103 protein-coding genes, 3 tRNA genes, 19 pseudogenes and 2 riboswitches (2 of these 127 running past the window's edge) are annotated in these 111,241 nt (G+C 73.3%); of the genes and pseudogenes, 43 read left to right on the top strand and 82 right to left on the bottom strand.

Going from position 1 to position 111,241, the window contains the following annotated elements; all coding sequences use genetic code 11:
* The 13 genes and pseudogenes from QQK45_RS11160 to uraH form a co-directional block, all read left to right on the top strand.
* A protein-coding gene (locus QQK45_RS11160) for a LapA family protein (protein ID WP_284293309.1) crosses the window boundary here: on the top strand, positions 1 to 174 show its 3' portion. Its footprint begins 219 nt before the window's first position; 174 of the gene's 393 nt are visible here — the last part of the coding sequence; the start codon falls outside the window, past its left edge; its stop codon occupies positions 172 to 174.
* Positions 175 to 493: 319 nt separating this feature from the next.
* Positions 494 to 1,573: an aromatic ring-hydroxylating oxygenase subunit alpha gene (locus QQK45_RS11155; RefSeq protein ID WP_284293308.1), complete on the top strand. Its 1,080-nt coding sequence runs from the start codon at positions 494 to 496 to the stop codon at positions 1,571 to 1,573.
* Positions 1,570 to 1,932 (top strand): hypothetical protein, encoded by a 363-nt coding sequence (locus QQK45_RS11150; RefSeq protein WP_284293307.1) that lies wholly within the window; start codon positions 1,570 to 1,572, stop codon positions 1,930 to 1,932. Before QQK45_RS11155 ends, QQK45_RS11150 begins: the two co-directional genes overlap by 4 nt.
* Before the next feature lie 14 nt (positions 1,933 to 1,946).
* Positions 1,947 to 2,537, top strand: a complete 591-nt coding sequence (locus QQK45_RS11145) for an iron-sulfur cluster-binding domain-containing protein (protein WP_284293306.1) — start codon at positions 1,947 to 1,949, stop codon at positions 2,535 to 2,537.
* Between the two features lie 55 nt (positions 2,538 to 2,592).
* A pseudogene (locus tag QQK45_RS23210) lies at positions 2,593 to 3,221 on the top strand (LOG family protein).
* A complete protein-coding gene (locus QQK45_RS11130) occupies positions 3,218 to 4,348 on the top strand; it encodes an acetamidase/formamidase family protein (protein ID WP_284293305.1) in 1,131 nt (376 codons plus the stop codon). Before QQK45_RS23210 ends, QQK45_RS11130 begins: the two are co-directional and overlap by 4 nt.
* Positions 4,345 to 5,948, top strand: a pseudogene (locus QQK45_RS23205) (AtzH-like domain-containing protein). Before QQK45_RS11130 ends, QQK45_RS23205 begins: the two are co-directional and overlap by 4 nt.
* 124 nt (positions 5,949 to 6,072) lie before the next feature.
* Complete coding sequence (locus QQK45_RS11115) at positions 6,073 to 6,612, top strand: aminotransferase class V-fold PLP-dependent enzyme (RefSeq protein WP_284293304.1); 540 nt, start codon at positions 6,073 to 6,075, stop codon at positions 6,610 to 6,612.
* Complete coding sequence (locus QQK45_RS11110) at positions 6,549 to 7,220, top strand: pyridoxal-phosphate-dependent aminotransferase family protein (RefSeq protein WP_284293303.1); 672 nt, start codon at positions 6,549 to 6,551, stop codon at positions 7,218 to 7,220. The genes QQK45_RS11115 and QQK45_RS11110 overlap by 64 nt, the downstream gene beginning before the upstream one ends.
* Entirely contained in the window at positions 7,217 to 8,539 is a 1,323-nt protein-coding gene (locus tag QQK45_RS11105) for an allantoate amidohydrolase (RefSeq protein ID WP_284293302.1), read from the top strand. The genes QQK45_RS11110 and QQK45_RS11105 overlap by 4 nt, the downstream gene beginning before the upstream one ends.
* Positions 8,536 to 8,712, top strand: a pseudogene (locus QQK45_RS22250) (hypothetical protein); the annotation flags it as partial. The gene QQK45_RS11105 and the pseudogene QQK45_RS22250, both read left to right, overlap by 4 nt.
* A 68-nt stretch (positions 8,713 to 8,780) precedes the next feature.
* A pseudogene (locus QQK45_RS23200) lies at positions 8,781 to 8,969 on the top strand (2-oxo-4-hydroxy-4-carboxy-5-ureidoimidazoline decarboxylase); the annotation flags it as partial.
* A gap of 42 nt (positions 8,970 to 9,011) precedes the next feature.
* On the top strand, positions 9,012 to 9,422 hold the full coding sequence (gene uraH, locus QQK45_RS23195) for a hydroxyisourate hydrolase (protein WP_284295023.1): 411 nt from the start codon (positions 9,012 to 9,014) through the stop codon (positions 9,420 to 9,422).
* 140 nt (positions 9,423 to 9,562) lie between these two features.
* Here the strand turns inward: uraH and QQK45_RS11090 are convergent, their stop codons facing one another.
* From QQK45_RS11090 to QQK45_RS11035, 12 genes and pseudogenes are all read right to left on the bottom strand, one after another.
* Positions 9,563 to 11,260: an HNH endonuclease signature motif containing protein gene (locus QQK45_RS11090; RefSeq protein WP_284293301.1), complete on the bottom strand. Its 1,698-nt coding sequence runs from the start codon at positions 11,258 to 11,260 to the stop codon at positions 9,563 to 9,565.
* Between the two features lie 384 nt (positions 11,261 to 11,644).
* On the bottom strand, positions 11,645 to 12,172 hold the full coding sequence (locus QQK45_RS11085; protein ID WP_284293300.1) for a nucleoside deaminase: 528 nt from the start codon (positions 12,170 to 12,172) through the stop codon (positions 11,645 to 11,647).
* Positions 12,169 to 12,570 (bottom strand): hypothetical protein, encoded by a 402-nt coding sequence (locus QQK45_RS11080; RefSeq protein ID WP_284295022.1) that lies wholly within the window; start codon positions 12,568 to 12,570, stop codon positions 12,169 to 12,171. The genes QQK45_RS11085 and QQK45_RS11080 overlap by 4 nt, the downstream gene beginning before the upstream one ends.
* A gap of 119 nt (positions 12,571 to 12,689) precedes the next feature.
* A pseudogene (locus QQK45_RS11075) lies at positions 12,690 to 13,028 on the bottom strand (factor-independent urate hydroxylase); the annotation flags it as partial.
* Between the two features lie 26 nt (positions 13,029 to 13,054).
* Positions 13,055 to 14,404, bottom strand: a complete 1,350-nt coding sequence (gene allB, locus QQK45_RS11070; RefSeq protein WP_284293299.1) for an allantoinase AllB — start codon at positions 14,402 to 14,404, stop codon at positions 13,055 to 13,057.
* On the bottom strand, positions 14,404 to 15,015 hold the full coding sequence (locus QQK45_RS11065; protein ID WP_284293298.1) for a pyridoxamine 5'-phosphate oxidase family protein: 612 nt from the start codon (positions 15,013 to 15,015) through the stop codon (positions 14,404 to 14,406). The genes allB and QQK45_RS11065 overlap by 1 nt, the downstream gene beginning before the upstream one ends.
* On the bottom strand, positions 15,012 to 15,800 hold the full coding sequence (locus QQK45_RS11060; protein WP_284293297.1) for a creatininase family protein: 789 nt from the start codon (positions 15,798 to 15,800) through the stop codon (positions 15,012 to 15,014). The genes QQK45_RS11065 and QQK45_RS11060 overlap by 4 nt, the downstream gene beginning before the upstream one ends.
* The gene (locus tag QQK45_RS11055; protein WP_284293296.1) at positions 15,797 to 17,170 is read right to left on the bottom strand and encodes an FAD-binding oxidoreductase; all 1,374 of its coding nucleotides are present in this window, start codon (positions 17,168 to 17,170) and stop codon (positions 15,797 to 15,799) included. The genes QQK45_RS11060 and QQK45_RS11055 overlap by 4 nt, the downstream gene beginning before the upstream one ends.
* Before the next feature lie 12 nt (positions 17,171 to 17,182).
* Positions 17,183 to 18,364 carry a substrate-binding domain-containing protein gene (locus QQK45_RS11050; protein WP_284293295.1) on the bottom strand — a complete coding sequence of 394 codons (1,182 nt, stop codon included), beginning with the start codon at positions 18,362 to 18,364 and terminating at the stop codon, positions 17,183 to 17,185.
* A gap of 109 nt (positions 18,365 to 18,473) precedes the next feature.
* The gene (locus QQK45_RS11045; protein WP_284293294.1) at positions 18,474 to 19,325 is read right to left on the bottom strand and encodes an ABC transporter permease; all 852 of its coding nucleotides are present in this window, start codon (positions 19,323 to 19,325) and stop codon (positions 18,474 to 18,476) included.
* Positions 19,325 to 19,960 carry an ABC transporter ATP-binding protein gene (locus QQK45_RS11040; RefSeq protein ID WP_284293293.1) on the bottom strand — a complete coding sequence of 212 codons (636 nt, stop codon included), beginning with the start codon at positions 19,958 to 19,960 and terminating at the stop codon, positions 19,325 to 19,327. The genes QQK45_RS11045 and QQK45_RS11040 overlap by 1 nt, the downstream gene beginning before the upstream one ends.
* 196 nt (positions 19,961 to 20,156) lie before the next feature.
* Entirely contained in the window at positions 20,157 to 21,428 is a 1,272-nt protein-coding gene (locus QQK45_RS11035; RefSeq protein ID WP_284293292.1) for an amidohydrolase family protein, read from the bottom strand.
* A 186-nt stretch (positions 21,429 to 21,614) separates the two neighbouring features.
* On the opposite strand from QQK45_RS11035, the gene QQK45_RS11030 reads away from it, so the two are divergent.
* Both QQK45_RS11030 and QQK45_RS11025 read left to right on the top strand, forming a co-directional pair.
* Positions 21,615 to 22,268, top strand: coding sequence for a helix-turn-helix domain-containing protein (locus QQK45_RS11030; RefSeq protein WP_284293291.1), 654 nt, complete (start codon positions 21,615 to 21,617; stop codon positions 22,266 to 22,268).
* Positions 22,265 to 23,266: a PDR/VanB family oxidoreductase gene (locus QQK45_RS11025; RefSeq protein ID WP_284293290.1), complete on the top strand. Its 1,002-nt coding sequence runs from the start codon at positions 22,265 to 22,267 to the stop codon at positions 23,264 to 23,266. Before QQK45_RS11030 ends, QQK45_RS11025 begins: the two co-directional genes overlap by 4 nt.
* 10 nt (positions 23,267 to 23,276) lie before the next feature.
* Here the strand turns inward: QQK45_RS11025 and QQK45_RS11020 are convergent, their stop codons facing one another.
* Positions 23,277 to 24,719 carry an amidohydrolase family protein gene (locus QQK45_RS11020; RefSeq protein ID WP_284293289.1) on the bottom strand — a complete coding sequence of 481 codons (1,443 nt, stop codon included), beginning with the start codon at positions 24,717 to 24,719 and terminating at the stop codon, positions 23,277 to 23,279.
* A 62-nt stretch (positions 24,720 to 24,781) separates the two neighbouring features.
* Here QQK45_RS11020 and QQK45_RS11015 point away from each other — a divergent pair, with 62 nt between their 5' ends.
* On the top strand, positions 24,782 to 26,110 hold the full coding sequence (locus tag QQK45_RS11015) for an amidohydrolase family protein (RefSeq protein WP_284293288.1): 1,329 nt from the start codon (positions 24,782 to 24,784) through the stop codon (positions 26,108 to 26,110).
* Between the two features lie 130 nt (positions 26,111 to 26,240).
* Positions 26,241 to 27,035 carry a glycosyltransferase family 2 protein gene (locus QQK45_RS11010; protein WP_284293287.1) on the top strand — a complete coding sequence of 265 codons (795 nt, stop codon included), beginning with the start codon at positions 26,241 to 26,243 and terminating at the stop codon, positions 27,033 to 27,035.
* Here QQK45_RS11010 and QQK45_RS11005 read toward each other — a convergent pair.
* Entirely contained in the window at positions 26,978 to 27,904 is a 927-nt protein-coding gene (locus tag QQK45_RS11005) for an alpha/beta fold hydrolase (protein WP_284293286.1), read from the bottom strand. The genes QQK45_RS11010 and QQK45_RS11005 overlap by 58 nt on opposite strands.
* A gap of 119 nt (positions 27,905 to 28,023) precedes the next feature.
* On the opposite strand from QQK45_RS11005, the gene QQK45_RS11000 reads away from it, so the two are divergent.
* Positions 28,024 to 28,650 carry a dihydrofolate reductase family protein gene (locus tag QQK45_RS11000; RefSeq protein ID WP_284293285.1) on the top strand — a complete coding sequence of 209 codons (627 nt, stop codon included), beginning with the start codon at positions 28,024 to 28,026 and terminating at the stop codon, positions 28,648 to 28,650.
* A gap of 6 nt (positions 28,651 to 28,656) precedes the next feature.
* On the opposite strand, the gene QQK45_RS10995 is transcribed toward QQK45_RS11000, so the two are convergent.
* On the bottom strand, positions 28,657 to 29,025 hold the full coding sequence (locus QQK45_RS10995) for an ArsR/SmtB family transcription factor (RefSeq protein WP_431310261.1): 369 nt from the start codon (positions 29,023 to 29,025) through the stop codon (positions 28,657 to 28,659).
* Between the two features lie 30 nt (positions 29,026 to 29,055).
* Between QQK45_RS10995 and QQK45_RS10990 the strand changes: the two are divergent.
* From QQK45_RS10990 to QQK45_RS10970, 5 genes and pseudogenes are all read left to right on the top strand, one after another.
* Positions 29,056 to 30,101 (top strand): annotated as a pseudogene (locus QQK45_RS10990) (MFS transporter).
* The gene (locus QQK45_RS10985; protein WP_284293284.1) at positions 30,098 to 30,226 is read left to right on the top strand and encodes a hypothetical protein; all 129 of its coding nucleotides are present in this window, start codon (positions 30,098 to 30,100) and stop codon (positions 30,224 to 30,226) included. The pseudogene QQK45_RS10990 and the gene QQK45_RS10985 overlap by 4 nt, the downstream one beginning before the upstream one ends.
* A gap of 46 nt (positions 30,227 to 30,272) precedes the next feature.
* On the top strand, positions 30,273 to 30,563 hold the full coding sequence (locus tag QQK45_RS10980; RefSeq protein WP_284293283.1) for a glycerophosphodiester phosphodiesterase family protein: 291 nt from the start codon (positions 30,273 to 30,275) through the stop codon (positions 30,561 to 30,563).
* Entirely contained in the window at positions 30,515 to 31,036 is a 522-nt protein-coding gene (locus tag QQK45_RS10975) for a glycerophosphodiester phosphodiesterase (protein WP_284293282.1), read from the top strand. The genes QQK45_RS10980 and QQK45_RS10975 overlap by 49 nt, the downstream gene beginning before the upstream one ends.
* Before the next feature lie 16 nt (positions 31,037 to 31,052).
* Positions 31,053 to 31,460 carry a hypothetical protein gene (locus tag QQK45_RS10970; protein ID WP_284293281.1) on the top strand — a complete coding sequence of 136 codons (408 nt, stop codon included), beginning with the start codon at positions 31,053 to 31,055 and terminating at the stop codon, positions 31,458 to 31,460.
* An 8-nt stretch (positions 31,461 to 31,468) separates the two neighbouring features.
* Here QQK45_RS10970 and QQK45_RS10965 read toward each other — a convergent pair whose 3' ends face one another.
* Positions 31,469 to 32,278: an alpha/beta hydrolase gene (locus QQK45_RS10965; RefSeq protein WP_284293280.1), complete on the bottom strand. Its 810-nt coding sequence runs from the start codon at positions 32,276 to 32,278 to the stop codon at positions 31,469 to 31,471.
* Between the two features lie 84 nt (positions 32,279 to 32,362).
* Positions 32,363 to 33,169, bottom strand: a complete 807-nt coding sequence (locus QQK45_RS10960) for an alpha/beta hydrolase (RefSeq protein WP_284293279.1) — start codon at positions 33,167 to 33,169, stop codon at positions 32,363 to 32,365.
* Between the two features lie 80 nt (positions 33,170 to 33,249).
* Between QQK45_RS10960 and galE the strand changes: the two are divergent.
* Positions 33,250 to 34,250: pseudogene (galE, locus tag QQK45_RS10955) on the top strand (UDP-glucose 4-epimerase GalE).
* A gap of 12 nt (positions 34,251 to 34,262) precedes the next feature.
* Here galE and QQK45_RS10950 read toward each other — a convergent pair.
* Complete coding sequence (locus tag QQK45_RS10950; protein ID WP_284295020.1) at positions 34,263 to 34,607, bottom strand: metallopeptidase family protein; 345 nt, start codon at positions 34,605 to 34,607, stop codon at positions 34,263 to 34,265.
* 72 nt (positions 34,608 to 34,679) lie between these two features.
* Here QQK45_RS10950 and QQK45_RS10945 point away from each other — a divergent pair.
* The 5 genes and pseudogenes from QQK45_RS10945 to QQK45_RS23190 form a co-directional block, all read left to right on the top strand.
* Positions 34,680 to 34,752 (top strand) — tRNA-Glu (locus tag QQK45_RS10945).
* A gap of 101 nt (positions 34,753 to 34,853) precedes the next feature.
* Positions 34,854 to 34,927: transfer RNA gene (locus QQK45_RS10940), tRNA-Asp, on the top strand.
* A gap of 54 nt (positions 34,928 to 34,981) precedes the next feature.
* A tRNA-Phe gene (locus tag QQK45_RS10935) sits at positions 34,982 to 35,054 on the top strand.
* 182 nt (positions 35,055 to 35,236) lie between these two features.
* Positions 35,237 to 35,653, top strand: a complete 417-nt coding sequence (locus QQK45_RS10930; RefSeq protein WP_284293278.1) for a phage holin family protein — start codon at positions 35,237 to 35,239, stop codon at positions 35,651 to 35,653.
* A pseudogene (locus tag QQK45_RS23190) lies at positions 35,650 to 35,778 on the top strand (DUF3618 domain-containing protein); the annotation flags it as partial. The gene QQK45_RS10930 and the pseudogene QQK45_RS23190, both read left to right, overlap by 4 nt.
* Before the next feature lie 245 nt (positions 35,779 to 36,023).
* Here the strand turns inward: QQK45_RS23190 and QQK45_RS10925 are convergent.
* A complete protein-coding gene (locus QQK45_RS10925) occupies positions 36,024 to 36,245 on the bottom strand; it encodes a BldC family transcriptional regulator (RefSeq protein ID WP_284293277.1) in 222 nt (73 codons plus the stop codon).
* 383 nt (positions 36,246 to 36,628) lie between these two features.
* On the opposite strand from QQK45_RS10925, the gene QQK45_RS10920 reads away from it, so the two are divergent.
* Complete coding sequence (locus tag QQK45_RS10920) at positions 36,629 to 36,829, top strand: DUF3073 domain-containing protein (protein WP_036947463.1); 201 nt, start codon at positions 36,629 to 36,631, stop codon at positions 36,827 to 36,829.
* A gap of 55 nt (positions 36,830 to 36,884) precedes the next feature.
* Here QQK45_RS10920 and purM read toward each other — a convergent pair.
* The 7 genes and pseudogenes from purM to QQK45_RS10890 form a co-directional block, all read right to left on the bottom strand.
* A pseudogene (purM, locus tag QQK45_RS10915) lies at positions 36,885 to 37,921 on the bottom strand (phosphoribosylformylglycinamidine cyclo-ligase).
* Positions 37,922 to 38,072: 151 nt separating this feature from the next.
* Positions 38,073 to 39,623 (bottom strand): amidophosphoribosyltransferase, encoded by a 1,551-nt coding sequence (gene purF / locus QQK45_RS10910; RefSeq protein WP_284293276.1) that lies wholly within the window; start codon positions 39,621 to 39,623, stop codon positions 38,073 to 38,075.
* Positions 39,624 to 39,721: 98 nt separating this feature from the next.
* A complete protein-coding gene (locus QQK45_RS22240; protein WP_348525210.1) occupies positions 39,722 to 40,873 on the bottom strand; it encodes a 5'-nucleotidase C-terminal domain-containing protein in 1,152 nt (383 codons plus the stop codon).
* Positions 40,874 to 41,334: 461 nt separating this feature from the next.
* A pseudogene (locus QQK45_RS22235) lies at positions 41,335 to 41,898 on the bottom strand (bifunctional UDP-sugar hydrolase/5'-nucleotidase); the annotation flags it as partial.
* 387 nt (positions 41,899 to 42,285) lie between these two features.
* The gene (locus QQK45_RS23185) at positions 42,286 to 42,435 is read right to left on the bottom strand and encodes a hypothetical protein (protein ID WP_284293275.1); all 150 of its coding nucleotides are present in this window, start codon (positions 42,433 to 42,435) and stop codon (positions 42,286 to 42,288) included.
* 342 nt (positions 42,436 to 42,777) lie between these two features.
* A complete protein-coding gene (locus QQK45_RS10895) occupies positions 42,778 to 44,340 on the bottom strand; it encodes an ExeM/NucH family extracellular endonuclease (protein WP_284293274.1) in 1,563 nt (520 codons plus the stop codon).
* 911 nt (positions 44,341 to 45,251) lie between these two features.
* Positions 45,252 to 45,485, bottom strand: a pseudogene (locus QQK45_RS10890) (lamin tail domain-containing protein); the annotation flags it as partial.
* 456 nt (positions 45,486 to 45,941) lie between these two features.
* Here QQK45_RS10890 and QQK45_RS10885 point away from each other — a divergent pair.
* The gene (locus QQK45_RS10885; RefSeq protein ID WP_284293273.1) at positions 45,942 to 46,274 is read left to right on the top strand and encodes a hypothetical protein; all 333 of its coding nucleotides are present in this window, start codon (positions 45,942 to 45,944) and stop codon (positions 46,272 to 46,274) included.
* Positions 46,275 to 46,328: 54 nt separating this feature from the next.
* On the opposite strand, the gene QQK45_RS10880 is transcribed toward QQK45_RS10885, so the two are convergent.
* Positions 46,329 to 46,739, bottom strand: coding sequence for a RidA family protein (locus QQK45_RS10880; protein WP_284293272.1), 411 nt, complete (start codon positions 46,737 to 46,739; stop codon positions 46,329 to 46,331).
* A 207-nt stretch (positions 46,740 to 46,946) separates the two neighbouring features.
* Between QQK45_RS10880 and QQK45_RS10875 the strand changes: the two genes are divergently transcribed.
* The 4 genes from QQK45_RS10875 (at position 46,947) to QQK45_RS10860 (ending at position 49,135) form a co-directional block, all read left to right on the top strand.
* A complete protein-coding gene (locus tag QQK45_RS10875; protein ID WP_284292272.1) occupies positions 46,947 to 47,153 on the top strand; it encodes a hypothetical protein in 207 nt (68 codons plus the stop codon).
* A gap of 6 nt (positions 47,154 to 47,159) precedes the next feature.
* Complete coding sequence (locus tag QQK45_RS10870; protein WP_284295019.1) at positions 47,160 to 47,960, top strand: DUF222 domain-containing protein; 801 nt, start codon at positions 47,160 to 47,162, stop codon at positions 47,958 to 47,960.
* Positions 47,909 to 48,571 (top strand): HNH endonuclease signature motif containing protein, encoded by a 663-nt coding sequence (locus QQK45_RS22225; RefSeq protein WP_348525209.1) that lies wholly within the window; start codon positions 47,909 to 47,911, stop codon positions 48,569 to 48,571. Before QQK45_RS10870 ends, QQK45_RS22225 begins: the two co-directional genes overlap by 52 nt.
* Positions 48,572 to 48,676: 105 nt before the next feature.
* Positions 48,677 to 49,135 carry a GNAT family N-acetyltransferase gene (locus QQK45_RS10860; RefSeq protein ID WP_284293271.1) on the top strand — a complete coding sequence of 153 codons (459 nt, stop codon included), beginning with the start codon at positions 48,677 to 48,679 and terminating at the stop codon, positions 49,133 to 49,135.
* 39 nt (positions 49,136 to 49,174) lie between these two features.
* Here the strand turns inward: QQK45_RS10860 and QQK45_RS10855 are convergent, their stop codons facing one another.
* The 4 genes and pseudogenes from QQK45_RS10855 to QQK45_RS10840 form a co-directional block, all read right to left on the bottom strand.
* Positions 49,175 to 49,564: a sterol carrier family protein gene (locus QQK45_RS10855; protein WP_284295018.1), complete on the bottom strand. Its 390-nt coding sequence runs from the start codon at positions 49,562 to 49,564 to the stop codon at positions 49,175 to 49,177.
* Positions 49,561 to 50,001 (bottom strand): ribonuclease R family protein, encoded by a 441-nt coding sequence (locus QQK45_RS10850; RefSeq protein ID WP_284295017.1) that lies wholly within the window; start codon positions 49,999 to 50,001, stop codon positions 49,561 to 49,563. Before QQK45_RS10850 ends, QQK45_RS10855 begins: the two co-directional genes overlap by 4 nt.
* A gap of 77 nt (positions 50,002 to 50,078) precedes the next feature.
* Positions 50,079 to 51,053 (bottom strand): annotated as a pseudogene (locus tag QQK45_RS10845) (RNB domain-containing ribonuclease); the annotation flags it as partial.
* A 240-nt stretch (positions 51,054 to 51,293) separates the two neighbouring features.
* Positions 51,294 to 52,178: a LysR family transcriptional regulator gene (locus QQK45_RS10840; RefSeq protein ID WP_284295016.1), complete on the bottom strand. Its 885-nt coding sequence runs from the start codon at positions 52,176 to 52,178 to the stop codon at positions 51,294 to 51,296.
* Positions 52,179 to 52,395: 217 nt separating this feature from the next.
* Here QQK45_RS10840 and QQK45_RS10835 point away from each other — a divergent pair, with 217 nt between their 5' ends.
* On the top strand, positions 52,396 to 53,796 hold the full coding sequence (locus QQK45_RS10835; protein ID WP_284293270.1) for an MFS transporter: 1,401 nt from the start codon (positions 52,396 to 52,398) through the stop codon (positions 53,794 to 53,796).
* A gap of 8 nt (positions 53,797 to 53,804) precedes the next feature.
* On the opposite strand, the gene QQK45_RS10830 is transcribed toward QQK45_RS10835, so the two are convergent.
* From QQK45_RS10830 to QQK45_RS22220, 6 genes are all read right to left on the bottom strand, one after another.
* Positions 53,805 to 55,586: an ABC transporter ATP-binding protein gene (locus QQK45_RS10830; RefSeq protein ID WP_284293269.1), complete on the bottom strand. Its 1,782-nt coding sequence runs from the start codon at positions 55,584 to 55,586 to the stop codon at positions 53,805 to 53,807.
* A complete protein-coding gene (locus QQK45_RS10825) occupies positions 55,583 to 56,686 on the bottom strand; it encodes an ABC transporter permease (protein WP_284293268.1) in 1,104 nt (367 codons plus the stop codon). Before QQK45_RS10825 ends, QQK45_RS10830 begins: the two co-directional genes overlap by 4 nt.
* Positions 56,687 to 56,737: 51 nt before the next feature.
* Positions 56,738 to 57,667 (bottom strand): ABC transporter permease, encoded by a 930-nt coding sequence (locus QQK45_RS10820; RefSeq protein ID WP_348525208.1) that lies wholly within the window; start codon positions 57,665 to 57,667, stop codon positions 56,738 to 56,740.
* A gap of 53 nt (positions 57,668 to 57,720) precedes the next feature.
* Positions 57,721 to 59,448: an ABC transporter substrate-binding protein gene (locus QQK45_RS10815; RefSeq protein WP_284293267.1), complete on the bottom strand. Its 1,728-nt coding sequence runs from the start codon at positions 59,446 to 59,448 to the stop codon at positions 57,721 to 57,723.
* A 176-nt stretch (positions 59,449 to 59,624) separates the two neighbouring features.
* A complete protein-coding gene (locus tag QQK45_RS10810; protein ID WP_348525207.1) occupies positions 59,625 to 60,128 on the bottom strand; it encodes a copper homeostasis protein CutC in 504 nt (167 codons plus the stop codon).
* Positions 60,129 to 60,178: 50 nt separating this feature from the next.
* Positions 60,179 to 60,445 (bottom strand): copper homeostasis protein CutC, encoded by a 267-nt coding sequence (locus tag QQK45_RS22220; RefSeq protein ID WP_348525206.1) that lies wholly within the window; start codon positions 60,443 to 60,445, stop codon positions 60,179 to 60,181.
* A gap of 410 nt (positions 60,446 to 60,855) precedes the next feature.
* Here QQK45_RS22220 and QQK45_RS10805 point away from each other — a divergent pair.
* From QQK45_RS10805 to QQK45_RS10780, 6 genes and pseudogenes are all read left to right on the top strand, one after another.
* Positions 60,856 to 61,158: pseudogene (locus tag QQK45_RS10805) on the top strand (NADPH-dependent FMN reductase); the annotation flags it as partial.
* Positions 61,155 to 62,777, top strand: a complete 1,623-nt coding sequence (locus QQK45_RS22215; protein ID WP_348525205.1) for an ABC transporter permease subunit — start codon at positions 61,155 to 61,157, stop codon at positions 62,775 to 62,777. The pseudogene QQK45_RS10805 and the gene QQK45_RS22215, both read left to right, overlap by 4 nt.
* Before the next feature lie 26 nt (positions 62,778 to 62,803).
* Positions 62,804 to 63,769, top strand: coding sequence for an ABC transporter permease (locus tag QQK45_RS10790; RefSeq protein ID WP_284293266.1), 966 nt, complete (start codon positions 62,804 to 62,806; stop codon positions 63,767 to 63,769).
* On the top strand, positions 63,766 to 64,884 hold the full coding sequence (locus tag QQK45_RS23180; protein WP_431310260.1) for an ABC transporter ATP-binding protein: 1,119 nt from the start codon (positions 63,766 to 63,768) through the stop codon (positions 64,882 to 64,884). Before QQK45_RS10790 ends, QQK45_RS23180 begins: the two co-directional genes overlap by 4 nt.
* Entirely contained in the window at positions 64,881 to 65,591 is a 711-nt protein-coding gene (locus tag QQK45_RS23175; protein ID WP_431310259.1) for an ATP-binding cassette domain-containing protein, read from the top strand. The genes QQK45_RS23180 and QQK45_RS23175 overlap by 4 nt, the downstream gene beginning before the upstream one ends.
* A 29-nt stretch (positions 65,592 to 65,620) precedes the next feature.
* Positions 65,621 to 67,273 carry an ABC transporter substrate-binding protein gene (locus QQK45_RS10780; protein ID WP_284293265.1) on the top strand — a complete coding sequence of 551 codons (1,653 nt, stop codon included), beginning with the start codon at positions 65,621 to 65,623 and terminating at the stop codon, positions 67,271 to 67,273.
* A 165-nt stretch (positions 67,274 to 67,438) separates the two neighbouring features.
* Here the strand turns inward: QQK45_RS10780 and QQK45_RS10775 are convergent, their stop codons facing one another.
* From QQK45_RS10775 to QQK45_RS10625, 33 genes and pseudogenes are all read right to left on the bottom strand, one after another.
* Entirely contained in the window at positions 67,439 to 68,071 is a 633-nt protein-coding gene (locus QQK45_RS10775; protein WP_348525354.1) for an MFS transporter, read from the bottom strand.
* 89 nt (positions 68,072 to 68,160) lie between these two features.
* A pseudogene (locus tag QQK45_RS22210) lies at positions 68,161 to 68,610 on the bottom strand (MFS transporter); the annotation flags it as partial.
* 98 nt (positions 68,611 to 68,708) lie between these two features.
* Positions 68,709 to 69,374, bottom strand: coding sequence for a TetR/AcrR family transcriptional regulator (locus QQK45_RS10765; protein WP_284293262.1), 666 nt, complete (start codon positions 69,372 to 69,374; stop codon positions 68,709 to 68,711).
* A gap of 154 nt (positions 69,375 to 69,528) precedes the next feature.
* Complete coding sequence (locus tag QQK45_RS10760) at positions 69,529 to 71,013, bottom strand: MFS transporter (protein ID WP_284293261.1); 1,485 nt, start codon at positions 71,011 to 71,013, stop codon at positions 69,529 to 69,531.
* Between the two features lie 17 nt (positions 71,014 to 71,030).
* Complete coding sequence (locus QQK45_RS22205; protein WP_348525204.1) at positions 71,031 to 71,219, bottom strand: hypothetical protein; 189 nt, start codon at positions 71,217 to 71,219, stop codon at positions 71,031 to 71,033.
* Positions 71,220 to 71,332: 113 nt separating this feature from the next.
* Positions 71,333 to 72,010, bottom strand: a pseudogene (locus QQK45_RS22200) (oxidoreductase); the annotation flags it as partial.
* Between the two features lie 65 nt (positions 72,011 to 72,075).
* A pseudogene (locus tag QQK45_RS10750) lies at positions 72,076 to 73,154 on the bottom strand (LLM class flavin-dependent oxidoreductase).
* A complete protein-coding gene (locus QQK45_RS22195) occupies positions 73,043 to 73,456 on the bottom strand; it encodes a hypothetical protein (protein ID WP_348525385.1) in 414 nt (137 codons plus the stop codon). The pseudogene QQK45_RS10750 and the gene QQK45_RS22195 overlap by 112 nt, the downstream one beginning before the upstream one ends.
* Positions 73,453 to 74,538 carry an LLM class flavin-dependent oxidoreductase gene (locus tag QQK45_RS10745; protein ID WP_284293260.1) on the bottom strand — a complete coding sequence of 362 codons (1,086 nt, stop codon included), beginning with the start codon at positions 74,536 to 74,538 and terminating at the stop codon, positions 73,453 to 73,455. Before QQK45_RS10745 ends, QQK45_RS22195 begins: the two co-directional genes overlap by 4 nt.
* A complete protein-coding gene (locus tag QQK45_RS10740; RefSeq protein WP_284293259.1) occupies positions 74,535 to 75,671 on the bottom strand; it encodes an LLM class flavin-dependent oxidoreductase in 1,137 nt (378 codons plus the stop codon). The genes QQK45_RS10745 and QQK45_RS10740 overlap by 4 nt, the downstream gene beginning before the upstream one ends.
* A 2-nt stretch (positions 75,672 to 75,673) precedes the next feature.
* Positions 75,674 to 76,231: a GNAT family N-acetyltransferase gene (locus QQK45_RS10735; protein ID WP_284293258.1), complete on the bottom strand. Its 558-nt coding sequence runs from the start codon at positions 76,229 to 76,231 to the stop codon at positions 75,674 to 75,676.
* Positions 76,228 to 76,569 carry a rhodanese-like domain-containing protein gene (locus tag QQK45_RS10730; RefSeq protein WP_284293257.1) on the bottom strand — a complete coding sequence of 114 codons (342 nt, stop codon included), beginning with the start codon at positions 76,567 to 76,569 and terminating at the stop codon, positions 76,228 to 76,230. Before QQK45_RS10730 ends, QQK45_RS10735 begins: the two co-directional genes overlap by 4 nt.
* Positions 76,548 to 77,792, bottom strand: coding sequence for an LLM class flavin-dependent oxidoreductase (locus tag QQK45_RS10725; RefSeq protein ID WP_284293256.1), 1,245 nt, complete (start codon positions 77,790 to 77,792; stop codon positions 76,548 to 76,550). Before QQK45_RS10725 ends, QQK45_RS10730 begins: the two co-directional genes overlap by 22 nt.
* A 25-nt stretch (positions 77,793 to 77,817) precedes the next feature.
* Positions 77,818 to 78,396, bottom strand: coding sequence for an LLM class flavin-dependent oxidoreductase (locus QQK45_RS10720; RefSeq protein WP_284293255.1), 579 nt, complete (start codon positions 78,394 to 78,396; stop codon positions 77,818 to 77,820).
* Positions 78,397 to 78,530: 134 nt separating this feature from the next.
* Positions 78,531 to 78,929: pseudogene (locus QQK45_RS10715) on the bottom strand (LLM class flavin-dependent oxidoreductase); the annotation flags it as partial.
* Positions 78,930 to 78,950: 21 nt separating this feature from the next.
* Positions 78,951 to 80,570 carry a dipeptide ABC transporter ATP-binding protein gene (locus tag QQK45_RS10710; RefSeq protein ID WP_284293254.1) on the bottom strand — a complete coding sequence of 540 codons (1,620 nt, stop codon included), beginning with the start codon at positions 80,568 to 80,570 and terminating at the stop codon, positions 78,951 to 78,953.
* The gene (locus QQK45_RS10705) at positions 80,567 to 81,358 is read right to left on the bottom strand and encodes an ABC transporter permease (protein WP_284293252.1); all 792 of its coding nucleotides are present in this window, start codon (positions 81,356 to 81,358) and stop codon (positions 80,567 to 80,569) included. The genes QQK45_RS10710 and QQK45_RS10705 overlap by 4 nt, the downstream gene beginning before the upstream one ends.
* Positions 81,276 to 82,499: an ABC transporter permease gene (locus QQK45_RS10700; RefSeq protein ID WP_284293251.1), complete on the bottom strand. Its 1,224-nt coding sequence runs from the start codon at positions 82,497 to 82,499 to the stop codon at positions 81,276 to 81,278. The genes QQK45_RS10705 and QQK45_RS10700 overlap by 83 nt, the downstream gene beginning before the upstream one ends.
* Positions 82,496 to 84,178, bottom strand: a complete 1,683-nt coding sequence (locus tag QQK45_RS10695) for an ABC transporter substrate-binding protein (protein WP_284293250.1) — start codon at positions 84,176 to 84,178, stop codon at positions 82,496 to 82,498. Before QQK45_RS10695 ends, QQK45_RS10700 begins: the two co-directional genes overlap by 4 nt.
* Positions 84,179 to 84,219: 41 nt before the next feature.
* Complete coding sequence (locus QQK45_RS10690) at positions 84,220 to 84,834, bottom strand: GNAT family N-acetyltransferase (protein WP_284293249.1); 615 nt, start codon at positions 84,832 to 84,834, stop codon at positions 84,220 to 84,222.
* A 322-nt stretch (positions 84,835 to 85,156) separates the two neighbouring features.
* A riboswitch (SAM riboswitch) is annotated at positions 85,157 to 85,259 on the bottom strand.
* Between the two features lie 188 nt (positions 85,260 to 85,447).
* Positions 85,448 to 86,215 carry an aminotransferase class I/II-fold pyridoxal phosphate-dependent enzyme gene (locus QQK45_RS10685; RefSeq protein ID WP_284295014.1) on the bottom strand — a complete coding sequence of 256 codons (768 nt, stop codon included), beginning with the start codon at positions 86,213 to 86,215 and terminating at the stop codon, positions 85,448 to 85,450.
* A complete protein-coding gene (locus QQK45_RS10680) occupies positions 86,137 to 86,505 on the bottom strand; it encodes a hypothetical protein (protein WP_284293248.1) in 369 nt (122 codons plus the stop codon). Before QQK45_RS10680 ends, QQK45_RS10685 begins: the two co-directional genes overlap by 79 nt.
* A gap of 156 nt (positions 86,506 to 86,661) precedes the next feature.
* Complete coding sequence (locus tag QQK45_RS10675; RefSeq protein ID WP_284293247.1) at positions 86,662 to 87,246, bottom strand: GNAT family N-acetyltransferase; 585 nt, start codon at positions 87,244 to 87,246, stop codon at positions 86,662 to 86,664.
* Positions 87,243 to 88,553, bottom strand: a complete 1,311-nt coding sequence (locus QQK45_RS10670) for an NtaA/DmoA family FMN-dependent monooxygenase (protein ID WP_284293246.1) — start codon at positions 88,551 to 88,553, stop codon at positions 87,243 to 87,245. The genes QQK45_RS10675 and QQK45_RS10670 overlap by 4 nt, the downstream gene beginning before the upstream one ends.
* Entirely contained in the window at positions 88,550 to 89,158 is a 609-nt protein-coding gene (locus QQK45_RS10665) for an RraA family protein (RefSeq protein ID WP_284293245.1), read from the bottom strand. The genes QQK45_RS10670 and QQK45_RS10665 overlap by 4 nt, the downstream gene beginning before the upstream one ends.
* 56 nt (positions 89,159 to 89,214) lie before the next feature.
* Positions 89,215 to 90,753, bottom strand: a complete 1,539-nt coding sequence (locus QQK45_RS10660) for an ABC transporter substrate-binding protein (protein ID WP_284293244.1) — start codon at positions 90,751 to 90,753, stop codon at positions 89,215 to 89,217.
* An 87-nt stretch (positions 90,754 to 90,840) separates the two neighbouring features.
* Positions 90,841 to 92,487 (bottom strand): dipeptide ABC transporter ATP-binding protein, encoded by a 1,647-nt coding sequence (locus QQK45_RS10655; RefSeq protein WP_284293243.1) that lies wholly within the window; start codon positions 92,485 to 92,487, stop codon positions 90,841 to 90,843.
* Positions 92,484 to 93,326, bottom strand: coding sequence for an ABC transporter permease (locus tag QQK45_RS10650; RefSeq protein WP_284293242.1), 843 nt, complete (start codon positions 93,324 to 93,326; stop codon positions 92,484 to 92,486). Before QQK45_RS10650 ends, QQK45_RS10655 begins: the two co-directional genes overlap by 4 nt.
* Complete coding sequence (locus tag QQK45_RS10645) at positions 93,316 to 94,383, bottom strand: ABC transporter permease (protein ID WP_284293241.1); 1,068 nt, start codon at positions 94,381 to 94,383, stop codon at positions 93,316 to 93,318. Before QQK45_RS10645 ends, QQK45_RS10650 begins: the two co-directional genes overlap by 11 nt.
* Entirely contained in the window at positions 94,380 to 95,018 is a 639-nt protein-coding gene (locus tag QQK45_RS10640; RefSeq protein ID WP_284293240.1) for a DUF1684 domain-containing protein, read from the bottom strand. Before QQK45_RS10640 ends, QQK45_RS10645 begins: the two co-directional genes overlap by 4 nt.
* Positions 95,019 to 95,376: 358 nt before the next feature.
* Positions 95,377 to 96,723, bottom strand: coding sequence for an NtaA/DmoA family FMN-dependent monooxygenase (locus QQK45_RS10635; protein ID WP_284293239.1), 1,347 nt, complete (start codon positions 96,721 to 96,723; stop codon positions 95,377 to 95,379).
* A gap of 37 nt (positions 96,724 to 96,760) precedes the next feature.
* Positions 96,761 to 97,500 (bottom strand): annotated as a pseudogene (locus tag QQK45_RS10630) (LLM class flavin-dependent oxidoreductase); the annotation flags it as partial.
* 665 nt (positions 97,501 to 98,165) lie between these two features.
* Positions 98,166 to 98,276: riboswitch (SAM riboswitch) on the bottom strand.
* A 490-nt stretch (positions 98,277 to 98,766) separates the two neighbouring features.
* Positions 98,767 to 99,255, bottom strand: coding sequence for a TetR/AcrR family transcriptional regulator (locus tag QQK45_RS10625; protein WP_284293238.1), 489 nt, complete (start codon positions 99,253 to 99,255; stop codon positions 98,767 to 98,769).
* An 87-nt stretch (positions 99,256 to 99,342) separates the two neighbouring features.
* Here QQK45_RS10625 and QQK45_RS10620 point away from each other — a divergent pair, with 87 nt between their 5' ends.
* Positions 99,343 to 100,797, top strand: coding sequence for an MDR family MFS transporter (locus QQK45_RS10620; RefSeq protein WP_284293237.1), 1,455 nt, complete (start codon positions 99,343 to 99,345; stop codon positions 100,795 to 100,797).
* Positions 100,798 to 100,861: 64 nt separating this feature from the next.
* Here the strand turns inward: QQK45_RS10620 and QQK45_RS10615 are convergent, their stop codons facing one another.
* The 12 genes and pseudogenes from QQK45_RS10615 to QQK45_RS10555 all read right to left on the bottom strand — a co-directional run.
* On the bottom strand, positions 100,862 to 101,935 hold the full coding sequence (locus tag QQK45_RS10615; RefSeq protein ID WP_284293236.1) for a zinc-dependent alcohol dehydrogenase: 1,074 nt from the start codon (positions 101,933 to 101,935) through the stop codon (positions 100,862 to 100,864).
* On the bottom strand, positions 101,932 to 102,879 hold the full coding sequence (locus QQK45_RS10610) for a sugar phosphate isomerase/epimerase family protein (RefSeq protein WP_284293235.1): 948 nt from the start codon (positions 102,877 to 102,879) through the stop codon (positions 101,932 to 101,934). Before QQK45_RS10610 ends, QQK45_RS10615 begins: the two co-directional genes overlap by 4 nt.
* Positions 102,880 to 102,982: 103 nt before the next feature.
* Complete coding sequence (locus QQK45_RS10605; protein WP_284293234.1) at positions 102,983 to 103,195, bottom strand: putative quinol monooxygenase; 213 nt, start codon at positions 103,193 to 103,195, stop codon at positions 102,983 to 102,985.
* A pseudogene (locus tag QQK45_RS10595) lies at positions 103,192 to 104,450 on the bottom strand (NAD(P)H-dependent oxidoreductase). The gene QQK45_RS10605 and the pseudogene QQK45_RS10595 overlap by 4 nt, the downstream one beginning before the upstream one ends.
* A 179-nt stretch (positions 104,451 to 104,629) precedes the next feature.
* Positions 104,630 to 105,427 (bottom strand): FadR/GntR family transcriptional regulator, encoded by a 798-nt coding sequence (locus QQK45_RS10590; RefSeq protein ID WP_284293231.1) that lies wholly within the window; start codon positions 105,425 to 105,427, stop codon positions 104,630 to 104,632.
* Complete coding sequence (locus QQK45_RS10585) at positions 105,424 to 106,326, bottom strand: NAD(P)-dependent oxidoreductase (protein WP_284293230.1); 903 nt, start codon at positions 106,324 to 106,326, stop codon at positions 105,424 to 105,426. The genes QQK45_RS10590 and QQK45_RS10585 overlap by 4 nt, the downstream gene beginning before the upstream one ends.
* Positions 106,323 to 106,862: an amidohydrolase family protein gene (locus QQK45_RS10580; protein WP_284293228.1), complete on the bottom strand. Its 540-nt coding sequence runs from the start codon at positions 106,860 to 106,862 to the stop codon at positions 106,323 to 106,325. Before QQK45_RS10580 ends, QQK45_RS10585 begins: the two co-directional genes overlap by 4 nt.
* Positions 106,856 to 107,239, bottom strand: coding sequence for a hypothetical protein (locus QQK45_RS10575; protein ID WP_284293227.1), 384 nt, complete (start codon positions 107,237 to 107,239; stop codon positions 106,856 to 106,858). The genes QQK45_RS10580 and QQK45_RS10575 overlap by 7 nt, the downstream gene beginning before the upstream one ends.
* Positions 107,236 to 108,138 (bottom strand): NAD-dependent epimerase/dehydratase family protein, encoded by a 903-nt coding sequence (locus QQK45_RS10570; RefSeq protein ID WP_284293226.1) that lies wholly within the window; start codon positions 108,136 to 108,138, stop codon positions 107,236 to 107,238. The genes QQK45_RS10575 and QQK45_RS10570 overlap by 4 nt, the downstream gene beginning before the upstream one ends.
* Positions 108,135 to 109,160 carry an ABC transporter permease gene (locus QQK45_RS10565; RefSeq protein WP_284293225.1) on the bottom strand — a complete coding sequence of 342 codons (1,026 nt, stop codon included), beginning with the start codon at positions 109,158 to 109,160 and terminating at the stop codon, positions 108,135 to 108,137. The genes QQK45_RS10570 and QQK45_RS10565 overlap by 4 nt, the downstream gene beginning before the upstream one ends.
* On the bottom strand, positions 109,157 to 110,653 hold the full coding sequence (locus tag QQK45_RS10560; protein ID WP_284293224.1) for a sugar ABC transporter ATP-binding protein: 1,497 nt from the start codon (positions 110,651 to 110,653) through the stop codon (positions 109,157 to 109,159). Before QQK45_RS10560 ends, QQK45_RS10565 begins: the two co-directional genes overlap by 4 nt.
* A 20-nt stretch (positions 110,654 to 110,673) precedes the next feature.
* A protein-coding gene (locus QQK45_RS10555; protein ID WP_284295013.1) for a substrate-binding domain-containing protein crosses the window boundary here: on the bottom strand, positions 110,674 to 111,241 show its 3' portion. Its footprint extends 164 nt past the window's final position; the window shows 568 of its 732 coding nt (coding positions 165-732); its start codon lies off the right edge, out of view; the stop codon is at positions 110,674 to 110,676.

Genomic DNA, 111,241 nt, shown 5'->3' with positions numbered 1-111,241 from the left:
CTGCTCCAGAACACCGCGAACGCGCAGGTGTCGTTCCTCGGCTGGTCCGGATCCGTCCCGCTCGCGCTCTCCCTGCTCGTCACAGCGGTGGGCGTCGCGTTCATCGCCCTCGTGCTCGCGGAGATCCGGGTCGGCCGGGTCCGTCGACGCGCCCGCCGAGGCCGCACCCTGTAGGCGGCGTCGCTCGAGCCGCCGAGCCCGAGCACCCTTGCGGAGCCCCGGCCGCGGAAACGCGGACCGGGGCTCCGCTGCGCGTGTCGCGCGCCCGATCCCGCGCTGTAACCCGACGGAAACAGCCGGTGGCTAACGTCACCGTCGAGAGGTCCCGAACGGTTCCAGGACGAGGAGGCGAGCCCGCATGGAGTCCTCGCAAGGCCCGTCCTGCTGGAACCGGGGCACCATCGCCCACGGGCATCCGAGCGCCTGACCTGCCGCCCGCCGTCGTGCGGCTGCCGTCCTCCCCGCTCGCCCACCGCCCCCGAAGGAGCCTCCCGTGTCCTTGCTGACCCCTGACGCACCCACCACACCACCGGCCGCGCCCCCACTGCCCCTGCCCCGCAACCTCACGTTCGAGCCCGACGACTGGCGCGTGCTGACCCGCTACTGGTACCCGGTCGCGAAGAGCGGCGAGGTCACCGAGGGCCCGCTGGGCGCGACGCTGCTCGACGTGCCGCTCGTCGTCTACCGGTTCGACGGCGAGGTCGTCGTCGCCGACAACCTGTGCACGCACCGCGGCATGATGCTGAGCCTCGGCGAGGACCAGCACGACGGGAAGGGCATCAAGTGCCCGTACCACGGGCTCCGCTTCGGGGCCGCGGGCCGCTGCACGTCGATCCCGGCCCACCCCGACGACAAGATCCCCGAGCGCATGCACCTGCGGTCGTACGGCGCCGTCGAGCGGTACGGGCTGGTGTGGGCGTGCCTCGCAGCGCAGCCCGGCGACGAGCCCGACATCCCGCCGGTCCCGCACTGGGACGACGCCGGGTTCCAGCAGATCAACTGCCCGTGGATCGACATCGAGGCGTTCGCGGGGCGGCAGGTCGAGGGGTTCCTCGACGTCGCGCACTTCGCGTTCGTGCACGAGAAGTCGTTCGCGGACTCGTCCAACCCGGTCGTCCCCGACTACACCCCGGTCACCACGGCGGACGGTTTCGAGACCGAGTACTGGTCGAGCATGGGCAACGTCCCGCTCGGCGTCGAAGCGGACATCCCCGACGGCTTCCTGTGGCTCCGGCACTACCGGCTGCACGTCCCGTTCACGGCGAGCCTCGTGGTCCACTTCCCCGACGGCGCCCGCCTGAGCATGATGAACGCCGCCTCGCCCGTCTCGGCGAAGAAGACGCGCCTGTTCGACGCGCGGTGCCGCAACTTCGACACCGACAAGCCGGTCCAGGACGTCTACGACTTCAACCGGCAGGTCTTCGAGGAGGACCGGGCCATGGTGGAGAACCAGAAGCCGGAGAACCTGCCGCTCGACCCGAAGCTCGAGGTCCACATCCCCGCCGACCGGTCCTCGATCGCCTACCGGCGGGCGCTGCGCGACGTCGGCCTGAGCGCGTTCTTCACGGCATGAGCGCGCCCGAGCTGGTCGACGTCGTCGTCCGGAGCGTCGAGCCCGCGGGCGAGCGGGTCGTGCTCCTCGACCTCGGCCCCGCCGACGGCGCCACGAGCCTCCCGCCGTTCACCGCGGGCGCGCACGTGGACGTCCACGTCGGGGGTTCGTCCGGCAGTACTCGCTCGTCGGGAGCGACGACGACCCCTCCCGCTACCTCGTCGCCGTCCTGCGCGAGCGGGCGGGCCGCGGCGGGTCGGCGGCCGTCCACGACACGGTCCGCCCCGGCGACCGCCTGCAGGTCTCGGCGCCTCGCAACACGTTCGCGCTCGACCCCGACGCCGAGCACAGCGTCCTCGTCGCCGGCGGGATCGGGCTGACCCCGCTCGTCGCGATGGCCGAGCGCCTGCACCGGGAGGGTCGGTCGTTCGAGCTGCACGTCTACACGCCGTCGGCCGCGACCCTGCCGCTCGGCGCGCACCTGGCGACCCGACCGTGGCGCGACCGGGTCGTCACGCACTTCAGCGCGTACGGGGACAGCTTCCGGAGCAACGCACCGCGCGTCGTGCCGCGCCCTTCACCCGGGGTGGCGCTGTACGTGTGCGGGCCGCTCGGCCTGGTCGCCTCGGCGACGGCGTGCGCGTCGGCGCTCGAGTGGCCGCGGGCGGACGTCCACGTCGAGCACTTCGAGCGGGCCGTGCCCGTCGAGACCGGCGGCGACGCGTTCACCGTGGTCGCGGCCTCGACCGGGCAGCGCCTCGACGTCGGCGAGGACGAGACGATCGCCGAGGTCCTGCAGCGCGCGGGCTTCGAGGTCTTCCTGTCCTGCGAGCAGGGGATCTGCGGCTCGTGCCTCACGGGCGTCGTCGACGGCGTCCCCGAGCACCGCGACGAGGTGCAGAGCCCCGACGAGCACGCCGCGAACACGCAGGTCAACGTGTGCTGCTCACGGTCGCAGACCCCCACCCTGACCCTGGCCGTGTGACACCACCCGACCGTCCCGACCGAACGGCCGTCCGAACCGAGCGAGAGAAGGCCCCATGACGCCTGCACCCCGACGCTTCACCCTCACGGTGTTCTGCGGCTCCGCGCCCGGCCACGACCCCCTCTACCGGGCGGCGGCCGTCGAGGTCGGCCGCGCGATCGGCCGGCACGGCATGGACCTCGTCTACGGGGGCGGCCACGTCGGGCTCATGGGCGCCGTCGCCGACGCCGCGCTGCGGGCGGGTGCGCACGTCACCGGGGTCATCCCCGCTGCGCTGCAGGCGCGCGAGGCCGTGCACGAGGACCTCACCGACCTCGTCCTGGTCGACAGCATGCACGAGCGCAAGACGATCATGTCCGAGCGCGCAGACGGCTTCCTCGCCCTCCCGGGGGCCCCGGCACGCTCGAGGAGCTCACCGAGCAGTGGACGTGGGCGCAGCTCGGCCTGCACGAGAAGCCGTGCGGCGTCCTCAACGTGGGCGGCTACTTCGACCCGCTCCTCGCGTTCGTCGCGGGCATGCGGGACCGGGGCTTCACGCACCCGCGGTACGTGGACATGCTCGTGGTCGCGGACGACGTCGACGACGCGCTCGAGCGGCTGCGGACGTACCGCCCGCCCGCGCGCTCGGACGCCTCGCCGGGCGCCGAGATGGCGGACCGGCTGGCCGCGGCGGTCGCCCCGTGACCGCCTCAGCACCCGCCGTCGGCGCCGTGACCGCCGTGCGGGACGCCGTCGTCGTCCCGACCCTGCAGCCCGGGCGGGGCCCGGTCCGCGCGGCCACCTACCTCAGCGCCGACCCCGCACACGTGCTGTGGGGGCGGCTCCCCTGCGCGACGGACGCCCCCGTCCTCACGGTCGACCCCGGCACCGAGGTCACCATCGACACGGTCAGCCACGAGGGCCTGCTCGAGGACCAGGGCCGGGACCCGGTCGCGTTCTTCGCGCGCCACGGCGTCGACCCCGGCGACGTGCTCGCGGACGGCATCGCGCTCGCGGCCTCGGACCGGCCGCGCGACCCGCACGACGACGGCCCGCACGTCGTCACCGGACCGATCGCCGTCCGCGGGGCGCTGCCCGGCGACGTGCTCACCATGACGGTCGTCGAGGTCGTGCCGCGCGTCGGCTACGGCGTCGTCTCGAACCGCCACGGGCGGGGCGCGCTCCCGGGAGAGCTCCCGGAGGGGCCGGAGACGGTCAGCGTCTTCACGCGCCTGCGCGCGGACGGACCGGGCTCGTACACGCTGAGCATGCCGCGCGGCGCCGGCGAGCGGACGGTCGAGTTCCCCGCCGACCCGTTCCTCGGGATCATGGGCGTCGCGACCGCGACCGACGAGCGCGCCCACTCGGTCCCGCCGGGCCCGCACGGCGGCAACGTGGACATCCGCCTGCTCACGCCGGGGGCGGCCCTGCACCTGCCCGTCCAGGTGCCCGGCGCGCTCGCCTACGTGGGCGACCCGCACTTCGCGCAGGGCGACGGCGAGGTCGCGCTCACCGCCGTCGAGGGCTCGCTGCGCGCGACCATCCGGTTCGACGTCGTGCCCGCGGCCGTCGCGACGGAACGCTTCGGCGAGCTCACGGGTCCGCTCGTCGAGACCCCCACCCACCTGGTCCCGACCGGGCTCGACGAGGACCTCGACGAGGCCGTGCGCGCGTGCGTGCGGAACGCGATCGCGCTGCTCACGGCCCGCTACGGCTTCGACCGCGCGCACGCACTCGCCTACCTGAGCGCGGCGACGGACTTCGACATCTCGCAGGTCGTCGACCGGGTGAAGGGCGTGCACGCGCGGATCCGGATCGCGGAGATCGCATGACGCCGCCGGTCCCGTTCGCGGGCGACCCGGCGCCCGACGGCCTCATCGAGGCGTTCTGGGCGTACGAGGCGGCGCTCATGGCGGACGACGTCGCGTCCCTCGACCGGCGGTTCGCCCCCGGCGACGCGACGCTGCGGGGTGACGCACGCGGGCTGCTCGTCGGGCACGACCGCATCGCCGCGTTCCGCGCGGCCCGCGGCGGGGCCCCGGCACGCGCCGTCACGCAGGTCCACGTGCAGCGCGCCGCCGACGACGTCGCTCTCGTCGTCGCCGTCACGCGGAACGACGCGGGCGGCGTCGGGCAGCAGACCCAGCTCTGGCGGCGAGGGACCGCCGGCTGGCAGGTCACCGCGGCGCACGTGAGCCACACGCCGCCCGGCGCGCTCGACCCGAGCGTGTGGCGGGTCGCCGGGACCCCGCTGGTTGCGGGCAGGCCCGACGGCCCGCTGCGCGGGCAGGGCGTGGCGGTCAAGGACCTGTTCGCGGTCGCGGGGTTCGCGGTCGGCGCAGGCGTCCCGTCGTTCCTCGCCGGGCGCTCGCCCGAGCCCGCGCACGCACCCGCGGTGCAGACGTTGCTCGACGCCGGCGCGAGTGTCGTCGGGATCGCCCGGACGGACGAGCTCGCGTACAGCGTCGCGGGCCGCAACCCGCACTACGGGACGCCCGTCAACGCCGCCGTGCCCGGGGGCCTCCCGGGGGCTCGTCGAGCGGTCCCGCGAGCGCCGTCGCGCTCGGGCAGGCGAGCATCGGGCTCGGGACGGACACGGCGGGCTCGATCCGTGTCCCCGCGTCCTACCAGGGCCTGTGGGGCCTGCGGACGACACACGGCGCGGTGTCCCGCGAGGGGCTCGTGCCGCTCGCGCCCCGCTACGACACGGTCGGGTGGCTCGCTCGCGACGCCGCGACCCTGCTCGACGTCGCGTGCGTCGGCCTCGCGGGGGCGACGCAGCGGGCGGGCGCTGGGCGGCTGGCGGTCGTCGACCTGTGGTCTGCGGGCCTGGACGCGCCCGTCGCCGAGACGTTCCGCCGCACTGTCGACACCCTGACCGCCGCCGGCTTCGACGTGGACCCCGTCGCCGTGGACGTGGGCGACCTCGGCGACCTGTACGAGGCGTTCCGCGTCACCCAGGCGTACGAGGCGTGGCAGCAGCACGGCGCATGGGTCACGGCCCACCCGGGCGCGCTCGGCACCGAGGTCGCGGCCCGGTTCGCGGCTGCGGCCCGGGTCACGGCCGCCGAGGCCGCGGCTGCGGACCGCGTGGTCGCGGACGCTCGCACACGGATCGAGGACCGGGCGGAGGGCCGGGTCCTGCTGCTGCCTTCGGCCTCGTCACCCGCACCCGACGCCGCGGCCCCCGCCTCGGTCGTCGAGGCGAGCCGCGCCGCGACCCTCCGCCTCACCTGCCTGGCCGGGATCACGGGCCGCCCCGCGGTGTCGGCCCCCGTGATGACCGTCGACGGCGGACCCGTCGGTCTGAGCCTCGTCGGCACGCGCGACGGCGACCTCGCGACGCTCGCGCTCGCCCACCAGGTCGCCGCCGCCCTCCGCCCCATCCGGCACGACGAACCCGTGACCGCGCCAGCAAGGACCACACCATGACGACGCTCGAGACCCGCAGCCCCGCCGCCCCCGCCGCGGTCGCACCTTCCCCGCGATCGACCCGCCGCGCCGGCTCCTCATGGGCCCCGGTCCGATCGACGCCGACCCCCGGGTCCTCCGCGCGATGTCCGCTTCGCTCGTCGGCCAGTACGACCCCGTGATGACGCGGTACATGACGCAGACGCAGGAGCTGTACCGCACGGTCTTCCGGACGACGAACGACGCGACCCTGCTCGTCGACGGCACGTCGCGCGCCGGGATCGAGGCGGCGCTCGTGTCGCTCGTGTCCCCCGGCGACCGGGTCCTCGTGCCCGTGTTCGGGCGGTTCGGGCACCTGCTCCGTGAGATCGCCGAGCGGGCCGGCGCCGAGGTGCACGTGATCGAGCGCGAGTGGGGCACGGTCTTCCCGACCTCGGAGCTCGTCGCCGCGCTCGACCGCGTCCGCCCGACGCTGCTCGCGCTCGTCCACGGCGACACCTCGACGACGGTCGCCCAGCCGCTCGACGAGATCGGCGCCGTCTGCCGCGCGCAAGGCGTGCTCCTCTACACCGACGTGACGGCGTCGCTCGGGGGAACACGTTCGCGATGGACGAGTGGCGGGTGGACGCCGCGACCGCGGGCCTGCAGAAATGCCTCGCGGGGCCGTCCGGCTCGTCGCCCGTGAGCCTGTCCGAGCGGGCGGTCGAGGTGATCGGACGGCGCACGAGCGTGGAGGCCGGGCTGCGTGACGACCCCGACGACGGCCCCTCGCCCGGGCGCGACCGGATCCGCTCCAACTACCTCGACCTGGGCCAGATCCTCGCCTACTGGGGGCCGCAGCGGCTCAACCACCACACCGAGGCGACCTCGATGCTCTACGCGGCGCACGAGTGCGCGCGCCTGCTCGCCGAGGAGGGCTTGGACGCGGCGGTCGCCCGCCACGCGCTGCACGGCTCGGCGATGGTCGCGGGGCTCACGGCGCTGGGGCTCACGCTGTTCGGTGACCAGACGCACCGGATGAACAACGTGGTGGGCGTCGAGATCCCCGCCGGCATCGACGGCGAGGCGGCGCGCGCGGCCCTGCTCCGCGACTTCGCGATCGAGATCGGGACGTCGTTCGGCCCGCTGCACGGTCGGATCTGGCGGATCGGCGTCATGGGCTACAACGCCCGCAGGGACACCGTCCTCACGACGCTCGCCGCGCTCGAACACGTGCTGCGTGCCGGCGGCGTCCGGGTCACGGGAGGGGCGGGCGTCGGCGCCGCCGTCGAGCGCTACACGGAGGCGGCATGACGACGACGGCCACGACGACAGCCACCGGGCGCGCCGCGACCGCCGCCGCGCGGGTCATGGCGCGCGCCGACGAGCTCGGCGCGATCAGCGCCCGCCCGGACGCACTCGAGCGCACCCACCTCACCCCCGAGCACCGGCGCGCGGCGGACCTCGTGGGCGCCTGGATGGGGGAGGCGGGGCTCGCCGTCCACGAGGACGCGGCCGGGAACCTGTGCGGCCGCCTCGAGGGCGCGCGCCCCGGCCTGCCGGCCGTGCTGCTGGGGTCTCACGTCGACACCGTGCCCGACGCCGGCCGGTACGACGGGATGCTCGGCGTCCTGCTCGCGATCGAGGTCGCCCGAGGCGTGCGGCCCGGCGAGCTGCCGTTCGCGCTCGAGGTCGTCGCGTTCTCCGACGAGGAGGGCACGCGCTTCGGGAGCGCGCTCAGCGGGTCGCGGGCGCTCGCCGGGTCGTGGGTCGAGGACTGGTGGGGCTTCACGGACTCCGACGGCGTCACGATGGCGGACGCGTTCGCGGCCTACGGGCTCGACCCTTCTCGCGTGGGTGAGGCGGCACGCGAACCCGGGTCGCTCGTCGCCTACCTGGAGGCGCACATCGAGCAGGGACCATTCCTCGAAGAGGCGGACCTCCCCCTCGCGGTGGTGTCGTCGATCGCCGGGGCGCGACGCTTCGCGCTCACCATGACCGGGCGCGCCGGGCACGCCGGCGGCACGCCCTACGAGCGCCGGCGCGACGCGCTCGTCGGGGCCGCGGAGCTCGTGGTGGAGGTCGAGCGGATCGGGCGCTCGTCGGGCGTGGTCGCGACCGTCGGGCGTCTGCAGGCCTTCCCCGGCGGGGTGAACGTCGTCCCGGGGGTCGTCGAGCTGAGCCTCGACCTGCGGGCCGCCGACGACGCCGCCCGCGACGCCGCCTGGGTCCGGATCGAGGCGGCCGCCGAGCGCATCGCCGCCGCCCGGTCGCTGCGGTTCGGCGCGACCGAGACGTACCGCGCGGACGCGGTGGCGTGCGCGCCCTGGCTGCGCGACGCCGTCCGCGCCGGGATCGACGCCGCCGGGGCGCCCGAGCCGCTGGCGCTGTGGTCCCGCGCGGGGCACGACGCGATGGTCGTCGCAGGGGTCGCCCCCGTGGGCATGCTGTTCGTGCGCAACGGGAACGGCGGCGTGAGCCACAGCCCCGACGAGATCGTCGCCGAGGCCGACGTCGCCGTCGCGCTCGACGCGTTCGCAGCCACCGTCGCGGAGCTCGCCCACCGGTTCGAGTCCGACGACGCGGCGAGGGTCGCGTCGGACGAGGACCGGACACCGGAGGACCGCACATGACGCACGATCCGTCCGCCGACCCCACGACCCTCACGGGCGACGCCCTCGCCGCGAGGCTGCGCCCGGCGCTCGGTGTCCGCCGCTGGGTCGACGACGTCGTCGGCGGCGCCCCGTACGCGACCGTCGACGCGCTGGTCGACGCCGCGGTCGGGGCCGCGACCCCGCTCACCGCCGCAGAGATCGACGAGGCGCTCGCGGCGCACCCCGGATCGGCGAGCGACCGAGCGCGACGCACGGCGAGGTGGAGGCGCGCTTCTCTCAGGCGGAGCAGGCGTCGTCGGACGCGGACGACGCCGACCTCGCCGCCCGGCTCGCCGACGGGAACCGCGCGTACGAGGACCGGTTCGGCCGCGTGTTCCTCATCCGCGCCGCGGGCCGGACACGCGCCGAGATCCTGGCCGAGCTGGACCGACGGCTGGGGCTCGACGACGACGCGGAGCAGAGCGTCGTCGCCCAGCAGCTCCGCGAGATCATGGCGTCGCGGCTCCGCGCGACGTTCGCGGACGTCGCGAAGCCGGCGCCGACCGACACCCCGAGCCTGGTCACCACCCACGTGCTCGACACGGCCGCCGGACGCCCGGCGGCGGGCGTCCCGGTCCGCCTGGACGCCCTGGTGCAGGGCGAGTGGCGTGGGCTCGGCTCCGCGGTTACCGACGACGACGGCCGGGTCCGGACGCTCGGCCCCGGCACCCTGACGCCCGGCCGGTACCGTCTCACGTTCGACACCGCGGAGTACCTGGCCGAGGCCGACGACGAGCACGGCGGAGGAACGGCGTTCTTCCCCGAAGTCACCGTGACGTTCGTCGTCGGACCGGACGACGAACACCTGCACGTCCCCCTGCTTCTGAGCCCGTTCGGCTACTCCACCTACCGCGGCAGCTGAGCCGGCCCGCCACCGGCGGAAGGCAAGCCTCTCTCCAGCTCAGATCTACTCCGTCGCTCGCCGCAGGGCTGAGACACGGGGGTGTCCGGGCAGGCTCGGACGCGCGGCGCGATCGGTCAGGAGGGCTCGTCGGAGACCTCTCAGGAGGGTGGGTCGCCGTCGTCGCGCGTGGTGGTCTCGGGACGCGACGGCCTTGATCCCGACCGCGGTCTGGCGGTCGATGGCGCTGCCGGTGCTGTGGGTCTCGACGGCGTTGCTGCTGTCGGTCGCGCCTGGTGCGGTGGGGTGCGCGGCGGCAGCTGTGTCGCAGGCGGCGCCTCTGGAGCGGGTGGTGGCCCGTGTCGGGTGGGGCCGGTGGGCAGGGTGGGGTCGGTGGGTCGGGCCGGGGTGGTGTAGCGGTGTCCGGAGGGCGCGGTCCAGGTGATCGTGTTGTCGGGGTCGCGGCTGGTGGTCCATCCGCCGTGGGTCTTGGCGTTGTGGTGGGCCCGGCACACGGGGTGCAGGTTGTCGGCGCGGGTCTGCCCGGCGGTGGGGCGGGCGGGGTCGAACGGGTCGAGGTGGTCCAGGTCGCACCGGGTCGCGGGGACGGGGCAGCCGGGGAACGTGCATGTGGCGTCGCGGGTGCGGACCAGGTCCCCGAGCACCACGCCGGGCCGGTAGGCGGTGCGGGACACGTCGGTGGCGACGCCGGTGGCGGGGTCGGTCAGGATCCGGCGCCAGGTCGCGTCGCCGCCCGCGGCCAGGACCCGGGCCACCGCGGCGGGGACCGGGCCGTACCCGGCCAGGACGGCCGGGGACTCATCGAGCCCGAGCAGGGTCGTGGCTGCGACCGTCACGTTCACGACCGTCCGGACCGCCCCTGAGCCGATGGAACCGACCGAACCGGTCGCACCGGTGGCGGGGATATCGCTGCCGGGGACATCGCTGCCGGTCATGGTGGTCTGCGCTGCGCCGTCTTGGGTCGTCGTCTCGGTGCCGGTCGTGCCGGTGACGAGGTCGGTGAGGGTGTCGGCGCGGGCCTGGGCCAGGGTCCGGGTCTCGCCCGGGGCGCAGACCGCGGTACGTGAGAGGTCCTCGACCCGTGCCCAGACGCGGGCGGCATCCGCCGCGGGAAGGAGCGCGGTCAGCCAGGCCATCTGGTCCGGTGCGGGGTCGATCCACACGTGCCGGCGATCCGCGGCCGCGGCCTGCGCCCGCACGCTCGCGGCACCCGGGTCGGCCTCGATCGCGGCCCGGCGCAGCCGCTCACGCAGCTGGGCCGGGGTCAGCCCGATCGCGGGGCCCGGCGCGTCCGCGGTGCCAACGAGGTCGGCTGCGACCCGTTCACGCACCGCGACCGGGACCGCGTCGTAGGAGACCAGGACGTCCGCGCGGGCGGTGTCGATCCACCCGCCGGCCAGGGCGTCGGCGACCTCGGGTGCCCGGCCCAGCCCGGCCGCTCGGCCGACGAGGGCCGTCGCGGTGCGCCGAGAGGTCACCAGCGCAGCCGTGAGCTCGTGCACGACCGCGTCCGCCGCTCGCGACGAGGACCCGCCCCGGGCCAACAGCTCCCCGACCACCCGGGCCTGCTCGGCCGCCGCCCACGACGCGACCTGCTGCCACGCCACGACCGCGTCCACGAGCGCGTCGTCCGCCACCTGCGACAGGTCCGCCCCCGCGAGCCGGCGCGCCGCGTCCAGGACCACGCCGCCGACCGGGCCACGACCGGAAGCGGTCTCCGCCCGCCCGCCGTGCGGGGTCGCCGGTTCGCTGCAGGAAGCGGGCTCGGGCACGGCCACGTCGGGCACGCCGTGGCGCACCCCGGGCCCGACCTCGAGCGCCTTGAGCAGCACGCTCACCAACGCGAGCTCGACCAGCGACGCAACGCCCGAGACCGGTTCCGGCGGGCCGGGACCTTGAGCCCGTTCGATGGCTGCAGCGCCTCGTTCGACCGCGGCGGCGCGCGGGGACGCGGCGACCGGACCGGTCACCGCCTCTCTCTCACCACCCAACGGTTCGAACACGTGTTCGATTCTAGCGGGGCGAGGGGCGGCGCGCCAGGGCCCGGGGCAAACCTGTGGACCGCGGCCCGCGACCCGTTCGCCGGCGAGTCCTCACCGTCGGCGAACGGGGCGTCGCCGTCGGCGAACGGGGCGTCACCGTCGGCGGACCCTGCGTCACCGTCGGCGAACGGGGCGTCGCCCTCGTCACTGGCGGCGTCACCCTCGACCTACACGCACCTCTCAGTACTCCACCCGCGCCGCGTGGACGCTCCACCGCTCGAACGGCAGGGTCGCGGTCGCGATCCGCCGCTCGGTGACCCGCGGCAGCTCCCACGACGACCGGCCGGTCGCGAACCTCGCGTAGAACTCGTCGTCGTCGAACCCCGCCCGCGCCGCGTCGGTCCGGTCGGCCGCGAACACGACGCGGTCGATCCGCGCCCACAGCGCGGCCGAGAGGCACAGCGGGCACGGCTCGCACGAGCTGTACAGCGTGGTCCCGCCGAGGTCGAACGTCCCGAGCGCCCGTCCCGCGGCCCGCACGGCGTTGACCTCGGCGTGCGCGGTCGGGTCATTGTCGCGCGTGACGCTGTTCGCGCCCTCGGCGACGAGCCGCCCCGCCTGCACGACGACGGCCCCGAACGGCCCGCCCCCGGCTGCGACGTTCGCGACGGCGAGCTCGACGGTCCGCGCGAGCCAGGCCGCGTCGTCGGCGGGCCAGCCGCCCGTCCCGCCGGCAGAGGCCGACGCCGCCACGTGCACCGCGGTCATCGCGTCACCGTCGCTTCGATGAGGCCGTAGGGGCGGTCGTCGGCGTGGAAGACCTCCCCGGCGTTCTGCACGTCGGTGTCGAACCGCGTGAAGTCGTAGAGGAAGTGGTGCTTGTTGGGCGCGACGAGCGAGATCGACGCGACCTCGGGCACGGCGTCGAGGACCGCCCCGCCGATGTGCCACAGCGTCTGCTGCAGCGCGAGCGAGTGCAGGGTCGCGAACGTCCCGACGACGGCGGCACGGACGGCCGCGTAGGCGGCGTCCCAGTCGGGCGGGGTCTCCGAGAACTCCCACGTCGCGTCGATCGCGGTTGCGAGGATCCGGTCCTTGGTCTCTTCGAGCGTCGTGAAGCCGTCGGTGAGGAAGTCGTGGAACTCGCTGCCGGTCGACTTGAGGATGACGAGGTCGCGGATCCCACCCCCGACGTGGACGGTCTGGGCCTCCCCTTGCCGTCGACCGTCACGGTCACGGTCCGGTTCTCGGGGCCGCGGCGCACCCAGGTGTGGTCGTGCTCCTCGCCGTCGACGACGACCCGCTCCCAGTCGTCGACGACGACGTCGATCCGCGCCCCGTGGATGGGCTCGACGTCGTCGACGAAGTGCTTCGCGAGGGCGATCCCGTAGTCCTCGACGGTCCCGCCGCCGTGCTGCTTGGCGTAGACGAACGCCGTGTTCTTCTGCGTGTCGGTCGGCAGCACCTTCGACTGGTCGCCCGTGAGGTACGCGTCCTCGAAGGCGCCCCGCATGGCCGTGGTGACGGTGAGGTCGCGGATCTCGTGCCGCGGGGTGTCGCGGTAGATCCGGACGATGTGGTTCTCCGCCTTGCCGTACTGGTGGCTCGTGAGGGTGTAGGTCATGGGTTCCTCCTCGGGGACGGGGGCGGTCAGGGGGCGGTGAGCACGGCGGGGACGGGCCGGTCGAGCAGCGCACCGCGCCGCTCTCCCGGCCGCACGGGTGCGCCCGCGAGCCAGGTCTCGCGCACGACGCCGCGCAGCCGGGCGCCGTCGTACGCGGTGACGGGGTTGCGGTGCTCGAGGCGGGCGGGGTCGACGACGAGCTCGGCGTCGGGGGCGACGACCGCGAGGTCGGCGCGGCGACCGGGCGCGATCGCCCCGCGGTCGTCGAGCCCGACGAAGCGCGCGGTCGCGGTCGCCATCCAGCCGACGACGCGCGCGAGCGGGACCCCGCGGCGCGCCGCCTGGGTCCAGACCGCCGCGAGCCCGAGCTGGAGCCCGGCGATACCGCCCCACGCGACGCCGAAGTCGCCGCCGCCCGCCGTCTTGAGCTCGACGGTCGAGGGCGAGTGGTCGGTGACGACGAGGTCGATCGTGCCGTCGTCGAGCGCCTCCCAGAGCAGGTCCTGGTTCCGGGAGTCGCGGATCGGCGGTGCGCACTTGAATCGCGTCGCGCCGTCGGGCACCGACGCGGCGTCGAGAGAGGTAGTGCGGGCAGGTCTCGGCCGTGATCCGCAGCCCCTCGGCCTTCGCGGCCCGCAGCACGGGCAGCACCTCCGCGCTCGACACGTGCAGGACGTGCGCCCGCCCCCGGTGCGGCGCACGCCCTCGACCACGTGCTCGACGGCGGCCACCTCGGCCTCGTCCGGGCGCGACGCGAGGTAGCCCGCGTAGCCGCGCCCGCCGCCGTAGCCGTGCGGGAGCGCGTCGGGGTCCTCGGCGTGCACGATGAGGAGGCCGTCGAAGTCGGCGAGCTCGTCGAGCGCCGCGTCGAGCTGCGCCCGGTCGAGGTGGGGGAACTCGTCGACCCCGCTCGGCGCGAGGAAGCACTTGAACCCGAACACCCCGGCGTCGTGCAGGGCACGCAGGCGCCCGAGGTTGGACGGGATCGCCCCGCCCCAGAAGCCCACGTCGACGGCCGCCACCCCGGCCGCGGCCGCCCGCTTCACGTCCAGGGCCTCGGGCGACACGGTCGGCGGGATCGAGTTCAGCGGCATGTCGACGATCGTGGTGACGCCCCCGGCCGCGGCCGCGGCGGTCGCCGTCGCGAAGCCCTCCCACTCGGTCCGCCCGGGCTCGTTGACGTGGACGTGCGTGTCCACGAGCCCGGGGATCAGCACCTCGTCCGGACCGAGCGTCCGGTCCTCGCGCGCCGCGAGCGGTGCGTCGTGCTGCCCGGCGACGACGGCGATCCGGCCGTCCGCGACCCCGACGGCCGCGAGCCGCTCGCCGTCGGGCAGCACGACGCGCCCGCGGAGCACGAGGTCCAGTCCGCTCATCAGCCCGCCCACCGTTCCCACGTCCACCGCTCCCGATTCTTCCGCCGACGCTCGAGCTCGTACGCGAGCCGGGTGCTCGGCCCCCGCTCGTCGCCCTCCCACAGCACGACGCGCACGGGCGTGAGCGCGTACCCGCGCCACGTCGGCGGCGGGTCGAGCGGCCCGGGGTGCGCCGCGTCGAACGCGTCCCACCGGACGCGCCGCTCAGCCGGGGCGAGGTGCGCGGTCCCGACGTCGTTCTGCCACGCGAGCAGCTGCAGGTACCGGCTCCGGTTCCGGAAGGCCGCGAGCGCCTCCTCGGGGGTCACGGGCGCGACGTCGCCCGTGATGACGACCTGACGGGCCGCCTCGGGCTGGAGCACCGTGACGGTCGCGCGCGGGACGACCCCGAGCTCGACGACCTTGCGCGAGCGCGAGTCGGTGTGGAAGTGCACGCGCGCGCCGTCGAACAGGGACAGGAGGACGGTCCGGGCGTCCGGGTACCCGTCGACGCCGGTCGTGGACAGCGTCATGACAGGCGTCTCGCCGCTGTCGGGCGCGGGGAGCCAGTCCGCTAGGAGCCCGAACGGCTCGTCCGGCGGCGTGGTCGGGGCCTGCGGCAGACCCGTCATGCGCGGCCCACCGGGTCGAAGGCCGCGATCTCCCGCAGCGCGGCGGTCGCCTGGGCGACCGACTCGTCCCACAGGAGCTTCCCGTACTCGGCCGTCGCCTGCGTCGGGTCGCCGACGACGCCGGGCGTCCCGAAGTCGTCCGACAGCCACCCGAAGCTCACCGACTTCCCGTTGAAGCCGATGTGCTCGAGGTCGGCAAGGTGCTCGGGCACCCAGCGGTCTGCGACCGACAGGTCCACGAGGTGGGGGCGCAGGTGCAGGATGATCGACGTCTCGGCGGTCCCGCCGTGGATCCCGAGGCCGCGCTCGTCCTCGCCCTCGCCGTGCGGCGGGTCCGTGCGGGTGAGGGTCGGCATGAGGAACGTCCGCAGCCCGTAGAGCCGTCGGATCTCGCGCAGCGCGACCTGCAGGAGCGCGACGTTCCCGCCGTGACCGTTCGCGAACACGAGCGTCCCGGCACCCATGGTCGCGACCGAGCGGCCCACCTGGACGACCGTGTCGAACATCGTCATGGCGTCGAGCCAGACGGTGCCCGGCGCCCAGCTGTGCTCGTCGGACTTGGTGAACGCGATCGTGGGCAGCGCCCAGACGTCGAGGCCACCCGCGGCCGCGGCCTCGACGGCGGCGTTCCCGATCTCGTCCGCCAGGAGGTAGTCGGTCTGCAGGGGCAGGTGCGGCCCGTGGTGCTCGATCGCCCCCGTGGGCTGGACGACGATCGTGTCCTTCGTGAAGCGGCCGGCGAGCGTCGGGCCCGGGAGCTCGACGAGCCGACGGGTGCCGCTCATTTTCCGAACCCGGGAACCGCTGCCGGCACAGCCGGCTGCGCGGACGCCGTCGCGTCGCCGACGACGACGCCCTCCGGGGTGCCGAGCTTGCCCGGGTTGAGGAGACCCGCCGGGTCGGTGGTGGCCTTGAGCGCGAGCAGCTCCTCGACGCCGTGGTCGACGTAGTACTGGTGAGGGCTGTGGACCCGGACCCCGAGCTCCTGGAGCTTCGGGTAGCCGGCGTAGACGTCGTCGGCGCCCGTGTAGGGGGCCGTGAGCATCCCGATGGGGAACCGGTGCGCGGCCTCGATGTGCAGCATGCCGCCCGGGTAGACGGCGTGGACCTCGTCGATCGCGTCGATCAGCGCCTCTCCCCCGACCTCGACGTGGAAGTAGACGATGTCGGGCTCGTTCTTCTTGAGCCACCAGATCGGGTGGTTGTAGGAGAGCATCGAGACCTTCAGCGTGGCCTGGGCGCCCTCGCGGACCGCGGTCACGGCGCCGCCCGCCGCCTCGATCAGGCCCGTGGCCTCCGTGAGGGTGGTCGCGTCGAGGATCGCCCGGAGCGAAGACGTCCCGGGGACGATGGCCGGGTCGGCGGGCAGCCGGTCGGCGACGAAGGGCAGGTCGGCGCTGACGAGGCGTGGCGCCGGGTCGAGGCCGCGCAGCGAGCGGACGGCCGCGAGCGCCCCGCCGAAGTCGTCGAAGCTCGCGTACACGGCGCGCCAGTCCTGCAGGGGCTCGAGCCGGACGGTCGCGCGGGCGATCACACCCGCCGTCCCGTACGTGTGGACGAAGGTCTGCGCCTCGTCCCCCTCGACGTGCCGCAGGCCGTCCTCGCCGGGGAGTGCGACGTCGAGGGCGGTGACGAACCCTTCCCAGTTGGACCCGTGCGTGATCGAGCCCGTGCCCCCCGACCCGCCGGACAGGAACCCGCCCACGGTGGACTGCGCCGTCGACGGGTACATCCACAGCTGCTGCCCGGCGGCGTTCGCCGCCTGCTCGAGCGCGACCATGGGGGCACCGGCCTCGGCGGTGACCCAGCCGTCGCCGACCTCGACGACGGCGCGCGCCCGCGACGTGTCGAGCACGAGCCCGCCCTGGAGCGGGATGCCCTGGCCGTAGTTGCCGGTCCCCTTGCCGCGCGTCGTGACGGGAACGTCGTGCCGCGACGCGGCCGCGAGCACGAACGCGATCTGCTCGGCGCTCGTCGGGTAGGCGACGAGGTCGGCCAACCCGAGCGGAAGCTGCTCGCTGAGGATCGGGCTCATGGTCGCCTCGTCGACGGACGCCCGTGCGCGGGTCCGCTCGTCGTCGCTGACGCCGCGCTCGCCCAGCAGGGCGGCGAGCTCGGCGCGCAGGGCGGCGACGGCCTCGGGTGATGCGGTCATGGGTGCCATCTCCTAGAAGCCGATCGACGTGTCGAGGAACGTGTTGGTGAACAGGTCGTCGGCCTTGAGCCCGGACTTCACGTGACCGCCGCTCGTGGTGAAGATCGGGACGGCGATCTTCATGAGGTCGTTCACGCGCTCGGCGTTCATGTCACCGACGTAGTCGTTGTCGCCGTTCGTCGCGATGTTCAGCGACCGCATCTGCTTCGCCGCGAAGGCGCCGACCTCGGCGTCGTACGCCCAGCCGTTGTTGTAGGCGTTCACGAGCTTGACGATGAGGTCGTTGGTGGGCGCCGGGTCCTTGAAGTAGTCGACGTCGGCCTGCTGCATGACCGGGACGAGCTTCTCGAGGCACGGGCTGAGCTTCGTCAGGTCACCGGTGCGCACCGACATGGTCTCGGGGTACGGCGACCAGCCCGTGTCGGCGATGAGCTGGTACTGGACCGGCTTGGCCCACGCGCCGACCTCGTGCTCGTACACGTACGGCTCGGCGGTCGCGAAGCCCTGCTGGCCGTCCTTGCCCTTGGCGGTGACGAACTTCGCGGGCGTCCCGTCGTAGCTGCCGTCGGTCGTGGCCTTCGGCAGGATGCCGCTCTCCGTCAGGTACGTCATGTACGCCGCGCCGTTGAAGTAGCGGACGACGCCGCCGTCCTTGTCGAGAGCCTTGCCGAGGTCGGCGATCGTCTTGACGTCGGGGTACGTCTTGGGGTCCCACATGACGACCATGGGCGACTTGTCGTTCTCGGCGAACACCGCCGTCGTGGGCAGGTTGCCCGAGAACTCGATGGCCTCGTCCGTGGAGACGTAACCCATCGTGATGCTCTTGTCCTGGTACATCTGGGCGCTCACGGTGGAGAAGCCGATCGCGGGTCCGCCGGCGCGGACCTCGAGCTTCACGCCGGTCGGCTTGCCGTTCGCGTACAGGTCGCCGGTCACCGACTTCTTCTCGGCGTCGATCGAGGGGTTGGGACCGAGCATCTGGTACAGGTGGGCGTGGTCGGCCTCGGGGTTCCAGTCGGTCTGGACGACGACGGTCGCGGGGCAGACCCCGGACAGGTCGACGGCGGGTCCGGTGGCGGCCGCGGACGACGTCGCGCCCGTCGTCGAGCCGCTGGTGCCGCCGCTGCAGCCGGCGAGGGCGACGACGGCGACCGTCACGGACGAGGCGACGGCGATGCGGGTCCTGGTGCGCATGGGTGCTCCGTTTCAGGGGTCGGGAAGTACAGGGGTGTGGGCGGGGAGGGAGAGATGGTTGCGGCGTCCGCGGTCGCGGCGCCGGGCAGTCAGCGGGGCCCGGACGGGCTCAGCTGAAGTCGTACCAACGGCCCACGGCCAGGCGGCCGAGGAGTCCGAAGACGAGGAAGACGGCGACGCCGAGCAGCGAGGCGACGATGATGGTCGCGTAGAGCTCGGGCCCCATGAGGCGGGACGCGGTCACCTGGATGAGCACGCCCAGCCCCGGGTTGCCGCGCTGGAAGAACTGGTCGCCGACGATCGCCCCGATCACCGAGAGACCGGCCGAGGTGCGCAGCCCGACGAAGATCGACGGCAGGGCCGCGGGGAGCTGGAGCTTAGCGAGGCGGGTCCCGCGCCCTGCGCCCTGGAGCTGGAACAGCTCGCGCTGCCCCTTGTCCGTGGACTGGAGGCCGAAGAGCGTGTTCGAGACCATCGGGAAGAGCGCGATCATCACGGTCACGATCACGCGCGACGGGAAGCCGTAGCCGAAGAGGGCACCGATGAGCGGGACGAGCGCGAGGATCGGGACGCACTGCAGGACGACCGCGTAGGGGTAGAGCGACCGCTCGAGCCACTTCGCCTGCGACATCACCACGGCCCAGGCGACGCCGATGACGATCGCGATCGCGAGCCCGGTCAGCGCCACCGCCGTCGACCGGCCCAGCGCCTGCCACAGCTCCTGGTTGAACGTGGGCTGCGTGGTGTCGTGCACGAGCGCCTGCAGCACGAGGTGCGGGTACGGGACCAGGAACGCGAGGCCCTTGGACTTGTCGTAGTACGCGGCGACGAGCCACCACACGCCCACGAGCAGGGCGAGCACGACGACCGGCTGCCACCACGAGGCGGGCGCGCGCTTCTTCGTCCGCCGGACGGCGACGCGCGCGACGCGCGCCTCGGTGACTTCCTGCAGGGTGACCATCAGCGGTGTCCTTCCCGGAGGGCGCGAGAGACCTCGCCCACGAGCTCGGCGAACTCGGGGGTGAAGCGGATGTCGGGGTCGCGGGGCATCGGGAACGGGACGTCGAACGTGCGGACGACCGTGCCTGGCCGGCCCGACATGACGACGACCTTCGTCGACAGGTAGACCGCCTCCGAGACCGAGTGCGTGATGAACAGGCCCGCGAACCGCTGCTCGACGAACAGCCGGAGGAGCTCGTCGTTGAGGCGTTCGCGCGTGATCTCGTCGAGCGCCCCGAACGGCTCGTCGAAGAGGAACAGCTCCGGGTCGAGCGTGAGCGAGCGGGCGAGCGACGTGCGCATCCGCATGCCGCCCGAGAGCTGCTTGGGCAGGTGCTTCTCGAAGCCGGTGAGCCCGACGAGCTCGATGGCCCGGCCCGCCTTGGCGCGCCGCGCCTCCTTGGGCTGGCCGTTGAGCTCGGCGAGCAGCTCGACGTTGTCCTGCACGGACCGCCACGGCAGGAGCGTGGCGTCCTGGAAGACGTAGCCGATGCGGGACGCGTCGACCTGCGCGACGCCGTCGGAGGCCGTCTCGAGGCCCGACGCGATCCGGAGCAGCGTGGACTTGCCGCAGCCGGACGGTCCGACGACGGACACGAACTCCCCCGGTCGACCGTCAGGTGGACGCCGCGCAGGGCGACGGTGCCGTCGGGGAACGTCATCTCGACGTCCTGGAAGTCGAGCAGGGTGCTGGTCACCGTCGCGGTGACGGGTGCGGTGGCGGTGGTCACGGGTACCTCTTCCTCGTGCGCGGGTTCCTGGGGAATCGGGGTGCTGCGGGCCGACGCGCGGCTCAGCCCACCGGGACCGGTTCTCGGACGTCCGGGGCGGCGATGGTCGTGGTGAGGGTCGAGCGTGCGACGACGCTCCCCCGGTGGACGACGACGCGGTCGGCCGAGGCGCTCGCGACGACGTCGGCGAGGCTCTCGCCGCGCACGGCGAGTAGGTCGGCCCGGGCACCCGGACGGGGCCCGGCCGGAGCCAGCCCGAGAACGCTGCGCGCGCCGTCGGACACGAGCCCGTAGGCCTCGGCGGGCGACAGATGTCCGGCGGTGACGAGCAGCGACGCGGTCTCGAGGGCGTCGCCGCGACCGACCGGGTTGAACGGGTCGCGGACGTTGTCGGCACCGGCGGCCACGCGCACCCCGGCGTCGAGGAGCGCGCGGATCGCCGTGAGGCCGCGCGGCGTCCCGACGGGCGCGTCCCAGCCCTGCAGGTACAGGTTCGTGATGGGCAGGGTGATGACCCCCAGATCCGACGCCGCGACCTCGGCCACCACGCGGTCGCGCTCGGCGACCGGCAGGGTGCCGAGGCGGACGCAGTGCCCGGCCGAGTACTGCCGGTCGCGGGGCCAGTCGCGCACGGCCAGCGCGTAGGCGTCGAGCGTGACCGGGCCGTCAAGGCTCTCGTCGGTGTGCAGGTCGACGGGCAGGCCGCGCCGGCCGGCGATCGCGAGGAGCCGGTCGAGGTCGGCGAGCGGGTCGTCCGCGAGGTGGGGCGCGCCGCCGACCACGTCGATCCCCAGGTCGAGCACCGCCTCGACGTGCTCGTCCGGGCACTGGGGACCGGCGAGCGCCACAAGCTCGAGGTCGACGAGCGAGCCGAGCTCCTCGCGCACCTCCAGGAGGGCCCGGGCCCCGCGGGTCGCCTGCTCGACGGTCGCGGTGCCGTCGCCGCTGAGGACGTCGACGTGGCTGCGGATCGCCGTCGTGCCGGACGCGAGCATCTGGAGCACCTGCGCGCGGGCCCGCGCGGTGATCGACTCGACGGTCATCGTCGCGGCGTACGCACGCCACGCGTCGATCGCCGAGCCCAGGTCGCCGAGGGGCGGCGCGGCGAGCTCGAAGCTGCGCGCCTTGTCGAGGTGGGCGTGCGGCTCGGCCGGGGCCGTCAGCAGGACGAAGCCGTCGAGGTCGACGACGTCCCCGGTCCCGACGGCGACACTCTGCCCGGCGGGCAGGACCTGGGTGACGACCTCGCCCTCGACGACGACGTCGGCGACGGTTCCGTCGGCCAGCGTGGCACCGCGGAGCAGCGAGACGGGGCGAGGTGGCTGTGCGCTCACGACGGTCCTCCCGAGGGTCGGTGACGGGTGGACGACACGCCCTCGTGACGGCCCATGGATGTTGATGGGATCAACATCGAGGACGCTACGGAGCGCTCGTTTCGGCCGCGTAACGCGTCGGGCCGCGCGTGTAAAGAGTGATCGACGGCTCCGCTCGCACGGAGACGGGACGGTTACGGTCCAGGCATGAGCCCCATCGCCACCCCCGCCGTTCCCGTCGCCGAACGGGTCGTCGACGAGCAGGCGCAACGGGTCGGAGCGCGGATCCGCGCCCTGCGCCGCGCGCACGGGCTGACCCTCATGCAGGTCGCCGAACGGACGGGGCTGTCGCACCCGTTCCTCAGCCAGCTCGAGCGCGGGCACGCGCGCCCGAGCATGGTCTCGCTCGAGCGGATCGCCCAGGCGCTCGGCACGAGCCAGGTCGAGCTGCTGGCGGCCGGCGACCCGCAGCAGCCCGACCCCGACGACCCGCGCCCGCAGGTGCTGCGGTCCACCGAGGGCGCACGCGGCCCGTTCTCGCAGGGCGAGGCGCGGCTGCTCGTCCGCGGCGCCCGCGCGTTCGAGCCCCTCGAGTGGGTCGGCGCGAACACGGACCCCGGCGACTACTACGTGCACGACGAGGACGAGTTCCTCTACGTGATCGAGGGCCGGGTCCTGCTCGACCTGGGCGACGACGGCACGACGAGCCTCGGCCCGGGCGACTCCGCCTACTACCGGGGCGGGACCCCGCACCGGTGGCGCTCGGCCGACGGCGCCCGGTTCCGCCTGATCGTCGTCAAGCAGAAGCCGCAGCTCGCCGACCCGCCCACCCGCCGCCGACGCGACAGGAGCCACCCGTGACCGCACCCGACACCTCGCGCCGCGTCGTCGTCGTCGCCAAGGAGCCCCTGGCCGACGACGTCGTCGCCCTCACCCTCGCGGCCGTCGACGGCTCGGCCCTGCCGAGCGCAGAACCCGGGGCGCACGTCGACCTGACGCTGCCGGGCGCAGGCGCCGGGGAGCCGGGGACCGTCGTCGAGCGCCAGTACTCGCTGTGCGGTGCCGCCGACGCGCGGACCTGGACGGTGGCGGTGCTGCGCGAGCACCCGGGGCGCGGGGGCTCGGCGTGGGTGCACGACGAGCTCGTCGTCGGCGAGGAGCTGACCGCGCGCGGGCCGCGCAACCACTTCGTGTTCGACGCCGCCGCGCCCGCCGTCCTCGTCGCGGGCGGGATCGGGATCACGCCGATCCTGCCGATGGTCGCGGCCGCGGAGGCCGCCGGGACGGACTGGGTGCTGCACTACGCGGGCACGAGCCGGGCACGCATGGCGTTCGCGGACGAGCTCGCGACCAAGCACCCGGGGCGCGTGGTCCTGCACGTCGCCGACGAGGGCGGCCGGGCCGACCTCGACGCGCTGCTCGGCGACCCGGCCGCGTTCCCCGCGGGCGCGCAGGTGTACTGCTGCGGCCCGGCGCGCCTCCTGGCGGGAGTCGAGGACGCGGTGCGGGCATGGCCGCACGGTTCGCTCCACCTCGAGCGCTTCGAGCCGAAGGAGCGGGACGGCGGGGCCGACGCCACCGTCGACACCGCGTTCGAGGTCGAGCTCGAGCTGTCCGGGGTCACGCTCGCGGTGCCGTCCGGGCGGACGATCCTGGAGACCGTCGAGGACGCCGGCGTGCTCGTGCTGTCGTCGTGCCGCGAGGGGACGTGCGGCACGTGCGAGACGCCGATCGTCTCGGGCGAGGCCGACCACCGCGACTCGGTGCTCACGCCCGACGAGCAGGCCGAGAACCGGACCATGATGCTGTGCGTCTCGCGCGCCGCGGCGGGCTGCCCCCGCCTCGTCCTCGAGCTCTGAGCGGCCCCGCTCAGACCCGCTCGGTCGCGTCGAGCGGCCCGCCGGCCAGGGCCGAGAGCCGCCCCAGCCCGGCCTCCGCGACCAGCCGGTCGGCGACCGGGCGAGCGGCGGCGACCGCCTCGGCGACGTCGACGCGGACGACGTCCCCGCCCAGCACGCTCGGCTCGCCGTCGACCCAGACCTCCTTGACCTCGCGCGACCCCGCCACGAAGACGACCGCCTGGTAGGGGTCGTGCACGTTCGCGAGCGTCGGCGACTCCCCGTCGAGCACGACGACGTCCGCCTTCTTCCCGGGTTCGAGCGAGCCGATCTCGGCGTCCATGCGCAAGGCGCGGGCGCCACCGATCGTCGCCAGCTCGAACGCCTCGCGGGCCGACATCGCGGTCGCCTGGAGGTCGCGCGTGCGGGCCAGCAGGGCCGCAGCCTTCATGGCCTGCAGGTAGTCCTGCGCGTCGTTCGACGCGGGCCCGTCGACGCCGATGCCCACGTCGACCCCGAGGGCCCGCAGCTCGGCGACGGGCGCGATCCCGCTCGCGAGGATCATGTTCGCGACGGGGTTGTGCGCGACCCCGACCCGGTGCTCGGCGATCAGCTCGCGGTCACGCCGGTCCACCCAGACGCAGTGGGCCGCGATCGTCGGCACCGCGAACAGCCCCTCGTGCGCGCAGTGCGCGACCGGGCTCCGCCCGGTCCGCTGGAACGTGGCGGTGACCTCCTCCCGCACCTCCTGCAGGTGGATGTGGACACCCGCGCCGTGGTCGGCCGCGTAGGCGACGGAGCGCTCGAGCGCCTCGGGCGTCTGCCGCCCGACGACGGAGATCCCCACCCGGAACGTCGACAGCCGGCTCGCGTCGGCCGCCTCGCGCAGGGCGTCCCACTCGCCGGCGATGGCGTCGAACCCGAAGTCGCGGTCGGCGTCGCCCGACCCGAACGACACGACGCCGCGCAGCCCGACCTCGTCGAGCGCGCGCACGACGCCCGGCGTGACGGGGGCGTCCCGCCCGGGGTCCGAGCAGAACATGTCGTTCGCGGTCGTGACGCCGCTGCGCAGGAGCTGGATCGCCTGCAGCGTCGTGCCGGCGTGCGCGGCGCCGTCGTGCATGACGGGGTTCACGCGGTCGATCAGCGCGTGCAGCCACTCCCAGAGCGTGTACTGCGAGCCGATCCCGGTGATGAGCCCCTCGCTGAAGTGCCCGTGCGTGTTGACGAAACCGGGCGTGACGACGTCGTGCTCGCCGCCGCGCACCGCGGCGTCCGGGTGCAGGGCGGACAGCTCGGCCCACGTCCCGACCGCCACGAGCCGGTCCCCCTGCAGCAGCACCGCGCCGTCACGGATCCACGCCGGCGTGGCGGCGCCGTCCGGGGCCGCCGTGAGCACCCAGCGCCCTCGGACGAGCGTGGGCGGGCCGGCGACAGCCGCCTGCAGGGTCTCGGGCCTCGTGTCGTCCGTCATGGCGGGGAGGCTACGCACGCCGCGTTACAGGCGCGTGACACGGGGCTGGTAGAACGGCCCGCATGCTGCACGTCACCTCCGCGGAGCGCGTCCTGGTGGACGCCGCGACCGAGCGCCCCGGCACCGACGGCCCCCTGGTCCTCGACGACGGGCTCCCCGGCACGACGACCCTCGACGCCGCGGGCTGCGTCGTCACCCCGGGCCTCGTCAACGCCCACCACCACCTGCTCCAGAGCGCGTTCCGCACCCTGCCGGGCACGCGCGGCGTCCCGATGGCGCAGTGGCTGCCGACCATGGCGGCCGCCTACGACGCGGCGGGCCACGACCCCGCCCTGTACCGCGCGGCAGCCGCGGTCGGGGCCGCGGAGTCGCTGCTGAGCGGCGTCACGACGGTCGCCGACCACCACCTCAACTGGCCGCACGACGTCGACGCGGAGCGGACGGTCGAGCTCGCCCGGGCGACGGCCGACGCGGTGCGGGGAGTCGGAGCCCGCCTCGTCCTGGTCCGCGGCTCGGCCCGCGAGGACGCCGCGCAGGCGGCGAGGTCCGCCGACGCGATCGTGCGCGCCCTCCTCCCTGGCGGCGGGGCCGGGAGAGGCGTGAGCGAGGACGGGATGCTGCAGCTCGCCGTCGGGCCGGCGGGCGTCCACTCGGACGACGAGGCGACGTTCCGCGAGCTCGGCGCGGTCGCCGCGGAGCACGGCCTGCGCCGCCGCACCCAGGCGAACGAGCAGGTCGACACCGCGATCGCTCTCGAGCGGTACGGCCGGCGACCCCTCGACCTGCTCGAGGCGTGGGGCTGGCTCGCCGACGACGTGACGGTCGCCCACCTGTGCGACGTGACGGACGACGAGATCGCGCGCCTGGCCGCCGCCGGGGTCACCGCGACCCACGCACCGGGCTGCGACGTGCCGATGGGTTGGGGCGTCGCCCCGGTCGCGACGATGCTCGAGGCAGGCCTGACGGTCGGGCTCGGAACGAGCGGCGGCGGCAGCAACGACGCGGGCCACCTCCTGGCCGACGCGCGCCTCGCGATGCAGGTCTCCGCGCTCGTCGGGCCGCAGCTCCCGGCGCGGACCGTGCTGGGGATGGCGACAGCAGGCTCCGCCGCGGGCCTCGGACGGCCCGAGCTCGCGACGCTCGGCGCGGGCACGGCGGGCGACCTGTGCGTGTGGGACGTCTCGGGCGTCGCGGACGCGGGCGTCGCGGACCCCGTCGCCGGGCTCCTCTGGGCGGCCCCGGGCCGGCGCCCGCGGCACGTCGTGGTCGGCGGTCGCGTCGTCGTGCGGGACTACGCGCTGGTCGACGTCGACGAGCGCGAGGTCGTCGCGAACCTCCGGGCACGACGAAGCCCCGGCCGCTCGCAGCGGACCGGGGCTTCGGAAGCTTAGGTGGTGACGCGGTGCAGGGGGATACCGCGTCACCGCTGCACACCATAGCCCACTCTCGCGGCGGGAGTGAAACCGCTGGTTCCGCGTAGTTCGTCGGCGCACGGCCCACCAGCACGTAGGCTCGCGAGTCGTGACCGTCCCCTCGATCGTCGTCGTCGTGCCGAGCCGCGACGACGCCGCCCTGCTGCGCCGCTGCCTCGCCGCGCTCGAGGCGGGCACGCGCCGCCCGGACCGCGTGATCGTCGTCGACAACGACTCCTCCGACGACACCGCCGACGTCGCCCGGGCGCACGGCGCGACCCTGGTGACGGAACGCACCCGGGGGATCTGGCCGGCGTCGGCGGCGGGCTACGACGCGGCGACGGAGGACGTGATCGCCCGGCTCGACGCCGACTCGGTGCCGGCGCGCGACTGGATCGAGCGCCTCGCGGAGCACTTCACGGGCCCGGACGCCCCCGACTTCCTGACGGGCCGTGGCCGCTTCTACGGCCCGCGGCACGTCGTGAACTGGATGGGCGACCACTGGTACCTCGGCGGGCTGTACGCCGTCGTCGGGCCGTACCTGGGTCACGCGCCGCTGTTCGGGTCGTCGATGGCGATGCGGCGGGAGGCGTGGCGCGAGGTGCGCACGCTCGTCCACCGCGACCGCCCGGACATCCACGACGACCTGGACCTGAGCTTCCAGGTGCGCCCGTGGATGCGGGTCGTGCACGACGACGCGTGGGTGGTCGGGGTCTCGGCGCGGCCGTTCGACTCGTGGTCGGCGCTGGGCCGGCGTCTGCGCTTCGTCGTGACGACGGTCCGCGTGTGCTGGCCCGAGTCCGAGCCGTTCCGCCACCGCGCCGAGCGGCGCGCGTGGCGCCGTCGTCACTCGGCCGAGCCGCCCGCTCCCCCGCTCTCGCCCGACGACGGCGCGGCCCGGTAGAGGCGCACGAGGTCGGCTGTGAGCGCCGCGGGCGCGGTCTCGTTGGGGCTGTGCCCGGAGCCGTAGACGCCGAGCTCGGCGCCGATGCTCGCCGCGAAGCGCGCATGCCGCCGCACGGGCCACAGGTCGTGCCGCCCGACGGCGACGACCTTGGGCACCGGCAGCGCCGCGACGGCGTCCCGGACGTCGGGGATCGCCATCATGAGGGCGATCGTGTCGTCGACGCTGTCCCGGCGCGTGGCGCCGAGCCGGGCCCGCACGAACGCGAGCCGGTCCGCGTCGACGCGGTTGAGGTTGTTCCGGACGCCCCAGAGCATGAGCGCGGCCGCGACGCGGGGCCCGAAGACCCCCGAGGCCCACCCGATCCAGGACACGCCCCGGAACCCGTTGCCGTACCCGGGCGGGGTGGAGACGAGCGTGAGGCTGCGCACGAGCTCGGGCCGGGCGACCGCGACGAGCTGAGCGACGACCCCGGCGAAGGAGTACCCGACGACGTGGGCGGGCTCGCCCGCCTCGAGCAGCGCAGTCACGTCGGCGGTGTACAGCGGGTAGTCGTAGGACGATGACGGGCTGGCCCCTGCGGACGCCACGCCTCGCGGCCCCGCGGACGACGACTCGTACTGCCCGGCGAGGTCGACGGACTCGCTGTCGAACCCGGCGTGCGCGAGGAGCGGCATGACGAGCGCGAAGTCCTCCTTCGACCCCGTGAGGCCGGGCAGGAGGACGACGCGGCCGCCGACCGCGGCCCGTGCGGCGTCGGGGTCGGCGGGGAGGGTCACGGCGGCCAGCGTCCCGCTCGGGACGCGCACGCCGTGATAGCGCGCACCCGCGACGGGTGCCGCCCAGTCGAAGCCCGCGTGCGTGTCCACCGCCCTCAACCTAGCCGAAGCCTGGCCACCCGGTGCCCGTGACCGACCCGTGACCTGCAGACTCTGGCGTCCGACGCCCCCACCGGCGAGGCTGGGGCGCTATGAGGCTGACGGCGACCATGTTCCAGACCCTCGACGGCGTCGTGCAGGGCCCCGGCGGCCCGTCCGAGGACCGCAGCGGCGGGTTCGACCGCGGCGGCTGGCTCGCCCCGTACGCGGACGAGGGCATGAACGAGGTCGTGACCGCGGTGTTCGGCCGGGCGGCGGCGTTCCTCCTCGGCCGCCGGACCTACGACATCTTCGCGGCGTACTGGCCGTCGGCGCCGCGCGAGGTCGACGGCACCCCGGACGTCGTGGCGCAGCGGCTCGCCGACCTGCCCAAGCACGTCGTCTCGACGACGCTCATCGACCCCGCGTGGGCGGGCACCGAGGTGGTGGGCCGGGACGGCGAGGACGTGCGCTCCGCCGTCGAGCGGCTCAAGGAGGCGCCGCCGTCGCCGGTCGGGGACGAGCTGCAGGTACACGGGAGCCCGACCCTCGTGGACTGGCTCGTGGCCCAGGGGCTGCTGGACGAGCTCCGCCTCCTGACCTTCCCCGTGGTCCTGGGCCACGGGGAGCGGCTCTTCCCGACGGGTTCCGCGAGCGCCGCGTTCACGCTCGGCGACGTGCGGCGGACGGGCAGCGGGATCGTCGTGACGACGTATCGCCCGGCAGGGCGGCCGGTGTACCGGTCGGTCGACGCCTGACGTCGCTCAGGCCCCGGGCCCGGGCGCCGCGAGCACCGCGTCGAGCAGCCCGGGGAACCGGGCCTCCACGTCGCCGCGCCGGATCTCGATGATGCGGTGCCGGCCCTGCTTGTGGGTGCGGGTGATCCCGGCGTCGCGCAGCACCTTGTAGTGGTGGGAGATCGTCGACTCGCTCCGCGTGATGTCGGGCGCCGCGGCGGCGCAGTCGCCGCAGTCGATGGGTCCGTCCCCCGCGTCGGCGATCACCCGCAGCAGCGTCAGGCGGACCGGGTCGGCGAGCGCCGCGAGCACCGTCGTGAGCGTCAGCTCGGCGACGGGCGGCTCGGGCAGGAGCTCGGCCCGCTCATCGATCGATATCCGTCGAACCATTGACACCCGTCGAACGATACCTCTAGCGTCGACCGCGTGATTCTTCGACGCTCATCGAACGATGTGCTGACCACCCGGCAGCTCGCGATCCTCGCAGCCGGAACCTTCGCGCTCGGCGTCGACGCGTTCGTCGTCGCCGGCCTCCTGCCCCAGATCGCGCGCGACCTGCACGTCACGGCCGCCACCGACGGGCAGCTCACGACCGCGTTCGCCCTGACCTACGCCGTCGGCTCGCCCGCGCTCGCCGCGGCGACGGGCCGGTGGGACCGGCGGACGCTGCTCGTGCTCGGACTCGGCGTCTTCCTGCTCGGCATGGTCGCCCAGGCGGCCGGCCCGACCTACGCGGTCGTGCTCGGCGGACGCGTCGTGGCCGCCCTCGGCGCCGCGGCGTTCCAGGCGAACGCCTATGCCGTCGCCGGGCTGCTCACCACCGACGAGCGCCGCGCGCGGTCCTCGCGGCCGTCACCGCGGGCTCGACGCTGGCGGCACTCCTCGGCGCCCCGCTCGGCGTCCTGCTCGGGCAGGCCGTCGGCTGGCGCGGCTCGCTCTGGGTCGTCGCCGGGCTCGCGGCCGTCGCGGGGGCGAGCGCCCTGGTCCTCCCGTCCGCGCACGTCCCGCCGACGTCGCTCCGCACCCGCCTCGGCGTGCTCGTCCGCCCCCAGGTCCTCGCGGTCCTCGTGACGGCCGTCGTCGCCCTCGCTCCGCTGAACGTGCTCGCCGCCTACCTCCCGCTCGCTCTCGACACCGGCGGCGGGACGCTCGTCGCCCTGTTCGTCCTGCTGGGCGTGGGCCAGGTCGTGGGCAACCGGCTGGTCGGCCGGCGCGGACCGGTCGCGGTCACGCTCGCCGGCGTGGGGGCCACAGCGGTCTGCCTCGCACTCGTCGGCGCGGCACGCGGCTCGGTCGTCCTCGTCGGCGTGCTGCTCCTCGTGCTCGGCCTCGCGAGCGCGCAGCTCGTCACCCCTCGCAGTTCCGGCTGTTCGCCGTGGCGCCCGACGTGCCGACCGTCGCGCTCGGCCTCAACGGGTCGGCGATCTACGTCAGGATGGCGCTCGGCGCGGCGCTCGGGGGCGCCGTGGTGAGTGCGGGGCACGCCGGCTCGCTGGGCGCCGTCGGCGCCCTCGCCGCGGTCGTCGCGGGTGCCGTGACCTGGGCGGCCGCCCGCGTCGGGCGCCGCGCCGCCGACGTCGCTCCCGTCCGGGCGTGACCGCGGCGGGTTCGCTCCGGGGGCCCCGAGGAGGCAGGGTGGACGCATGCGCGTCGTCGCCCACCGAGGCAACTCCTCCGTCGCCCCGCAGAACACCCTGGCCGCGTTCGAGGCCGCGTGCCGCGTGGACGCGGACGCCGTCGAGCTCGACGTCCGGCGCACCCGCGACGGCGCGCTCGTCGTGATCCACGACCGCGACGTGACCCTCACGACGGACGGTTCCGGGCGAGTGAAGGACCTCACGCTCGCCGAGCTGCGCGAGCTCGACGCGGGCACCCGCTTCTCCCCGTGTTCGCCGGGCAGCGCGTCCCCGAGCTCACCGAGGCGCTGGACCTGATCGCGCGCTACGGCTCTGTCGGGGTCTTCGTCGAGCTCAAGGGCCTGTGGCGGCCCGACGACGCCCGCCGGGTCACGGACGCGGTCCAGGTCGCGGGCCTGGGCTCGCGCGCCGTGTTTCAGAGCTTCCGACGACGCACGGTCGCCGCCCTGCGCGACGCCGCCCCGGACCTGCCCCGCGCACTCCTGGTGGAGCTGTGGACGCCCGACGTCGTCCGCGCCTGCCGGCACCTCGGGGTGGCGGCCTGCAACCCGGCCAAGCGGCTGCTGCGCGAGCGGCTGTCGCGGGTGCGCGAGCTGCACGACGCCGGCCTCGAGGTGTACCCGTGGACCCTGGACGACCCGGTCGTCTGGACCGCCGTCATGGCCGCGGGCGTCGAGGGCGTCATCACCAACCAGCCCGACCGTCTGCGCGGCTGGCTGGACGGGCGGTCGCTCCCTCCGAGCGCCGTCGGCGGCCGCGACTCCGCGTAGCGGCGATACTGAGGCGATGATCTCTCGCTCCCTCGCTCGTGCCCTGCGTGACGCGGGCGTCCGCTGGACGCCCCAGGACGGGGACCGGTTCGTGCTCGACGCGGACGGTCTCGACGAGCAGGTGTTCACGGTCTCGGACATGACGATCGAGGAGCACCACTACGACACGGGCTCGGTCCTGGGCTTCAACGGGACGACCGAGTGGGCGCTCGACTCGGTCGCGCTCGAGGACGCCCTGTGGCTGCCCGCGGAGCACCAGCTCCGGGGCCTCCTGGCGGGGACGTTCCGCTCGTTGACCCGCGCCGGGACCCGCTGGACGGTCGCAGTCGTGCTCCCCGACGGGGAGCGCTCCTTCAGCGCGGACGACCCCTCGGACGCGTACGCCGAGGCGCTGCTGACGCTGGTCCGCGCCGCCGCGGCCTGAGCGGTCGCTCAGGAGGCAGCGGGCGCGTACTTCCCGAGGAGCGTCGTGATGTCGTGCTCGACGGTCTCGGCGGAGGGCCTACGAAGCAGGGCGGTGCCGTGCTCGCCCGCGTCGAGCACTGCGAGCGTCTTCCGACCCTTCGGGGTCGCGCTCGCCATGGAGCGCGCGTCGGCGGCGAAGCTGCCGCCGCTGTCGTACTTCCCCGCGACGTAGAGGACGGGCGCCGTGACGTCGGCCCCGTCGACCGAGACGCCGTTGAACGTCCGGGGTGCGGACAGCGAGACGACGGCTGCCGGGTGGACGTCCTTCGTGGCCGCGAGCACGCCGTTGCCGCCCATCGACGCGCCCATGAGGACGGTCTTCTTCGCGCCGTGCGCACGCAGGTAGGCCGCCGCCGCCTCGACGTCGGCCACGGTGCTCTGCGTGCCGTTCGCCAGGTCGGAGGCACCGTAGCCGGCGAAGTCGAACACGAGCGTGGTGTAGCCCTTCTGTGCGAGCGTCTTGGCGTAGGGCAGCCAGTTGCAGGCGTCCGACTCGTACTCGTGCGCGAGCACGACCCCGGTCGTCCCCGACCCCATGACGACGCCGGCCAGGTAGTCGTCGTCGCCGAACCGCACCTGCGTACCGCCCTCGACGTCGGACGGGCACCCGACCCCGACGAGCGCCACCGCGCTCGGGGACGGTGACGGCGAGGGCGACCCCGACGGCCGGCCGTCACCGCCGTCGTCGGAGGAGCAGGCGGCCGCGACGACGACGAGCGCCGCCGCGAGGAGGGTGGCTGCGGCGCGGCCGCGCGCCCGGCGTGCCGTCCGGATCATGGGCCGAGTGAACCAGAGGGCGGACGATGTTGGGAAGGGCCGCTGACGAATCGCTCACCTGGTGAGATGTCGACGGTCCACCCGTCAGGAGGTCGGCGGCGCGTAGGTCGCGAGGAACGTCGCGATCTTCTTCTCGACGGCCGTGCGCTGCACCGACCGCAGCAGCCCGGTTCCGTGCTCGGACGAGTCGACGATCGCGACCGTCGCGTGCTTGCTCGGGGCCTTCGAGGCGATCAGCCGGGCGCTCTCGGCGAACCCACCGCCCGAGTCCGTCCTGCCCGCCAGGAGCAGGACCGGGACGGTCACGCCCGAGGGGTCGACCGCCTCGCTACCGAAGGACCACGGCGAGGACAGGGAGACGACGGCCTCGGGATCGACCGTCTTGATGTCGTTGAGCTCCGCCTGCGCGCCCATCGACGCCCCGAGCAGCACGATCTTCGACGCGCCGTGAGCCCGCAGGTAGGCGGCGGCCTCGGCGACGTCGGCGTCGTTGCTCGCCGTCCCGGCAGGGAGCTCGGAGGCGCCGTAGCCGGCGAAGTCGAACGTGAGCGTGGTGTAGCCCTCGTCGGCGAGCGTCTTGGCGTAGGGCAGCCAGTTGCAGGAGTCGGACTGGTACTCGTGCGCGAGCACGACCCCCGTGGTCCCGGACCCCATGACGACGCCCGCGAGGTAGTCGTCGCCGCCGAACCGCACCTGGGTGCCGCCCGCGGCGTCCGCCGCGCACGCGGCGCCGACGAGCGGCCGCTCGCTGGCGCTCGGCGAGGGCGACGCGCTCGCCCCGCCACCCGCGCCGTCGTCGGACGAGCACGCCGTGACGGCGGCCGCCACGAGCGTGGCGAGAGCGGTGACCGCGACGGCGCGGCGGGGCCTGTGGGAGCGCTTCCACGTCATGGTCCGAGTGAACCAGAGAGGCGTCCCGGGCGGAAGGGCCCCGGGCCGACGGATCCACCCGGTGAGCTAGCGTGTCGCCCATGACGTGGCTCGTGACCGGCGGTGCCGGCTACATCGGATCCCATGTGGTGCGTGCGTTCGTGGAGGCGGGCATCGAGCCCGTCGTCGTGGACGACCTGTCGTCGGGGCACCGGGCGTTCGTGCCCGACGGCACCGGCTCCGCACCCGCCGTCCCCTTCGTCGAGGCGTCGATCCTCGACACCGAGACCCTCGTCGCCACCATGCGCGACCACGACGTCACGGGCGTCGTGCACCTCGCCGGCTTCAAGTACGCGGGCGAGTCGGTCAAGCGCCCCCGTCACACCTACACGCAGAACGTCACGGGCACCGTGAGCCTGCTCGACGCCATGGCGCAGACGGACGTCACCCGGATCGTCTTCTCGTCGTCGGCGGCCACCTACGGCACCCCCGACGTCGACCTCGTGACCGAGCAGACCGAGACCCACCCCGAGTCGCCCTACGGCGAGTCGAAGCTCGTCGGCGAGTGGCTGCTCGCCGACGAGGCGCGCGCCGCCGACGCCACCGGCGGCACGCCGTTCCGGCACACCTCGCTGCGGTACTTCAACGTCGTCGGCTCCGGCTCCCCCGACCTGTACGACACCAGCCCCCACAACCTCTTCCCGCTGGTCCTCGACGCGCTGCTCGAGGGCCGGACCCCCGCATCAACGGCACCGACTACGCCACGCCCGACGGCACCTGCGTGCGCGACTACGTGCACGTCGCCGACCTCGCCGTCTCGCACGTCGCCGCCGCGCAGGCGCTCGCGGCGGGCCGCGAGCTCGCGCCCGTCTACAACCTCGGCTCCGGCGACGGCGTCTCCGTGCGGCAGATCATGGACGCGATGGCCCGCGTGACGGGCATCGACTTCACGCCCGACGTCGCCCCGCGCCGCCCCGGCGACCCCGCGCGCATCGTCGCGTCGGGTGAGGCCGCGGCCCGCGACCTCGACTGGGCCATGCGGCACACGCTCGACCAGATGGTCGGGTCCGCCTGGGAGGCCCGCCGGACGCACCCCGCCTGAGAAGGGGGCCGGTCAGGCCCAGCCGAGCTCGTGGAGGCGTTCGTCGTCGATGCCGAAGAAGTGCGCGACCTCGTGGACGACCGTGATCACGACCTCCTCGACGACGTCCTCCCGGGTCTCGCAGATCGCGAGGGTGGGGTTGCGGTAGATCGTGATCCGGTCGGGCAGGGCGCCCGCCGCCCACCAGGAGCCGCGCTCGGTGAGCGGCGTGCCCTCGTAGAGGCCGAGGAGCTCGGGGTCGTCGGCGGGCGCGTCGTCCTCGACGAGCACCACGACGTTGTCGATCTGGGCGGCGAGGTCGCGCGGGATCTCGTCGAGGGCGTCCCGGACGGCGTCCTCGAACTCCTCGCGCGTCATCTCCACCACGCGCCCATCCTCGCAGGCGGGCAGCCCTCGGGGCGTCGCCTGTACACTTGCGGTCGTCCCTGAGCCCCCATCGTCTAGCGGCCTAGGACCCCGCCCTTTCACGGCGGTAGCACGGGTTCGAATCCCGTTGGGGGTACGCGAGCGGTCGCTCGAGCCGGGGCCGGGACCGGATTTCGGGATCGGCTCCTCGGTACGATACGATCCTCTCGGTTCGCTTCACGGAGCGGATCACCACCAGGCCCTGTAGCGCAGTTGGTTAGCGCGCCGCCCTGTCACGGCGGAGGTCGCGGGTTCAAGTCCCGTCAGGGTCGCTCGACAGCGACACCCGGTCACGTCGAAACGACGCGGTCGGGTGTTCTCGTCAGGGCTCTGTAGCTCAGTTGGTAGAGCGTTCGACTGAAAATCGAAAGGTCACCGGATCGACGCCGGTCGGAGCCACCGCAGAAGGACCCTCGGGATCAACCCTGGGGTCCTTCGCCGTTCCTGCGCCCGGGCCGAGGCCGCCGCTCCCACCAGCCGCCTTGCTCTGCACCCGACCTGCGCACTCGATAGTCTCGGGGTGGGCCCAGAGCGTGGACGTCGACCTCGCGAACACAGCGGGCCACGGAGAGGGAGGACGCATGAGCGACTGGGACGACGGTCGGCCCGCCTCGGAACAGCGACCGTCGCTCGGACGGCTCGTCGAGAAGGCCACCGAGCAGGTCACCCGCATCGCACGCACCGAGATCGAGCTCGCCAAGGCACAGCTCGTCGAGAAGGCCAAGAACGCCGGGATCGGCATCGCGCTGCTCGTCGTGGCAGGCGTCCTCGGTTTCTTCATCCTCGTCTACCTGGTCTTCGCGGGGTACCTCGGGCTCGCCCACGTCTTCGTGGACTGGCTCGCCGCCCTCCTCACCGCCGTCGGGCTCCTGATCATCGTCGGGGTGCTCGCGTTCGTCGGCGTCAAGTCGCTCCAGCGGGGCGTCCCGAAGACCGACGAGACCGTCCAGAGCCTCAAGCAGGACCTCGCCGCGCTCAAGGGAGGTGGTGCCCGATGAGCACCAAGGAGACCCAGCTCCAGGAGGAGCTCGCCCAGGCCCGCGCCGAGCTCGCGAGCACCGTCGACGAGCTGTCGGCCCACCTCGACCCGCGTGCCCAGGCGTCGCGCTTCGCCGCGTCGACCAAGCAGGCGGCCACGGACACTGCCGGCCTCTTCACGGGGACGGGATGCCCCGCCAGGAGCACCGGGCGCGGAACGTCAAGGTGCTCGTCGGGGTGGGTGTCGCCGTCGTCGCGCTGGGCGCGCGGGCGATCCTGCGCAAGCGCTAGCAGCCCTGCCCGCACCGTCGCGTCGGGGCCCGCACCGAGGGGCCGCTGCCCGCGCTCGTACCGCGGGGCCGCGGACCTCTCGGTCGAGTGGTTCTCGGCTCAGTTCTTCTTCGCGTCGTCGTCCGAGGTCGTCGCGGCGCCGAGCAGCGCCCGCACCTCCGCCTCGGGGTAGCGACGGTGGCCGCCGAGCGTCCGGATGTAGGAGAGCTTCCCCGCCTTGGCCCACCGGGTGACCGTCTTCGGGTCCACGCGGAAGAGGCTTGCGACCTCGGCCGGGGTCAGGAGGACCTCGGGCTCGCCCTGCATGCCGTGTGCAGTCATGCTCCACCTCCACAGTGCGCCGCACGGTCCAGCGGGTGCCGGACGCCCTCTGCACGACGCCACATCTCCCTTCCATGATGACAGTCCGCGCAAAGTCGACTACTCGGGCGATGGGTGAAATGAGGCGAGAGGCCACGAGCGGGAAGAACGGCACGCGTGCGTGATGTCGGACACGTCGAGCAGCCCGGGCACCCCCGACCGGGGCCGTACCAGGCCGAACGGCCCCCTCCAGAGGGTGCTCCGCACGACCCGCCCGGCGCGCGAGTGGTCGGAACCGCCTCGGACCATGTACCGTTGTGCACTGGAACAGACGAGACATCACCAGGGCCGCACGCGTCTGCGCGTCGCCTGCCCTGGCTTTCACGTTGAGGGGGTCGAGCCATATGGGACGCGGCCGTCAGAAGGCGAAGCAGACCAAGGTCGCTCGCCGATTGAAGTACTACAGCCCCGACACGAACTACCACGCGCTCGAACGCGAGCTCGGCGGAAGTTCGTCTCACACCGACGTCGCCACCGACTCGAGGCTCGAGTCGAACGACGACGAGTTCCAGGATCGTTACAACGACTGGAACGACGAGCGCTGACGTCTCCGTCGGGTGATGCCGCCCGCCGGACGGCGTGCGGCATCACCCCGGTCTCTCAACGGTAGCTCCCGATCATCCGCACCGCGCCCGCGTGGACGCCCTTGGTGCCGGTGACCAGGTCCTCACCGATCGTCGTCGACGGGTCGTGCTGCTCGACGGTTCCGAGCACCCAGGCCGGCAGCCCGAGCGCCTCACAGCGCGCGAGCGCGGCGTCGACGCCCTCCGCCCCCACGATCGCGACCATGCCCACGCCCAGGTTCAGGGTGTTCTCGAGGTCGCGCTGCGGCACCTTCCCGAGGTCCCGTACGGTGCGGAACACGGCCGGCACCTCCCACGACGCCCGGTCGACGGTCGCGATGGTCCCCGCCGGCAGGACGCGCGCCAGGTTCGCCGCGAGCCCTCCCCGGTGACGTGGGTGAACCCGTGGACCTGTGCGGCGTCGTCGGCGGCGAGGGCGAGGCAGTCGCTCGCGTAGACGCGCGTCGGGGTGAGCAGCTCCTCGCCGAGCGTCTTGCCGAACTCGTCGACGTGCCGGTCGAGCTCCCAGCCCGCGTGCTTCACGACGGCGCGGACGAGCGAGAACCCGTTCGAATGCAGGCCCGACGACCCGAGCCCGATCAGCACGTCGCCCGGACGCACCCTGTCGGGGCCGAGCAGCGCATCCGCCTCGACGACGCCCGTCGCGGCGCCGGCGACGTCGTACTCGTCGGGGCCGAGGAGACCGGGGTGCTCCGCGGTCTCGCCGCCAACGAGCGCCGTGCCCGCGACCTCGCACGCGGCCGCGATCCCGCGGACGACGTCGGCGATCCGCTCGGGCACGACCTTGCCGCACGCGATGTAGTCGGTCATGAAGAGCGGCTTGGCGCCCACCACGACGATGTCGTCGACGACCATGCCGACGAGGTCGAAGCCGATCGTGTCGTGCACGTCGAGGGCCTGCGCGATCGCGACCTTCGTGCCCACGCCGTCCGTCGACGTCGCGAGGAGCGGGTGCCGGTAGCGGGTGAGCGCCGCCGCGTCGTACAGGCCGGCGAATCCGCCGACCCCACCGAGGACCTCGGGGCCGTGCGTGCGGCGCACCGCGTTCTTCATGAGCTCGACGGCCTTGTCGCCGGCCTCCGTGTCAACGCCCGCGGCGGCGTAGGTCAGACCATCGGTCACAGGTGATCTCCAGGGGTGTGGCGTCGTCGTGACGGCAAGGGAAAAGAACGCCCCGAGGGACGTGAGAGGAACGAGCCCGAGGTCACGGGTGGTCGAGCGCGTTCGCGCCGCCCGCGCCCACGGACAACGACAGGAGGCCGTCCTCCGGGGCGCCGAGGGGCAGCACGTCCTGCTCGAGCAGGTGCTTGCCGAGCTGGTCGGCCGGCGGCAGCTCGATTGGGTAGTGGCCGCTGAAGCAGGCCGTGCACAGCTGGCTGGAGGGCTGCTCGGTGGCGGCGATCAGGCCCTCCATCGAAATGTAGCCGAGCGAGTCGGCACCCAGGGAGGCGGCGATCTCGTCGACTCCCAGCCCGTTCGCGATGAGCTCGGCGCGCGACGCGAAGTCGATGCCGTAGAAGCACGGCCACTTCACGGGCGGGGAGCTGATCCGCACGTGCACCTCAGCGGCGCCGGCCTCGCGGAGCATCCGGATCAGCGCGCGCTGCGTGTTGCCGCGGACGATCGAGTCGTCCACGACGACGAGCCGCTTGCCGCGGATGACCTCACGCAGCGGGTTGAGCTTGAGCCGGATGCCGAGCTGCCGGAGCGTGTCCGACGGCTGGATGAACGTGCGGCCCACGTACGCGTTCTTGGTCAGGCCCTGCCCGAACGGGATGCCCGACTCCTGCGCGTACCCGACCGCGGCGGGCGTGCCCGACTCGGGGACCGGGATGACGAGGTCCGCCTCGACGGGGTGCTCGCGCGCGAGCTCGCGGCCCATCTCGACGCGGCTCGCGTGCACGGACTTGCCGTTGATCGACGTGTCGGGGCGCGCCAGGTAGACGTACTCGAAGATGCAGCCCGCGCGCTCCACCTCGGCGAACTTGGTCGACCGGAGGCCGTCGGCGTCGATGGCGATGAGCTCGCCCGGCTCGACCTCGCGCACGAACGACGCGCCCACGATGTCGAGGGCCGGCGTCTCCGACGCGACGACCCAGCCGCGCTCGAGCCGGCCCAGGACCAGCGGGCGCACGCCCTGCGGGTCGCGCGCCGCGTAGAGGGTGCGCTCGTCCATGAAGACCAGGCTGAACGCGCCGCGCAGGCGCGGGAGCACCTCGAGCGCCGTCGCCTCGAGCGTGTGGTCCTGGTCGCCCGCGAGGAGCGCCGTGACCAGCGCGGTGTCCGTGGTGTTGCCCCGTGCGAGCTCGCCGCGACGCTGCGCGCCGTACCGCTCCGCGACGAGGTTCACCAGCTCCGCGGTGTTCGTCAGGTTGCCGTTGTGCCCCAGCGCGACCGTGCCCGACGCCGTCGGGCCGAGGGTCGGCTGCGCGTTCTCCCAGGTCACCCCGCCCGTCGTCGAGTAGCGGCAGTGCCCGACGGCGATGTGGCCCGTGAGCGCGTTGAGCGCGGTCTCGTCGAAGACCTGGGAGACGAGCCCCATGTCCTTGTAGACGAGGATCTGCTCACCGTTGCTGGTCGCGATGCCCGCGGACTCCTGGCCGCGGTGCTGGAGCGCGTAGAGACCGAAGTAGGCGAGCTTGGCGACCTCTTCGCCGGGTGCCCAGACACCGAAGACCCCGCAAGCATCCTGCGGGCCCTTCTCGCCTGGCATCAGATCGTGGTTGAGACGTCCATCTCCGCGGGGGCCACGCATCTAGTGTGACACAGCGGTTGTGAAGGACCTGGCCCCGTTGTGGGCATGCGTTCGGCTGTTTCCGGAGCTCCCTGACAGCCGAACGCATGCCCACAGCGCTACTTGCAGGTCTTGGCCGCGTAGGCCTTCGTGGACGTCTGGTAGTGGCCGGCGCCGTCGTAGTAGTAGGCGGCGATGGTCACGGAGCCGGCGTCGACCGACGTCTTGCCCGTGGCGAAGACGTTCGAGACCGAGGTGAACGGCGCGACGCCGCTGAACTTCTGGTCACCGAACGCGGTGGTGAGCCGGACGTCGATCTTGTGGTCCGCCTCGCCGTTGACGACCGAGGTGCTCAGGTAGACCTGGCCGCCCGAGCAGAACGGGACGGCCGTCGGGGCCTTGGTCGCGACCGCGGGCAGCGGGGCCTTGACCGTGAGCGGCACGCGCACGACCGTGCCCGAGGGCTGCACGAGGAGGACCAGGTCGTACGACCCCGGCTTCGTCGTCGTCGGCACGGTGATCGCGACGCTGGAGACGCCCTTCGCGTTGACGGACGCCGTGCCGAGCGAGGTGCCCGGCTTCTTCGGGTCGAACGCCGCACCCGACGGCACGAGGTACTCGGTCAGCGACGTGTTCCGCGGGGCGCCGAGCGACGTGAGGTTGAGGCTCGAGACCTTCGCGCTCGCGACCTCGCCGGCCCGCGTCGCCTTGGGCGCCCTGTCGACGACGACGTGCGAGCGCGCAAACGACGGCGACAGCGGCAGGTGCTTGCCGAGATAGTCGATCCAGCCGTCACGGTCGATCAGGCCGGAGTCCTTCGCGTCGGTGCCCTCGAGGAACTCGCGGAAGTTGTCGCCGCCCTCGGTGAGGAACGAGAACGTGCCGATGCGGTACTCGCCCTCCGGGTCGATGGGCTTGCCGTTCACGTAGACGCTCAGGACGTGGTGGCCGGGCGTCGCGTTCGGGTCGAGGGTGTCGACCGTGTACGTGACGTTGTCGGACAGACCGAGGTTGAGGTACGGCCGCGACGGGCGGTTGCCGTCGGCGTCGGTCTGCCACTGCTGCTCGAGGAGCGTCGTGAACTGGGCGCCGGTGAGCGTGACGGTCCAGAGGTTGTTGACGAACGGCAGGACGCTGTTCGCGTCGGCGTAGCTGATGACGCCGTCGTCGCCCCTGAAGAGCTCGGCGCGCAGGCCGCCGGGGTTGACGACGCCGATCTCCGCGCCGCCGCGCGACGGGTCGGCGAGGGTGTCGCGCAGCGCGTTCGCCACCGTGTTGCCGAGGGTCGACTCGGACTCACGGTCGTCACGCCCGGTGATCGGGTTCGCCGGGTCCGGCTGCGTGTACTTCCCTTGACGTACGACCCGCCGACGTACGCGGTCGTGATGTCGCTCGTGACCTTGCCGACGGGCTGCTTGCCGACCTCGTCCGCGTACGCGAGCGCGTCCTTGACGATGCCGTCGACCTTCGCGACCGCCGGGTACTGCGCGATCAGGTCCGCGGCCGGCGTCGTCGTGCGGGCGACGTTCTGGACCGTGTACGACTCGACCGCGTGGGTCGCGGTGTCGAGCGTGAGCGAGACGTGCCCGACGTTCTCGCCGTAGTCGCCCGTCTGGATGATCGGGCGGGTCTTGCCGGCCTCACCCGGGATCGGCGCGTCCCACGCGTACTCCTTGTGCGTGTGGCCCGTGAAGATGGCCGCGACCTTGGGGCTCGTCTTCGTCACGATGTCGGCGAACGCACCGCCCGCCGCGACCTCCTGGTCGAGCGTGGCGCCGTCGGGCGTGCCCTCGCTCGCGCCCTCGTGGAGCGTGGCGACGACGACGTCCGCCTCACCGTTCGACGGGTCGCCGTCGGTGAGCTCGTCCGCGGTCTTGTTGATGGCGGCCACCGGGTCGCCGAAGTCGAGGGTCGCGACGCCGGCCGGCGAGACCAGCGTCGGGGTCTCCTGCGTGACCGCCCCGATCACGCCCACCTTGACGCCGTCGACGTCGATCACGTCGTACGCGGGCAGGGCGGGCGTCGTCGTGCCGTGCTCGTAGACGTTCGCGCCGAGGTACGGCCAGTTCGCCCGGTCGTCGATGCGGCCCGTGAGGTCGGAGTAGCCCTTGTCGAACTCGTGGTTGCCGACCGCGGAGACCTGGAGCCCGAGCGCGTTGAGGACGTCGATGGTCGGGGCGTCGTCCTGGACGGCCGAGGCGAACAGGGACGCGCTCACGTTGTCGCCCGCCGACAGGAAGACTGTGCCGTCGGGGTTCTGCGCCTTGAGCTGCTCGACGGTCCCCGCGAAGTTCACGGTGTTCGTGTCGATGCGGCCGTGGAAGTCGTTGATGGCGACGAAGTCGAGGGTCGTCGTGGGGTCGTCCGCGGCGTTCGCGGCGTTCGCCGCCAGGACGGACCCGCCGCCGACGGCGAGCGCGGCCGCGGTGAAGCCCGCGACGACGCGGCGGTGGGTGCGCCGTCGTCGACCGGCGGTGGTGGGTGCTGTGCTGTCAGTGCTCACGGGTGCCTCCTTGTCGGTGACCGAGTCCCACCCGGGCAGCGGGACGCAGGGTCACGACGTCAGCGGCACAGGTGGCGTTGCGATCTCACCTGACCCGTATGTCGGGGCTGTGTCAAGACTGTGACGTGCGGAAGACGTCGGCGTGTCGCCCCGAGGACGACCCTCCTGCGGGGACGTCGCTCAGCCGCGGTGGCGGTCGAGGCTGCGGCGGTCGGAGTAGACCGCGAGCAGGCCCGCGACGGCCATGCCGAGGCAGACCCCGGCGAGGACGACCAGCGAGAAGAGGACGCCCGGCTTGTCGATCGAGTTCCCGCCCCAGCGCGAGAGCATGAGGCCACCGACCACGAGACCGAGGACCGCGCCCAGCAGCGCCCCCGCCTTGAGGAAGTTCTGGTACCGGGGGCGCGGCGCGTCCGCCCCTCGACGGCGGCGGTGACGTCGACGTCGGTCGCCTCGACCCGCGCGTCCGAGGGCAGCTCGACCTCGACGGGCTCGGCCTCGTCCTCCGGCTCGGCGACGGGCTCTGCCGACGTGCCCGAGGTCGTCTCGTCGTCGGGGGTGCGGGCGTCTTCCGGACGCGCGGCGGGGCCGGCAGGGTCGGGCGTGGTGCTCACGTCGCCCGACCCTACCGGCCCCACCTGGGACCTCAGGACCTGCCCTGGTCAGAGCCGGTCAGCTGCAGTCCTTCGCCTTGTACGCCTTGGTGTCGACCTGGTAGTGGCCGGCGCCGTCCCAGTAGTAGCCGGCGACCGTGAGGGTGCCCGCCGGGATCGAGGCCTTGCCCGTCGCGAAGACCTGCGACACCGACGTCAGCGGCGCGACCTTGGTGAACTTCTGGTCGCCGTAGGTCGTGGTGAGGCGGATGTCGAGCGCGTGCTTGGGCTCGCCCGCCACGACCGACGTCGACAGGTACACCTTCCCGGCCGAGCAGAACGGCACGGCCGTGAGCGCCTTGAGCCGCACGTCGACCGGCGCCTTCAGCGGCAGGTCGAGGCCCACGAGGATCGGGTCGTGGTCGGAGGACCGGAACGGCGTCGTGTCGTAGAGGTTCGTCACGTTGTAGTTGTACCGGCTGTACTCGCCCGCGATCGGCTCGACCGAGTTGATGTTCCAGATGTCGGCCTTGGCGACCTTCGCGAGCGACGCCGACGCGAACGCGTGGTCGATCGACCCCACGTACCCGTCGAACAGGTACGTCTGCTTGCCCGTCGTGGCACCCAGGTCGGTGTACCCGGCGTCGGTGATGACCTTGACCGGGTCCTCCTGGCCGTAGGCGTTGAAGTCGCCGACCAGCAGGATCTTGTCGGTCCCCGCGTCCTTCGCGAACGCCGTCGCGAAGTCGAGGGCGGCGTTCGCCTCCTTGACGCGCGTCGCGTTGTACGCGCCCTGCCCGTCGCCCGTGTCGGTGTCGCCCGGGCCGGGGTTGTCGCCGTCGAAGGTGCCCTTGGACTTGAAGTGGTTCGAGACCACGACGACGTCGTCGGCCTGGGTGCCACCGACCGGGCGCCAGGTCTGGGCGAGCGGCTGGCGGGCGATCCCGTCGAAGGCCGCCGAGCCCACGAGCAGCTTCGAGTCGCCGACGGGCTGCACGACGGCCGGCTTGTAGATGAATGCGACGCGGATGACGTCCTCGTCGGCCGGGAGGTTCGCCGGGGACGGCACGAACTTCCACGTCCCGGCGCCCGCGGCCGCGTTGAGCGCGTCCGTGAGCTTCGCGAGCGAGGCGTCGCGGTTCTCGCCGTCGGTGGTGAGCGAGTTCTCGATCTCCTCGAGCGAGACGACGTCCGCGCCGAGGCCGTTGATCGCGTTCACGATCTTGGTCTGCTGGCGGTCCAGGTTGGCCGCGTCCCACGCGCCGCGGGCGTTGCAGCCCGTCTTCACGGTGATCGGGTTGCCGTCGCGGTCGGTGTACGGCTGGCAGCCGGAGAGCTGGTCGCCCGTCGTCGTGAAGTAGTTGAGGACGTTGAAGCTCGACACGTGCAGGGTGCCCGCGACCTTCGGGGCGTCCGTGCGGGTGTTCTCGAACGTGACGGGCTGGACGGCGTCCGCGACGTCGGGCGTGAGCTGGGCGAGCGGCTCGAAGGCCCACGCGTCGTACCGGTAGTCGAGGATCACCGGGGTCGTGAAGGTGACCTGGGCTCCGACGCGCGCCGGCTTGCCGCCCGTGAGGTACGGGAGCGGCTTGCTCGTGTTGGCGGCCGTCGAGAAGTTGGTCGTCGCACCGTCGTCGAGCACGACGCCGCGCGCGGCCCGGTCGGTGACCGCGGCCTGCGCCTCGGCGCTCCCGGGCGGCCGACCTGCGTCGGCTGCACGAACGGCTTGTCGCCCGCAGCGAGCAGGAACGACCCGTAGTAGTTCGTGTCGTAGTTGTCGGCGACGACGTAGTGGCCCGTGGGCGCGACCAGCATGCCCTCGAGGCTCTCGCGCTGCGCGTCGGTGCTCGGGAAGGCGACCGTCGCGGGCTTGACCGCGGGGACGGCATCGTCGAGGACGGTCCACGTGGTGGCGGACAGCTCGGTCAGGCCCGAGTACTCCGAGACGGTGCCCGTGACCTCGACGTACTGGCCGGGCTTCAGTGCTGCGGCGGCCGCGCTCGAGTAGACGAAGAGGCCGTCGGACGCGTGGTGCGTCGCGAGATCGACGTCGCCGCCCGTGCCCGGCGTCTGGATGTAGAGGCCGTTGTAGCCGCCCGTCGGGTACGCCGCCGTCACGACGCCGCGAGTCGTGACCGTCTTGCCGACGTACGGGCTGGTGTCGGTGGTGCCCTGCACCTCGGCGATCGTCGCGTCCGTGCCGGGGTCCGGGGTGCCCGGGTCGGTCGGGGTCGTGTCGTCGCCCGTGTTCTGCGGGGTGACCGTCGAGCCGACGGTGAGGTCGGCGGCGTTGTCGTCGGTGTCGGTCGCGCCGTCGCCCGCGCGCTGCAGCGAGCTCGGCGTCGTGTTCCCGGGGAGCCCCGTGACCGGGTGGCCCTCGTACGTGTTCGAGGTCCCGTACCCGACGAGGTCGACGACGTGCGCGGCGGTCGCAGCGCTGCCCGTCACCGAGCCTGTGGGGAGGGTGAGCTTGTCGGCCGTCGACGCGAGGACGAGCGTGCCCGTCGAGCCCGACGGGTTGAGCGCCACGCCCGACGCGTCCGGGGTCGGGAGGGCCTCGCCCGTCGCGCCGTTCGAGCCTCCCGCGACCAAGTAGTGCCCGCCGGCAGCGATGGACCCGGTGAGGGCGACCGTGGAGGTCGACGCGCCCGTCCCCGTCGCCGGGCGGTACTGCACCGACCAGCCGTCGACGTCGACCGCCGAGCCCGTCGGGTTGTAGAGCTCCACGAACTTCGTCGTGTAGGGGGCGTTGGCGCTGCCACCCGACAGGTACGCCTCCGAGATCACGACGTGCGAGGCGGCGTCGGCCTGCGCCGTCGGGCCGTCACCTCCGCCCGTGGCGGCCCACGCGGCCGCTCCCCCGCCCGTGACCACGAGGGCCGCCGTCGCGCCGAGCGCCGCGACCCTCCTCCAGCTGTGCTGACCGTCCACGTTGACTCCTCGGTGTGTCGAGCTGTCTCGCGAGCTCGGGCGGCGCCCGAACCGCACGGCGACGTGCGGTCGTCGTGGCACCGGACGTCGTCGTCATCCCAGGGCACGCCCGTGTCGCCGTGATGAACGGCCTGTGAACGGGGCGTCACCCCGCGCCACACGCTGCCCGACGGCGGCCGGTTCCGCACGCGGACGGCGCGCCACCACCGCAGGAGCGGGTGGTCGCGGCTAGCGTCCACCGCCATGGGTCGGGATGCGGAGCTCGTGCGGTTCGAGAGCGCCGAACCGAACGCGCGCGGGCACCATCCGGGAGTGTTCGGGCTGGCGAACGGGCTCGCGCGGGCGGGCGTCCTCACCGCGGAGGACCATGCGTGGTGGCGTCGCAGCAACGCCTGGTGCACCGAGGCCTACCGGGACCCGTCCGCGGTCGACCCGCTGGTCTACGACCGAGCGGTGAACCCCGGGGCGAAGGCCTGGTTCAGGGCGTCGGCGGTCGAGCTCGTCGACAAGGCACGCGAGTACCTCGTCCTGCTCGACCGGTACGGGGTCGCGTGGGTCGAACGACGCACCAGCAGCCCCGGGCGCGTCGTGTACGCGGACGAGGTCCAGGTCGTGGCGGTTCCGCTCGACGGCGACCGCGGTTGAGGGCCGGCCAACGCTCTCGTCGGGCAGAGCCACGGGGAGTGCGAGCCGCGCCGACTACGAGGCCGGCAGGGCCGCCGTGACGTCGACCTCGACCAGCTGACCCGGAAACCCGAGCTGCGCGACCCCCAGCAACGTGCTCGCGGTGGTGAACGCGGGCCCGACCGCCGAGGTGGTCAACCTGTCCCACACGCGTCCGAGAACGCCGCGGTCAGCGGTGACGACGTAGATCACCGTGCGGACGACGTCCTCGGGCCCAGTGCCGACGACGGCCAGGGCCGCGAGGACGTTCGCCGCGACCTGGTCGATCTGCGCGTCGAGATCGTCCGACACGAGGTTCCCCGCACCGTCGAGCGGGCACTGGCCGGCGAGGTACGCGGTCCGACCGGCGGGCACGACGGTCACATGGTGGTAGCCCGGGGTTCCGTGCAGGCCGGCGGGGTTGATGCGCTCGATCTCCGATGCCATGCACCCGATCGTCGTCCGATGGCCGCCTGAGGACGAGCGGATATCGACGAGCAACCGGGTTCGGCGAGCCGAACCCGGTGGTTTCGAACGCCTGTTCGAGTGGGTGTCGGTGGGTCGGTGTTGACTGGGGGCATGACGACGACGGCGGGCGCGGGTTCTGATCTCGCTGTGCCCTCCCATTCCGGCCCGGAGGGCGGGGTGCCGTCGTTGAGTCTGGGGGAGGACGAGGCCACGGTGGCGGGGGTCGTGCGGGCGATCGGTCAGGTCGAGTCGATGATCCGGACCGCGACCGGGTGGCGGACCGAGCTGTTGGAGGTCGCGCGGCGGCTGGTCGAGTCCGACCCGGGGTCGTTGCTGGCCCCGGACCTGGCTCCGGATGCGTGGTCCGGGTCCGAGGACGCCACGCTGGCTTAGCGTGCCCTGGTCGCCGAGGTCGCGACGGCTCTCACGGTGCACGAACGCACCGCGTCGCGGTTGCTGGACGAGGCGCAGGTCCTGGTGGGTGCCCTGCCTGCGACGGTCGCGGGGATGCGGGCGGGTCGGGTGTCCTACCGCCACGCCCAAGCTGTGGTGGAGCACACCGGCGACCTCGACCCCTCCGACCGGGCCGAGGTCGAGACCGCGGCGTTGCCGGTCGCGGGGTCGATGCCGCCGGGTGCGTTCGGGCGCCACGTCGCCCGGTGCCGGGAGCGTCGGCTCGCCGAACCGGTCAACGTCCGCCACGAGCGGGCCGCGGCCCGCCGGTGGGTGCGGGTCGAACCGGCCCGGGACGGGATGGCGTTCCTCACCGCGTACCTGCCCGCGGCCACGGCGTGCGCGGTCGAGGACCGGATCGATCGGGCCGTGGCCGTGCTGGGTGGCCCGGATGAGCCGCGGACCGTCGACCAGCTGCGCGCGGACGTGCTGTCCGCGCTGCTGCTCGACGACGGCACCCTCGACCTGGCCGCCCTCAGCCTCCAGGTGCCAGTCGCCGACACCGGCCTGGACACTGACCCGAGCCATCGTCCCGGCGGCCCGGACGGTTCAGGCACCGAGCGGCCCGAGGAGGGGGCCCGGCCGGGGTGCGGGAGCTGTGGGACCGGCTGCAACACGCCACGTTCGAGCCCGACGACTCTGCCCGGCGCGTGGCCGCGACCCGGGAGGCGATGGCCCGGATCGCGCGCAGCATCGTGCCCCACGTCACGGTCACCGTCCCCGTCCTCACCCTGCTTCGCACCCTGACCACCCAAGGCGAACCACCGCAGGGCACCGGCCTGGACGATCGCACGACCCCACCACGTTCGGCCGGCCCGCTACCGGCGTCATCGTCACCGCCGCCACCACCGGCACCGTCGCGGGTCGTTGAGGCGGCGTGCCCGCAGGTCGCGCACCTGGACGGGTACGGGCCGATCGACGACCACACCGCGACCCTCCTCGCGGCCCGGGCACCCTCGTTCCGGCGCCTGCTCACCCACCCCCACACCGGGGCCGTCCTCGCGCTGGGACGCGGCACCTACACCGTCCCGGCGGACCTACGCGCCTACCTGCGCCTGCGCGATGCCACCTGCCGGTTCCCCGGCTGCTCGCGGGCCGCGAGGCGCTGCGACACCGACCACACCGTGCCCTACGTCACCGGCGGGACCACCGACGCCACGAACCTCGCCCACCTGTGCCGCACACACCACCGTCTCAAGCACGCCACCCGTTGGGACGCGCGCCACACCGGCACCGACGGCACCCTGGCCTGGACCTCGCCCACCGGACAAGAACACACCACCCGACCCGCACTCGCCTTCCCCGCCCCGGACGAGATCACCGACGCGGTCGCCGACGACGACCCACCCCCGTTCTGACGCCCACCCCCGTTCTGACGCAGGGCCACCGCTCCGGGCTCCGCTCGCGCAGCGACCCGATCTGACGAGCTCGGTCCGCGAGGTGCGGATGGTTGACTGGTGCGCGTGGATCTCGAGCAGTGCAAGGCCGCGGACGTCGGAGCGTTGACGGCCTTCCTGGGTCAGGTCGACCTGACCCTCAGCGGCCTGGATGCCGAGAACGTTCGGTTGTGGCTCGGACGCGACGAACAGGGTGCGGTTGTCGGGAGCACCGGCTACGAGATGAGCGCCGATGGCCGTCACGCCCTGATCCGGAGCGTCGCCGTGAGCTCTGCGGAACGATCCCGCGGGCGAGGCAGTGCCCTTGCCCGATTCGCCCTGGAACGGGCCGCGGAAGAGGGAGCGACGACGGCCTGGCTCTTCAGCCGCCGTTCCGGGCCGTTCTGGCAGAGTCTCGGTTTCGCGCAAGCCGATCGTGACGAGCTCGCTCAGGCGCTCGCTCACACCCATCAGATGCGCCTGTTCCAGCAGACCGGCCAGCTCGACCGCGAGGTCGCATGGTCACGCCCGTTGGAAACAGCCTGACGTCGTGGGCTCGGCGGCGTGCGTCTGCGCCCGGTACACCTAGCGCGGGCGCGCCGCCTGCAGCGGCAACCACCGGGCGACCTCGGCCGCGCGCTCACCCGAGGCCCGCACGCGCCCGTCGGCGACGGCGTCGTCCCACCCGAGTGTCCCGGTCACGAGCCCGAACCACGTCTCCGGGTCGGTCTCCACGACGTTCGGCGGCGTCCCCCGCGTGTGTCGCGGACCCTCGATCGCCTGCACCGCACCCCACGGCGGAACGCGGACCTCGACGGCGTGACCGGGGGCGACGTCGGCGAGCTCCTCGAGCGTGAAACGGACCGCGGTGGCGACGTCGGCGCGCACCGGCCCGGACCCGGCGGCGAGCGCCGCGCGCCATCCGGCGATGGCCGCGCGTCCGGCGTCGGGCGCGGTGCGGCGACGCGGCGTCATACGCCACGCTCGCCGGCGGCGCCGACGTCACCGTCGGCGGACGGGACGTCACCCTCGGCGAGGACGAACGCGATGCGACGTTCCTCGACGGACGCCTCGGTGAGCCGCACCCGGACGGGCTCGCCGAGCGGCAGCGCGGCCCCCGTGACCGACGCGCGGAGGGCGGGCTTCGCGACCACCACCTGTCCCCGCTCCCCGCGGCGCGGGCGGGGTCCGCCGCGTCCTTCGGCTTCGCGGGCTTGTCGTCGACGTCGACGACGACGCCGTCGAACACGTCCCCCACCCGGTCCGCGACGAGGGCGGCCTCGACGGTGTCGAGGCACGCCCGCTCGAACGACCCGGCCTTCTGCCCCGTGCGGGCCATGATCTTGGGCAACGCGCCGAGCCCGTCGAGCACCCAACCGGGCACGGGATCGCCCGAGCACGCCGCAAGGCATGCCTCGGTGCCGTACCGGTCGACGAGCCGCCGCAGCGGCGCGGTGACGTGCGCGTACTCGGCGGCGATCGCGGCGTGCCGCGTGACGACGCCGTCGCCCGGGTCGTCGGACACGGTGGGCAGCTCGGGCAGCTCGGACGCCGCCGGCAGGTCCGTGCCGCCGAACGCCAGGTACGACGCACCGCGGAACAGCGTCGTCGCCTCGGTGAGGAACGCGGCGTGGTGGGGCTGGGCGGAGTCGAGGGTGCGCAGCAGCTCCCCGTAGGACTGCTCCGCGGGCCACGGGATGCCGAGCGCTCGCGCGGTGCGGCGGAGCCGGGCGACGTCCCGCGGGTCCGCGGGCGGGAGCGTGCGCAGGATCCCGACCCCGCCGGCGCGCATGAGCCGCGCCGCCGCGATCCCGGTGAGCAGGGAGATCTGGGCGTTCCACCCCTCGACGGGCAGGGTGGAGCGCAGCTCGAGGGTGGTGGTGCCGTCGTCGTGGGTGACGGCGACCTGTTCGGGCACGTCGAGCGACACGCCGCCGCGTTCGCGCTCGCGCTCCTGCCGCAACGACCCGATCTCCTTCAGCAGGGCGAGCGTCTCCCCGACGCTGTCCGGCCACCGCGCATCGTCGGGTTCCCCTTCGTCCTGGCTGCCCGACGACGGCGCTCGCCCGTCGAGCGCGGCCTGCGCCTCCTCGTAGTTCAGGCGGGCGACGGACCGCACGACACCGCGGCGCACGGTGACACCCGGTGCGTCGGCGGTCTCCTCGACGATCTCCCCACGCCCGTCGAGGACGATCCGCCAGACGACGGCCGGACGGTCGGCGTCGGGCAGGAGGCTCGCCGCGCCCTCCGAGAGCGTCGCGGGGTGGAGCGGCGTGCGCCCGTCCGGGCCGTAGAGCGTCGTGCCGCGCGCGTGCGACTCGGTGTCGACGGGGCCACCGGGCTCGACGAACGCGGCGACGTCGGCGATGGCGTAGTGCACGACGAAACCCGAGCCTGCGCCGTCGGGCCCGGCGCTCCCGGACCCGCTGACGCGCTCGAGGGCCATCGCCTGGTCGAGGTCCATCGAGCCCGGCGGGTCGATGGTGAGGAAGGGCACGGAGCGCAGGTCCTCGCGCCCGGGTCCGGGTGTCGCGAGGGTCGGACCGCGGGAGGCCGCGCGCTCGGCGTCGGCGAGGACCTCGGGCGTGAAGTCGTCCGGGATCTCCATCTGGCGGCGCAGGGCGGCGAGCGAGCGGCGCACGGCACGCGACGTCGCGGCGTCCGCGCCGGCGATCCTCAGGTACTGGGCAGGCACACCCCGAGGCTAGAGGGTGTCGGGCGCGACCACCGCGTAGAGCAGCGCGCGCAGGTCGTCGTCGGCGTCGGAGCCGGCCCGGAAGACGAGCCGGAGCGCGAGCGCGGGGACGTCGAGGTCGAGCCGGGCCAGCGTGCCCGCGGCGATGTCGTCGGACACGGCGAACTCGGGCAGCAGCGCGAGGCCGAGCCCCTGCGCCGCCCAGGACCGCAGCACCGGCACCCCACCCGCCTCGACCCGTTCGACGACCTCGCCGAGCAGGCGCTCGCCCGCGTACCGGAACGAGCACCCGGGGACGTTCACGAGGAGCCGCTCACCGCGCAGGTCGACCGGCTCGAGACCAGCCGCCGCCGCGAGCCGGTGACCGGGCGCCGCGACGAGCGCGAGCGGGACGGGCTCGACGTCGACGTGCTCGAGCGCCCCCGACGGGACCGGGTACCCGAGCTCGCCCAGCGGACCTCCGGAGTCGAGGACGAGGGCGGCGTCGAGCGACCCGTCGAGGACGCCGTCGAGCAGGGCGGCGCGCGAGACCGACGACGTGAGCGCCACGTCCAGGCCGGGCCGCTCCGCCGCGAGACGCGCGGCGACCCGCGGCACGTAGGTCGCGGCGATCGTCTCGAGCGCCCCCAGCCGGACCGTCTCCGGGACCGCGGCGACGTCGCGGCGCGCGGCCTCGGCGTCGGCCAGGAGCCGACGCGCCCAGCCCCGCAGGCGCTCCCCGGCCGCGGTCGGCCGCATGCCGCCCGGCCGGCGGACGAAGAGGTCCACGCCGAGCGAGCGCTCGAGCGAGCGCACCTGCTCCGACACCGACGACGGCGCGAGCCCCAGCGCGACCGCGGCGTCCGTCACCGTGCCGTGCCGCAGGACCGCCTCGAACGTCCGCAGCTGCCGCATCTCCACCCGCGCACACCCCCAGCTCGACCCACCGACCCTGCCGACGCAGTATCGGTCCCGTGCGCCCGACGGCGCACCCGGCGCGCCGCCGTCCCCCTCGAGCCCGCTGCCGTTCGGCGGAACCGAACGACGCGTTCGGCGGAGCCGGTGGAGCGACCCCACGCCCGCGTCGAGCCTGGGGCTCGTCCGCACGCTCGAACCCACCTGGAGCCACTCCTTGCTCGTCGACGCCGCCGCCCCTGTCCCGCCCGAATCCCCACCCCTGCCCCGCCGGACCGCCGTCCGGCTGCTCGGCATCGCGCTCGGCTACTTCATGGTCCTGCTCGACATGACCGTCCTTGCCGTCGCGGAACCGGACCTCGCCCGGTCGTTCCACCCGTCCACCGCAGGCCTCCAGTGGACCGTCACGGCCTACACCGTGACGTTCGCGGCCGCGCTGCTCTCGGCCGGTGCCGCGGCCGACCGGTACGGCGCCCGCCGCGTGTTCACGGTCGGCGTCGTGACGTTCGGGCTGGGATCGCTCGCGTGCGCCGCGGCGCCGAACCTGGCCACGCTCGTCGCCCTCCGGGCCGCCCTCGGGGTCGCCGCGGCGGCGTGCGTGCCGGCGTCCATGGCGATGATCGCCGGCCTCTACCCCGACCCTCGACGGCGCGCCCGTGCCGTGTCCGTGTGGGCCGCCGTGAGCGGAGCCGCCGTCGCCGCGGGGCCCGTGCTCGGCGGCGTGCTCGTCGCCGTCGGCGGCTGGCGCGCCGTGTTCCTCGTGAACGTCCCGCTCGCGGCCCTCACGTGCCTGCTCGTCCGGGCGAACGCCCCGGTGCCGACGCTGGCGCCGGCGTCGGCGTCGACGGGACGTCGTCCGGCCGGCTCGGTGGTGCAGCTCGCGGCCGTCGCGGCGCTGGCCCTCGGCACCGACGCGGTCATCGCCCTCGGCGCCGGCGACGTCGTCCACGGCGCCGTCTCGCTCGCGGGCGCCGTCGTCGCCACCGGCGTGCTCGTCGTGGTCGACGGGCGCTCGAGCGTCCCGCTCCTCGTGCGCGGGCCCGGGCTCGGACCGGCCCTCGTGACCGGTGCCGCCGTGAACGCGACGCTCGCCGGCGTCCTCTTCGTCGTCCCCTTGGTGCTCGCCCGGCAGGCGGCGCTCTCGCCGCTCCAGACGGGCCTCGCCTTCCTGCCGATGACCGTCCCGTTCGCCGTCAACCCGCTCCTCACAGGCCGGCTCGTCGCCAGGCACGGTCCGTGGCCGCCGCTGTTCCTCGGCCTCGCGCTGCTCGCGACCGGCGGGCTCGCCCTCGCGGGCGCGGTGCACGGCGACGCCCTGGACCGGGCGCGCGGGTTCGCCGTCCTGCTCGTGGCGCTCGCGGCGCTCGGGTTCGGGACGTCGTTCGCGCTGCCCTCGCTCGTCGCGCTCGTGATCGGCGTCGCACCGCCCGGCACGGCCGGGCGGGCGAGCGGCCTCTTCAGCGCCGTCCGCCAGCTCGGTGCGAGCATCGGTGTCGCCCTCGCGGGCGCCTTCGTGGTCGACGCGCCCGCGACGGGGCTCGTCGCGCTCGCCGGTCTGTGCGCCGTCGCCCTCGTCCTGCTCCTGGTCGCCGCGCGCCGGGCTCGGGAGGCCGGCTGAGCGTGGCGTCAGGCGTTCTCGCGCGCGAGCTCGGCCCGCACCTCCTCGCGCAGCCTGCCGTGGTTCTCCGGGTTGGGCGCCGCGGCCAGCAGCGTCTTCGTGTACTCGTGCTGCGGGTCGAGGATGACCCGGTCCGACGGTCCCCGCTCGACGACCTGCCCGCGGTACATGACGAGGATCTCGTCGGAGAAGTGCCGCGCGGTCGCGAGGTCGTGCGTGATGTAGAGGACCCCGAGGTTCTCCTCGCGCTGGAGGCGCGCGAACATGTTGAGCATCCCGAGCCGGATCGACACGTCGAGCATGGACACGGGCTCGTCGGCGATGAGGAACCGCGCCCCCGGCGCCAGGGCGCGCGCGCTCGCGACCCGCTGGCGCTGACCTCCGGAGAGCTCGTGCGGGCGGCGGTCCGCCATCTCGCGCGGCGGGTTGAGGTTGACCTTCTCGAGGAGCCGCTCGATCTCGGCCTCGACGCCCTCCCGGCCCGACGCGCGGTGGTGGATCTTGATCGGCCGCTCGAGGTGGTGCCCCACCGTGTGGAACGGGTTGAGGGACGCGAACGGGTCCTGGAAGACCATCTGGACGTCGTTCCGATAGCGCATGAGGGCGACGCCCCGGCTGGCGCTCGGCTCGCCGTCGAGCAGGATCTCGCCCGACGTGGGCTTCTCGAGCTTCGCGATCATGCGCGCGACCGTCGACTTGCCCGAGCCGGACTCCCCGACGAGCGCCACGGTCTTCCCGGGCTCGAGCGTGAACGACACGTGGTCGACGGCGCGGAACTTCGAGCTCCGCATCCCGGACCGGACCCGGAAGTCCTTGACGAGGTCCTTGACCTCGAGCGAGCCCGTGCGGCGTGCCCTCTGATCGGTGTCGGTCATGTCAGGCCACCCTCCGGTCTCGCCCGTGCGGATGAACGAACCCCGGTCTCCGGTGAGGCTCGGGAACGACGCCAGCAGGCGCCGCGTGTACTCGTGCTGCGGACGCTCGTAGAGGTCCGCAGCGGTGTTGAGCTCGACGATCTCGCCCTGGAGCATGACCGCGATGCGGTCGGAGATCTCGAGCAGCAGCGGCAGGTCGTGCGTGATGAAGACGACCGCGAACCCGAACTGCTCGCGCAGCCGCATGATCTCGCGCAGGATGCCGCGCTGGACCACGACGTCGAGCGCCGTCGTCGGCTCGTCCATGATCATCACCTGCGGGCGCAGGGCGAGCGCCATGGCGATCATGACGCGCTGCCGCATGCCGCCCGAGAGCTCGTGGGCGAAGCTGTCGAGCCGGTTCGGGTCGACGCCCACCATCCGCAGCAGCTCCTGCGCCTCGGCGAGCATCTGCTTCCTCGGCATGTCGGGGCGGTGGGTCCTGAAGACGTCGAAGAGCTGCCGCTTGACGCTGATGACGGGGTTGAGCGAGTTCATCGCTCCCTGGAAGACCATGGAGATCTTGTCCCAGCGGAACACCCGCAGACGCTCGCCCGACAGGCCGAGGACGTCGATGTCGGTCCCGGACTCGTCGTGGAACGTCACGGCGCCGCTCGCGAGGTCGGCCGGGGGCTTGAGCAGCCGGTTCAGTCCGTAGGCGAGCGTCGACTTGCCGCATCCAGACTCCCCGGCCAGGCCGAGGATCTCGCCGCGGTGCAGGGTGAGGGAGACGTTCTTCACCGCGTGGACGGGCGGGTCGACGAGGTAGTCGATCGACACGTCCGTCGCGGTGAGCACCGGGGTCAGTCCCTCCAGGTAGGCGTCGTGGGACGGCAGGCTCAGGGGTCCGGCCGGCCGGGTCGCGGTCGCGCTCATGCGCCGGCCTCCTCGGTCGTCGCTGCGGCGCGCGACTCGACCTTCCGGGCCTTCCGGACCCGTCGGGTGGCCTTCGGCACGTTGCGCAGCTTCGGGTTGATGATCTCGTCGATGGCGAAGTTGACGAGCGAGAGCCCGCAGCCCAGGAGCGCGATGAGGAGGCCCGGCGGGACGAACCACCACCACGCCCCGAGCGTCAGCGCCGAGCCGTTCTGCGCCTGGTAGAGCATCGTGCCCCAGGTGACCGCGTCGGTCGGGCCGAGGCCGAGGTACGACAGGCCCGCCTCGCCGAGGATCGCGAAGATGACCCCGAAGAGGAACTGCGCCGCCACGAGAGGCAGCAGGTTCGGGAGGATCTCGACGGCGATGATGCGCCGCGACCTCTCGCCTGCGACCCGGGCCGCCAGCACGTAGTCGCGCACGCGCAGCGATCTCGCCTGCGTCCGCAGCACGATCGCCGACCCCGTCCACGCGGTCAGGCCGAGGACTCCCGCGACCAGCCACATGGAGCGGCTCGACGAGTACGCCGCGAGCACGATCGTCAGCGGCAGCGCCGGGATGACGAGCATGATGTTCGTGATGAGCGACAGCGTCTCGTCCGCCCAGCCGCCCAGGTAGCCGGCGAAGATGCCGAAGATCACCGAGAAGATCAGGGCGATCACGCCGACGGTGACGCCGATGAGCAGCGAGCCGCGCGCGCCGTGCGCGAGCTGCGCCCAGATGTCGTTGCCGATCGCGCTCGTGCCGAGCAGGTGGCCCTGCTCGCCGGGCTTCAGGAGGCCGTCGTAGTCGGTGCTGTTGGGGTCGAGCGTGAAGAACGGCACGATGATCGCGAACAGCACGATCAGGCCCGTGATGACCAGCCCGACGACCAGCTTGGGCGACCAGGACGGCATGAGGTCGCGTCGTCGGGAACGGGACTGCGTGGCCGCGGCCGGCTCCCCCGTCACGGCCGCGGCGAGCGAGCCGTCGCCGACGGCCTCGGGGAGGTCCGGTGGAAGACCGTCGACGACGACGCCCGCGGCGGCGACCGTGTCGGCCGCGCCCGTGACCATGTGCGCTTCGCGGACGTCCTCGCCCGTGGTCTCGTGCTCAGCCATGGTGACGCGTCCTCGGGTCGATGAAGCCGTAGATGAGATCCATGAGGAAGTTCACGACGAGCACGGCGACCGTCGTGAGCAGGAACACCCCTGCATGAGCGCGTAGTCCGCGTTGCTGACGGCCGTGATCAAGAGCTTGCCGATGCCGGGGTAGCTGAACACCTGCTCCATCACCAGGGAGCCGGACACGACGAACGCGAGCGCCACGGCGAAGCCGGCGAAGGACGGCAGGGCCGCGTTGCGGACCGCGTAGACCCACAGCACCCGGCGGGGGCGGAGGCCCTTGGCCTCCGCCGTCACGATGTAGTCCTCCGCGAGGGTGGAGACCATCATGTTGCGCATCCCGACGAGCCAGCCGCCGACCGCGCTCAGGATGATCGTCAGCGCCGGCAGGACCGCGTGCTGGAACACGTCGACCATCGACGCCCAGGTCCACTCGGGGTGGTCGTACGTCTGCACGTCCCACCCCCACGAGATGGGCGCGAGGCCGGCCTTCATGCCGAGGAAGTAGACCAGCAGGATCGCGAGCCAGAAGTACGGCACCGACTGCAGGAACGCCGTGAAGGGGATCACGTGGTCCCACGCGCTGCCGCGCTTCCAGCCGATCCACGCGCCGCCGACGATGCCGATCGCGAACGCGATGATGGTCGCGGACCCGACGAGGCACAGGGTCCAGGGCAGGGCGTCCTTGATGAGGTCCCACACCGGCTCCGGGTACTTCGACACCGAGATGCCGAGGTTCCCGTGCACGATGTTGTCCAGGTACGCCCAGTACTGGTTCCACAGGGGCTCGTGGGAGCCGCCGAGGATGAGCTCGACGTTCTTCTGCACCGCCGGGGTCACGTCGCCGTTGCGGGCGAGCTTCCCCAGGAGGATCTGCGCGGGGTCGCCGGGCAGCATCCGCGGGATGAAGAAGTTCAGGGAGACAGCGGCCCAGAGGGTGACCGCGTAGAACGCCACCCGCCGCCCGTAGTACTTCATGGTTCGGCTCTTCCCGTCGTCGTCGAGCTCATCCTCGGTAGGTCCTGCTCAGGTCAGCTGAGAGGGACGAGGTTGGCGAGGATCACGCCCGAGGAGACCGAGCCCCACGACGGCGGGAACTGGTAGAGGTCGTCATCGGTGGGCCATCCGGAGAAGTCCTTCTGGTTGAAGAAGGTCTGCGTGGCGTTGATGATCACCGGGATGTACGGCAGGTCGTCGACGATGTTCTTCTGGACGATCGCGTACTGCTCCTTGCGCTTCGCCTCGTCGTTGGTGGACGCGGCGGCCTTGACGGCCGCGTCGACGTCGGGGTTGGAGTAGCGCGAGAAGTTCCAGGTGCTCGCCTTGAGCGGGGTGCCGACCTTGGTGGTCGAGAAGCCGGCGAACCAGTCCTTGTAGATCTGGAACGGGTCGGCGACGGACGTGCCGACGACGCCGCCCATGAGGAGCTCGTACTTGCCGGACCCGCGGGCGTCGAAGTACTCCTGCTCGGAGATGGTGCTCGCGGTGATCTTGATGCCCGCGGCCTTGGCCTCGGACGCGACGAGCTCGGCGGCCTGGTTGTAGTCCGTCCAGCCGCTCGGCGACTTGAGCGTCATGGAGACGGTCTTGCCGTCCTTGGCGTAGAAGCCGTCCGAGCCCTTGGTGTAGCCGGCGGCCTCGAGGATCTTCGCGGCGGCCGCGGCGTCCGCCGACTGCGGCGACTCCTTCCAGGCGTCGTCGGTGATCCACTTGTCGTCGCGGCCGAGGAGCGCGAACGTCGGCGAGATGGTGCCGCCGAGGCCCTTGAACGCCTTGTCGTTGATCTGCTTGCGGTCGATCGCGACGTTCAGGGCCTGACGGACGGCCTTGTCGGTCTGCGCGCCCGTGCAGCCCTCGTCGGCGTTCGAGCAGGTGTAGATGGTCGTCGGGTCCTGCGGCGTGTTGATGTACCCGATGCCGAGCGAGGTGACGGCGTCGACGTCGGGCACGAACATGCCGGTCCAGTCGATCTTGCCCTGCTTGACGAGGTCCTCGGCGTTCTGGTTGCCGTCGAGGCCGACGTAGCGCACGGTCTTGACCGCGGGCTTGCCCTGGGCGGCGTCGCGGTACTGGGGGTTCGCGACCACGGTGTACGCCTGCGAGGACACGGAGCCCTTCTTCAGGATGTACGGCCCGGTGCCGATCGGGTCGTCGTTCGTGAACTTGGCGGGGTCCTTGACGTCCTTCCAGATGTGCTCCGGGATGATGAACGTCGTGCCCAGCAGCGAGAACTCGTTGGTGAACTGCGGGCTGTCGAACTTCACGACGACCGTCGTGTCGTCCGTCGCCTCGGCCGAGACGATGTAGGACGGCTTCGAGAACGCGTACGTGTACGTGTAGGCGACGTCCTTGGCCGTGAACGGCGTGCCGTCGCTCCACGTGACGCCCGACTTCACCTTCACGGTGAGCTGCTTGCCGTCCGCGCTGAACTCGTACGACTCGCCGAGCAGCGGGGTCGGGTCGCCCGAGCCGGCCTTGTTGAACGCGAAGAGGGGCTCGTAGATCGGACCCATCGCGGCGTGCAGGACGTTCGGGGAGAACGGGTTGAAGTTCGCCACGATCGGCGTCATCGAGCCGGCCCACACGTTGAGCACGCGCGTCGAGTTCGCCACGCCCGTGGGCTTGTCGGTGCTGGCCGCCTTGGAGGTAGTCACGTCGGTGGCCTTGCTGCCACCGCCGCACCCCGCGAGCAGCAGGCTGACGCCCGACGCCAGCGCGACCGCGGCGACGACGCTCCTGCGCCTCGTGCTTCGGATCATCGTTGGTCCTTTCTGGTGGACGGCGACGCCCGTGCGCCCCTGCGCCCGCGCCTCGACCGTGAGGTGTGCAGGGACACTAACAAAGGGTCCGCTGTGTCGGACCGGATAGATCAGGAAAGTTACCTAACTGATACAGGGCGGCAACGCGCCGGCACGCGCGGCCCCCGGGCGCGTCCTCAGTCCGCGATCAGTGCCGCGTCGAGCGCGTCGCGCGCCGCGACCACGAGCGCCGCGTCGGTGACCTCGTACTCGCTCGCCCCACCCGGTCCGGCGGCGTCCCGCACGACCGTCTTCGCGGACAGGTGGACGGCGTCGACACCGGCGTCGACGAGGGCGGCGATGTCAGCGACCCGCACTCCGCCACCCGCCTGGACCTGCACCGGGAGCGCCTCGTCGTGCACGTGCCGCGCGCAGCGACGGAGCTGGTCGAGCCCGTCGACGCTGCGAGCCTCGCCGCCCGACGTGAGCACCCGCGCCACCCCTAGCGCCGCGAGCGTGTCGAGCGCCCGCAGCACGTCCGGGACGGCGTCGAGCGCGCGGTGGAACGTGACCTCGCGGCCCTCGGCGGCCGCGACGAGCGCGCGGACCGCCTCGACGTCGACCCGGCCGTCCGCGGTGAGCGCTCCGACGACGACGCCGTGGGCCCCCGCGTCCACGACCGCCCGCACGTCGGCGACCATGACGTCGAGCTCGGTCCGGTCGTAGACGAACCCGCCCGCGCGGGGCCGGATCAGGGGTGGACCTCGACCGGCTCGTGGTCCGTGAAGTCCTCCGCGACCGCGAGCGCCACGTCGACGAGCCCCACGCTCGGGGTCAGGCCGCCCGTGGCGCCGAGCGCCACGCACAGCTCGACCCGCTGCGCGCCGCCGGCACGCGCGGTGCGCACGCCCGCGACGTCCTGCACGGCGATCTCGAGGGCCACCCGACGGCCGCCGGAGTGCTGGCCGTAGTCGCGGGGGCTGCGGGGGTCGCGGGGGCGCGAGGCGTCGTCGGTCACGGCACGAGGCTAGCGTCCCGCCGACCGTGTCACGTGGCGCAACGTTCGCCCAACCGTCGGGAACTTCCCGCCGACGCGTGACCTCGGGGCGCCGTCGGGCCTACAAGATGCCATGACCTTCACGACCGAGGCGACCACCGCCTCTCCCCGACCACCGCCGGCGACGCCGCGACGCCACCCGCGCTCCGCATCGTCGTCCTCTCCGGGAACCCCCGTGCCGGGTCTCGCACCGCCGCGACCGGCAGGGCCGCCGCGGCCGCGATCGCCGGGGTGCTGGCCGACGTGCGCGCGGTCGAGCCCGAGATCGAGCTCGTCGAGCTGGCCGACCTCGCCGGCGAGGTGCTCGCACCCGAGCACCCCGGGCCGACGCCGTCCGCGCGGACCTCGCACGGGCCGACGTCGTCGTCGTCGCCACCCCCGTCTACAAGGCGTCGTACACGGGCCTGCTCAAGGCGTTCCTCGACCTGTACCGCGCGGGCGACCTGCGCGACGTCGTCGCCGTCCCCCTGGTCGTGTCCGGGAACCCCGCCCACGCGCTCGCCGGCGAGGTCCACCTCCGACCGCTGCTCGTCGAGCTCGGTGCCGTCGTCCCGACCCGCGCCCTGACCGTCACCGAGGGCGAGCTCGCCGACCTCGACTCCGTCCTCGAGCGCTGGCTCGCCGACGCCGCACCCGCCCTGCGCACCACCGTCCGAACGGAGGCCACCCGATGAGCGCCGAACCCCTGTCCGCGGACCTCGTCCGCCTCGACGCCCTGCTCGCCGAGCAGGACGAGCCCCACCTGAGCGTCGACGCCTACAAGGTCGTGTTCCGCCGCCACCCCGCGGGCGTCGCCGTCGTGACGCTCCGCGACGAGGACCCCGAGTCCGGCGAGCCGCGCCACGTCGGCTTCACCGCGACGTCCGTCATCTCGGTGTCCGCGGAGCCGCCGCTGCTCGCGTTCTCGATCGCGTCGACGTCGTCGTCGTGGCCTGCGCTCGCGCGCGCCCGGACCGTCGCCGTGAGTTTCCTCGCCGACGACCAGGACGACGTCTCGGCGCGGTTCGCGACCAGCGGCATCGACCGCTTCGCCCCCGGTGGGTGGTCCGCCCTGCCGACGGGCGAGCCAGTCATCGACGACGCCCTCACCTGGGTCCGGGCGCGCGTCGTCCAGCGCACCCCGTTGGGTCGAGCTACCTCGTGTCGCTGCGGGCGCTCGAGCACGGGGTGCGCGTCGACGGCGCCGCCGAGGACACCGCGAGCCCTGGCCCGCTCGTCTACCACGACCGCACCTACCACCGGATCGGCGACCACTCCGCCCTCTGAGCCCCCACCCCGCCCGAACGGAGGTACCCCCTTGCTCCGCTACGTCGCAGGACGCCTCGCGCAGGCCGTCGGCGTGCTCTGGGCCGCCTACACCGTGTCCTTCTTCGTCCTCTGGGCGCTCCCCAGCGACCCGGTGTCGCTGCTCCTCGGGACGGACTCGAGCGACGTCACGCCCGAGCAGCTCGCCGCCGTCCGGCACGAGTACGGCTACGACCGGCCGCTCGTCGTGCAGTACGTCCACCAGCTCGGGAACGTGCTGCACGGCGACCTCGGGCGATCCGTGAGCACCCGGGAGCCCGTGAGCTCGCTCATCGGCGACGCCCTCGGCCCGACCATCCAGATCGCGCTCGCGGGCCTCGTGCTCGCCGTCGTCCTCGGGGGCGGGCTCGCGGTCGTCGCGACGCTCGTCCGGTGGCGGTCCCTGCAGGCGCTGCTGCTGAGCCTGCCGCCGCTCGGCGTCGCGATCCCGGGATTCTGGTTCGGACTCATGCTCCTGCAGTGGTTCTCGTTCCGGCTGCCGGTGTTCCCGGCGATCGGGGACCAGGGCTTCGCGTCGATCGTCCTGCCGGCCGTGACCCTCGCCCTGCCCACCGGGGCCGTGATCGCGCAGCTCCTGTCGAAGAGCCTCGTCGTGACCCTCCGCGAGCCCTACGTCGCGACCGCCCGGGCGAAGGGCGCCTCGCCCGTCCGCGTCCACCTGCGGCACGCGCTCCGCAACGCGGCGCTGCCCGCCCTCACCGCGACCGGGCTCCTCGTCGGCGGGCTGCTCGGCGGGACCGTCGTGACCGAGACCGTGTTCTCGCGGCCCGGCCTCGGGCGGCTCACCGCCACGTCCGTGCAGGCCCAGGACATCCCCGTCGTCCAGGGCGTGGTGCTCGTGGGGGCGCTCGTGTTCGTCCTCGCGAACCTCCTCGTCGACCTCGTCTACCCCCTCCTCGACCCGCGGCTCGAGCAGCGGCGGCGCAAGGCGCCGAGCGCACCGGCCGGCCCCGGCACCCCCGTCCCCGACGCCGTCGCGGCCGCCTGAGCCCGGCGCACCCCAGGGAGCCACCCATGACCGACCTCACCACCGCCCTCGCCCCCGGCAGCGCCCGGCCCGCGACGGACGACCGGGCCACGGAGCTCGTCGACCTCGTCGTGACCCCGCCCGACGACGCAGTCCGCGCCGCCGTCGACGTCGCCCCGCGCGGCGCCCGGCTGCGCTACACCCTGCGCCACCTCGTGCGGCGCCCCGGGCTCGTCGTCGCGGTCGTCTGGCTCGTCGCGGTCCTGGTGGCCGCCGTCGCGCCGTCCGTACTGGCGTCCGGGGACCCGCTCGCGGGCGTCCCCGCCGACAAGCTCACCGGGCCGTCCGGCCAGCACTGGTTCGGCACCGACCAGCTCGGCCGCGACCTGTACACGCGCGTCGTGCACGGCACCGGGACCACTCTCCACGCGGCGCTCCTCGCGATCGCGATCGGGCTCGTCGTCGGGTCGGTCCTCGGGCTGCTCGCCGGGTTCGTCGGCGGCGCCGTCGACGCCGTCCTCATGCGGTTCGCCGACGTCCTCCTCGCCATCCCCGGGCTCCTGCTCTCGCTGGCCGTCGTGACCGCGCTCGGGTTCGGCACCGTGAACGTCGCGATCGCCGTCGGCACGACGAGCGTCGCGTCCGTCTCCCGGATCCTGCGCTCCGAGGTGCTCCGGGTCCGGACGTCGGCCTACGTCGAGGCCGCCCGCGCCGGCGGGTCCCGGTGGTGGCGGGTCCTGCTCGTGCACGTCCTGCCGAACTCCGTCGGGCCCGTGCTCGTGCTCGCCGCGCTCGAGCTCGGCACCGCGATCCTCGCCGTGTCGTCCCTGAGCTTCCTCGGCTACGGCGCGCAGCCGCCCCAGCCCGAGTGGGGCTCGCTCGTCGCCGGCGGCCGCGACTACCTCGCCGGGCAGTGGTGGCTCACCACCCTCCCCGGGATCGTCATCGCCCTCACCGTGCTCGCCGGCAACCGGCTCGCCCGCGCCCTCGACACCGAAGGGAACCCGTCATGACCAGCCCGCTCCTGAGGGTGGACGACCTCCACGTCACCTACTCCGGGCCGCGCGGCGACGTGCACGCCGTCCGTGGCGTCAGCCTCGAGGTCGCGAGCGGCGAGACCGTCGCGCTCGTCGGCGAGTCCGGGTCCGGCAAGTCCACGACCGCGCACGCCGTCGTCCGGCTCCTCGCGCCCTCCGCGCGGATCACGTCCGGGCACGTCCGCTTCGACGGCACCGACCTCGCGACCGCGCCCGCCCGCCGGCTCCGCGCCGTTCGCGGGTACGGGATCGGGCTCGTCCCCCAGGACCCGACCGTCTCGCTCAACCCCGTCACGACCGTCGGCAGGCAGGTCGCCGAGGTCCTGCGGATCCACGGCCTCGCCGACCGGAAGTCCGCCGCCACGCGAGCCGACGAGGCCCTCGCCCAGGCCGGCCTGCCCGACGGCGTCGCGCACCTCTACCCGCACGAGCTGTCCGGCGGCATGCGTCAGCGCGTCCTCATCGCGATCGCGCTCGTCGCCCGCCCCGCGCTCCTCATCGCCGACGAGCCCACGTCCGCGCTCGACGTCACCGTCCAGCGCCAGATCCTCGACCACCTCGACACCCTCACCGCGTCCGCGGGCACGGGCGTCCTCCTCGTCACCCACGACCTCGGCGTCGCCGCGGACCGCGCCGACCGGATCGCCGTCATGTCCCAGGGCCGCATCGTCGAGGTGGGCACCCCCGCCCAGATCCTGCACGCCCCGAAGGACCCGTACACGAAGTCGCTGATCGAAGCGGCCCCGAGCCTCAACACGAGCAGGAGCCTCGTGGGGGCCGCGGGCGAGCCCGGTGCGCTGGTGAAGCACGGTGCAGCCGCGCTGAACCCGAACGGGCATGTGGCGGAGGCTGCACCCGGGCGAGACGGACGCGAAGCGGGGCGGGGGAGACGCGCGCGGTCGTGGAGGGTCTGGCGGGAGGCCGCGAGGAACGAGCGGCCGGATGGACGACCGCGCGCGTCTCCCCCGCCCCGCGAACCCGACCGAGGACGCCAACCCGACCACCCCGGTCCTCGAGGTCCGCGACCTCCTCAAGGAGTTCCCCGCCCCGCGCCGCGGGCGGCGGGGTGGTCCGCGCGGTCGACGGCGTGAGCTTCGCGCTCGAGCGCGGGAAGACGCTCGGGATCGTGGGCGAGTCGGGGTCCGGCAAGACCACGACGGTCCGCGTCGCGGTGCGGCTCGCGGACCCCACGAGCGGGTCCGTCCTGCTCGACGGCGAGGACGTGACGAACGCGAGCGGCGCGCACCTGCGGGCGCTGCGCCGTCGGGTGCAGCTCGTGCACCAGAACCCGTACGCGTCGCTCGACCCGCGGCTGTCGGTCGAGCGGATCGTCACGCAGCCGCTGCGGGCGTTCGGCGTCGGGGACCGCGCGTCCCGGCGGGCGCGTGCCGGGGAGCTGATCGACCACGTCGCCCTGCCGACGAGCACGTTGGGCCGGCGGCCGGCGGAGCTGTCGGGCGGGCAGCGGCAGCGCGTCGCGATCGCGCGGGCGCTCGCGCTCGAGCCGGAGCTCGTGGTGCTCGACGAGCCGGTGTCCGCGCTCGACGTCCGCGTGCAGGCCCAGGTGCTCGAGCTGCTCGCCCGGCTCCAGGCGGAGCTGGGCGTGTCGTACCTGTTCATCTCGCACGACCTGGCCGTCGTCCGGCAGATCGCTCACGACGTCGTCGTGATGCAGCAGGGCCAGGTCGTCGAGGAGGGCCCCACCGACCGTGTGCTCGCCGACCCCGAGCACCCCTACACCCGCGAGCTGCTCGGGGCGATCCCGGGCACCCACGTCGAGGCCGGCGTCCCCGCCTGAGCCTTTCAGCACCCTGAGAAGAGAGAACGATGAACCACCGACACACGCGACCGTCGCCCCGCAGCCTGCGGCGACCCGCCGCGCTCCTCGCGACGGCCACGGCACTCACGCTCGCCCTCGCCGCCTGCAGCGGTGGCTCCTCCGGCGCGGGCACCACCGCGTCCGACGGCGGCGCGCCCGTCGACGGCGGGGCGCTCAGCTTCGCCATCCAGAACGACCCGATCTCGCTCAACCCGTCGGGCACGGGGTCGGGCAACGACACCCTGTACGTGACTCGTCAGCTCGTCGACTCGCTGCTCTACCAGGACCCGAAGGACGGCTCGCTCGAGCCGTGGCTCGCGTCCAAGTGGACGGCCAGCGACGACGCGAAGAAGTTCACCTTCACGATCCGCGACGGCGTGACGTTCTCCGACGGCACCCCGCTGACCGCGCAGTCCGTCAAGGACACGTTCGACGACATCGTGAAGAACGGCGCCAAGGCGCTCAACGCGGTCACGTCGTTCGTGGGCCTCGACAAGATCGTGGCGAAGGGCGACACCGTGGAGGTCGACTTCAAGCAGCCGAACGCGGCGTTCCCGCAGGCCACGACGGCCGTGGGCCTCGGCATCCTCGCGGAGTCGACGCTCAAGACCCCGTACGACGACCGCGCGGACGGCTCGAAGATCGTCGGCTCCGGCCCGTACACGCTCGACCACTACACGAAGAACGTCGAGACGGTCCTGAAGAAGCGTGCCGGGTACACGTGGGCACCCGCCGTCTTCGACAACACGACGGGCGCGCACCTCGACTCGGTGACCTTCAAGGTCGTCCCCGAGGCGGGCGTGCGCACGGGGACGCTGACCTCGGGTCAGTCGGACGTCGTCGGCGGCGTGCAGCCCAACGACGTGAGCCAGCTCGAGGGCGCCGGCCTCCCGCTCGTGTACCGGGCGAACCCGGGGCTCGTCTTCGGCCTGACGTTCAACGAGGGCAGCCCGTTCGGCTCCGACCCGGAGCTGCGCAAGGCGGTGTCGCTCGCGGTCGACCCGAAGGAGGTCCGGGACACCGCGCTCAACGACAAGTTCGCCGTCGCGACGAGCCCGCTCGGCGTCACCACCCCCGGCTACACGGACGTCAGCAAGGACATCGTGACCGACGCCGACCAGGCCAAGCAGGTGCTCGACGCCGACGGCTGGAAGGCGGGCGCCGACGGCATCCGCACCAAGGACGGCAAGCAGCTCACGTTCACGATCGAGTGGATCTCGAACTTCGCCCCCAACCAGACGGCCCTCGAGCTCATCCAGCAGCAGCTCAAGGCCGTGGGCATCACGGCGAAGCTCGAGACGGGCGCGGTCCCCGAGTTCCTGGCGAAGCTCCAGAAGGGCGACTACGACGCGGCGTGGGGCAACTCGTCCCGCGCCGACGGCGACGTTCTGCGCACGTCGTTCTCGACGGCGGCCACGAACTACTACCGGATCGACGACCCGACCCTCGAGAAGCTCCTCCAGGAGCAGCTCGCGACGGGCGACGAGACCAAGCGCAACGAGCTCCTCGCGCAGATCCAGGAGCGGCTCGTCACGCAGCACCACGAGGTCCCGGTGCACGAGCTGACCTCGATCATCGGCACGCAGAAGGACGTCCACGGGGTCACCCTCGGCGCCGACTCCCGCCTCGACCTGCTGGTCGACGCGTGGAAGGCGAAGTGACGGCCTGACCATGACGGCGTCGTCGGGAGGGGCGGGGTAGCCGCCCGACGACGCACCGCCCCTCGGGGGCCGGCTCCCACCGTGGAGCCACCGGTTCCCACGGGGGAACCGCGGACGGGGTCCGGCCTTGGGGTGGCCGGGCCCCGTCGTCGTGCCGTGGGTCCCTCAGTCAGCGGCGCAGCAGGCCTCGGCCGGGACCGTGACGACGGGCCCCGCCGACGGCGCGGCGCGGCGCACCCGGATCCCCTCGCGCCGCATCGCGACGAGCGCCGTCGCGACCGCGCCGAGCACCAGCGCGACGCCGACGAACAGCGGCGCCCGGTAGCCGAGACCCAGCGCGATCACGGCGCCGCCGAGCGCGGGCCCGACGGCGTTCCCGACGTTGAACGCCGCGGTGTTCATGCTGGCGGCGAGCGTCGGGGCGTCGGCGGCGATCTGGAAGACGCGTGCGTTGAGCGCTCCCGCGATGGAGAACGCCGACATCCCGACGAGCAGCACCGCACCCACGGCCGCCCACGGCACGGACGCGACCGCCGCGAGGAGCAGCAGGCTGGCTGCGGTCGCCGCGAGCGAGCCCAGGAGGTTGCCGAAGAGGTTGCGGTCCGCGATCCGCCCGCCGACCGTCACCCCGACGAACGCCCCGACCCCGAACCCGACGAGGGCGAGCGGCACGGCGTCGGGGTCGAGGCCCGCGACCCGCGTGAGCAGCGGCGAGAAGTACGAGAACGCGGCGAACACGGACGCCTGGAAGAGCGCCGTCGTCGCGAGCGCGAGCCAGATGCGGCCCGTCCGGAACACGCGGAGCTCCTGCGCCAGGAGGTCGCGGGTGCGCTGGGGGCGGCGTCCGCCGCACGCGGCGCGCGCACCGTTGCCGCGACGAGCACGGCCGCGAGCACCGTCACGACGGCGATCACCCAGAACGCGGTCCGCCAGCCGTAGCGCTCGCCCAGCCAGGCGCCGCCGGGCACCCCGACGAGGTTGGCGATCGTCAGGCCGCCGACGAGCGCGGCGAGCGACCGCCCGACGACCTCGGGCGGGCTGGCCCGGTGCGCGTGCACGGCCGCGACCGCCCAGTACCCGCCGCACGCGACGGCCGCGACGACGCGCGAGACGAGGAGCACGCCGTAGCCGGGGGCGAGGGCGCCGAGCACGTGCGCAGCGGCGAACACGACGGTCATGAGGACGAGCGTCGACCGGGTCGGCAGGCGCAGCGTGAGGACCGCCATCGCCGGGGCCCCGACGACCATCCCGACGGCGAACGCCGTGATGAGCAGACCGGCCTGCGGGATGCTGACGTGGAGGTCGTCGGCGATCTGCTCGAGCAGCCCGGCGATCATGAACTCGCTGGTCCCGAGGCAGAACGTCACGGCCGCGAGGAGGAGGACGACACCCGGCACACGGGCGCGGCGCGGCGCGGCGGTCAGGGCCGGGGCGCTCACGCGTGGGCCTCCGCCGCCGGGGTGGCCGCGGGCTCGGGCGAGCCGCACGCCGGGGCGTCGGCGAGGGCCGTGCGGCCGGCGTCGGTGCTGAGCGCGTCGAGGAACGCGTCGAGCTGGGCGCGCACCTCCTGCGGCGTGGCCACGCGCGCCGCGACCCGCAGCCCGGCGAGCGTCGTGTGGACGAGCGGCCCGAACGTCTCGGGGTCGACGTCGGGCCGGACGTGACCCTCCTCGCGCCCGCGCGCCAGGATCCTCGCGTAGGCGTCGATCCAGGCGCCCCGGTCGGCGTCGAGCAGGGCGGTGACGCCGTCCATGCTGCGGCCGAGCTCGACGGCCGTGTTGACGGAGAGGCAGCCGGCGCGGTCCTCGCGCGCGCACTGGTCGCCGAGGGTGTCGGTGAAACGGCGGCGCAGGACGACGGGGGCGGGGTCGGGGCTGGCGAGGAGCGCCTCGCGCTCGTCGACGCCGCGTCCGGTGTAGCGAGCGAGGGCCCGCTCGAACAGGGCGTCCTTGCTGCTGAACGTGCTGTAGAAGCTGGACCGGGCGATCCCGGCGCGCTCGCACAGCCCGACGGCGTCGGTCCCGGTGTAGCCGTGCTCGGTGAACTCCGCGATGGCGGCGTCCACGACGGCGTCCTCGTCGAACTCTCGTCTCCTGGGCATGCGTCCACGCTACGGTTTTTGGACACTACTGTCCAGAACGTTGGACCACCGCTGGAAGGTCTTGTGCCCCGGGGCACAAGACCATGGTCGGCACGAGGTGCACGGCGGCAACCGCGTGTTCGGCCCCTACGCCTAGCCCTGGGTGGGCTCCGAGTCAGCGGGCCGCCCCCACGGCGGGCTCGGTCGGTTCGGCGACCGCGGGTTCGGCGACGGCGGGTTCGGCGACGGCGGGCTCGACGCTGCGGGCGCGGTGCAGCGCGGGCAGCGACGCGACGACGAGGGCCGCCACCGAGAGCGCGGTGCAGGCCAGCACGGCCGCCGCGAACGAGGACCGGGACGGGACGCCGTCGCGCAGCAGGAGCCCGGTGGCGAGGGCCACGCAGAACGTGGCCGACAGGCGCTGCGTGAGCTGGAGGAACGACGCCGCGACCCCGTGGAAGCCGGGCGGGGCGAAGTCCAGGGTCACGGCGCGCAGCGGCGGCTCGACGATCCCGCCAGCGACCCCGAGCAGCGCCTCGACCAGGGCGACGGCCACGAGGAACCCGGCCCCTCGGGGCACCACCACCGCGACGACCGCGACCACGACCAGCCCCAGCGCCTGGACGCCCAGCCCGAGCGGGACGGTCCGGCTCCCGAGCCGCCCGACGACCCGCGACGCGACGGCCGACGCACCCATGCGCCCCACGGCCGACGGCAGGACGAGCGCCGCCGCGCCGAGCGCCGGCAGCCCGTACCCCTGCACGAGGTAGAGGGTGAGCACGGTGCCGTGCGCGACGCTCGCCCCGAACCACGCCAGCGCGACGACGTTGCCCGCGACGAAGCCGGGCTGCCGGACGAGCGTCGGCGCGAACAGGGGGACCTTCCCGCGGCGGGCGTAGCGGCGCTCCCACGCGACGAGCCCGACGGCGAGCACGACGACCGCGCCCAGGACCGCCGTCGTGCGGGCCGCGCCCGCGCCGGTACCCACCACCGGGAGGGTCACGAGCACCGCGACCGCCCCGAGCACGACCACCCCGACGACGTCGAGGTCCGCCCGCCGCCCGCCCACGGCACCGACGCCTCGAGGCACGTGCCGCCAGGCGAGGGCGAGCGTGGCGGCGACGAACGGCGCGCCGAGCAGCAGCACGACCCGCCACGCGGCACCGGGCGGCAGGGTCGCGACCACGATCCCCGCCGTCACCGGCCCGACGAGCGCCGCGGCCGCCCCCGCGACCGTGTACGCCGCGAGCGCCAGGACGCGGGCCGGGTCGTGGAACCGGTCCTGGACGATCCCGAGCACCTGGGCGCTGATCAGCCCGGCGCCGAGCCCCTGCACGACGCGCCCCGCGACGACCCACCACACGCCGCTCGCGGACGCGCCCGCCACGGCCCCCGCGAGGAACAGGGCGAGCCCGAGCACGAGGAGCCCGCGACGGCCGTAGGCATCCCCGAGGCGTCCACCGGGCACGAGCCCGAGGCCGAACGCGAGCGAGTACGACGCGAGCAGCCACTGAAGCTGCGCGGGGTCCGCGCCGAGGTCGGCGGCCAGGCTCGGGACGGCGAACGTGACGACCGACTGGTCGAGGAGCGTCGCGAAGCCCGCGCCGAGGCAGCAGACGAGGGCGAGCGTCGCCCCACGGTCGTTCCCGCCGCGACCCACGGGGCGCGTGGGAGCACTCACCAGGCCCCGCGCGAGATCTGCGGGGGCCACGCGACGACGCGCTCGTCGCCGAGCTCGTGCGCCCACCGTCGCGCGAGCTGCGGGTCGCGCAGCGCGGCCCGCCCGACAAGCACGACGTCGGCCCGGTCGTCCGCGACCACGGCCTCCGCCTGCGCCGCCTCCGTGACGAGCCCGACGACGCCCACCGGCGCCCCGACCTCCCCCGGATCGTCGCGGCGTCCGGCACCAGGTACCCGGGCCGGACGGGGACGTCCGCCGGGAGGAGACCGGCCGTCGACACGTCGACGAGGTCCACGCCGGCCGCGACGAGCCGCTTGGCGACGCGCGCGACGTCGGGCACGGTGAGGCCGCCGTCGAGCCAGTCCGACGACGACACCCGGGCCAGGAGCGGCACGTCGCCCAGCTCGGCGCGCACCGCCGCGACGACCTCGAGCGCGAGGCGCAGGCGCGCCTCGTCCGAGCCGCCGTAGCCGTCGTCGCGCTCGTTGGCGAGGGGCGAGAGGAACCCGTGCAGCAGGAAGCCGTGGGCCACCTGGAGCTCGACCGCGTCGAACCCGGCCTGGACCGCGAGCCGCGCGCTGTGCGCGAACGCGGCGACGACGTCGGCCAGCTCGCCGGCCGTGGCCGCGCGCGGTCCCGGGAAGCCCGGGTGCGCGAGCGCCGAGGCCGCGAGCGGGGTCCACGGCCGCGCCTCGGGGCCCTCGCTCCACGGCACGGGGATCGAGGCCTTGCGCCCCGCGTGCGAGAGCTGGATCCCGATCTTCGCCCCGAGCCCGTGGGCGGTGTCGACGATCCGCGCCCACGCGCCACGCTGCCACTCGTTCCACAGGCCGGCGTCGCCGCGGGTGATCCGCCCCTCCGGGGAGACGGCCGTGGCCTCCACGAGGACCAGCCCGAACCCGCCGCGCGCGAGGCCGCCCAGGTGGACCGTGTGCCAGCAGCCCGGGAGGCCGTCCTGCGCGGAGTACTGGCACATGGGCGAGACCCACAGCCGGTTCGCGAAGGACGTCCCGCGGAGCGTGAGCGGGTCGAACAGCGCGCTCACGACGCCGCCCGGGCGTCCGCGAGGAGGGCCAGCTCGGGGACGCGGTGCCCCACGGACTCGGGGAGGCCGAGGTTCTCGCGCAGCGTCGTCCCCGCGTACGCCTCGGGGTACACGCCCCGCTCCTGCAGCGCGGGCACCAGGAGGTCCACGACGTCGTCGAGACCGTCGGGGAACGCCTGCGGCGTCACGTTCAGCCCGTCGAACGCGTCGGACCGCACGAGGTACGCGAGCTCGTCCGCGACCGCCGCCGGCGTGCCCACGAACTCGCGCGTGCTCGACAGGTGCTCCACGAGCCCACGGACCGTGAACCCGCGCTGCTCGGCGAGGGCGCGCCACTCGGCGGCCTTGCGGCGCGGGTCGTCGGCGCTGTTGACGACGCCGTGCGTGAGCGTCTGCTCCGCGACCGACGGCCCCGCGGCCGGCAGCGCGCCGTCGATGTCGAGCTCGTCGGACAGGTCCCGGCCCCACACCGACTCGACGACCTGGCGGATGCGACGGTCCGTGAGGAACACGTCCCGGAAGTGCCGTGCCTTGTCGCGTGCCTCGGCGTCGGTCTGGGCCACGACGACGGCCGCGCCCGGGAACACCTTGAGGTCGTCGCCCGGACGCCCGTACGCGCGCGCCCGACGGCGCAGGTCCGCGGTGAACGCCACCGCGTCGTCGTGCTCGATGTGGTGCGTGAAGACGCCCTCCGCGCGGCGGGCCGCGAAGTCGCGCCCTCTTCGGAGTCGCCCGCCTGGAAGTAGACCGTCTGGCCCTGCGGGCTGGGCGGCACCGAGGGGACGGCGTCGACGTCCACGAAGGCGCCGTGGCGTGAGACCGGGCGCGGGACGCCGTCGGCCCCGAAGGCGTCCCACAGCTCCTGGACGACGGCGACGTACTCCTCGGCCCGGCGGTAGCGGTCCGCAGCGGCGAGGTACCCGCCGCGGCGGAAGTTCTCGCCCGTCCACGCGTTGTGCGTCGTCACGACGTTCCAGCCCGCCCGGCCACCGGTGAGCAGGTCGACGGTCGCGAGCCGTCGCGCGAGCTCGGCGGGCTCCGAGTAGGTCGTGTTGAGGGTCGCGACGAACCCGATGTGCGTGGTCCGCGCCGCGAGGTACGCGAACAGCGTGAGCGCGTCCGGGCGGCCCGTGACCGCGATGTCGTTGAGCGCGCCCAGGTGCTCGCGCAGCCGCAGGCTCTCCCCAGGAAGACGGCGCTGAACAGGCCGCGCTCGGCCGTCGCCACGAGCTCCGCATACCTCTCGAACTCGTAGTAGTCCTGCGGCCGCGGGGTCCTCGACCACTCGTAGACCGGGCCGAACGGCTGGAACAGGTTGAGGTGGATCCGGGCGTCGGGGCGCGGGTAGTCGTGGGATCGGCGCGGATCGGCGGTCATGCGGCTCGGCCTCCTGCGGTCGTGGGTCGGTCGTCGGACGCTCGCCGGCCGGCGAACCGGTTGCCCGCGGGCGGCAGGGCGAGCGCGGTGCGGAGCGCGAGTACCGCGCCCGACGACGGCGCCCGCGTCCCGGCAGAGGCCAGCGCGGGCAGCACCTGCGTGGCGAGGACGGGCGCGTCGACCGCGAGGACGGCCGGGTCGAGGCGGATCGCGTCGACGTGCGCGGCCAGGCCGGCCAGCGTCTCCGCGACCGCGGCGGGCGCGCCGACGAGCCGGAGCTGCCCGGTCGGCGCCCACGTCGCGCGGGCGTCGAGCTCGGCGAGGCGTGCGGCCGCGGGCCGGTCGGCGTCGAGCAGCACCTCGACGTCCAGCAGGACGCGGGCGCCCGCGGCGCGTGCGGCGTCCGCCCGGGCGGCAGCGTCGGCCGGGTCGGCGCCGCCCACGCGCACGACGTCGACGCCGGGGCCGTGGCCCAGCACCGGCAGGTGGCCCTGCGGCGGGCGCGGCGTGATCGCCGGACCCTTGACCGCGACGTGCTCGCCCCGGAAGTCCGCGTAGTGCCAGCGGTCGAGGTCGAGGAAGCGGCCGCTCGCCTCGTCGGCCAGGAAGACCCCGTCCTCCCAGGTGTCCCAGAGCGCGCGGACGGCGTCGACGACCTCCTCGTGCTCCGTGTGCTCGCTCGACCCGAGGGCGCCGTCGGGCACGGACCGGTCCGCCGACCAGACGGGCGCCCAGCCCGCCCGGCCCTGTGCCGCCCAGTCGAGGCTCGCCAGCCGGTTCGCGAGGTGGAACGGCTCGGCGCCCTCGAGCGTCGTCTCGGCGACGAGCCCGACCCGCGTCGTGACGGCGGCGAGGAACGCCGCGGCCTCGACCGGCTCGAGCCGGGCCGAGACACCTCCGGTCGCCTCCCACGGCCGGGCCGCCGCGAGCCAGACGAAGCCGAACCCGGCCTCCTCGGCGGCACGGGCGGCGTCGGCCAGTCGTCGCGGGTCGAGCGCGTGGCCGGTGAGCCGCCACGCGGCGGGGTGCGCACCGGCCCCGTCGAGCTCGACGCCGACGGGCAGCGCCGGCCGAGACGTCATGCCGCCGTCTCCGCCGCCCCGACCGCCCTGGTGTCCGCCGCGCGCGCGGCGTCGCGCTTCGCGACCTCCTCGCGGACGATCGGGATGACGTAGCGGCCGAAGTCGATCGCGTCGTCGAGCAGGTCGTAGCCGCGTGCGGAGATCACGCTCACGCCCAGGTCGTAGTACGCGAGGAGCGCCTGCGCGACCGTCTCGGGCGTCCCGACGAGCGCGTTCGAGTTCCCCGCGCCACCGGTCGCCTTCGCGGTCGCGGTCCACAGCGCGGTGTCGAAGCGCTCGCCCTGCTCGGCGATCTCGAGCAGCCGCTGGGAGCCCGCGTTCTCGGGGGCGCCCGGACGGTAGCGGCGCAGCTGGTCGCCCGCGCCGGCCTTGCGGTCCTCGATCCGCCCGAGGATCGCGTGGGCCTTCTCCCAGGCGAGCTCCTCGGTCGGGGCGATGATCGGCCGGAACGCGGCGTGGATGCGCGGGAGGGTCGTGCGTCCGGCGGCGCGCGCCTCGTCGTGGATGCGGGCGATCTGCTCCGCGGTCCGGTCCAGGGGCTCGCCCCAGACGGCGTAGATGTCGGCCTCGGCGGCGCCGACCTTGTAGGCGGCGTCCGACGAGCCGCCGAACGAGATCGTCGGGACCCGGCCCTCGTAGGGCTTCGCGTCGAGGACGAAGTCGTCGAAGTCGTAGAACTCGCCGTGGTGGTCGAACGGCTCGGCGCTCGTCCACGCCTGCTTGACGATCCGGATGTACTCGTGGGTCCGGGCGTACCGCTCGTCCTTGGTGAGCCGGTCGCCCTCGCGCGCCTGCTCGTGGTCGTTGCCGCCCGTGATGAAGTGCACGGACAGGCGGCCCTCGGAGACCTGGTCGAGGGTCGCGAACGTCTTGGCCGCGAAGGTCGGGTAGGAGACGTTCGGCCGGTGCGCGAGCAGGAGCTCGATCGACTCCGTGTTCGCCGCGATCCAGCCCGCGAGCGCCGACGGCTCGAGGCCGCTCGACCCGTAGGCGAACAGGACGCGCGTCCACCCGTTGTCCTCGTGGGCGCGGACGATGCGCTCGAGGTAGCGCAGGTCCACGGGCTTCGTGGTGGGGGCGGTGGTCTCGGAGGCGTCGCTCGTGGTCGCGATGCCGAGGAACTCGACGGGCATGGTCAGGACTCCGTTCGGTCGTCGGTGGGGTGGTCGGGAGTGACGTCGAGGCCGAACGCGAGCAGCGTCCCGCCCTCGACGACGTGGGTCTCGCGCTCGTGCAGGCGTACGAACCCGAGGGACGCGTAGAGCCGGTGGGCGGGCAGCATGCGCGGCCCGGAGTTCATGACGACGCGCACGAGACCGCGCTCGCGGGCCAGGTCGATCACGTGCCGGGTGAGCAGCCGGCCGATCCCCTGGCCGCGCGCGGAGGGGTCGACACCGAGGAGCCGGAAGTCGAGCTCGCCGGGCCGGGCGAGCGGCGAGATCGTCCGGCCCGGGCGCGGGGTGGCGACGCTCCCCAGGAGCTGCTCGCCCCGCGCCGCGACCCAGACCTGGTGCTCCGCGGCCCGCTCGGCGACCGCGTGCAGCGACGCCCGGTACTCGTCGCCGATCGCGTAGTCCGCGGTGTACGCACGCTCGAGCAGGTCGCCGACGGCCTCGTGCTGGGCGGGCTCCGCGAGCCGCACGACGACGGCCGCCGCGGTCGGGCGCGGCGCCGCCTCGAGGACCTCGCTCATGCGCGCGCCGCCGGCGCGAGGTCGCGCGCCTCGTCGGCGGGCTCGGGCGTCGCGTCCGCGGTGGGCAGGCCGGCGTCCTTCCAGGCCGGGAAGCCGCCGTCGACGTGCGTGACGTCGGTGAACCCCCGACGGCGCAGCTCGCGCGCCACCGGTCCCGAGCCGTTGACCGACCCGCAGACCACGACGATCGGGGTGTCGAGGGCCACGAGCGGCGTGCCGGCGTCGTCGAACAGGGTCTCGAGGCGGTTGCGGTCGGTGATCCGGGCGCCCGGGATCGCGCCGGTCGCGGCGCGGCCGCCCGCGCTGCGCACGTCGATCAGGACCGCGCCGTCGGACACCCGCTCCCCGCCTCGCGCGCAGGCTGGACGGGTGCGCGCTCGGCCCACGCGGCCGCGAGCAGCTCGAACGACCGCACCCGGTCGGCCGGGTCGAACGCCTCGGTCGTCACGAGCAGCTCGTCGGCGCCCGTCGCCCGGACGAGCGACTCGAGCCCCGCCACGACCTCGTCGGGCGAGCCCACGAACCGCGACTCGACCCGGTCGGCGACGAGCGCGCGGTCCTCGTCGGACCACTCCTCGAACGGCTGCGTCGTGCCGGGCTCGGGGAACGCGATCGCGCCGTCGACCCCCGTGCGGATGGAACGGACCCAGTCGGCGAACGGCGCGCCCAGCTCGCGGGCACGGGCGCCCGTCTCCGCGACGAGGACGTCCGCCGACACGACGACGTACGGCTCGGCGAGCACGCCGGGCCGGAACGCCGCGCGGTACGCCGCGACCGTCTCGAGGACGTTCCCCGGGGCGACGTGGTAGTTCGCCGCGAGCGGCAGGCCGAGCTCGCCCGCGACGCGCGCGCTCTCCCCGCCGCTGGACGCGAGCACCCACAGGTCGAAGTCGGCGCCCTCGACGGGCGGGCTGGTGAACGCGAGCCCGTCGAACGCGAACGTGCCCGCGCGCAGCGCGAGGACCTGCTCGAGCTCGGCGCGGAACGCGCCGGCCTCGCGCGAGCCCACGATCTCGCGGTGCGCGAGGAGGCGGCGCTTGAGGGCGGGGTTGGACAGGTCGAACCGCACGGGCGGCGGGACGACGAGGCCGTCGACGACCCGGGACTCGACCGTCTTCTCGACGACGGCGGTGCCCGGGGCGGCCGCCTCGGCGTCCGACGCGGAGCCGCCGGGCTCACGCTCGGCGCTCGCGGCGCCGTCGGCGGGAGGGATGACGTGCGCGCGGCCGACGCCCAGGTCGACGCGGCCCGGGTGCGCGGCGGCGATCGTGCCGAACTGCTCGGCACCGACCAGCGGGGTCGTGCCGCCCAGCAGGACGGCGCCCGACCCCACGCGGATGCGGGTCGTCCGCTCGGCGGCGAGCGCCGCCAGCACGGCGGGCTGCGCCGACGCCACGCCCGGCGACAGGTGGTGCTGGGCGAACCAGATCCGGCGGTACCCGGCGTCGGCGGCGGCGCGGGCGACGTCGAGCGCGGCACGGACCGCCTCGGCTCCGGGCTGCCCGACGCTCACGGGCGCGAGCTCGAGGACGGACAGGGGGACGTTCGTGGGCTGGGACACGGGGGTCTCCTTCTGCGGTGGGCGGTCAGGCGGCGGTGGCGGTCGCGCGCTCGGTGACGTCGGCGCTCTGCTCGGGCGTGGGCGGGTCGGGGATGGTGCGGCGCAGCTCGGGTACGACGTCGGACACGAAGAGGCGGAGCGAGTCCTCCCACTCCTGCTGCCCGAGCCCGCCCTTGTTGCCGGCGACGTTGATGACCTGGTGCCCGAAGGCCTCGTGGTAGCGCGCCACCTTGTCGAGCACCTGCTGCGGGCTGCCGATGAGCCAGGACCCGCGCTCGAGGAAGTCCTCGTAGGACTCCCAGAAGGTCACCGTCCCGGGGAGGTTGGTGTTGGCGGCCCGCAGCCGCGCGGCCTGCACCTCGTAGACGGGCCGGAACGCCTCCACGGCGTCCTGCGAGCGTTCGGCCACGTACACGTAGCCGTGCCCCGCGCCGACGAGCGCGTCCTGCGGGTCGCGCCCGCGCGCGGCCCACGACTCGCGGTAGTGCCGGACGAGCCGCGCGTAGTACTCGAGCGGGTTGAACCCGTTGGCCGAGAAGATCGGGTCGCCGTACTCGGCGGCCAGCTCGACGCTGCGCTCGGCGGTCGCCGAGCCGTGCCACACACGGATGCGGCGCTGCAGGGGCGGCGGGAAGACCTGCGCGTCGCGCAGCGGGTCCGGCGGATCGTCGGGAGGCCCTCGGGCGGGTCCCAGGTCACGGGCTCGCCCGACCAGAGCTGCCGCAGCAGCCGGTAGTTGGCCTCGAGCGTGTCCCAGGCCTCGGTCCGCCCGATGCCGAACAGCTCGGCCTGCTCGGGCCCGTTGCCCTTCCCGACGATGATCTCGAGGCGGCCGCCGCTCAGGTGGTCGAGGGTCGCGTAGTCCTCGGCGACCCGGACCGGGTCGAGCACCGACAGCAGCGTCACGCCCGTGAACAGGCGGATGCGCGACGTCCTCGCGGCGATGTGCGACAGCACGACCGGGGGCGCGCTCGACACGAACGGGGTGTGGTGGCGCTCGCCGACGGCGAACCCGTCGAACCCGAGCTCCTCGAAGAGCACGGCGTTGCGCACGACCTCCTGCAGGCGCGCGGTGACCTGCTCGGGGGTCGCTCCGGCGGGGGCGTCGATGAGGTCGAGACCGTGGATCGCGGCCATGGGGTGTCCTTTCTCGGGGTTTCAGGCGGCCAGTGCGGGCAGGGCCGCGAGGAGCGCCTGGGTGTACTCGTGCTGCGGGCGGTGGAACACGTCGTCGACGTCGCCCTGCTCGACGACGCGCCCGCCCGTCATGACGAGCACGCGGTCGGCGACGTGGTGGACGACGCCCAGGTCGTGGGAGATGAAGAGGACCGACGTGCCGGTCTCGGCCTGGAGCTCGCCGAGCAGGTCGAGGATCCCGGCCTGCACGGACACGTCGAGCGCGGAGACGGGCTCGTCGGCGACCAGCAACCGCGGGTGCGGGGCGAGCGCCCGGGCGATCGAGACGCGCTGGCGCTGCCCGCCCGACAGGGTGCGCGGGTGCCGGTCCGCGAACGACGCGCCCAGGCGGACCTGGTCGAGGACCTCGGCGACCCGGCGACGTCGCTCCTCGCCCCGGACGCCGACGGCGTCGAGGCTCTCGGCGACGATCCGCCCGACCGTGTAGCGCGGGTCGAACGAGCCGAGCGGGTCCTGCGCGATGAGCTGGACGTCGCGGCGCAGGTGCCGGCGCCGCGCCTCGGGCACGCCCGTCCACGGCTCGCCGCCGGGCGTCACCGTCCCCGCGTCGGGCTCGACGAGCCCGAGGACGATCCGGGCGACGGTCGTCTTGCCGGAGCCTGACTCGCCGACGATCCCGAGGGTCTCGCCGCGCGCGATCTCGAGGCTCACGTCGTCCGCGGCGACGAGCTCGCTCGCCCCTCCCCGGCCGTGCACCCGGTAGGTCTTGCGCAGGTGCTCGGCGGCCAGCACCACGTCGGCCCGGTCCGGCTCGGGCCGGACGAGCGGGGTCCGGTCGACGAGCCGCAGGCCCTTCGACGACGCCGACGGCACCGCCCGCAGCAGCTCGCGGGTGTACTCGTGCTGCGGCCGGCGCAGGACGTCGTCGGTCGCGCCCTGCTCGACGACCTCCCCCGCGCGCATCACGAGCACGCGGTCCGCGATCCGGGACACGACCGCCAGGTCGTGGCTGATCAGCAGGATCGTCGCGCCGCGCTGCTTCTCGAGCGCGAGCAGGTCGAGGATCTGCGCCTGCACGGTGACGTCGAGGGCTGTGGTGGGCTCGTCGGCGACGAGCAGGTCCGGGTCGCCCGCGAGCCCCGACGCGATGAGCCCGCGCTGGCGCAGGCCGCCCGAGAGCTGGTGCGGGTACTGGCGCGCCCGGACCTCCGGCTCGGGGACGCCCACCGACCCGAGGAGCGCGTGCACCCGGTCCGCGACCGCGCGTCGTCCGCGGGCGAGGCGGTGGGTCCGGAGGGTCTCGCCGACCTCCGCGCCGAGCGTGCGCAGCGGGTCAAGCGAGACGAGCGCGTCCTGGAGGACGAACCCGATGGTCCGGCCGCGCAGGCGACGCCAGGCGCGCTCGTCCGCGCCGCGTACGTCGCGGCCCGCGAGCTCGAACGTGTCGGCGGACCAGGTCGCCGTGCGCGGCAGGAGGCCCGCGAGCGCCCGCGCGGTCACGGTCTTGCCCGAGCCCGACTCCCCGACGATCGCCACGCAGGTCCCGCGCTCGACGTCGAGGTCGAGCCCCTGCACGGCCGTGACGGGGCCGTCGGGGCCGGGGAACGTGATGCGCAGACCGCGCACGGTGGCCACACTCATGCGTGCTCCCGGTGCTCGAAGCGTCGCTGCAGCCAGCGCCCGACGACGGACACCGACACGACGACGAGGACGATCGCGACGCCGGGGAAGACGGAGATCCACCAGGCGTTCTGCAGGTAGTTGCGGCCGTCGGCGAGCATCGCGCCCCACTCGGGCGACGGCGGCTTGGGGCCGAGCCCGATGAAGCTCAGCGACGACGCGGCGAGGATGCTCGTGCCGAGCCCGATGGTCGCGAGGATCGGTACGGACACGACGGCGTGCGGCAGCACGTGCCGGGCGACGAGGGTCGTGCGCCGCAGCCCGAACGTGACGGACTGCTCGACGTAGGCCGAGCGCCGCACGACGTGCGTCTCGGCCCGGACGATGCGCGCGTAGCGCGGCACCGACGCGATCGCGAGCGCCACGATCACGGTCGGGATGCCCGGTCCGACGATCGTGACGAGCACGATCGCCAGGAGGATCGCGGGGAACGCGGCGACGACGTCGAGCCCGCGGGCCGTGACCTCGTCGGTGATGCGCCCGCCGAGCCCGGCGACGAGCCCGAGCAGGACGCCCGCGAGCACGCCGAGCGCGGTCGCGGACACCGCGATGAGGACCGAGTAGCGCGCGCCGTAGACGACGCGGGACCACACGTCGCGGCCGAGCTGGTCCGTCCCGAGGAGACCGCCGTGCCCGGGCGCGAGGAACACGCGCAGGGGGTCCGCGTCAAGCGGCCCGCGCGAGGCGAACAGCCCGGGGAACGCGACGACCAGCAGGAGCAGCACGAGCACCGCGGACGCGAGCAGCACGCCCCAGGGCAGCGTCCGGAGGCGGACTCCGAGCCCCAGCCGCCGGCCCGCGCCCGGGCGGCCGTCCGTGCCCGACGACGGCGGCGCGGCCGTGGTCGCGAGCGCGGCGGTCATGCCCGGCCCCCGTCCGCAGGCGCGGGTCGATGACGAGCGCGAGGAGGTCGACCACGGTGTTGACGACGACGTAGACGAGCGCGCTGAGCAGCGCGACGCCGAGCACGACGGGCAGGTCGCGCCCTTGTGCCGCCTGGAGCGCGACGACGCCGATCCCGGGCCGCCCGAACACCTGCTCGACGATGATCACGCCGCCGAGCAGCCCGCCGACGAGCCACCCGAGGAGCGTCACGACGGGCAGCGACGCGTGCCGCAGACTGTGCCGCACCCGCAGCGCGGTCTCGGAGACGCCGCGCGCCCGGACGCTCAGCGCGTACGGCTGCTCGAGCGAGCGCTCGACGCCCTCCCGGAGAACCTGGGAGACGAGCCCGACGAGCCCGAGCCCGAGCGCTGTCGCCGGCAGGACGAGCGACGCGATCCCGTTCGCCCCGGCCACGGGGAACCAGCCGAGCGAGAAGCTGAAGACGAAGAGCAGGACGATGCCGAGCCAGAACTCGGGCACAGACACGATCGTGAGCTCGATTCCGTTCGCGATGCGGCTCGCCCAGGGCCGGCCCGCGGTGCTCACCGCGAGCAGCACCGCGAGGACGAGCGCGACCGCGAGGCCGGCGGCCGCGAGCTGGAGCGTGGGTCCGAGCTCCGAGACGATCACGTCGGTCACGGGCCGGTGGAGCTGGTACGAGGTCCCGAGGTCGCCGTGGAGCAGGCGGACGAGGTAGTCCACGTACTGCTGGACGACGGGCCGGTCGAGGCCCCACTCGGCCGTGACCGCGGCGACGGCCTCGGGGGTGCGCTGCGTGGGCGGGACGAGCGCGTCGATCGACGACCCGGGCGCGAGCTGCAGCGCGACGAACGCGACGGTCACGCTGGCCCACAGCACCACGACCGCGCCGACGAGCCGGCGGCCCACCGCCGCGAGCGTCGGGGCCCACGCCCGACCGCGCGCGCCGGGGACCGTCGGGGCGGCCTCCCGGGCGGCGGCCGCGGCGTCGCCCGCCGGCGCCGTCGTGAGCGTCGCGCTGGTCACTTGCTCAGCCAGACGTCGTAGGCGCCCTCGGGGAGCTGGTAGTACGTCCGGAAGCCGGTGCCGTGGACCTTCGACGACGCCGCGATCTGGTCCTCCGGCTCGTACAGCGGGAAGCTGTAGGCCTTCTCCTTGATGACGTACTGCTGGAGCGCGTCGTACTGCTCGGCCCGCTTCGCGGTGTCGGTCGTCTGCTGGGCCGCGGTGAGCCAGGTGGTGAGCTGTGGGTCGGTCACGTTGGACAGGTTGATGAACCCGCCCTTGTCCGCCGGCAACCAGTGGTACTCGATGTCGACGCCGTCGGGGTTGGTGTTCGAGTTGTCGTACGTGCCGTAGTCGTTCTTGGCCCGGTGCTCGTCCGACACGCCCGAGTCGACGACCTGGACGTCGAAGTCGATGCCAGCGTTCTGCTTGACCTGCGCCTGGATGGCCTGCAGGAGCGTGTCGCGCTGGTCGCGGACGTACGGCTGCGACTGGTAGTCGGTGATCGTGAGGCGCTTGCCGTCCTTGGTGCGGTAGCCGTCGGAGTCGCGGCCCGTCCAGCCGGCCTCGTCGAGGAGCTTGTTCGCGGCGTCCTTGTCGTTGCCGTACGTGCCCTCGAGGCTCTTGTCGTAGAAGCTCGGGTCCTCGGGCGAGACGGCGCTCCACGCCCGGGTGCGCTGCCCCGCGTAGACCGACTTCAGGACGGCGTCGAGGTCGACGGCGTCCCGGAACGCCTCGCGGACCTTCACGTCCGACGTCGGGCCGGACAGCGTGTTGAAGTACAGCGAGTACGGCGTGCCCGTGTTGAGCGCGGTCTGGTAGGTGAACGCGCCGTTCTTCTGGAACTGCGCGGCCTGCGTCCCCGGCACGCCCTCGATCACGTCGACCTGGCCCGACTGCAGGGCCCCGAGACGGACCGACGACTCGGGCAGGAACCGGTAGGTGAGCGCGTCGAGGTACGCGGCGCCCTGGTGCTTCGCGGTCGCGGGCGCCCAGGCGTAGTCCTTGTTCTTCGTGAAGTCGAGCTCCTGGCCCTTGACGTACTTGGTCAGGACGAACGGCCCCGTGCCCGCGATGTCGGGTCCGCCGGCCTGGACGTCGGCCTTGGCGTAGGACTTCGGCGAGATCAGCGGCAGGCTCCCGACGTAGTCGAGGAACGGCGCGTACTTCTCCTTGAGCACGAGGGTGACCGTGCGGTCGTCCGTGGCGGTCGCGGACTTCAGGTGCGACAGCGGGCCCGCCGCCCCGTAGGGGTTGTACTTCGGGTTGAGCTGCTGCTTCAGGTTCGTGACGACGGCGGCCGCGTCGAGCTTCTCCCCGTCCCAGAACGTCACGTCGTCACGCAGGGTGAAGGTGTAGGTCAGCTCGTCGTCGGAGACCTTGTAGGCGCTCGCGAGCCACGGCACGTACGTGCCGTCGTCCTGGCGGGCCAGGAGCTGCTCGTACGCGTTGCGCAGCAGCAGCTTGGTCTTGTCCTGCCCGTTGAGCTGTGGGTTGAGGGTGACGGGCTCGGTCTCGACGCCCCAGGTCAGGGTGCCGCCGGCCTGCGGCGTGGCCGAGTCGGAGGCCTTCGTGCCGGCGTCGGCGCCGCCGGAGCAGGCGGCCAGCACCAGCGCGGCGGAGACGGACAGGGCGGTCGCGGCGAGCGCGGCCGGACGACGGCGCAGGGGGCCGTGCGATCTCGCGGAGGTGGCGGACATCGGTGCTCCTGATGGTGAGGGGGCTCGTGGGTCGGGTTGGCTCAGAGCCACTTGTCGAACGGTCTGGGTGACAGGACGTCGGGGGCCTCGTGGGAGACCGCGACGGGGTCGAACAGCGGGGTGTAGCCGGACGCGACGTAGAGGCCGACGGCCTCGGGCTGCCGCGGCCCGGTGGTCAGGTAGACGCGGACGTAACCGCGCTCGGCGGCGCGGCGCTCGAGCTCCGCGAGGACCTGGCGGGCCAGGCCCCGGCGCCGGTGCGCCGAGTGGGTCCAGATCCGCTTGAGCTCGGCGGTCGCGACGAGGGGTGTGCCGTCGTCGTCGTGGGTGGGCTCGCCCGTCCCCGGGCCCGGTGCCCGACGCGCGGGCTCCCCCAGCTCGGGCTCGGTGCGCCGCCGGAACGCACCCCCGGCGACGGGCGCGCCGCCTGCCAGGAGGAGGACGAGGTCGCCACCCGGCGGGAGGAAGTCCTCGAGCCCCTCGGTGCGGAACTCGGCGACGTAGCGGGCGAGCTGCTCGGCGTCGAGTCCCTCGACACCGAGCAGGTCGGCGTACCGGTCGCGGTACTCCACGAACAGCTCGTCGAGCAGGGTGCTCGCGAGCGGGTCGTCGAGACGGACGCTGCGGGCCTCGAGCCCGGAGGCGAGTGCGGTCATCGTAGGGACGCCCCACCGTGATCTCGACGGACCGTGACTTCGGTTCGGCTCACGCACGAGCGCGTCCAGCACGAGGACGAACGAGGCATAAGGCTCTCCTGTGGGATGGCCGCGGGTGCACGGAGGCGCACGAGGGCCGGGCTTTGGGGGAAAGGTCGGGCGCAAAGGGCCGCCCGCAGCGAGGAGCGAGCGAGCAGGCTCAGGCGTGGGAGCGACACCCTGACGCGCGACAACACACGAGGACGACACGGACCGGGGTCATGGCGGCGGTGCGGCGACGCATCGTTCGTGTCTCCTTCTGGCCCGCAGGGGCCCGCGCAGGTTGCTCCCGCGGACGACGGGAGCCGGGTCATCACCCGGGGCACCCCGAAGCGCACGGGGTTGCCGTCCAGCCGGCCGGGGCCGCAGGGCTGGAACTCTTGACCTGGCCGGGACGCTAGGCGGGCGAGGGTGCCGCGTCAACGGTCCCCTGGCATTGCTCACCTGGTGGACGATTGGGTCCTCCGGCGACGCGTCGCAGACTTTCCCCGGACGTCGACGAGGGCCCACCGCGCCTGCGGTGAGCCCTCGTCGGTGTCCGGGACGCGAGGTCCCTCGTCGCCGCGCCGGTCGGTCAGCCTCGCGAACGAGGGTCGCCCAGCGCCTGCGAGAGCCGCGTCGCCGCGTCGCGCAACCGCGCCTCGTCGTGGCCGCTGAAGCCCAGCCGGACACGGTCCGCGAAAGCACCGGACCCCGACGGGTCGAAGTACGTCCCCACCGAGAAGTCCGTGCCCAGCTCGTTGGCGACGCGACGCAGCCGGACGACGTCGACCTCGTCGTCGAGGATCCGCGCCCACGCGAAGATCCCGCCGCGCACGGGCTCGAGCCGGATCCTGTCGGGCGCCAGGCCCTCGAGCGCCCGGCGCAACGCGGTCGACCGAGCTCGGTAGATGCTTCGTGCCCTGTCGAGGATCCCGTCGTAGGCCCCGGGCCGGCCGAGGAGCTCCGCGACGGCGCGCTGAGTCAGGAGCGAGGAGTGCTGGTCCTGGTTCTGGCGGATACGCACGACCGCGGGCACCAACCACTCCGGGAGCACCGCCCAGCCGAGCCGCAGCCCCGGGCCGAGGGTCTTGGCGAACGTCGAGACCCTGACGAGGTTGCCGCCGTCGCCCGGCAGGCCGCCGGGTTCTTCCCCCTCGAACCGCAGGGGGCGGTACGCGTCGTCGGCCAGCACCACGAAGCCATAGCGCTCCGACAACGCGGCGAGATGCGCCCGTCGCGCCGCGGACAGGGTCGCACCCGTCGGGTTCTGGAAGTCGGGGATCACGTAGACGACCTTGGGCCTCGCACCCTCCTCGAGCAGGGACGCGAGATGGTCCGTGTCCAGACCCTCCTCGTCCACCCGCACTGGCAGGAACCGCGCGCCGAGCGCCCCAGAACGCGCAGCGTCAGCGGGTAGGTCGGGCTCTCGACCGCGACGACGTCGCCCTCGTCGACGAGCGACTCCAGCACCAGGCTGATGCCGTGCAAGCCACCGTTGGTGATGACGACCCGTGCGGGGTCGACACCCTCGCGCGCCGCGATCAGCTCGCGCAACCGCGGGTCTCCTGGGCCGCCCGAGTACGCGAGAGCCAGCGGGCCTGCCTCGGGGTCGGCCAGCACCGTCGCGAAGGCGTTCCGCAGCTCGCTCACGGGGAGCGCTTCACGCGCGGGCGACCCCCGGTGAGCAGCACGGCCCCCTCGGGCAGACCCGTGGGGGTGGTCCGAAGGTCCCGACCCCGGCCGGGCCGGGCCGGCCGCGGCCCGACAACAAGGCGTCGGGGTCCGCAACGACGTCGTTCACCGTGGTCATGAGACCTTCTCCTGTCGGTCTTCGATGTCTCCCGCCCGGGGAGACCCGTGGGTCGTGGATTCCTCCGAAGCCGCCCCCGAGAGCGACTTCGCAAAGCAGAGAGACGGGGGCAGCGCGGTGTAGGGCGGGTAGACCGGGATCGGCCTGTAGCCGAGCTTGGTGTAGAGCCCGACGGCCTCCGGCTGCCGGGTGCCGGTCTGCAGGACGACACGCGCGGCGCCCCACTGCCTGGCCACGTCCTCGAGGGCCAGCATGATCTGCACGGCGACCCCGGTACCGCGTGCCGAGGGCACGACGAAGACCCGCTTGACCTCGAGCTCGCCGTCGAGCCGCCGCAGCGCCGCGTGCCCGACCGCCTCGCCGCCGGCATCGAGGGCCAGCAGCGTTGCGACGAGCTCCGCGGGGTCGACCTGCGTGCCTGGCACCGACTCGTAGCGCGCGGCCTCTCGCGGACGCCGGCGGTCCGCGTAGCGCGGTCCGACCTCGGCGTCCATCGCCGCCCGCAGCGCGACCGCCCGGGGGTCGTCCCAATCGACCGTGACCAGCCGCACGTCACCGGCTCGGACCGTGGCCGACGTCACGAGCCCTCCGCGTCCGTCCGCGCACCGAACAGGTTCTCGCGGAGCGTCCGCCCGCGGTATCCCGGCTCGAACAGCCCGCGCCGCACGAGCTCGGGGACGAACTCCTGCCACAGGACGTCGCGCTGCGTCTCGTCCTGCGGAGTGCCGACCGTGATCGCGTCCGTCAGGTGCGCCTCGTACCGGGCCTGCACCCGGTCGGCGATCTGCCCGGGATCTCCGACCTCCGTCCAGTGGCCCCAGTGCACGCCTGCGAAGAGCATCTCCCGCAGTGGTCGCCGCTCCTCGGTGGCGAGGTGCGCCAGGACGCCGAAGCGCCCTTGCCGTCGCCGGACGGACGCCACGTCGGGAAGCCGTTCTGCGGGGATGGCGTCGTCGAGGTCGATCCCGGTCAGGTCGGCGTCCCCGAGGTGCCGGGAGAGGGTCTGGACAGCACGCTCCACCCCGTAGGCCTCGACCTTCTGCCACTTCAGCCGCTCGCCTTCCTCGGTCGTGCTCGCGAAGGTGGAGTTCAGACCCGTGAGGATGGCCGGCAGACCGTTGGGCCGTCCCGCCGCGGCCGCGTGGGACCGCAGCCCCCGCACGAACTCGGACGCGCTGTCCCAGGTGGGTTCAGCCGTGTAGATCAGGTCGGCGTACGTCGCCCCGAGCCGGCGGCCGAGGTCCGAGGCTCCGGCCTGGGCGAGCAGCGGCCGGCCCTGCTTGGAGCGGGGGACGTCGAGTGCGCCACGGACCGAGAAGTGAGGTCCCACGTGCTCGATGTCGCGGATCTGCGCGCCGTCCGAGTAGGCACGTGCGCCCCCTGTGTCGGTCTTGATCGCGGCAGGCGACCAGCTGTCCCAGAGCTTGAGCACGACCTCGACGAACTCCGTCGCCCGCGCGTAGCGCGTCTCCGGGTCGGGGATGTCGCCGAAGCCGAAGTTCTGCTCGCCACGGAACGACGTCACGGCGTTCCAGCCGGCTCGGCCGTCGCTCAGTTGGTCGAGGGTCGCGACGAGCCGTGCCAGGTTGTACGGCTCCCAGTAGGTCGTCGAGACCGTCGCGATGAGCCCGATCCGCTCGGTCACCGCGGCCAGCGCCGAGAAGAGCGTGATCGGCTCCAGGGCGCCTAGCGTGCTGAGGTCACCGTCGCGGAGCAGCATCGAGTTGTCCGCGATGAAGAGCGAGAGGAGCCCCTCCTTCTCGGCGTGCTGGGCGACCCGCTGGTAGTACGCGAGGGTCCGCTCGGTGGGGTCGGCCCAGGAGTCGTACACCCCCTGGGCCCCGCCGATGAACTGCACGAGGTGGAGCCGGCGCTCGGGGGTGCTCATCGGTCCGCCCCCTGCGCGAGGAGCGACGCCCGGAGCCCGACCTCGCGACGCTCCATGTCCTCCAGCACCTCCAGCACGGGCTCGACCTCGTAGGGCGAGAGCACGGCGACGCCGTCGTTGTCGCCGAACAGCACGTCGCCGGGGTTCACCACCACGCCGCCGACGACGACCGGGACGTCGACGATCTCGAGGCCGTCCGTGCTGCGTCCGACGAGCGGAGTCACGCCACGGTGGTAGATCGGCGTGCCCAGCTCGACGAGCTGCTCGGAGTCGGTGACCGGCCCGTCGATGACGAGGCCCGCGATCCCTCGGGCACGTGCCCGGGTGCCGACGACGCCGCCGTACGTCGTGCGACGGGTCCCCGCCGGACGACTGATCACGATCACGGTGCGCTCGTCGCCCTCGTCGATCACCCGGTTCAGGCCTGGGGAGTCGTACTCGCCGCCGACGACGGTCCGCGCGACGCCCGCGAAGCGGATCGGCCTGAACAGCGGGTCCAGACCGGCGATGAGGCCGTGGTCGCGCAGGTGACCGAGCGTCGAGGGCGAGACGGATCGCAGACGTGCGAGCACGTCGTCGGACGGGATGCTGGCGGTGGAGCTCATGGTGGATTCGTCCTTCGGTTCTCGGGTGAGCGAGTACGGAGCGCGGGCGGTCGCCGTCATTTCGACAGCCAGGCGCTGGCGAACGACGGCAGCGCGCGCGAGCTCACCACTCCGTGCACGTACGACTGGGCGACGAACGTCTGGGTGTCTTCCAGGATCGGCACGTAGTACGCCTGCTCGACGACGTAGTCCTGCAGCGCGTCGAGCGCCTTCGTGCGTGCCGCGTCCGTCGTCGCCTGGGTCTCGGCCGTCGTCAGCTCGACGAGCTTCTTGTCGGACCCGTCGAGCTTGAAGACGTCCGCCCAGACGTTCTGGGCCAGCGCGAGCCCGGGCTCGTTGTTGGAGCCACCGCCGCGGATCAGGCCGACCGACGGGTCGGTGATCGCCGTCGGGTAGGTCGAGTAGTCGACCTGCTTGACGTCGAGGTGGACGCCGATCTGCTTGAGCTGCTGCTGGACCGCCTGGTACTTGGCCTTGGCCGTGTGGTCGTAGACGTCGACGTACGTGGAGATGGTGAGCTCCTTGCCGTCCTTCGTGCGGTAGCCGTCGGCGTTCCTCGAGGTCCAGCCGGCCTCGTCGAGCAGCTTGTCGGACGTGTCGGGCTCGTACGCGATGAGCTTCGACTGGTCGGTGTACCCACGTGCGACCTTGTTGAAGAGCCCGGTCGACGCGTTCCAGCTGGACGAGTAGAGCTGGTCGACGATCTTCTGCCGGTCGATCGCGTGCAGGATCGCCCGACGGACCCTGATGTCGTCGACGTACGGGGCCGTCAGCTGGAAGTACCAGGACGGCGAGAAGCTGGGGGTGCGGAAGGCCAGGACCTGGTATCCCTTGCTCGCGAGCCGGGACTCCTCGCTCGGCTGCACGTAGCGCAGGACGTCGGCCTGACCGGACTCGAGAGTGCCGAGCCGCACGGCGTCCTCCGGGACGGAGAGCTCGGTGACGGTGTCGAGGTACGCCTCGCCCTGGTTCTTGACATAGGACGAGCGAGGAGCCCAGGCGTAGCCCTTGGTCCGGGTGAGCACCAGCTTCTCGTTGGCCACGTACTGGGTGACGTGGAACGGTCCGGTGCCGATCCAGTTGCTCGGGTCCGCCTGCTGGTCGGCCGTGAGCGTGAAGAACTTCGGGGCGAGGATGCCGCTGGCGAAGTTGGCCACGAGGCTGAGGAACGGCGCGTACGGCTCCTTGAGCTTGACGGTCACGGTGTTCGTGGCGTCGTCGGCCGTGTACGTCGCGCCCTCGGGCCAGCCCGCCTTGCGTGGGATGCCCTTCGCGGAGTCGCCCTGGTCACGGTAGACCAGGTTCTGCTTGACGACGTCCGCGGTGAGCGGGGTCCCGTCGCTGAACTTCACGTCCGATCGCAGCTCGAAGGTGTAGGTCAGCCCGTCCTTCGAGACGGAGAAGCTCTTGGCGAGCCAGGGCTCGTACTCGAGCGTGTCGGGGTTCTCGTAGACGAGCCGGTCGAGGGCGTTGTTGGCGACGGAGTTGTTCTGCCAGCAGCCGATGAGGTTCGGGCTGAAGGTGCACCAATTCTCCGCCTCGAGGTAGACGAGGTTCCCCCGCGGACGGGCTCCCCGTCCCGGAGGCGGGAGCACCCGACGACCCTCCGCTGCACGCGCTGACGAGCAGCGCCAGCAGCGCTCCCGCCGCTGCCAGAGACCCGAACCGCTTGCGTGCTCTCCTCATCGAAGTACCTTCCTCGTCGTGTGGGGCAGCCCGGGGATCGAGTCGACCAGCGTCCGGGTGTAGTGATGGGTGGGCCGGGCCAGTACCTCGTGCGTGAGACCCGACTCGACGACCTGCCCTCGGGACAGGACCGTGACCGTGTCGGAGACCTGGCGTACCAGCCCGAGGTCGTGCGAGATGAAGACGTAGGTGAGCCCGTGCCGGGCCTTGAGGTCCATCAGAAGCTCGACGATGTTCGCCTGGACGCTCACGTCGAGCGCAGACGTCGGCTCGTCGAGGACCAGGACCTCGGGCGCGAGCACGATCGCGCGGCCGACGGCGACACGCTGGCGCTGCCCTCCGGAGAGCTCCTTGGGCCGCCGTCCCGACAGTTCGGCCGGCAGGTCGAGGCGGTCGAGCAGCGCCGTGACCTCGGCCCGACGCTCGCGTCTCGTCAGCTCGGTGTGGATGAGGAGTGGCTCCTCCAGGAGCTGCCGGACCGTCATCCTCGGGTCGAGCACGGCGAGCGGGTTCTGGGAGATCAGCTGGAGCCGCCGGGGCCCTGCGATCGGGATTCCGCCGCCTGCCGCCGGCGCGCCGTCGAACCGGACCTCGCCGGTGTCGTAGGGAGTGAGGCTCGCGAGGATGCGGGCGATCGTCGTCTTGCCGGATCCGGACTCCCCGACGATGGCGTGCGTGCTCCCTCGCCGGACCGTGAGGTCGACCCCTCGCAGCACCCGGTTCGGGCCTCCGGCCGCGTCGTGATAGCTCTTCGTCAGCCCGCGCACGGTCAGGATCGGGTCGTCGTCCCCAGCCCGTTCGCAGACGGGCGAGGAAGCCCCCGTCTCCCGGAACCGGTCCGGCGCGAGGGCGGGAACGTCCGCGAGCAGCCTTCGGGTGTACGCGGCCGAGGGCGCTGCGAGGACGTCCGTGGTCGGGCCCGAGTCGCGGACGACACCGTGCTCGAGCACGGTGATCGCGTCGCTGCGCTCGCCCGCCAGCGCGAGGTCGTGCGTGATCAGGAGCATCGCGAGCCCGAGGCTCGAACGCAGCCGGAGCAGGAGGTCGAGGATGACCTTCTGGACCGTGACGTCGAGCGCCGAGGTCGGCTCGTCGGCGATGAGGACGTCAGGGTCCCCGGAGATCGCCATGGCGATGAGGACCCGCTGCAGCTGCCCACCCGAGAGCTGGTGCGGGTAGCTGTCGTATTTCTCGGCCGACCGCTCGATCTCGACCTGGTCCAGCAGTTCGACGGCACGCTGCTTCGCCGCAGCGCGCGACAGGCTGCGGTCGCGCGACCGCAGCAGCGAGGCGAGCTGACGACCGACCCGCTGCAGCGGGTCCAGCGAGCTCAGCGGATCCTGCGGCACGAAGCCGAGGACGTGCCGGCGTGCCACGACGAGCTCGCGCCGCGACGGGACCTTCCCCTGGAGCGCGATCGTCCCCGCCTCGACCGCCGCGTTGCCGGGAAGCAGACCGGTGACGGCCAGCGCGAGCGTGCTCTTGCCCGATCCCGACTGCCCGACCAGCGCGTGTGTCGTCCCGGCCTCGAGGGTGAGGTCGACGCCGTCGAGCACGCGGCGGCGCTCGTGGGTCCGTCGGTCGCGATAGCTCAGGGAGAGCCCGCGCACGTCGATCGCGGGCGGGCGGGCGGTGCCGCTCATGACTCGTACCTCCGTCGCACGGTCCGTGACACCTTCGTGATCGACAGGACCATCGCGACGATCACCGCACCCGGGAGTACCACCAGCCACGGGGACGACACGATGTAGTCGCGCCCCTCGGCGATCAGGAGGCCCCACTCCGGCTGCGGCGGCGGCGCGCCGTACCCCAGGAAGCTCAGGGAGGAGATCCAGAGGATCGAAGCACCGAACTGGAGGACGACGAGCGAGAGCACCGACGAGTACGAGTTGGGCAGGATGTGGCGCAGCAGGATCCTGGTGGTGCTCGCCCCGATGTGGCGGGACGACTCCACGAAACCGAGCTCACGGACGGTGAGCACCTCGGAACGCATGAGCCGCGCGAACAGCGCGACCGAGGACGCACCGACGGCGACGGCAGCGTTGAGTGTCCCGAAGCCGAGCGCCACGACGATCACCATGGACAGCAGCAGCCCGGGGATCGACAGCAGCACGTCGACGAGCCGTCCGACGACCACGTCGACGACCCCGCCGAAGTAGGCCGCGACCAGTCCGAGGACGCTGCCGACGACGAGTCCGCACGTGACCGCCACGAGCGAGCCGAGCAGTGTCGTCCGCGTGCCGTAGACGACACGCGAGAAGATGTCGCGACCGAGATAGTCCGTGCCGAAGAGGAACCGCCCCGAGGGCGGCTGGAGCGACTGGCCCACCGCGCTGAGCGGGTCGTGCGGGCTGACGGCGCCGGGCGCGACCACGAAGACCGCGATCACGGCGAGCACGAGGACCGCCAGGACGAGCAGCGGGTCGGCGTTCCTGAGCCGGTGCGTACGGCGCACGGTTCCGGCGGTCTCGTCAAGCACCATGGTCGACACCTGCCGATGCCATCTTCCGCTCGTCTTCCCGCTCGCCCGAGGACGACGTCACGTCCCCGGACGCAGGCTGCGGCCCACCCCGTCCGCTCCCGCGCCGGTCACGGGTGCGCTGGCGCAGCGAGATGCGCGGGTCGATCCACGGGTACACGAGGTCGGTGAGCAGGTTGATGGTGACGAAGACCGTCGACACGAACAGCACCACGAGCAGGATCACCGGCGTGTCCTGGCCGCGGACGGCGTCCTGGGTGAGCTGCCCGATCCCGTTCTTGTTGAAGATGACCTCGACGATCACGGAACCGGCGAGGAGCTCACCGGCCGTCAGCGAGAACAGGGTCAGCGTCGGCAGGACGGCGTTCTTGACCACACGGAGGAAGATCGCGTAGCCCGAACGCCCCTGCGCGCGCAGCACGAGGACGAACGGCATCTGCTGGGTCCTGTCGACGCCCTGCACGAACACCTGGGTGACGTGCGGCGCCACCACGACCCCGAGCACGAGCGCCGGCCAGAGAACCGCCTTGAAGCCCGAGTCCCTGACCGGTGAGAACCAGCCGAGCCGGAACGCGAAGACCTGCACGACGACCAGGGCGAGAAGGAAGCTGGGTACGGACAGCGTCACGGACGGCACCGCGCGGGCGATCGCGCGCACGCCTCGGGTGGGGCCGTGGGTGGCCAGGACGGAGATCCCGAAGGCGACGACGACAGCGACCAGGAAGGCCAGCGCCGCGATCGACGCCGTGTGCGGGAGCGCCTGGCCGAACATCCGCGCGACCGGCTGCCCCGTCGTCAGCGAGTAGCCGAAGTCTCCGTGCAGCGCGCGCCCTGCCGCGATCAGGTACTGCTCCAGCCCGCTGCGGTCGAGGTTGTAGTAGGCCAGGACGACGTGCACCTGGTCCTGGGGGAGCGGGTTCTGCGGGTCGTTGACGGCCGAAGCGATGGGATCCCCCGGGAGCAGGTAGAGGATCGCGAAGACCAGCGTGTAGGTGAGCACCACGATGACGAGGGCCTGAGCGATCCGTCCGACGACGTACCGCGCCTGCGCCCCCGTCATGCGTGGGGAGCCGGCTGACGCACGGAGGGGTCCTTCTCCCCGGCCTGGACGGCGAACGGGAGATCGTTGCCCGCGAGGGGTCGCGGGCACGTGCCGTGGTCGTTGAAGTGCGACGGGTAGGCGGTTGCCCGGTTGAGGTCGACTCGGAGCGTGCGCTCGGGCCCGCCGTCGACGTCCGGACCACCGCTCGAGGCCGCGGCCGCGCGCGACGCCTCGACGTCGACGGCCGGGACGTGCACGGCCCGCCACCCCGGGGTCCCGGGCGCACGGTCCGTGAACGACAGCGTGACCCCACCGTGGTGGCCGGCGACGAGCCGGAGGGTCGTACCGTCCAGGTCGACCTCCCCGACCACCGCCACGTGGTGCACGAGGCCCGGCTTGGCGCCGTCGACGACGTCCGCGCGGGGCTCGGCGTACCAGCGGACCGGGAGGTCGCGCACCTGGGCGGGGTCGAACGCGAACGCCGGGACGGCGGCCTCCTCGCCGGCCGCGACGAACGCCGCGAGCGCCGGCGCCTTCGGGTCGCGCGTGCGCAGGAGGTAGCGGCCGGTGCGCAGCGCCAGCTCCACGCCGACGAGAGCCGCTCCCGCCGCGTCGGGAGTCGCACCACCCGGGCCGTCGACCAGGAACGGCACGACCGAGCCGGCCTCCGCGACGACGACGGTCCGGGGTCCTCGACCGGGCGGAGCGTGTCCGCGTCGAGCAGGACGGCGGGGGTGTCGTCGTCGGACCGGGCGTCACCGTCCACGCGGACGTGCGCGCCGTCGTCATCGGCCCACCACAGGCCCGGGACGCCGGGGACCGGCGCCGGTTCGCGGCCGAGCCAGTGGTGCGACGTGAGGGACAGGACGCCGCGGGGAGCCTTGAGGCCGGCGGCGCGCTCCGCACGCCAGGCCCGCCAGCGCTCGACGGCAGGGTCGACGGCGCCCGTCGTGCCCTCGGCGCCGCTCAAGGTGTCGGTGCTCATCGTGGTCTCCGTTCGGGGTCGAGAGGTCAGGCGACGGCCCGTGCGGGCACGCCGGGCCGGACGAGGCCGAGGTGGTCACGCAGCGTGGTGCCGGCGTACTCGGCTCGGAACGAGCCGCGCTCCTGCAGAAGCGGCACGACGCGGTCGAGCACGTCGTCCAGCCCGTGCGGCGTCAGATGAGGCACGAGGATGAAGCCGTCGCTCGCGTCCTCCTGGACGAACCGGTCGATCTCGTCGGCGACGTGCGTGGGCGTGCCGACGAACCCGCCACGCGACGTGAGCTGCAGGACGAGCTCGCGGATGGACCAGCGGTTCGCGTCGGCGAGCTCGCGCCACTGTCGGGCGACCTCGCGCGGGTCCCCGTGGCGTACCCGGCCGCGTGTGATGGCCTGGTTGTCGTAGTCGGGCTCGACGTCGGGCAGCGGCCCCTCGGGGTCGTAGGCGGTGAGGTCACGGCCCCAGATCTGCTCGAGGAACGCGATCGCCGTCACCCCGGGGACCTGGGCGAGGCGGATCTCACGTGCCGCCTCCGCGGCTTCCTCAGGGGTGTCGCCGATCGTCACGGTGGTCGCGGGGATGATCTTGAGGGCGTCGCGGTCTCGCCCGTACGTGGCGAGCCGGTCCTTGACGTCCCGGTAGAACGCCTGCCCGTCCTTGAACGCGGGGTGCGAGGAGAAGATGACGTCGGCGGTCGCCGCCGCGAACTCGCGACCGTCGCTCGAGTCGCCCGCCTGGAACAGCACCGGGTGGCCCTGGGGGCTGCGCGGCGTCGTGAACGTGCCGCGCACGTCGAACTGGGGGCCGGTGTGCTCGAACGGGTGCGCGCCACGAGGGATCGTGCGGCCGTCCGCGGTGATCTCCTCGTCCCAGGAGTCCCAGAGCGTCCGCGCGGCCTCGACGAGCTCCGCGGCCCGGCGGTAGCGGTCCGCGTGGTCGAGGAAGCCGCCGCGCCGGAAGTTCTCGCCCGTGAACGCGTCGGAGCTGGTCACGAGGTTCCAGGCCGCCCGGCCCTCGGACAGGATGTCGAGCGTCGCGAACTGGCGCGCGAGCTCGAACGGCTCGTTGAACGTCGTGTTGATGGTGCCCGCGAGCCCGATGCGGTCGGTCACGGCGGCGAGCGCGGCGAGGACGGGAAGCGTGTCGGGGCGCCCGACGACGTCGAGGTCGTGGATGCGGCCCTTGTGCTCGCGCAGCCGCAGGCCCTCGGCGAGGAAGAAGAAGTCGAGCTTCGCGTCCTCGGCCTTGCGTGCGAGGTGCTCGAACGACGAGAAGTCGATCTGGCTGCCCGAGCGCGGGTCGGTCCAGACGGTCGTGTTGTTGACGCCCGGGAAGTGGACGCCGAGGTGGATCTGCTTGCGGTGCTGCGTGGTCATGAGCGGGTCTCCGGTCGGCGCGGCGGCGTGGGCGGGGTCACTGGGCGGCGGCGTAGCGGCTCGCGGGCCGGGGCAGGCCGAGCGTGTCGCGCAGGGTCGTGCCCGGGTACGTCTGCCGGAAGACGCCGTCGGCCTGGAGGACCGGGACCGTGCCGCCGACGATCGCCCGCAGGTCCGTGTCGAGCGACGCCGGCCGGAGCGTGAAGCCGTCCGCGGCGCCGGCATCGAACCAGTCCTCGAGGAGGTCGGCGAGGTCGACCGCGGTCCCGACGTGGGTCAGCGCCCCTTCGGGCAGCCCGCCGTTCTCGCCGCCGAGCTCCTCGAGGAGGTCGAGGCGCTCCTGCGCGCTGCGCCGGTCCTGCCCGACGACGGTCACGAGGTCGACGAGCACGCGCACGGCGTCGGGGTCGCGGCCCGCGTCACGGGCGATGTCGCGGACCTCGTCGCGGATCGCCCGCGCGTCGTCGCGCTGCGTCGCCTGCACGCGCACGACGTCGGCCCGGCGGCCCGCGAGGTCGAGGCTGAGGGCGAGTCCGCGCGCACGACGACGGGCGGTCGGCCCTGCGGCGAGCGCGGGGTGATGGACGGTCCCTTGACGGCGAAGTGCACGCCCTCGAAGTCGACGTAGTGCAGCTTGTCGCGGTCGACGAACCGGTGGGTCGCCTCGTCGCGGATCTCGGCGTCGTCCTCCCAGGAGTCCCAGAGCCGCTCGACGACCTCGACGGCCTCTTCGGCTTCCCCGAGCGCCTCGACTTCGTCGGGCGCGGGCCGGCGCCCGAACGCCGCCGCGGACGCCGCGTCGGTGGACCAGCCGAGCTGCCAGGCCGCCCGCCCCCCGAGACGTGGTCGATGGTCGCGATCGCCTTCGACACGTGGAACGGCTCGGTGTGCGTCGTGTCGACGGTCGCGACGAGACCGATCCCGGCGGACCGCGGGGCGAGCCGCGCACTCACGAGCGCCGCGTCGAGGCGGCCCTGCAGCGCGGCCCCGCGCTGAGGCCGCAGCGTGAAGGCGTCATCGAAGAGCACGAAGTCGAGCAGCCCGTTCTGGGCGGTCGCGACGAGGCCGGCGAGCCGGGCGGCGTCGAACGGGCGCGGGGCGACGGGTCCGTGCGCACGCCAGGCGCCGGCGTGGGCACCGCCGTCGGTGAGGTCGACGCCGAGGTGAAGGGTGCGGGTCGTGGACATGGTGGGTCCTCCGGGGTCGGCGAGTTCCGGGCGCGATCGAGCGACCCGGCACCTTCGCGGGAGTGGGGTGGAGTGGTGCGGTGTCCCGGGGCGGGTCCCGGGCTGCGGCGGCGGGGCGCCTAGCGCGTCGTCGGACGTGCCGGACGACAGACGCGGCGCCGGCTATGCGGCACGGCAGAGCGGGATGAGCGCCGGACCGGGTGCTCGCCGGGCTGGTCGTGGGTCGTCATTCGTGTTCCTCCTGGCCCGTGGGCCTCGCGCTGGTTGCCCGTCGCGGAAACGGGCCGGGTCATCACCCGGGGCACCCCGCCGCGGAGCGGGGTTGCCGTCCAGCCGGCCGGGGCCGAAGGGCTGGAACTCATGACCTGGGACGACCGTAGGTTTCTTGATCGATTTGGTCAAGAAGGATGACCGGACCGTCCACCAAGTGGACGAATGAGTCGGACGGCAGGTCGCACACCGTGACACGGCGTCACACCGTCTCCTCTGACGAGACCCTCACCGGCTCCAGCCGCGCCATCCGCTCCCGCCCTTCGCGCGGGCACACTTCCCGGAGCAACGAGTCGTACGCGAGGACGGCTGCCCGCCGGTCGTGCGCCCGCGCGCCGAGCACGGGATCCCCCTCGGCCCGACGGCCGCACTCGGCCGGACTCCGCGCTTCGAGTCCAGGAGCTACGCATGACGCGCACCACCCGCGTCCGACACCCTCCTCAGAGCCTGCGCGCCGTCCCCGCCGAGCCGCCGTACGCCCGGACGAGGGGAAGGAAGATCTCGTCGACAATCGACCGGACACGCGCCGCCGGGAGAGGCCTGAGCGTCATCAGCAGGTCGTGGCGGACCAGGTCGAAGGGCAGTGTCAGAACGCCTGGCGGAACCCGCTCGAGATCGAGCTCCCCCGCCCCTGGGCACGCCGGTAGAGCGCGTCGACGCGGCTGCGCGCTCCCTCGCCGAGGATGCGTTCGCGGACCTGCGCCGGGGTGAGGCCGCTCTCGCCGAGCAGGCCGGAGAACGCCGCTCCCGTCACGACACCCCAGAAGGCCGAGCTCCGCTCGCTCATGGTCCGGAGGGTCGCGACGAGGTCGTCGCGCAGGTTCCCGGTGTCAGGGAGCTCGGTGCGGGTCGTGGTGCGTCGACGCTCGAGCGCCGCGAGGGTGAGCTCCTCCTTGTTGGCCCACCGGCGATAGAGCACCGCCACCCCGGTCTCGGCGCGAGCCGCTACCGATTCCATGGTGAGTCGCGCGTAGCCGACGCTGCACAGCTCGTCCCAGGCGGCGTCGAGCAGCGCGGCCTCGAGCTCGGGGCCGCGGCGACGGCGTCGGACGGATTCGGTGACTGCGGACGACACCCTTCCACATTAGAGAGACTTGCATTCCTTATCAACCGCGCCTAGCCTCTTAAGAGACGAATCCAACTCTTAATGAGGAGACGGGCGATGACCCACCCCGACACCACGGCGACCACCACGGTCCCGGAGCCGCCCGGAGCGCCCGCCGCGAGCCCCGCGATCCCACCGGCGGTCCGCAACGCCCTGCTCGCCCTCGTCGTCGGCGGCATCGCCGCGATCCTCGACTCGACGATGGTCACGCTCGCCATCCACACCCTCGCCGTGGACCTCGACTCGGCGACCACGACGATCCAGTGGGTCACCACCGCCTACCTGCTCGCGATGGCCGTCGCGATCCCCGTGACCGGGTGGGCGGAGGCCCGGTGGGGCGGCAAGCGGGTCTGGACGGCCGCGCTCCTCGTCTTCGTCGCCGGCTCCGTGCTGTGCGCGGTCGCATGGGACGAGTCCAGCCTGATCGCGTTCCGCGCCGTCCAAGGGTTCGGCGGCGGCCTGATCTTCCCGCTCATGCAGACGCTCGCCGTCCGCGCCGCCGACGGGAAGGCGAGCACGCGGCTCATGGCCGCCGTCAGCATGCCCCTGGCCCTCGGGCCGATCCTCGGACCCGTGATCGGCGGCCTGATCCTCAACTGGCTCAGCTGGCGCTGGCTGTTCCTCGTCAACGTCCCCCTGGTCGCCGTCGGGCTCGTCCTCGCGTGGCGGTTCCTCCCCGACGACCGGCCATCCGCGTCGGCCCCTCGCGCCCGGCTCGACGTCGTCGGGCTCGCGCTCCTCGCGCCCGCGCTCACCGGGGTGCTGCTCGGCCTCTCCCAGCTCGCCGAGGACGGCGGCCTGTGGCACCCCGGCGTCCTCGTGCCGCTCGGGGCGGGGCTCGTGCTGCTCGTCGCGTTCGTCGCCCGGACGCTGCGGCCGGGTTCGCACCAGCCCGTCGTCGACGTCCGGCTCCTGCGCCTCCGGTCCCTCGGCGGCGCGTCCGCCGTCCTGTTCACCGCCGGCGCCGCCATGTACGCCGCGATGTTCCTGCTGCCGCTCTACTACCAGCAGCTCCGGGGAGAGAGCGTGCTCGCGGCCGGGCTGCTCCTGATCCCGCAGGGGGTCGGCGCGCTCGGCGCGCGGTTCGTCGTCGGCGGGCTCGTGGAACGATTCGGGGCGCGGGCCGTGACCGCCGCGAGCTTCCTCCTCGCCGCCGTCGCGACCGTCCCGTTCGCCGTCGCCGGGCCCGGCACGAGCCCGTGGTGGCTCGGGGCCGTGCTGTTCGTCCGCGGCATCGGGATCGGCGCGGTGATCATCCCGCCCATGTCCGTCGCGTACCAGGACGTGCCGCGCGCCGACATCCCGCACGCCACCATGAACACGCGCATCACCCAGCAGGTGGGCGCGTCCTTCGGGACCGCGATCGTCGCCGTCGCCCTCCAGTCCCTGCTCGACGACGGCGCCACCCGGGCCTTCCAGGGCGCGTTCTGGTGGGCGATCGCCCTGACGCTGGTCGGGCTCGTCCCGGCGGCGATCCTGCCCGCGAGGAGCCGTGCGGCGCAGGTCGGGTAGCGCCTCGCCCCGCCCCGGGCCCACGGGGCGGGGCGCTCGCCGACAGCCACCGCTCAGATCGCCGTCACACGCCCTCTCCTTCCTCCGCGGGCCGGGCAACGGAGAAGGTCAGGACGGACTTCACGTTGCGACCGCTCTCCATGTCCTCGAACGCCTGGGCCCAGTCGTCGAGCGGGTAGACCCCTCCGAGCGCGGCGGAGGCGTCGAGGCGGCCCGTGGCAAACCCGTCGAGAACGCGCTCCCACGTCGTCCAGGTGTGCGAGAAGGAGCCGTGCAGCGTCACCGCCTTGGCGACGAGCGGGTCCAGGCTGCGCCCGTACGGCTGCGGCCCCCAGCCGATCTTGACGACGGTGCCGAGCGCCCGGACGAGGTCCAACGAGTCCGCCAGCGCCGCGCTCACCCCCGTCGCGTCGACCACGACGTCCGCGCCCAGGCCGTCGCCGAGGCTGCCGACGATCACGCGAGCGTCCTCCTTCTGGACGTTCACGACCTGGTCCGCGCCCATCCGGACCACGCTCGGGAGCCGCGGCTCGTCGCGATCCGTGCACAGCACGACGATCCGTCCCGCCCCGCAGAGCCGAGCGACCTGGACGCTCAGCGCGCCGATCGGCCCGGCACCCTGGATCACGACGAGGTCCCCGGGGACGACCGTCGCGCGCTCCACCAGCGCGTTGTAGGCGACCGCGAACGGTTCCGCGAGCGCGGCGTGCTCGTAGCTCACGCCGTCGGGGATCCGATGCAGGACGCGCGGCTCGACCGCGACCCGCGCGGTGAAGAAGCCGTCGTGCTTCGCGCCGTACCCGAGCCGGTCCGGACACAGGTTGTACTGTCCTGTCCGGCAGTAGCGGCAGCGACCGCAGATCTTGGCTGCGGTCTCACAGACCACCCGGTCCCCCACCCGCCACCCGCCCGGGGCGCCCGGCCCGACGGCGATCACCTCTCCGGCGATCTCGTGCCCGACCACCACCGGCAGCTCGAGGTCCCAGCTGTGCGAGTTGCGCCAGAGATGGATGTCGGACCCGCAGACGCCGACCGCACGCGTCTCGATCAGGACCTCGTCGTCCCCCATGCTCGGCTCGGGGATATCTCGCACCTCCATCCCCTCGTCGCTGAGGTCGTACTTCACGAGGGCTCTCACAGCTCGGCTCCTTTCATCGGGGGCACGACGGGTACGTCGCGCCCCGCGCGGGTCGAGCCGTTGAAATAGCGCTGACGCGCGTCGCGGAGAAACTCGACCGAGGCTCGCAGGTCGTCCCAGCCGTTCACACCGTCCTCGATGCTGACCCACCCGTCGTACCCCGCGGCAGCCAGGGTCCCGAAGATCTCCGGGTAGTCGTTCAGCCCCTGGCCGATCACCCCATGGCGCAGGACGTCCGCGTATCCCTGCGAGCCGTCCGCGACCGCGAGGTCCGCCATGGAGGCCCCCTCGGCGAGGTAGCGGTCGGAGGCCTGCACGGTCACGACACGATCGAGCACCTCCCGAAGGAAGTCGACGGGGTCGTCACCCGCGACGAGGGCGTTGGACGGGTCAAACTGGACGCCGAAATGTTCACCGCGAGGGATCCGGTCGAGGATCCTGCGGTAGCGCTCCTTCGACTGGGCGAACTCCGGATACGTCCAGAACCCGTCCTTGTAGTGGTTCTCGAACCCCAGCACCACGTCCAGCTCGACCGCGACCGGCAGCAGCTTGAGGAACGCGTCCACGACCCACTCCTCGGCCTGTTCCGGGTCGACGTGGGGATGACGCTGCCCTGACAGGACCCGGCAGGACGCACCAGGTCCGCCCAGCTCGCGCGTGAGCTCGATCATGGCGATCTCGTCGTCGAGTTCACGCGCCCGGATCTCCGGGTCCGGGTGCGCGAAGTCCGGTGATGCGCACAGCATCGGCAGCTCGAGCCCGTGGTGGGCGAGAGCGTCTCCGACCCGGGACGCAAGGTCGGGCGGGCCGTCGAGGAAGAACCTCGAGTAGAGCTCGACGCCGTCGACCGGGAGATCCGCCGCACGGGCGATCCAGCCGGTCACGGGCTGCTCGCCGGCGACGAGCTCGTCGAGGTCGCCCTTCGGGAAGACACTGATCCGCACCGGTCACAACCCCCTGCGGAGGCCCGGCCCGCGGCGACCGGCTCGACCTCGCGCACGACCGGCGGATAGGCGGTCAGCCCCTCGACCGCGTCGTCGAGCGCCTTCACCGCAGGCCCCCGGCGTGCCTCTCGAGGTCGTCCCGCGACTCCCACTTCTCGACCAGCACCATCGTCCCGGCGGCGTCGCGGTGCAGCGCATACAGGACGCACCCGTCCTCTGCGTGTACGGCGGGCACCGCGCCGACGAGCGCGGCCTCGAGCTCGCGCGCGCGCCCTTCGCGCGGCACGAACTCGACGACGAGGACGACCGCGCTCATCGCTCGGCCACCAGCTGGTCGACGGTCTCACGACGCAGGTCCAGGATCTGCGCGAGCTCCGGCGCGGAGAGATCGACGTCATCCATGCGGACAGTCTCGCCGCGTGCCACGTCACGCAGGAGCGTCACCCCGTGCGCCAGCGCGATCGGCAGCGCGTTCCTCTCCACGGAGGTCGCGGCCGTGATCAGCTTTCCCCAGACCGTGTAGCCGCCTTCGCCGTCGAGCGTCTCGCCCGCGCGTAGGTCCCGCTTCGCCGTGGCGACCACATCCGCGTAGAACCCGACGGGAGAGCCGGTGGCGACGCCCTGGAGTGCCGCGTGCGCGACCGACACGTTCACCTCGAGGCCGACGAAGTGGTGCGGTCGGTAGAGCGCTCCGTACTCGCCCGTCGGGTCGGAGCACCCGGGGAAGTCCTTGAGGCAGTCCGCCACGTACCGCGAGGCCGCCTTGACGACGACGAACACGCCCTCCTGGGTGTGGTGGTCGATCCACTCGCCGTCGCGCGTCACGCTCGACATGACCTCCACGGAGCCGGAACGCGCGAGCACACCCCCGCCTCTTTGGGACGGCACACGCTGGGGATCTCTGCCTGGGTGCCCGGGGTGAACGTCAACCCGTCGTCCGACGGCAGCAGGCGGGAGGCGTTCGCCACTGCTGCCATCTCGATCGCGGCCTTCGTGCCGTCACGGAACGCCGTGTACATGCGGGGGTTGAGCTGCCCCGAAGCCACGAGCTCCGAGGAGAACTCCCAGTTCTCCCACACGTTGTCGGGATTCATCTCGTGGTAGTGAGGGAGGAACTTCGCGCCCTTGCCCGCGCAGACCACCTCGAAGCCGGAGGTGCGCGCCCAGTCCACGAGCTCCCAGATCGCTGCGGGCTGGTCGCCGTACGCCAGCGTGTAGACGACGCCGTGCCTCTTCGCGAGCCGGTGCAGCGCGGGGCCCGCCACGGGATCCGCCTCGACCGTGACCATCACCACGTGCTGACCGGTCTCGATCGCCCGGACCGCGTGGGCTGCTCCGACCACCGGGTTCCCGGTCGCCTCGACGACGACGTCGATCTCGGGGCGGAAGAGGAGGGAGGCGTCGTCGACGATCGCGAGCCCGCGTCCCGCGAGCGCCTCGTCGACGGTGCCCACGCGGTCGGCGTCGGGCCACTCCGCGAGCTCGAGCGCCGACTCCGCACGTGCCACGTTGATGTCGGCGACCGCGACGATGTGGATCCCCGGGATGTTGTGGGCCTGTGCGAGGTACATCGTGCCGAACCGGCCCGCGCCGATGAGGCCGACGCGGACGGGGTTGCCGTCGTGCTCGCGCTCCGTCAGGAGCTCGTGAAGGTTCATGCTGCTGCGCCTCCTACTAGTGTGCTTGTATGACTTTTTGATCGGAATGCCTCACGGCAGGCTCCGTCGTGGAGACCACGACGACGCTCGCGTCAGAGGGGGATGGGGTGGGAGTGCCGGAGCTCCAGCTCGTCGGTGGTGTCGACGACGATCTGCCGGGCCCCGCTCACGGCAGCCGCCTCGTCCCCCGCCGCGACCGCCTCGACGAGCGCTCGGTGGCTCGCGATCGAGCCCGCCGTGCGATGTCCGAAGAGATGGCTCGCATCCTGGAGCCTCGTCCGTAGCACAGCGCCCACCGCGTTGGCGAGCTGCGCTATCACGGCGTTCCCCGAGCCGTGGAACAGCAGCGTGTGCAACGCGATGTCCGCCTCGATGAACGCCGCCGAGTCCTGCCGGGCGGCCGCGTCGTCCATCCTGTCGATCGCCTGCTGCAGCGCCTCCACGTGCTCGGGGAGGCGACGGCGCGCCGCGAGGCCCGCGGCGACCACCTCGACACCGGCCCTCAGCTCCAGGATGTCCCGCATCTGGTCCCAGTAGTGCTGCCCCTGGCCGCGCCAGAGAACGACCTGCTGGTTGAGGAGGTCCCAGTTCGACCGTGAGGCCACGAGAGTGCCGCGCTGCGGCCGTGCGCTCACCATGCCCATGGTCTCGAGCGTGCGGAGCGTCTCCCGGATGACGGACCGTGAGACCTCGAACCGCTCCTGGAGGGCGTCCGCGTTCAGCACCGCACCCTCGGGGATGACCCCGTCGACGATCTCCCGCCCCAGAACGTTGAGAACCTGGCCGTGGAGGCCCCGTCGCATGATGCGTCCGGTCTCCGCGAGGGAGAACTGCTCGCCACCCGCCCTCGGGGTCGCCTCGTCTCGCCGTGCGCCGTTCCGGTCGCTCACGCGTCTGCCCCGCTCGTGATCTCGTAGATGCGTTGCGCCGCCGTATGGTCCTCGCCGCCGTAGCCCATCGCGACGAGCGCGGTGAAGAACTGCTCGCTGGCCGCCGTCATCGGCAGCGGGATCTCTTCACGCCGACCGAGCTCGAGAGCGAAGCGAAGATCCTTGACCTGGTTCCTCAGCGCGCCGCCGCCGCCGTACTCCCGCTCGAGATAGCGCCAGCCCTTCTGCCGGAGCATCTCAGAGTCGGCCAACCCGCCCTTCAGGAGCTCGACGAGCGGATCCAGCTCGACCCCGGCCGTCCGGGCGAACGAGAACGCCTCCGCCAGAACCATCGCCGTCGACGCCACGATGATCTGGTTGCACGCCTTCGCGACCTGGCCGCTGCCGACGGGGCCGAGATGCCGCACGACCCTTCCCATCAGCTCGAACAGCGGACGGACCTGGTCGACGTCGGCGCGCTCTCCTCCGACCATGATGCTCAGGGTGGCCTCGACAGCACCCACGTCACCGCCGCTCACGGGTGCGTCCACGACCCGGACCGCCGACGCGGCCAGGCGCTCGGCGAGACTCTGGACGCCGGGCGGCGAGACCGTTCCCATGATCACGAGAAGCGGCGTCTCGACGCCGTTCCGCAGCCAGCCCTCGAGGAGCCCGTCCTCGGCGTCGAGGACCTCCTCGACGTCCCGCAGGTCGGTCAGCATGGTCAGGACGACGTCGACCGCCGCGTCGGAGAGGCGACTCGCGACCGTCGCGCCTTCCGCGCCGAGTGGGCCGGCCTTCGCGGTCGTCCGGTTCCAGACCGTGAGGGGAACACCGCCGCGAACGAGGTTCGTCGCCATGGGCAACCCCATGGCCCCGAGGCCGAGGAATGCGGTGCGGGGTGCTTCCGGGTGTCTCATGGTCGCTCCACGGTCGGGATCTGCCCCGGTAGACGGTAGGTCTCCCAGGCGGTGCGCCGGAAGAGGTCGTCACGCTCGGACGGCGTGAGCTCGACGACGAGCTCGGCGAACGCGTCGAAGAGCATCGGCATAGAAGAGTAGAGCCCGTCCACGGGGAAGTTGCTCGCGAACATCGAGCGGGACGACCCGAAGACCTCGATCACACCTTCGACGAGGGGCCGCAACGACGCGACCGACCAGCGGTGATCGAGCGTCCCGAGCGCCGAGATCTTGCACGTGACGTTCTCGCACCGCGCGAGAAGCGCCAGGTCGTCACGCCACTGGACGAGTGCCGCGGCATCGCGGTGGATCGGCATCCCAGCATGATCCAGGATGATCCGGACGTCTGGATAGTCCGCGGCCAGCCGAGCGGCGTCGCGGAGCTGACCCGCGAACACCTGCAGGTCGAACGACAGACCGGCGGCCGCAAGCCTGGCGAAGTTCGCCCGCCAGGTCTGCGAGCAGATGACGTGGGGGTCGTCGGTGTGGCTCAGCACGGGGTCGTCGTGCCAGTTGAGGATCTGCCGCACCCCCGGACGAGCTCGAACTCGCCGAGCCGATCCAGGTACCCGCTGACGTCTCCCCGACGCATGTCGATGCGGGCGACGTGCACCAGCGGGAAGCTCGCCGCCGCAGCCTGCGCCGCGACCCACCGGCACTCGTCGAGGGCGTCGGCGGCGCCGGCCTCGACGTGCACGGCGCCGACCACCTCGACCGCGCCGGCCTCCGTCAGGTAGTCCTCGACGTGGAACCGCCTCCGCAACGGCAGGTCGTCGCCGTGGTAGCGCCGGTTCGCGGGACCTTCCAGCCAGGGGTAGCTCGCCCGATCCAGGTCCCACAGGTGATGGTGCGCATCCACGACGGCGAGACTCATGCCGCCACCTCCCACGTCGGGTCGTACAGAGCGCCCGGGGCGATCTCGTCGAGGGTGCGCAAAGGCCACTCGCCCAGCACACGCCGCGCTCGAGAGAGGTCGAGAGCCACCTCTCGCCCTTGGAGGCCCGTGCACGGCACCCCGGGGGCGCACCGAGCGAGTGCCGCCTCGGTGTCGATCGTCAGATAGGTCGTCGGCGCTGCGACGAGGACCCCACCCGGCTCACCGTCCGAGGCATCGAGCGCGCGTGCGACGGCCTCCGCGGCGTCGTGGACGTCGAGGTACGAGAACCCGTCGCACGCGGCCCGACGGGGCTCGCGCTCCACGAGAGCGGCGATGTGCCGGCCGTGCGTCGCGGGGGCTTCGGCGAAGTCACGGATGAGCGGGAACCTCAGGCCGATCACCTTCGCACCGTAGCGACGCGCCACCATGGCGCCGGTGAGCTCGTTCTCGAGCTTCGACAGCGAGTACCAGTCCGCGACGTCGGGAGGCGTCGACTCGTCGTACGGAAATCCCTCCGGATATACCGGGTGCACGTTCAGGGGGATCCCGCTCGCGTTGATGCTCGACGCGAAGACGAGGTCACGCACGCCCGCCTCGGCGGCCGCGCGCAGCACGCAGAACGTCCCCAGGGTGTTGATCGAGTACGTCTCCTCGGGCGTGTCCAGGCCGAGCCCGGGTACCCCGGCCAGATGGACGACGGCGTCCTGCCCCGCCATCGCGTCACCGACCGCCGCCACGTCACGGACGTCCGCGAGCAGCGGGCGGCACTCGGGAGGAGGCGTCACGCCGGGCCGCTCCAGCCCGGTCACCGACCAGCCCAGGGCGTCCAGGCGTCGGACGACCGCCACGCCGATCAGCCCGCCGGCTCCGGTGACGAGCACGCGCCGCCGCGTCATGCCGTAGCCTCCTGCTCGACGGGCTGCGCGTCCGAGCCCGAGCGCGAGGGCGGGCGACGGAGGAAGCGCAGGTAGCCGGCCGAGCGGTCCAGGGACACCGCGAGGACGACGACGACACCCGTGACGATCTGCTCGTAGAAGCTCGGGACGTTGAGCAGGACGAGCCCGTTCGTGAGTGCCGCGAGGATCAGCGCACCGAGGAGCGTCCCGGAGATCCGCCCCTCGCCGCCCATGAGGTTCGCACCGCCGATGACCGCGGACGCGATGGCCGTCAGGAGGTACGGGCTGCCGCCGTCGGTCTGGGCCGCGTCGATCCGCGCGACCAGGATCAGCCCGGCGAGAGCGGCGCACCCTCCGGCGATCATGTACACGAGCACCTTGACCCGCGCCACGCGCACCCCGGACAGCCATGCGGTCTCGTCGCTTCCGCCGGTCGCGAGCACGTTCTCCCCGAAGAGGGTGCGGCGCAGGAGCGCCCACGCCAGTACCCCCAGCACCAGCACGATGATGACCATCACGGGGACGCCGCCGACGTAGCCGTTGAGCATCGTCGTGAAGTCCGCCGGGATGTTGTAGACGGGGACACCGTTCGTGACCACGTACGCGAGACCCTGGTACACGCTCATCGTCCCCAGCGTGACGATGAACGGCTGGAGCCGGAGCCGCGTGATCAGGATGCCGTTGAGTGCACCGCACAGGCACCCGATCACGAGCCCGACGGCGATCGCCGGGATCGACGGCATGTCCGCCTTGACCATGAGGGTGGCGGACACGACCCCGACGAAGCTCGCCGTCGAGCCCACCGAGAGGTCGATCCCGCCGGTGATGATCACGAACGTCAGGCCCAGCCCGATGATCGCGTTGACGCACGCCGAGATGGCGAGGTCACGGAGGTTGTCGAGCCCGAGGAACGCAGGGCTGAGCACGGAGAACACGACGAAGATGAGGACCGTCGCGGCCACCACCCCCACCGCCTGGGGGTTCACGGTGCGTCGACGCGTGCTGATCTTGGTGCTGCTCATTTCCCGTCCTTCGTGAGTCCCATCGCGCTGCGCACGAGGTCCTCCTCGTTGATGCTGTCCTTGACGTGCTCCGCGACGACGGCGCCCTCCCGCATGACCAGGACCCGGTCGCACAGGGCGATGAGCTCGGGCAGCTCGGACGACACGACGACGACTCCCTTGCCGTCGGCCGCCAGCCGGTCGATGGCCTGGTAGATCTCCACCTTCCCTCCGACGTCCACGCCCTTGGTCGGCTCGTCGAAGAGGTAGACCGCCGAGTCGCGCCACACCCACTTGGCGACGACGACCTTCTGCTGGTTGCCACCCGAGAACTGCCGTGCGGCGAGCGTGACGTCCCGGGGCGAGAGCGCGAGACGCTCCGTCACGGCCCTCGCGGCCAAGCGCTCGCTGCGTCGGCGGACGAACCCGAGGCGGCTGAACTCCCCTCCCGCGGTCATGACGACGTTGAGGTAGGTGGGAGCCCCCAGCACCAGTCCCTGCTTCTTCCGGTCCTCGGGGACGAACGCGATACCGGCCGACCGCGCGTCGCGCGGGTTGCGCAGGTGCACGGGGCGTCCCTCGATCTCCACCGTGGAGCGGGCGCCGTCGTCCGCGTGGACGATCGACCGCAGCAACTCGGTCCGGCCGGACCCGACGAGCCCGGCGATCCCGAGCACCTCCCCTGGGGCGACCTCGAGGGAGATCGGGCGATTCCCTCGTGGGTGGACGGCGTCGCGCACCCGCATGACCGGAGAGGCGCCCGGTCGCACGCTCGACTCCCTGCTGAACTGCAGGATCTGGCGTCCGACCATGCGCTCGACGATCGTGTGCTCGTCGGTCTGGTCGATCGCGGAACGGAGGTTCACGGCGCCGTCGCGCAGCACCACCACCGAGTCCGCGACCGTCATGACCTCGCGCATCCGGTGCGACACGTAGAGCACGCCGAGCGACCGTTCGACGGCGGCCTTCCGGATGCACTCGAGCACCCGGTCGACGTTCGACTCGACCATGCTGGTCGTGGGCTCGTCGAGCGCGACGACACGGGTCGCCCGTGCGAGGGCACGGACCACACCGAGCGCCTGACGCTCGGCCGGGCTGAGCTCGATCACCTTGGCGTCCGGCGCGAGCGGGAACCCCATGGCACGCAGGTCCTCGTACGCACGCCCGGTGCGCGGAGCGAGCTCACGCCGCTCCGCGCGACTCAGCCCGAGCTGGAGGTTCTGGTCGACGGTGAGCAGCGGGACGACAGCGGGCTCCTGCTGGGCGATCTGCACGCCGTCGGCGAGCGCCTGCCGCGGCGTGTGCACCGTGCGCCGGCTTCCCGCGATCGTGAGCGATCCTGCGTCCGGGGCGTGAGAGCCACCGAGGATGCCCAGGAGCGTGCTCTTCCCCGCGCCGTTCTCGCCGGCGAGCGCACAGACCTCGCCCGCGTCGAGCCGGAAGGTCACGTCTTCGAGCGCCCGGACGCCGGGGAAGGCCTTGGCGACCCCGTGGAACTCGAGCAGCGTGTTCATGTCGCTCCTTCCCTTCGCGGTTACGGCATTCCCGTCGCGTACTGCGCGACGTTGTCCGCATCCACGACGAACGCGGGGACCTCGATCCAGGCAGGGACCTTCTTGCCCGCGAGGAGCCACAGTGCCGCGTCTACGCCGGCGGCGCCCTCGACCTGCGGACGCTGACTCACGGTGGCCGTCATCTTGCCGCTGGCGATGTACTTCTTGGCCTGCGGGATGCCGTCGGTGCCGATGAGCATCACCTTCCCGGTGAGGCCCGCCTGCTTGATCGCTGCCGCGATCCCGATCGCCATGCCGTCGTTCTCGGAGTAGAAGGCCTTGATGTCGGGGTGCGCCGTGAGCATCGTGGTCGCGATCTCCTGCGCCTTGGTGGCGTCCCACCCAGCCGCCGCCTGGGTAGCGACGATCTTGATGCCGTCGTGCTTGGCGATGCCCTCCTTGAATCCCTTGCCGCGGGCGAGGGCGTTCGACGAGCCCGGGTCGCCCTCGATCAGGGCGACGTCTCCTCCGTCGGGGAGCTTCTTCGCCACGTAGTCCGCCGCGAGCTGTCCCGTGGTCTCGGAGTCGGGACCGACGTAGACCGATCCC

This window comes from Luteimicrobium album (assembly GCF_030161555.1).
Taxonomy (GTDB): domain Bacteria; phylum Actinomycetota; class Actinomycetes; order Actinomycetales; family Cellulomonadaceae; genus Luteimicrobium; species Luteimicrobium album.
This window is presented reverse-complemented; position numbering and strand designations above follow the sequence as displayed.

Bases quoted from the DNA above. Each gene is read 5' to 3' on its own strand.
- QQK45_RS11150 (WP_284293307.1), top strand. From the start codon at position 1,570: ATGAGCGCGCCCGAGCTGGTCGACGTCGTCGTCCGGAGCGTCGAGCCC.
- QQK45_RS11145 (WP_284293306.1), top strand. From the start codon at position 1,947: ATGGCCGAGCGCCTGCACCGGGAGGGTCGGTCGTTCGAGCTGCACGTC.
- QQK45_RS11115 (WP_284293304.1), top strand. From the start codon at position 6,073: ATGTCCGCTTCGCTCGTCGGCCAGTACGACCCCGTGATGACGCGGTAC.
- QQK45_RS11105 (WP_284293302.1), top strand. From the start codon at position 7,217: ATGACGACGACGGCCACGACGACAGCCACCGGGCGCGCCGCGACCGCC.
- uraH (WP_284295023.1), top strand. From the start codon at position 9,012: ATGGCGTCGCGGCTCCGCGCGACGTTCGCGGACGTCGCGAAGCCGGCG.
- QQK45_RS11085 (WP_284293300.1), bottom strand. From the start codon at position 12,172: ATGACCGCGGTGCACGTGGCGGCGTCGGCCTCTGCCGGCGGGACGGGC.
- allB (WP_284293299.1), bottom strand. From the start codon at position 14,404: ATGAGCGGACTGGACCTCGTGCTCCGCGGGCGCGTCGTGCTGCCCGAC.
- QQK45_RS11065 (WP_284293298.1), bottom strand. From the start codon at position 15,015: ATGACGGGTCTGCCGCAGGCCCCGACCACGCCGCCGGACGAGCCGTTC.
- QQK45_RS11060 (WP_284293297.1), bottom strand. From the start codon at position 15,800: ATGAGCGGCACCCGTCGGCTCGTCGAGCTCCCGGGCCCGACGCTCGCC.
- QQK45_RS11055 (WP_284293296.1), bottom strand. From the start codon at position 17,170: ATGACCGCATCACCCGAGGCCGTCGCCGCCCTGCGCGCCGAGCTCGCC.
- QQK45_RS11050 (WP_284293295.1), bottom strand. From the start codon at position 18,364: ATGCGCACCAGGACCCGCATCGCCGTCGCCTCGTCCGTGACGGTCGCC.
- QQK45_RS11045 (WP_284293294.1), bottom strand. From the start codon at position 19,325: ATGGTCACCCTGCAGGAAGTCACCGAGGCGCGCGTCGCGCGCGTCGCC.
- QQK45_RS11030 (WP_284293291.1), top strand. From the start codon at position 21,615: ATGAGCCCCATCGCCACCCCCGCCGTTCCCGTCGCCGAACGGGTCGTC.
- QQK45_RS11020 (WP_284293289.1), bottom strand. From the start codon at position 24,719: ATGACGGACGACACGAGGCCCGAGACCCTGCAGGCGGCTGTCGCCGGC.
- QQK45_RS11015 (WP_284293288.1), top strand. From the start codon at position 24,782: ATGCTGCACGTCACCTCCGCGGAGCGCGTCCTGGTGGACGCCGCGACC.
- QQK45_RS11000 (WP_284293285.1), top strand. From the start codon at position 28,024: ATGTTCCAGACCCTCGACGGCGTCGTGCAGGGCCCCGGCGGCCCGTCC.
- QQK45_RS10980 (WP_284293283.1), top strand. From the start codon at position 30,273: ATGCGCGTCGTCGCCCACCGAGGCAACTCCTCCGTCGCCCCGCAGAAC.
- QQK45_RS10970 (WP_284293281.1), top strand. From the start codon at position 31,053: ATGATCTCTCGCTCCCTCGCTCGTGCCCTGCGTGACGCGGGCGTCCGC.
- QQK45_RS10965 (WP_284293280.1), bottom strand. From the start codon at position 32,278: ATGATCCGGACGGCACGCCGGGCGCGCGGCCGCGCCGCAGCCACCCTC.
- QQK45_RS10960 (WP_284293279.1), bottom strand. From the start codon at position 33,169: ATGACGTGGAAGCGCTCCCACAGGCCCCGCCGCGCCGTCGCGGTCACC.
- QQK45_RS10950 (WP_284295020.1), bottom strand. From the start codon at position 34,607: ATGACGCGCGAGGAGTTCGAGGACGCCGTCCGGGACGCCCTCGACGAG.
- QQK45_RS10930 (WP_284293278.1), top strand. From the start codon at position 35,237: ATGAGCGACTGGGACGACGGTCGGCCCGCCTCGGAACAGCGACCGTCG.
- QQK45_RS10925 (WP_284293277.1), bottom strand. From the start codon at position 36,245: ATGACTGCACACGGCATGCAGGGCGAGCCCGAGGTCCTCCTGACCCCG.
- QQK45_RS10920 (WP_036947463.1), top strand. From the start codon at position 36,629: ATGGGACGCGGCCGTCAGAAGGCGAAGCAGACCAAGGTCGCTCGCCGA.
- purF (WP_284293276.1), bottom strand. From the start codon at position 39,623: ATGCGTGGCCCCCGCGGAGATGGACGTCTCAACCACGATCTGATGCCA.
- QQK45_RS23185 (WP_284293275.1), bottom strand. From the start codon at position 42,435: ATGCTCTCGCGCTGGGGCGGGAACTCGATCGACAAGCCGGGCGTCCTC.
- QQK45_RS10880 (WP_284293272.1), bottom strand. From the start codon at position 46,739: ATGGCATCGGAGATCGAGCGCATCAACCCCGCCGGCCTGCACGGAACC.
- QQK45_RS10855 (WP_284295018.1), bottom strand. From the start codon at position 49,564: ATGACGCCGCGTCGCCGCACCGCGCCCGACGCCGGACGCGCGGCCATC.
- QQK45_RS10850 (WP_284295017.1), bottom strand. From the start codon at position 50,001: ATGCCTTGCGGCGTGCTCGGGCGATCCCGTGCCCGGTTGGGTGCTCGA.
- QQK45_RS10840 (WP_284295016.1), bottom strand. From the start codon at position 52,178: ATGCGGCAGCTGCGGACGTTCGAGGCGGTCCTGCGGCACGGCACGGTG.
- QQK45_RS10830 (WP_284293269.1), bottom strand. From the start codon at position 55,586: ATGAGCGCGACCGCGACCCGGCCGGCCGGACCCCTGAGCCTGCCGTCC.
- QQK45_RS10825 (WP_284293268.1), bottom strand. From the start codon at position 56,686: ATGGCTGAGCACGAGACCACGGGCGAGGACGTCCGCGAAGCGCACATG.
- QQK45_RS10820 (WP_348525208.1), bottom strand. From the start codon at position 57,667: ATGAAGTACTACGGGCGGCGGGTGGCGTTCTACGCGGTCACCCTCTGG.
- QQK45_RS10815 (WP_284293267.1), bottom strand. From the start codon at position 59,448: ATGATCCGAAGCACGAGGCGCAGGAGCGTCGTCGCCGCGGTCGCGCTG.
- QQK45_RS10810 (WP_348525207.1), bottom strand. From the start codon at position 60,128: ATGGTCGCCGACGTGCGGGCGGTCGTGGACGCGGGGGCCCACGGCGTC.
- QQK45_RS22215 (WP_348525205.1), top strand. From the start codon at position 61,155: ATGAGCGCCGAACCCCTGTCCGCGGACCTCGTCCGCCTCGACGCCCTG.
- QQK45_RS10790 (WP_284293266.1), top strand. From the start codon at position 62,804: ATGACCGACCTCACCACCGCCCTCGCCCCCGGCAGCGCCCGGCCCGCG.
- QQK45_RS23180 (WP_431310260.1), top strand. From the start codon at position 63,766: ATGACCAGCCCGCTCCTGAGGGTGGACGACCTCCACGTCACCTACTCC.
- QQK45_RS10780 (WP_284293265.1), top strand. From the start codon at position 65,621: ATGAACCACCGACACACGCGACCGTCGCCCCGCAGCCTGCGGCGACCC.
- QQK45_RS10765 (WP_284293262.1), bottom strand. From the start codon at position 69,374: ATGCCCAGGAGACGAGAGTTCGACGAGGACGCCGTCGTGGACGCCGCC.
- QQK45_RS22195 (WP_348525385.1), bottom strand. From the start codon at position 73,456: ATGACCGCCGATCCGCGCCGATCCCACGACTACCCGCGCCCCGACGCC.
- QQK45_RS10745 (WP_284293260.1), bottom strand. From the start codon at position 74,538: ATGACGTCTCGGCCGGCGCTGCCCGTCGGCGTCGAGCTCGACGGGGCC.
- QQK45_RS10740 (WP_284293259.1), bottom strand. From the start codon at position 75,671: ATGCCCGTCGAGTTCCTCGGCATCGCGACCACGAGCGACGCCTCCGAG.
- QQK45_RS10735 (WP_284293258.1), bottom strand. From the start codon at position 76,231: ATGAGCGAGGTCCTCGAGGCGGCGCCGCGCCCGACCGCGGCGGCCGTC.
- QQK45_RS10710 (WP_284293254.1), bottom strand. From the start codon at position 80,570: ATGAGTGTGGCCACCGTGCGCGGTCTGCGCATCACGTTCCCCGGCCCC.
- QQK45_RS10695 (WP_284293250.1), bottom strand. From the start codon at position 84,178: ATGTCCGCCACCTCCGCGAGATCGCACGGCCCCCTGCGCCGTCGTCCG.
- QQK45_RS10690 (WP_284293249.1), bottom strand. From the start codon at position 84,834: ATGACCGCACTCGCCTCCGGGCTCGAGGCCCGCAGCGTCCGTCTCGAC.
- QQK45_RS10670 (WP_284293246.1), bottom strand. From the start codon at position 88,553: ATGAGCACCCCCGAGCGCCGGCTCCACCTCGTGCAGTTCATCGGCGGG.
- QQK45_RS10665 (WP_284293245.1), bottom strand. From the start codon at position 89,158: ATGAGCTCCACCGCCAGCATCCCGTCCGACGACGTGCTCGCACGTCTG.
- QQK45_RS10655 (WP_284293243.1), bottom strand. From the start codon at position 92,487: ATGAGCGGCACCGCCCGCCCGCCCGCGATCGACGTGCGCGGGCTCTCC.
- QQK45_RS10650 (WP_284293242.1), bottom strand. From the start codon at position 93,326: ATGGTGCTTGACGAGACCGCCGGAACCGTGCGCCGTACGCACCGGCTC.
- QQK45_RS10645 (WP_284293241.1), bottom strand. From the start codon at position 94,383: ATGACGGGGGCGCAGGCGCGGTACGTCGTCGGACGGATCGCTCAGGCC.
- QQK45_RS10635 (WP_284293239.1), bottom strand. From the start codon at position 96,723: ATGACCACGCAGCACCGCAAGCAGATCCACCTCGGCGTCCACTTCCCG.
- QQK45_RS10620 (WP_284293237.1), top strand. From the start codon at position 99,343: ATGACCCACCCCGACACCACGGCGACCACCACGGTCCCGGAGCCGCCC.
- QQK45_RS10605 (WP_284293234.1), bottom strand. From the start codon at position 103,195: ATGAGCGCGGTCGTCCTCGTCGTCGAGTTCGTGCCGCGCGAAGGGCGC.
- QQK45_RS10585 (WP_284293230.1), bottom strand. From the start codon at position 106,326: ATGAGACACCCGGAAGCACCCCGCACCGCATTCCTCGGCCTCGGGGCC.
- QQK45_RS10575 (WP_284293227.1), bottom strand. From the start codon at position 107,239: ATGAGTCTCGCCGTCGTGGATGCGCACCATCACCTGTGGGACCTGGAT.
- QQK45_RS10570 (WP_284293226.1), bottom strand. From the start codon at position 108,138: ATGACGCGGCGGCGCGTGCTCGTCACCGGAGCCGGCGGGCTGATCGGC.
- QQK45_RS10565 (WP_284293225.1), bottom strand. From the start codon at position 109,160: ATGAGCAGCACCAAGATCAGCACGCGTCGACGCACCGTGAACCCCCAG.
- QQK45_RS10560 (WP_284293224.1), bottom strand. From the start codon at position 110,653: ATGAACACGCTGCTCGAGTTCCACGGGGTCGCCAAGGCCTTCCCCGGC.